At 72.1% G+C, this 115,343-nt stretch carries 89 protein-coding genes, 3 pseudogenes and 1 riboswitch (1 of these 93 running past the window's edge); of the genes and pseudogenes, 32 read left to right on the top strand and 60 right to left on the bottom strand.

The features are described from left to right. The 5 genes from pucL to ACGFZK_RS05050 form a co-directional block, all read right to left on the bottom strand. A protein-coding gene (gene pucL / locus ACGFZK_RS05070; protein WP_393847446.1) for a factor-independent urate hydroxylase crosses the window boundary here: on the bottom strand, nt 1-586 show its 5' portion. Its footprint begins 338 nt before the window's first position; only the first 586 of its 924 coding nucleotides appear in the window; it begins with the start codon at nt 584-586; its stop codon lies beyond the left edge, outside the window. 1 nt (nt 587) lies between these two features. Then, nucleotides 588-992 carry a hydroxyisourate hydrolase gene (gene uraH / locus ACGFZK_RS05065; RefSeq protein ID WP_393847445.1) on the bottom strand — a complete coding sequence of 135 codons (405 nt, stop codon included), beginning with the start codon at nt 990-992 and terminating at the stop codon, nt 588-590. Nucleotides 993-994: 2 nt separating this feature from the next. Further along, nucleotides 995-1,510, bottom strand: coding sequence for a 2-oxo-4-hydroxy-4-carboxy-5-ureidoimidazoline decarboxylase (gene uraD / locus ACGFZK_RS05060; RefSeq protein WP_393847444.1), 516 nt, complete (start codon nt 1,508-1,510; stop codon nt 995-997). Nucleotides 1,511-1,664: 154 nt separating this feature from the next. Then, entirely contained in the window at nt 1,665-2,063 is a 399-nt protein-coding gene (locus ACGFZK_RS05055) for a helix-turn-helix domain-containing protein (protein WP_393847443.1), read from the bottom strand. After that, complete coding sequence (locus ACGFZK_RS05050; protein ID WP_078851107.1) at nt 2,060-2,311, bottom strand: thiamine-binding protein; 252 nt, start codon at nt 2,309-2,311, stop codon at nt 2,060-2,062. Before ACGFZK_RS05050 ends, ACGFZK_RS05055 begins: the two co-directional genes overlap by 4 nt. 125 nt (nt 2,312-2,436) lie before the next feature. On the opposite strand from ACGFZK_RS05050, the gene ACGFZK_RS05045 reads away from it, so the two are divergent. The 3 genes from ACGFZK_RS05045 (at nt 2,437) to ACGFZK_RS05035 (ending at nt 5,904) form a co-directional block, all read left to right on the top strand. Beyond that, nucleotides 2,437-3,270, top strand: a complete 834-nt coding sequence (locus ACGFZK_RS05045; protein ID WP_393847442.1) for a TIM barrel protein — start codon at nt 2,437-2,439, stop codon at nt 3,268-3,270. A gap of 75 nt (nt 3,271-3,345) precedes the next feature. After that, nucleotides 3,346-4,236, top strand: a complete 891-nt coding sequence (locus tag ACGFZK_RS05040; RefSeq protein ID WP_393847441.1) for a 2-hydroxy-3-oxopropionate reductase — start codon at nt 3,346-3,348, stop codon at nt 4,234-4,236. Between the two features lie 210 nt (nt 4,237-4,446). Next, on the top strand, nt 4,447-5,904 hold the full coding sequence (locus ACGFZK_RS05035) for a catalase (RefSeq protein ID WP_393847440.1): 1,458 nt from the start codon (nt 4,447-4,449) through the stop codon (nt 5,902-5,904). A gap of 582 nt (nt 5,905-6,486) precedes the next feature. On the opposite strand, the gene ACGFZK_RS05030 is transcribed toward ACGFZK_RS05035, so the two are convergent. Continuing rightward, nucleotides 6,487-6,957: a HEAT repeat domain-containing protein gene (locus tag ACGFZK_RS05030; RefSeq protein ID WP_393847439.1), complete on the bottom strand. Its 471-nt coding sequence runs from the start codon at nt 6,955-6,957 to the stop codon at nt 6,487-6,489. 212 nt (nt 6,958-7,169) lie between these two features. Continuing rightward, complete coding sequence (gcl, locus tag ACGFZK_RS05025) at nt 7,170-8,957, bottom strand: glyoxylate carboligase (protein ID WP_393847438.1); 1,788 nt, start codon at nt 8,955-8,957, stop codon at nt 7,170-7,172. Nucleotides 8,958-9,223: 266 nt separating this feature from the next. On the opposite strand from gcl, the gene ACGFZK_RS05020 reads away from it, so the two are divergent. Together ACGFZK_RS05020 and ACGFZK_RS05015 are read left to right on the top strand one after the other, a co-directional pair. Further along, entirely contained in the window at nt 9,224-10,081 is an 858-nt protein-coding gene (locus ACGFZK_RS05020) for a hypothetical protein (protein WP_393847437.1), read from the top strand. A 102-nt stretch (nt 10,082-10,183) separates the two neighbouring features. Next, a complete protein-coding gene (locus ACGFZK_RS05015) occupies nt 10,184-10,672 on the top strand; it encodes a glutathione peroxidase (protein WP_393847436.1) in 489 nt (162 codons plus the stop codon). 89 nt (nt 10,673-10,761) lie between these two features. On the opposite strand, the gene ACGFZK_RS05010 is transcribed toward ACGFZK_RS05015, so the two are convergent. Next, complete coding sequence (locus ACGFZK_RS05010; protein WP_393847435.1) at nt 10,762-12,453, bottom strand: AMP-binding protein; 1,692 nt, start codon at nt 12,451-12,453, stop codon at nt 10,762-10,764. 87 nt (nt 12,454-12,540) lie between these two features. Further along, nucleotides 12,541-13,674: a winged helix DNA-binding domain-containing protein gene (locus ACGFZK_RS05005; RefSeq protein WP_393847434.1), complete on the bottom strand. Its 1,134-nt coding sequence runs from the start codon at nt 13,672-13,674 to the stop codon at nt 12,541-12,543. Nucleotides 13,675-13,812: 138 nt separating this feature from the next. On the opposite strand from ACGFZK_RS05005, the gene ACGFZK_RS05000 reads away from it, so the two are divergent. From ACGFZK_RS05000 to ACGFZK_RS04980, 5 genes and pseudogenes are all read left to right on the top strand, one after another. Continuing rightward, the gene (locus ACGFZK_RS05000) at nt 13,813-14,982 is read left to right on the top strand and encodes a magnesium and cobalt transport protein CorA (protein WP_393847859.1); all 1,170 of its coding nucleotides are present in this window, start codon (nt 13,813-13,815) and stop codon (nt 14,980-14,982) included. A 677-nt stretch (nt 14,983-15,659) separates the two neighbouring features. After that, a pseudogene (locus ACGFZK_RS04995) lies at nt 15,660-16,632 on the top strand (IS630 family transposase). Between the two features lie 1,155 nt (nt 16,633-17,787). Continuing rightward, the gene (locus ACGFZK_RS04990) at nt 17,788-18,297 is read left to right on the top strand and encodes a transposase (RefSeq protein ID WP_393847433.1); all 510 of its coding nucleotides are present in this window, start codon (nt 17,788-17,790) and stop codon (nt 18,295-18,297) included. After that, nucleotides 18,182-19,240 carry a transposase gene (locus tag ACGFZK_RS04985; protein ID WP_393847858.1) on the top strand — a complete coding sequence of 353 codons (1,059 nt, stop codon included), beginning with the start codon at nt 18,182-18,184 and terminating at the stop codon, nt 19,238-19,240. The genes ACGFZK_RS04990 and ACGFZK_RS04985 overlap by 116 nt, the downstream gene beginning before the upstream one ends. A 122-nt stretch (nt 19,241-19,362) precedes the next feature. Then, nucleotides 19,363-19,557, top strand: a pseudogene (locus tag ACGFZK_RS04980) (transposase); the annotation flags it as partial. A 54-nt stretch (nt 19,558-19,611) separates the two neighbouring features. Here the strand turns inward: ACGFZK_RS04980 and ACGFZK_RS04975 are convergent. Genes ACGFZK_RS04975 through ACGFZK_RS04960 form a run of 4 tightly spaced genes read right to left on the bottom strand, consistent with a single transcriptional unit; the run spans nt 19,612 to nt 25,846 of the window. Further along, nucleotides 19,612-19,995, bottom strand: coding sequence for a hypothetical protein (locus ACGFZK_RS04975; RefSeq protein ID WP_393847888.1), 384 nt, complete (start codon nt 19,993-19,995; stop codon nt 19,612-19,614). Nucleotides 19,996-20,045: 50 nt separating this feature from the next. Further along, nucleotides 20,046-24,758 carry a putative T7SS-secreted protein gene (locus tag ACGFZK_RS04970; protein ID WP_393847432.1) on the bottom strand — a complete coding sequence of 1,571 codons (4,713 nt, stop codon included), beginning with the start codon at nt 24,756-24,758 and terminating at the stop codon, nt 20,046-20,048. Nucleotides 24,759-24,761: 3 nt separating this feature from the next. Beyond that, the gene (locus tag ACGFZK_RS04965; RefSeq protein ID WP_393847431.1) at nt 24,762-25,406 is read right to left on the bottom strand and encodes a hypothetical protein; all 645 of its coding nucleotides are present in this window, start codon (nt 25,404-25,406) and stop codon (nt 24,762-24,764) included. Continuing rightward, nucleotides 25,403-25,846, bottom strand: coding sequence for an SseB family protein (locus ACGFZK_RS04960; protein WP_393847430.1), 444 nt, complete (start codon nt 25,844-25,846; stop codon nt 25,403-25,405). The genes ACGFZK_RS04965 and ACGFZK_RS04960 overlap by 4 nt, the downstream gene beginning before the upstream one ends. A 1,017-nt stretch (nt 25,847-26,863) precedes the next feature. Between ACGFZK_RS04960 and ACGFZK_RS04955 the strand changes: the two are divergent. Next, nucleotides 26,864-27,049: pseudogene (locus ACGFZK_RS04955) on the top strand (CorA family divalent cation transporter); the annotation flags it as partial. Between the two features lie 175 nt (nt 27,050-27,224). Here the strand turns inward: ACGFZK_RS04955 and ACGFZK_RS04950 are convergent. From ACGFZK_RS04950 to ACGFZK_RS04920, 7 genes are all read right to left on the bottom strand, one after another. Then, a complete protein-coding gene (locus ACGFZK_RS04950) occupies nt 27,225-28,919 on the bottom strand; it encodes a serine/threonine-protein kinase (protein WP_393847429.1) in 1,695 nt (564 codons plus the stop codon). Between the two features lie 317 nt (nt 28,920-29,236). Continuing rightward, nucleotides 29,237-29,710: a hypothetical protein gene (locus tag ACGFZK_RS04945; protein ID WP_393847428.1), complete on the bottom strand. Its 474-nt coding sequence runs from the start codon at nt 29,708-29,710 to the stop codon at nt 29,237-29,239. Between the two features lie 96 nt (nt 29,711-29,806). Continuing rightward, the gene (locus ACGFZK_RS04940) at nt 29,807-31,180 is read right to left on the bottom strand and encodes a protein kinase (protein ID WP_393847857.1); all 1,374 of its coding nucleotides are present in this window, start codon (nt 31,178-31,180) and stop codon (nt 29,807-29,809) included. Beyond that, nucleotides 31,177-32,046 (bottom strand): FHA domain-containing protein, encoded by an 870-nt coding sequence (locus ACGFZK_RS04935; protein WP_393847427.1) that lies wholly within the window; start codon nt 32,044-32,046, stop codon nt 31,177-31,179. Before ACGFZK_RS04935 ends, ACGFZK_RS04940 begins: the two co-directional genes overlap by 4 nt. An 80-nt stretch (nt 32,047-32,126) precedes the next feature. Next, nucleotides 32,127-33,005: a peptidoglycan DD-metalloendopeptidase family protein gene (locus ACGFZK_RS04930; RefSeq protein WP_393847426.1), complete on the bottom strand. Its 879-nt coding sequence runs from the start codon at nt 33,003-33,005 to the stop codon at nt 32,127-32,129. A 137-nt stretch (nt 33,006-33,142) separates the two neighbouring features. Beyond that, nucleotides 33,143-33,802, bottom strand: coding sequence for a response regulator (locus ACGFZK_RS04925; protein ID WP_393847856.1), 660 nt, complete (start codon nt 33,800-33,802; stop codon nt 33,143-33,145). 2 nt (nt 33,803-33,804) lie between these two features. Continuing rightward, nucleotides 33,805-34,788 (bottom strand): histidine kinase, encoded by a 984-nt coding sequence (locus ACGFZK_RS04920; protein WP_393847425.1) that lies wholly within the window; start codon nt 34,786-34,788, stop codon nt 33,805-33,807. Nucleotides 34,789-35,093: 305 nt separating this feature from the next. Here ACGFZK_RS04920 and ACGFZK_RS04915 point away from each other — a divergent pair, with 305 nt between their 5' ends. Continuing rightward, the gene (locus tag ACGFZK_RS04915) at nt 35,094-35,564 is read left to right on the top strand and encodes a cation:proton antiporter regulatory subunit (protein WP_375931804.1); all 471 of its coding nucleotides are present in this window, start codon (nt 35,094-35,096) and stop codon (nt 35,562-35,564) included. Nucleotides 35,565-35,570: 6 nt separating this feature from the next. Then, on the top strand, nt 35,571-36,827 hold the full coding sequence (locus ACGFZK_RS04910) for a cation:proton antiporter (RefSeq protein WP_393847424.1): 1,257 nt from the start codon (nt 35,571-35,573) through the stop codon (nt 36,825-36,827). A gap of 20 nt (nt 36,828-36,847) precedes the next feature. Here ACGFZK_RS04910 and hypE read toward each other — a convergent pair whose 3' ends face one another. The 16 genes from hypE to ACGFZK_RS04830 all read right to left on the bottom strand — a co-directional run bounded on the left by hypE (nt 36,848) and on the right by ACGFZK_RS04830 (nt 52,506). After that, nucleotides 36,848-37,909 carry a hydrogenase expression/formation protein HypE gene (hypE, locus tag ACGFZK_RS04905; protein WP_393847423.1) on the bottom strand — a complete coding sequence of 354 codons (1,062 nt, stop codon included), beginning with the start codon at nt 37,907-37,909 and terminating at the stop codon, nt 36,848-36,850. Beyond that, the gene (hypD, locus tag ACGFZK_RS04900) at nt 37,902-39,062 is read right to left on the bottom strand and encodes a hydrogenase formation protein HypD (protein ID WP_393847422.1); all 1,161 of its coding nucleotides are present in this window, start codon (nt 39,060-39,062) and stop codon (nt 37,902-37,904) included. The genes hypE and hypD overlap by 8 nt, the downstream gene beginning before the upstream one ends. Beyond that, nucleotides 39,059-39,442, bottom strand: coding sequence for a HypC/HybG/HupF family hydrogenase formation chaperone (locus tag ACGFZK_RS04895; protein WP_393847421.1), 384 nt, complete (start codon nt 39,440-39,442; stop codon nt 39,059-39,061). The genes hypD and ACGFZK_RS04895 overlap by 4 nt, the downstream gene beginning before the upstream one ends. A 54-nt stretch (nt 39,443-39,496) precedes the next feature. After that, nucleotides 39,497-41,839: a carbamoyltransferase HypF gene (gene hypF, locus ACGFZK_RS04890; RefSeq protein WP_393847420.1), complete on the bottom strand. Its 2,343-nt coding sequence runs from the start codon at nt 41,837-41,839 to the stop codon at nt 39,497-39,499. After that, nucleotides 41,839-42,720: a hydrogenase nickel incorporation protein HypB gene (gene hypB / locus ACGFZK_RS04885; protein ID WP_393847419.1), complete on the bottom strand. Its 882-nt coding sequence runs from the start codon at nt 42,718-42,720 to the stop codon at nt 41,839-41,841. The genes hypF and hypB overlap by 1 nt, the downstream gene beginning before the upstream one ends. A 3-nt stretch (nt 42,721-42,723) precedes the next feature. Beyond that, a complete protein-coding gene (locus ACGFZK_RS04880; RefSeq protein WP_393847418.1) occupies nt 42,724-43,119 on the bottom strand; it encodes a hydrogenase maturation nickel metallochaperone HypA in 396 nt (131 codons plus the stop codon). A 136-nt stretch (nt 43,120-43,255) separates the two neighbouring features. Beyond that, on the bottom strand, nt 43,256-43,360 hold the full coding sequence (locus tag ACGFZK_RS04875; protein WP_393847417.1) for a DUF6893 family small protein: 105 nt from the start codon (nt 43,358-43,360) through the stop codon (nt 43,256-43,258). Further along, entirely contained in the window at nt 43,357-43,908 is a 552-nt protein-coding gene (locus tag ACGFZK_RS04870) for a hydrogenase maturation protease (protein ID WP_393847416.1), read from the bottom strand. The genes ACGFZK_RS04875 and ACGFZK_RS04870 overlap by 4 nt, the downstream gene beginning before the upstream one ends. Beyond that, nucleotides 43,905-45,329 carry a hypothetical protein gene (locus tag ACGFZK_RS04865; RefSeq protein WP_393847415.1) on the bottom strand — a complete coding sequence of 475 codons (1,425 nt, stop codon included), beginning with the start codon at nt 45,327-45,329 and terminating at the stop codon, nt 43,905-43,907. Before ACGFZK_RS04865 ends, ACGFZK_RS04870 begins: the two co-directional genes overlap by 4 nt. Then, entirely contained in the window at nt 45,326-46,027 is a 702-nt protein-coding gene (locus ACGFZK_RS04860; protein ID WP_393847414.1) for a DUF6084 family protein, read from the bottom strand. The genes ACGFZK_RS04865 and ACGFZK_RS04860 overlap by 4 nt, the downstream gene beginning before the upstream one ends. Continuing rightward, entirely contained in the window at nt 46,024-46,710 is a 687-nt protein-coding gene (locus ACGFZK_RS04855) for a DUF5947 family protein (protein ID WP_393847413.1), read from the bottom strand. The genes ACGFZK_RS04860 and ACGFZK_RS04855 overlap by 4 nt, the downstream gene beginning before the upstream one ends. Beyond that, nucleotides 46,707-47,234 carry a hypothetical protein gene (locus tag ACGFZK_RS04850; protein WP_393847412.1) on the bottom strand — a complete coding sequence of 176 codons (528 nt, stop codon included), beginning with the start codon at nt 47,232-47,234 and terminating at the stop codon, nt 46,707-46,709. Before ACGFZK_RS04850 ends, ACGFZK_RS04855 begins: the two co-directional genes overlap by 4 nt. Beyond that, on the bottom strand, nt 47,231-49,015 hold the full coding sequence (locus tag ACGFZK_RS04845) for a nickel-dependent hydrogenase large subunit (protein WP_393847411.1): 1,785 nt from the start codon (nt 49,013-49,015) through the stop codon (nt 47,231-47,233). Before ACGFZK_RS04845 ends, ACGFZK_RS04850 begins: the two co-directional genes overlap by 4 nt. A gap of 64 nt (nt 49,016-49,079) precedes the next feature. Further along, the gene (locus tag ACGFZK_RS04840; protein ID WP_393847410.1) at nt 49,080-50,135 is read right to left on the bottom strand and encodes a hydrogenase expression protein HypE; all 1,056 of its coding nucleotides are present in this window, start codon (nt 50,133-50,135) and stop codon (nt 49,080-49,082) included. Between the two features lie 71 nt (nt 50,136-50,206). Then, nucleotides 50,207-51,949, bottom strand: a complete 1,743-nt coding sequence (locus ACGFZK_RS04835) for an enoyl-CoA hydratase-related protein (RefSeq protein ID WP_393847409.1) — start codon at nt 51,947-51,949, stop codon at nt 50,207-50,209. Nucleotides 51,950-52,134: 185 nt separating this feature from the next. Then, entirely contained in the window at nt 52,135-52,506 is a 372-nt protein-coding gene (locus ACGFZK_RS04830; RefSeq protein WP_393847408.1) for a low affinity iron permease family protein, read from the bottom strand. An 874-nt stretch (nt 52,507-53,380) separates the two neighbouring features. Between ACGFZK_RS04830 and ACGFZK_RS04825 the strand changes: the two genes are divergently transcribed. The 4 genes from ACGFZK_RS04825 to ACGFZK_RS04810 are packed head-to-tail and all read left to right on the top strand — an operon-like array spanning nt 53,381 to nt 63,540. Next, nucleotides 53,381-55,153, top strand: coding sequence for a fatty acyl-AMP ligase (locus tag ACGFZK_RS04825; protein ID WP_393847407.1), 1,773 nt, complete (start codon nt 53,381-53,383; stop codon nt 55,151-55,153). 32 nt (nt 55,154-55,185) lie between these two features. Then, nucleotides 55,186-61,515 (top strand): SDR family NAD(P)-dependent oxidoreductase, encoded by a 6,330-nt coding sequence (locus tag ACGFZK_RS04820; RefSeq protein ID WP_393847406.1) that lies wholly within the window; start codon nt 55,186-55,188, stop codon nt 61,513-61,515. Between the two features lies 1 nt (nt 61,516). Then, nucleotides 61,517-62,680, top strand: coding sequence for an acyl-CoA dehydrogenase family protein (locus ACGFZK_RS04815; RefSeq protein WP_393847405.1), 1,164 nt, complete (start codon nt 61,517-61,519; stop codon nt 62,678-62,680). Nucleotides 62,681-62,694: 14 nt separating this feature from the next. Next, nucleotides 62,695-63,540 (top strand): alpha/beta fold hydrolase, encoded by an 846-nt coding sequence (locus tag ACGFZK_RS04810; protein ID WP_393847404.1) that lies wholly within the window; start codon nt 62,695-62,697, stop codon nt 63,538-63,540. 42 nt (nt 63,541-63,582) lie between these two features. Here the strand turns inward: ACGFZK_RS04810 and ACGFZK_RS04805 are convergent, their stop codons facing one another. The 3 genes from ACGFZK_RS04805 to ACGFZK_RS04795 form a co-directional block, all read right to left on the bottom strand. Then, nucleotides 63,583-64,602: a TolB family protein gene (locus tag ACGFZK_RS04805; protein WP_393847403.1), complete on the bottom strand. Its 1,020-nt coding sequence runs from the start codon at nt 64,600-64,602 to the stop codon at nt 63,583-63,585. 9 nt (nt 64,603-64,611) lie between these two features. After that, entirely contained in the window at nt 64,612-65,940 is a 1,329-nt protein-coding gene (locus ACGFZK_RS04800; protein ID WP_393847855.1) for an MFS transporter, read from the bottom strand. 116 nt (nt 65,941-66,056) lie between these two features. Further along, complete coding sequence (locus ACGFZK_RS04795; RefSeq protein WP_393847402.1) at nt 66,057-66,965, bottom strand: glycosyltransferase; 909 nt, start codon at nt 66,963-66,965, stop codon at nt 66,057-66,059. A 389-nt stretch (nt 66,966-67,354) separates the two neighbouring features. Between ACGFZK_RS04795 and ACGFZK_RS04790 the strand changes: the two genes are divergently transcribed. From ACGFZK_RS04790 to ACGFZK_RS04760, 7 genes are read left to right on the top strand one after another with little or no spacing between them, the layout of a single operon-like run. After that, the gene (locus tag ACGFZK_RS04790) at nt 67,355-68,455 is read left to right on the top strand and encodes a Gfo/Idh/MocA family protein (RefSeq protein WP_393847401.1); all 1,101 of its coding nucleotides are present in this window, start codon (nt 67,355-67,357) and stop codon (nt 68,453-68,455) included. A gap of 55 nt (nt 68,456-68,510) precedes the next feature. Continuing rightward, nucleotides 68,511-69,548, top strand: coding sequence for an NAD-dependent epimerase/dehydratase family protein (locus ACGFZK_RS04785; protein WP_393847400.1), 1,038 nt, complete (start codon nt 68,511-68,513; stop codon nt 69,546-69,548). Next, nucleotides 69,545-70,699 (top strand): DegT/DnrJ/EryC1/StrS family aminotransferase, encoded by a 1,155-nt coding sequence (locus tag ACGFZK_RS04780; RefSeq protein ID WP_393847399.1) that lies wholly within the window; start codon nt 69,545-69,547, stop codon nt 70,697-70,699. The genes ACGFZK_RS04785 and ACGFZK_RS04780 overlap by 4 nt, the downstream gene beginning before the upstream one ends. Then, nucleotides 70,696-71,466 (top strand): NeuD/PglB/VioB family sugar acetyltransferase, encoded by a 771-nt coding sequence (locus ACGFZK_RS04775; RefSeq protein WP_393847398.1) that lies wholly within the window; start codon nt 70,696-70,698, stop codon nt 71,464-71,466. The genes ACGFZK_RS04780 and ACGFZK_RS04775 overlap by 4 nt, the downstream gene beginning before the upstream one ends. Next, nucleotides 71,463-72,578, top strand: a complete 1,116-nt coding sequence (locus ACGFZK_RS04770; RefSeq protein ID WP_393847397.1) for a DegT/DnrJ/EryC1/StrS family aminotransferase — start codon at nt 71,463-71,465, stop codon at nt 72,576-72,578. The genes ACGFZK_RS04775 and ACGFZK_RS04770 overlap by 4 nt, the downstream gene beginning before the upstream one ends. A 32-nt stretch (nt 72,579-72,610) precedes the next feature. Beyond that, nucleotides 72,611-75,910, top strand: a complete 3,300-nt coding sequence (locus tag ACGFZK_RS04765; protein WP_393847396.1) for a DUF4082 domain-containing protein — start codon at nt 72,611-72,613, stop codon at nt 75,908-75,910. Beyond that, complete coding sequence (locus ACGFZK_RS04760; protein WP_393847395.1) at nt 75,907-76,956, top strand: glycosyltransferase; 1,050 nt, start codon at nt 75,907-75,909, stop codon at nt 76,954-76,956. The genes ACGFZK_RS04765 and ACGFZK_RS04760 overlap by 4 nt, the downstream gene beginning before the upstream one ends. Nucleotides 76,957-76,973: 17 nt before the next feature. Here ACGFZK_RS04760 and ACGFZK_RS04755 read toward each other — a convergent pair whose 3' ends face one another. Beyond that, nucleotides 76,974-77,672, bottom strand: coding sequence for a hypothetical protein (locus ACGFZK_RS04755; RefSeq protein ID WP_393847394.1), 699 nt, complete (start codon nt 77,670-77,672; stop codon nt 76,974-76,976). An 80-nt stretch (nt 77,673-77,752) separates the two neighbouring features. Between ACGFZK_RS04755 and ACGFZK_RS04750 the strand changes: the two genes are divergently transcribed. Next, nucleotides 77,753-79,768, top strand: coding sequence for an O-antigen ligase family protein (locus ACGFZK_RS04750; protein WP_393847393.1), 2,016 nt, complete (start codon nt 77,753-77,755; stop codon nt 79,766-79,768). Further along, nucleotides 79,714-80,685, top strand: coding sequence for a glycosyltransferase (locus ACGFZK_RS04745; protein ID WP_393847392.1), 972 nt, complete (start codon nt 79,714-79,716; stop codon nt 80,683-80,685). Before ACGFZK_RS04750 ends, ACGFZK_RS04745 begins: the two co-directional genes overlap by 55 nt. On the opposite strand, the gene ACGFZK_RS04740 is transcribed toward ACGFZK_RS04745, so the two are convergent. The 9 genes from ACGFZK_RS04740 to ACGFZK_RS04700 all read right to left on the bottom strand — a co-directional run bounded on the left by ACGFZK_RS04740 (nt 80,686) and on the right by ACGFZK_RS04700 (nt 90,191). Then, nucleotides 80,686-81,495: a glycosyltransferase family A protein gene (locus tag ACGFZK_RS04740; protein WP_393847391.1), complete on the bottom strand. Its 810-nt coding sequence runs from the start codon at nt 81,493-81,495 to the stop codon at nt 80,686-80,688. 22 nt (nt 81,496-81,517) lie between these two features. After that, nucleotides 81,518-82,582, bottom strand: coding sequence for a hypothetical protein (locus ACGFZK_RS04735; RefSeq protein ID WP_393847390.1), 1,065 nt, complete (start codon nt 82,580-82,582; stop codon nt 81,518-81,520). A 6-nt stretch (nt 82,583-82,588) separates the two neighbouring features. After that, nucleotides 82,589-84,040, bottom strand: a complete 1,452-nt coding sequence (locus ACGFZK_RS04730; protein ID WP_393847389.1) for an oligosaccharide flippase family protein — start codon at nt 84,038-84,040, stop codon at nt 82,589-82,591. Continuing rightward, nucleotides 84,037-84,795 carry a chain length determinant protein gene (locus ACGFZK_RS04725; RefSeq protein ID WP_393847388.1) on the bottom strand — a complete coding sequence of 253 codons (759 nt, stop codon included), beginning with the start codon at nt 84,793-84,795 and terminating at the stop codon, nt 84,037-84,039. Before ACGFZK_RS04725 ends, ACGFZK_RS04730 begins: the two co-directional genes overlap by 4 nt. Nucleotides 84,796-84,817: 22 nt before the next feature. After that, nucleotides 84,818-85,960, bottom strand: coding sequence for a non-hydrolyzing UDP-N-acetylglucosamine 2-epimerase (gene wecB / locus ACGFZK_RS04720; protein ID WP_393847387.1), 1,143 nt, complete (start codon nt 85,958-85,960; stop codon nt 84,818-84,820). A 4-nt stretch (nt 85,961-85,964) separates the two neighbouring features. After that, nucleotides 85,965-87,221, bottom strand: a complete 1,257-nt coding sequence (locus ACGFZK_RS04715; protein ID WP_393847386.1) for a nucleotide sugar dehydrogenase — start codon at nt 87,219-87,221, stop codon at nt 85,965-85,967. Further along, nucleotides 87,221-87,991, bottom strand: a complete 771-nt coding sequence (locus ACGFZK_RS04710; RefSeq protein WP_393847385.1) for a WecB/TagA/CpsF family glycosyltransferase — start codon at nt 87,989-87,991, stop codon at nt 87,221-87,223. Before ACGFZK_RS04710 ends, ACGFZK_RS04715 begins: the two co-directional genes overlap by 1 nt. Then, nucleotides 87,988-89,157 carry a hypothetical protein gene (locus ACGFZK_RS04705; RefSeq protein WP_393847384.1) on the bottom strand — a complete coding sequence of 390 codons (1,170 nt, stop codon included), beginning with the start codon at nt 89,155-89,157 and terminating at the stop codon, nt 87,988-87,990. The genes ACGFZK_RS04710 and ACGFZK_RS04705 overlap by 4 nt, the downstream gene beginning before the upstream one ends. 434 nt (nt 89,158-89,591) lie before the next feature. Continuing rightward, the gene (locus tag ACGFZK_RS04700; RefSeq protein WP_393847383.1) at nt 89,592-90,191 is read right to left on the bottom strand and encodes a DapH/DapD/GlmU-related protein; all 600 of its coding nucleotides are present in this window, start codon (nt 90,189-90,191) and stop codon (nt 89,592-89,594) included. Nucleotides 90,192-90,506: 315 nt separating this feature from the next. On the opposite strand from ACGFZK_RS04700, the gene ACGFZK_RS04695 reads away from it, so the two are divergent. Continuing rightward, the gene (locus ACGFZK_RS04695) at nt 90,507-91,394 is read left to right on the top strand and encodes an ion transporter (protein ID WP_393847382.1); all 888 of its coding nucleotides are present in this window, start codon (nt 90,507-90,509) and stop codon (nt 91,392-91,394) included. A 22-nt stretch (nt 91,395-91,416) separates the two neighbouring features. Here the strand turns inward: ACGFZK_RS04695 and ACGFZK_RS04690 are convergent, their stop codons facing one another. The 4 genes from ACGFZK_RS04690 to ACGFZK_RS04675 are packed head-to-tail and all read right to left on the bottom strand — an operon-like array spanning nt 91,417 to nt 99,365. Next, a complete protein-coding gene (locus ACGFZK_RS04690) occupies nt 91,417-94,980 on the bottom strand; it encodes an SAV_2336 N-terminal domain-related protein (protein ID WP_393847381.1) in 3,564 nt (1,187 codons plus the stop codon). Next, entirely contained in the window at nt 94,977-96,044 is a 1,068-nt protein-coding gene (locus ACGFZK_RS04685; RefSeq protein ID WP_393847380.1) for an AAA family ATPase, read from the bottom strand. The genes ACGFZK_RS04690 and ACGFZK_RS04685 overlap by 4 nt, the downstream gene beginning before the upstream one ends. 46 nt (nt 96,045-96,090) lie before the next feature. Then, nucleotides 96,091-98,151, bottom strand: a complete 2,061-nt coding sequence (locus tag ACGFZK_RS04680; protein ID WP_393847379.1) for a hypothetical protein — start codon at nt 98,149-98,151, stop codon at nt 96,091-96,093. Further along, nucleotides 98,148-99,365: a hypothetical protein gene (locus ACGFZK_RS04675; protein WP_393847378.1), complete on the bottom strand. Its 1,218-nt coding sequence runs from the start codon at nt 99,363-99,365 to the stop codon at nt 98,148-98,150. The genes ACGFZK_RS04680 and ACGFZK_RS04675 overlap by 4 nt, the downstream gene beginning before the upstream one ends. Nucleotides 99,366-99,623: 258 nt before the next feature. Here ACGFZK_RS04675 and ACGFZK_RS04670 point away from each other — a divergent pair, with 258 nt between their 5' ends. Beyond that, the gene (locus ACGFZK_RS04670) at nt 99,624-100,592 is read left to right on the top strand and encodes a trypsin-like serine peptidase (protein ID WP_393847377.1); all 969 of its coding nucleotides are present in this window, start codon (nt 99,624-99,626) and stop codon (nt 100,590-100,592) included. A 380-nt stretch (nt 100,593-100,972) separates the two neighbouring features. Here the strand turns inward: ACGFZK_RS04670 and ACGFZK_RS04665 are convergent, their stop codons facing one another. Further along, entirely contained in the window at nt 100,973-101,920 is a 948-nt protein-coding gene (locus ACGFZK_RS04665) for an oxidoreductase (RefSeq protein ID WP_393847376.1), read from the bottom strand. A 139-nt stretch (nt 101,921-102,059) separates the two neighbouring features. On the opposite strand from ACGFZK_RS04665, the gene cbiE reads away from it, so the two are divergent. The 3 genes from cbiE to ACGFZK_RS04650 are packed head-to-tail and all read left to right on the top strand — an operon-like array spanning nt 102,060 to nt 104,834. Beyond that, on the top strand, nt 102,060-103,337 hold the full coding sequence (gene cbiE / locus ACGFZK_RS04660) for a precorrin-6y C5,15-methyltransferase (decarboxylating) subunit CbiE (protein WP_393847375.1): 1,278 nt from the start codon (nt 102,060-102,062) through the stop codon (nt 103,335-103,337). Next, nucleotides 103,334-104,083, top strand: coding sequence for a precorrin-4 C(11)-methyltransferase (gene cobM, locus ACGFZK_RS04655; protein ID WP_376617446.1), 750 nt, complete (start codon nt 103,334-103,336; stop codon nt 104,081-104,083). Before cbiE ends, cobM begins: the two co-directional genes overlap by 4 nt. Next, nucleotides 104,073-104,834 carry a cobalt-precorrin-6A reductase gene (locus ACGFZK_RS04650; RefSeq protein ID WP_393847374.1) on the top strand — a complete coding sequence of 254 codons (762 nt, stop codon included), beginning with the start codon at nt 104,073-104,075 and terminating at the stop codon, nt 104,832-104,834. Before cobM ends, ACGFZK_RS04650 begins: the two co-directional genes overlap by 11 nt. Before the next feature lie 6 nt (nt 104,835-104,840). Here ACGFZK_RS04650 and ACGFZK_RS04645 read toward each other — a convergent pair whose 3' ends face one another. From ACGFZK_RS04645 to cobG, 5 genes are all read right to left on the bottom strand, one after another. Next, on the bottom strand, nt 104,841-105,431 hold the full coding sequence (locus tag ACGFZK_RS04645) for a TetR/AcrR family transcriptional regulator (RefSeq protein WP_393847373.1): 591 nt from the start codon (nt 105,429-105,431) through the stop codon (nt 104,841-104,843). A 116-nt stretch (nt 105,432-105,547) separates the two neighbouring features. After that, nucleotides 105,548-106,744, bottom strand: coding sequence for an MFS transporter (locus ACGFZK_RS04640; protein WP_393847372.1), 1,197 nt, complete (start codon nt 106,742-106,744; stop codon nt 105,548-105,550). Between the two features lie 293 nt (nt 106,745-107,037). Further along, nucleotides 107,038-108,534 (bottom strand): precorrin-2 C(20)-methyltransferase, encoded by a 1,497-nt coding sequence (locus ACGFZK_RS04635; protein ID WP_393847371.1) that lies wholly within the window; start codon nt 108,532-108,534, stop codon nt 107,038-107,040. After that, nucleotides 108,531-109,178 carry a precorrin-8X methylmutase gene (locus tag ACGFZK_RS04630; protein WP_393847370.1) on the bottom strand — a complete coding sequence of 216 codons (648 nt, stop codon included), beginning with the start codon at nt 109,176-109,178 and terminating at the stop codon, nt 108,531-108,533. Before ACGFZK_RS04630 ends, ACGFZK_RS04635 begins: the two co-directional genes overlap by 4 nt. Then, nucleotides 109,175-110,473, bottom strand: coding sequence for a precorrin-3B synthase (cobG, locus tag ACGFZK_RS04625; RefSeq protein WP_393847369.1), 1,299 nt, complete (start codon nt 110,471-110,473; stop codon nt 109,175-109,177). The genes ACGFZK_RS04630 and cobG overlap by 4 nt, the downstream gene beginning before the upstream one ends. Before the next feature lie 361 nt (nt 110,474-110,834). Further along, a riboswitch (cobalamin riboswitch) is annotated at nt 110,835-110,918 on the top strand. Between the two features lie 55 nt (nt 110,919-110,973). Here cobG and cobN point away from each other — a divergent pair. Continuing rightward, the gene (gene cobN, locus ACGFZK_RS04620) at nt 110,974-114,591 is read left to right on the top strand and encodes a cobaltochelatase subunit CobN (protein ID WP_393847368.1); all 3,618 of its coding nucleotides are present in this window, start codon (nt 110,974-110,976) and stop codon (nt 114,589-114,591) included. 110 nt (nt 114,592-114,701) lie between these two features. On the opposite strand, the gene ACGFZK_RS04615 is transcribed toward cobN, so the two are convergent. After that, nucleotides 114,702-114,923: a hypothetical protein gene (locus ACGFZK_RS04615; protein ID WP_030390548.1), complete on the bottom strand. Its 222-nt coding sequence runs from the start codon at nt 114,921-114,923 to the stop codon at nt 114,702-114,704. Nucleotides 114,924-115,343 lie beyond the last annotated feature (420 nt).

The raw sequence follows: 115,343 nt of genomic DNA, 5'->3' as shown, positions 1-115,343 counted from the left end.
TGAAGCGCCAGCGAGCCGACACCTGGGTGGCCAGGATGCGGTCGTAGGCCTCCTTCAGCGTCGTGTACTTGTCCTTCACGTAACCCCAGAACTCGGAGTTCGTGGAGTTCATGACGACGAGGTCCTTGAGGCCGGAGATGACCTCCCAGTTCTCGCCGTCGTACGTGATCTGGGTGACGCGGGTCTCCATGCCCTGGCGGACGAAGGAGTGGTTCACCTCGTCGGAGCCGATGAACTTGGAGTTGGCGTCCGAGGTGGCGATCCGGTCCCAGGAGTACTCCTCGATCCGGATGCGCGCGCGCTGGATCGGCTCCTGGCTGTTGACGAACCAGCGCGCCAGGTGGATGCCGAACTGCTCGGCGGACTCGATGCCGTATTCCTTGGCGAACGCGTACACCGTGTTCTTGGTGGTGTCCGTCGGAAGGCAGTTGGCGTTCGAGCCGGAGTAGTGGACGTCGTCCATGTCGCCGGAGAGGGCGACCGAGACGTTCAGGTCCTTGATGTGGTGCGTGTCGCCGTCCCGCGTGATCTTGACGACGCGGTTCTCTGCTTTGCCGTACTGGTTCTGGCCCAGAATCGTGGCCATGCTAGCTCCCTCGGTAAACGGAGTAGCCGAACGGGTTGAGCAGCAGCGGTACGTGGTAATGCTCGCCAGGAGTGACCGCGAACGTGATCGTCACTTCCGGGAAAAACGCACCGCTGTCCCTTACGCGGGGGGCGTCCTGCTGCGCCTCGGCTTGCTTCTTGGAACTGTGCTTATTGGAGAAGTACGTCTCGGTCTCGAAATCGAGACGCACGTGAGTGGTGCCCTCCGGCAGCGCCGGCAGGTCCTTGCAGCGCCCGTCCGCATCGGTGGCGGAGCCGCCCAGGGCCGCCCACTCACCGCCCTGCCCCGTGCGGGCCGAGAGGGAGATGGCGACGCCCTCGGCGGGCTTGCCGATGCTGGTGTCCAGGATGTGCGTGGACACCGACGCGGTGGTCTCGGTGCTCATGGTCACGCTCCTTCTGCGAGTTCGACGAGACGGGCGAGACGGATCTTGTTGATCTTGACGAGCTCGCCGCGGGCGCTTTCCCGCTCCTGCTCCGGCGAGTTGTCGATCCGGACCTTGACCGCGTCACGCATGAACTCACCGGTCGCACCGGTGGCACAGATGAGGAAGACGTGGCCGAACTTGTCCTGGTAGGCCAGGTTCAGTTCGAGGAGCTCGGTCTTGAGCTCCTCCGAGGCACCGGCCATGCCACGCTGCTCGCGGGCGGAGGTCGGGTCTCCCGGCTTCGGCCGGCCGATCGGCGCGTGGCCTCCCATCGCTTCGCCCAGGTCCTCCGCGGTGAGCTCCGCCATGGCGGCTTCGTTCGCGGCGAACAGGGACTCTGCGGTGGTGAAGGGGCGCTGGGCGAGCATCTTGCTCCCCCACGCCGAACTGGCGCACACCTCGTGCAGCTCGGCCGTGGCCGCGCTGTCGTCCAAGGTGTTGAACCGGGTGAGACCCGGGGTCGGACTCGAAGTCACGGTAGGCCTCCGTGGCCTGTTGTTGCTTTGACGGGCTGCGCATAGCTAACGCCCTCCACAACACGGCGTCAACACTTTGTTGAAACTTCCCGTACACAAAAGCCGCCGCCCGGGTGAATTGGGCGGCGGCTCGTCACCTTGAGTCAGGCCGGGCTCACTCCTGGCTGCCCTTGGCGGCCCCCTTCGGGGCGCCGGAATCCCTGTTCAGGTAGTTGTAGACGGTGAAGCGGCTCACACCCAGGGCGCCCGCGACCGTTTCCACGCCGTGCCGCACGGAGAAGGCGCCCCGTGCCTCCAGTATCCGTACGACGTCCTGCTTGGACTTCCGGTCGAGCTGCGCCAACGGTACGCCGTACCGGCGCTCGAGGGCCGCCAGGATGTGATCCAGCGAGTCCGAGAGCTGCGGCAGGCGCACGGCCAGCAGCTCCTGGCCCTCCCAGGCGAGCACGACGTCGTCGGGCTGGGCCAGGGAGGGGTCCATCAGCTCGCCGCCCATCGCGTCCACCAGCGGCTTGACCGCGGTGACGAAGGGGTGGTCGCGGGGCTCCGTCACGACATCTCCTCCCCGATCACATTGACCTGGAGCGAGACACGGGTGGCTCCGGCCTCCAGGGAGTCGCGCAGCAGCGCCTCCACGGCGGCCAGCACCCGGTCGGCCTCGCCCTCGGCGGTGTTGCCGAACGGGCCGACGTCCACCGCGTCCAGCTGGGCCTTCTGGATGACCTCGCGGGCCGCCACGGCATGGGCAGGAGCCTCTTCCAGATCGAAGGGCTCGGTCGTGAACTCCACTCTCAATCGCACGCCGTCAAGCTACCCCGCGGTCATGATTTTTCGGCAGTCCGCACTTGACATCCGCGCGGAACCCCATGCAGTCTTCCATCAAGCAGAAAACAACTTCCGCAATACGGAAGGAGCGCACACCCCTCATGGGATACACGGACCAGCGCTTCGATGTAAACCTTTCGATCCTCTTCACGGAACTCCCGCTTCTGGAGCGTCCCGCGGCTGCCGCCGCGGCGGGCTTCACGGCGGTCGAGCTGTGGTGGCCCTGGATCGAGACCCCCACCCCGGCACAGGAGGAGCTCGACGCCCTCAAGAAGGCTCTTGAGGACGCCGGCACCCAGCTGGTGGGTCTGAACTTCTACGCCGGCCGGCTGCCGGGCCCGGACCGCGGTGCGGTCTCGGTTCCCGGGGCGGAGTCGGAGCGCTTCAACGCCAACATCAACGTGGCCGCGGACTTCGCGGCGTCGGTCGGCTGCAAGGCGCTGAACGCCCTCTACGGCAACCGCGTCGAAGGCGTGGACCCGGCCGTTCAGGACGAGCTCGCCCTGAAGAACCTGGTCGTGGCGGCCCAGGCCGCGGACCGCGTCGGCGCGATCCTCCTGATCGAGACCCTCAACAAGCCCGAGTCGCCGCTCTACCCGTTGGTGAGCGCCCCGGCCGGCATCGAGGTAGTGGACAAGGTGAACGAGGCCACCGGCCTCGGGAACGCCAAGTTCCTGCTCGACCTGTACCACCTGGCGATGAACGATGAGGACCTCTCCGAGGTCATCGAAAAGTACGCCGCCAAGACCGGGCACGTCCAGATCGCGGACAAGCCCGGACGAGGTGCCCCCGGCACCGGCGAGCTGCCCCTCCAGGAGCTGCTCGACCAGCTGAAGAAGGCCGGATACGAGGGCTACGTAGGCCTGGAGTACAAGGCCGCCGACGCTGCCGCCTCCTTCGCGTGGCTGCCGGCCGAGGCCCGCGCCGCGAAGTAGGCGGACAAAGTCCAGGCGATCCGCCAGGCACGTCACGAACTTTTCGTACAAAGCATTAAGAGAAGGACCCTCATCATGAGCAACCTCCCCAAGATTGCCTGGATCGGCCTCGGAATCATGGGCTCCCCCATGGCCGAGAACCTCCTGAAGGCCGGCTACTCGGTCACCGGCTTCACCCTGGAGCAGGACAAGCTGGACCGCCTGGCCGCCGCCGGCGGCAACGCGGCCGGCTCGATCGCCGAGGCCGTCAAGGACGCCGACGTCATCATCACGATGGTGCCCGCCTCCCCGCAGGTCGAGGCCATCTCCTACGGTGAGAACGGCATCCTCGAGAACGCCAGGTCCGGCGCGCTGATCATCGACATGTCGTCGATCACCCCGCAGACCTCGGTCGACCTCGCGAAGAACGCCGCCGCCAAGGGCATCCGCGTCATCGACGCCCCGGTGTCCGGTGGCGAGGCCGGTGCCATCGAGGCCGTCCTGTCGATCATGGTGGGTGGCGAGCAGGCCGACTTCGACGAGGCACTGCCGGTCCTCGAGACCCTCGGCAAGGTCATCGTCCTGTGCGGCCCGCACGGCTCCGGCCAGACGGTGAAGGCCGCCAACCAGCTCATCGTCGCGGTGAACATCCAGGCGTGCGCCGAGGCCGTCGTCTTCCTCGAGAAGTCCGGCGTGAACCTCCAGGCCGCCCTGGACGTCCTCAACGGTGGTCTGGCCGGCTCGACGGTCCTGACCCGCAAGAAGGACAACTTCCTGAACCGCGACTTCAAGCCCGGTTTCCGGATCGACCTGCACCACAAGGACATGGGCATCGTCACCGACGCCGCCCGCAACGTCGGCGCGGCCCTGCCCGTCGGTGCGGTCGTCGCCCAGCTGGTCGCCTCGCTGCGTGCCCAGGGTGACGGTGGCCTGGACCACTCCGCCCTGCTCCGTGCCGTCGAGCGCCTCTCCGGCGCCCAGGTCTGAGCACCTCCCCTCTCCCAGGGGACCCGAGTTTCCGGATGGCGCCGGTGCTGACACCTGTCCTGTCGCGCCCAAGTGCCGGCGCCGTCCGGATTACCACTCGCCTTCAACTTCGTTCAACAAACTGTTGACGTTTAGTTCTCGCCGAAATTAGGCTGTTCCGCATGACGGAAGACGCTTTCCGTCAGCAGTTACCCCGTACGGAAGGTCACCATGTCGAAGCGCACGCTGACGACCGAGTCCGGCGCCCCGGTCGCCGACAATCAGAACTCCGCCACCGCCGGCGTCGGTGGCCCGCTCCTGGTCCAGGACCAGCAGCTGCTCGAGAAGCTTGCCCGCTTCAACCGTGAGCGCATCCCGGAGCGCGTGGTGCACGCCCGCGGCTCGGCCGCGTACGGCTACTTCGAGGTGACCGACGACGTCACTGCATACACCAGCGCCGCGTTCCTGAACACGGTCGGCAAGAAGACCGAGACCTTCCTGCGGTTCTCCACCGTGGCCGACTCCCTCGGCGGCGCGGACGCGGTCCGCGACCCCCGTGGCTTCGCGCTGAAGTTCTACACCGAAGAGGGCAACTACGACCTCGTCGGCAACAACACCCCGGTGTTCTTCATCAAGGACCCGATCAAGTTCCCCGACTTCATCCACTCCCAGAAGCGCGACCCCTTCACGGGCAAGCAGGAGCCGGACAACGTCTGGGACTTCTGGGCGCACGCCCCCGAGGCGACGCACCAGATCACCTGGCTCATGGGTGACCGCGGCATCCCGGCGTCGTACCGTCACATGAACGGCTACGGCTCCCACACGTACCAGTGGACCAACGAGCAGGGCGAAGCCTTCTTCGTCAAGTACCACTTCAAGACCAACCAGGGCATCCGCTCCCTGTCGGGCGAGCAGGCCGCCGAGCTCGTCGGCAAGAACGCGAACTCGCACCAGACCGACCTGCTGCAGGCCATCGAGCGCGGTGTGAACCCCTCGTGGACCCTGTACGTGCAGATCATGCCCGCCGCCGAGGCCGCGGACTACCGCTTCAACCCGTTCGACCTCACCAAGGTGTGGCCGCACAGCGACTACCCGCTGCAGCGCGTGGGCCGTCTGGTCCTCGACCGCAACCCGGACAACGTCTTCGCCGAGGTCGAGCAGTCCGCCTTCTCCCCGAACAACTTCGTCCCGGGCATCACCGCCTCGCCGGACAAGATGCTCCAGGGCCGCCTCTTCGCGTACGCCGACGCCCAGCGCTACCGCCTCGGTGTGAACCACACCCTGCTGCCGGTCAACGCCCCGAAGGCGACGAAGGCCGAGAACTACGGCCGCGACGGCGTCATGGCGCTCCGCAACGGCTCGCGCCACGACAAGAACTACGAGCCCAACTCGTACCAGGGTCCGGCCGAGACCGGTCTGGCGCTGGGCGCCCCGAAGGCCGTCTCCGGCTACACGGGCACCCACGAGGCCCCGGCCCACACCAAGGACGACGACTTCTTCCAGGCCGGTGAGCTCTACCGCCTGATGTCGGAGGCCGAGAAGCAGCGTCTGGTGGCGAACATCGCCGGCGGTCTGTCTCAGGTCACCCTGGAAGACGTCATCGAGAAGAACCTGGCTCACTTCCACGCCGCCGACGCCGACTACGGCAAGCGCGTCGAGGAGGCCGTCCGCGCCCTGCGCGACGCCTGAGCCACCCAGTTGTACCGGGGGCCTGACGGGAGGTCAGGCCCCGGGTGCTCAGCCCGACCCGTGGACCCGGATGAGGGGTGGTACACGGTGAGGGCAGGACGAGGACCGTGGCGAGCGTGCGAGCCAGTGCGGTGGTAATGGGTTCCGAGGCCCGTCTCTTGACCTGAGGGAGACGACGCCGGAGTTCTCGTCGCCCGCCCGCCACGGTCCCAGCCAATCCTCTTCGTACAGGGGCACGCACAGAGCCCCCTGCGCGCGTAGGTCCCCACCTCCCCACACACTCCGCCCGGCGGTGCGAACGTCCTGTCGCGCCAGCCTCGCACCGTCGGGCGGTAACAAACCAGAGCGCCGATTCACGGACGGTCCCGTGAATCGGCGTTTTGCCGTGCCGGGCACAGGTCCGGCGTGCGGCGTGCGGCGTGCATACCAGCCACCCCGGGGCCTGTTGACTCCTCCCTCGCGGCGGCTCCCCCGGCCTCCTCGTCAGCTTCCTCACCGGTACCGCCGCGACGCCGCCGGCCACGGTTCCCCTCATCCCCAGCCCGCGCGGCCACTTCGCCGACCAGCACTGGTACGCCGTAGCTAGACCGTCTCTCCCCGGGAAGGCTCCCGGCTCCAGTGCAGCTCGCGCACTGCGTCCGCGGCCTCTCTGCGCACATCGGACCGGGGGTGCTGGAGGAACCGCTCAATGATGGGGAGCGCCGCTCGGTCGTGAGTCGAGCCCAGGACGCCGAGGACGTACTCCAAGAGCAACGGTTCGAAGCCATCCGCGCCGACAGCGAGCGGCTCCACCACCCGATAGGGAAGCTTGTAGTACGTGGATGCCGTGCAGACCGCGTGCAGTGCGGACTCCCGCACCTGGTAGCCCTCATCAGAGAGCGCGACGGTCACAAGGCGCTCGACGGCCCGCTCGGCGTCGTCCTGCGTCAAGCGGCCCGTCTCCAGGACATCGCTCACAGCATCGAGGCAGAAGTCCCGGTGGCCTGCATCGGAGCCGTTCAGCTCCTTCCGGGCCGATTCGATGAATGCCGTCAGCGCCTGATATCCATCCACGGCCAGAGCATAGGAGACGGTCCGGCAGCCGTCACGGGCGTCATCTCTCTCTGGCAGCCGCCAGTAGCCGGGGGCGCCATGCCGGCCTCCTGGGCCCGCACAGCGTCGCGTCGCAGGCCCCGAAGGCATGGGGTGAGGCCTCCGGGGAACGCCGAGCGGCCCCCGACCCTCCGGAAGGAGGGACGGGGGCCGCCGGGTGGTGCGGGGGTGGATCAGACCTGCAGGGCCTTGATCGCGGTCGGGGCGTGGCCCGGCTCCGTCGCGAGCTCCTCGAACTCGGTGACGTCGCTCATGTCGACCGTCTTGCTCATCGCGATGTTGGTGATGCGCTCCAGGATGGCCTCGACGACGACCGGGACCTGGAACTCCTGGGCCAGCTTCTTGGCCTCCTCGAAGGCCTCGCCCAGCTTGTCCGGGTCGGTGACGCGGATCGCCTTGACGCCCAGGCCCTCGGCGACCTTGACGTGGTCGACACCGTAGACACCCAGCTCGGGGGTGTTGATGTTCTCGAACTCGAGGTTGACCTCGAAGTTGATCCCCAGGCCACCCTGCGCCTGACGGATCAGACCCAGGTAGGCGTTGTTCACGAGGACGTGGACGTAGGGGACCTTGTGCTGGGCGGCGACCGCCAGCTCCTCGATCATGAACTGGAAGTCGTAGTCGCCGGACAGCGCGACGATCGGGGTCTCCGGCTCCGCGGTGGCGGCACCGATGGCGGCCGGGATGGTCCAGCCGAGCGGGCCGGCCTGGCCGCAGTTGATCCAGTTGCGCGGGCGGTAGACGTGCAGGAACTGCGCCGCCGCGATCTGGGAGAGGCCGATGGTGGTGACGTAGCGGGTCTCCGGACCGAACGCCTTGTTCATCTCCTCGTAGACGCGCTGCGGCTTCAGGGGGATGTTGTCGAAGTGAGTACGGCGCTGCAGGGTGGCCTTGCGGTCCTGCGCCGAGGCGGTCCAGGCGGAGAAGTTCGGCAGCTTGCCCTCGGCCTTGAGCTCCTTGGCGATCTCGATGAAGAGCTCCAGCGCGGCCTTGGCGTCGGAGGCGATGCCGAAGTCCGGGGCGAAGATCTTGCCGAGCTGCGTGGGCTCGATGTCGACGTGGACGAACTTGCGGCCCTTGGTGTAGGCGTCCAGGTTGTAACCGGTGTGACGGTTGGCCCAGCGGTTGCCGATGCCGAAGACGAAGTCCGACTCGAGGAACGTCGCGTTGCCGTAGCGGTGCGCGGTCTGCACACCGACCATGCCGGCGGCCAGCTCGTGGTCGTCCGGGATCGTGCCCCAGCCCATCAGGGTGGAGATGACCGGGACGTTGACCAGCTCGGCGAACTCGACCAGCAGGTCGGACGCGTCGGCGTTGATGATGCCGCCACCGGCGACGATCAGCGGGCGCTCGGACTCGAGCAGGAACTGCAGGGCCTTGGCGGCCTGGGCGCGGGTGGCCTGCGGCTTGTAGACCGGCAGCGGCGCGTAGGTCTCCGGGTCGAACTCGATCTCGGTCAGCTGGACGTCGATCGGGAGGTCGATGAGGACCGGGCCGGGGCGGCCGGAGCGCATCAGGTGGAAGGCCTCCTGGAACACGCCCGGGACCTGCGCGGCCTCCAGGACGGTCGTGGCCTTCTTGGTGACCGGCTTGGCGATCGAGGCGATGTCGACGGCCTGGAAGTCCTCCTTGTGGAGCTTCGAGACCGGGGCCTGACCGGTGATGCACAGGATCGGGATCGAGTCCGCGATCGCCGAGTACAGGCCGGTGATCATGTCGGTGCCGGCCGGGCCCGAAGTACCGATGCAGACACCGATGTTGCCCGCCTTGGCACGCGTGTAGCCCTCGGCCATGTGCGAGGCGCCCTCGACGTGGCGGGCCAGGGTGTGCGCGATGCCGCCCACGTTCTTGAGCTCGCGGTAGAACGGGTTGATCGCAGCACCGGGGACGCCGAACGCTTGTTCGACACCCTCGAGCTTGAGGATCTCCACTGCAGCGGCGGCGGCTGTCATACGAGGCATCGAGTTCTCCTGCGGGTCTGGCGGTCAGGCTTTTCCGTAATCCGGAAGTTTTGTTCTGCTATACGGAACAAGCTAAGCGGCGGCTCCTTCGGCGTCAAGGCGGTAGGGGACCCCGGAACCCACCAAAAGCCGCATCCCGCTCGACGACTTGTACAAATCACTGGTCCCCCGGCCCGAATCCCCCGGAAATGGCGCGCACCCTCCCCCCGTCGGTCGCCCGTGGTGGAGCATGGACGTACGCACAGCAACGAGGGGGTCCAGGTCTCATGGCGGAAGCGGTACCGGTGCGCTGCCCGGCGTGCCTGCGCGAGAACGGCTACACCGCCCCGGTCTTCCCCTGCGCCTGCGGAAGCCCGGTGCACCCCCCGCTGGACCTGGCGGCGCCGCCGGTTCAGCTGACCCACCGCACCTGGTCGGAGACCTGGGTGACGGTGCGGTGCGCGGCCTGCGGGCGGGAGAGCGAGTGGCCGCACCCCGAGCTGGGCTGCGGATCGTGCGGGACGGTGGTGCTGATTCCGGTGCATCCGCTGGAGCGGGTGGAATCCGGGGGCGGCGCGGGCGCGGGTGGCGCCGGTGGCCCGGGTGGCGCCGGTGGCCCGGCCGCGCAGCCTCCGGCCGGATCGACCTCGCCGGCCGGCCCCGCGCCGTCGGCGGGCCGGCCGGAGCCGGGGAGCGCCGGGCGCGGGTCCACGGGCGGGCGCCCGGCGCACATCCCGCCTCCACCGGCCGCGCCGGTGCCGCGGCCCGCGTTCCGGCCGGTGACCATCCGTACGGCCCGCGACGCGGTGGCCACGGCCGCGCTGTACCTGCGCTGGCTCGGCTTCCGCGACGTACGACAGCCCGACGGGCGCCCGATCCCCTCGGCGGCCGTGGACCTGCGCGCCCCGGGCCTGGTCGCCCAGGTGGACCCGACCACCGCACCGGCCGGGCTGCGGGCGGTGGAGTGCGTCTGGCTGAACGGGCTCACCGCCTCCGCGACCAGCGTCTACTTCTCCCTCGCCGGGTACACGAAGGACGCCCGGGTCCGCGCGGACGAGCTCGGCATACCGCTGTTCGTCATGGACCTGACGGGCATGCCACAGCCGGTCAACGACCCGGCGGACGCCCTGGTGGGCCCGGCCTGATCGACAGGACCCCCCTGGGGGCTGTCCGGCCGAGCCCGACAGGATCGGCAAGCCACCCCCTAAGCTCGTAGGCATTGCCTACTTCCTGCCCAGGAGAGCCCGATGAGCCTGTACGACATCCCGCTGACCACCCTGTCCGACGAGCCCACCAGCCTCGTCGCCCACAAGGGCAAGGCGATCCTCCTGGTGAACACCGCCTCGCAGTGCGGCCTCACTCCGCAGTACTCGGGACTGGCCCGCCTGCAGTTCACGTACGCGGAGAAGGGCTTCACGGTCATCGGCGTGCCCTGCAACCAGTTCGGCGAGCAGGAGCCCGGTACCGCCGAGGACATCCAGACCTTCTGCGCGGCCGGCTTCGGCGTCACCTTCCCCATCCTGGAGAAGTCCGAGGTCAACGGCGAGAACCGGCACCCGCTCTACCAGGAGCTGGTGAAGACCCCGGACGCGGACGGCGAGGCCGGGGACATCCAGTGGAACTTCGAGAAGTTCCTGATCTCCCCCGCCGGCGAGGTCGTGGGGCGCTTCCGCCCGCGTACGGAGCCCGAGGCTCCCGAGGTCATCGCCGCGATCGAGGCGAACCTGCCGGCGTAAGGCGTACGCCCTCCCGTACGCACTCCCGAACGCGGCACGGGCTGCTGCGCGGCTGCGGCGCGCGCGGCACCCCGTACCCCGCTCACCGATCAGGCCAGGTCGGCCTCGCGGTACTCCCCCGCCGAACCGGCCGCGGTGAGCTCCCGCAGCTCCACCCGGCGGATCTTGCCGGACACGGTCTTGGGCAGCTCGCCGAACTCGATGCAGCGGATCCTCTTGTACGGGGACAGCACCGCGCGGGAGTGCTCGAACAGCACCCGGGCCGTCTCCGGCCCGGGCTCCCACCCGACCGCGAGGGTGACGTACGCCTTCGGGACCGCCAGCCGCAGCTCGTCCGGGGCCGGGACGACGGCGGCCTCGGCCACCGCCTCGTGCTCCAGCAGGGCGCTCTCCAGCTCGAACGGGCTGATCTTGTAGTCCGAGGCCTTGAACACGTCGTCGGAGCGCCCGACGTAGGTGAGGTACCCGTCGGCGTCGCGCGCTGCGATGTCACCGGTGCGGTAGAGCCCGTCCGCCATCGCCTCGGCCGTGCGCTGCGGATCGTCGCGGTAGCCGGTCGTCACCCCGGCGGGGCGGGTGCGCAGGTCCACGCAGAGCTCGCCCTCATCGGCGGACTCCTTGCCGGTGACCGGGTCGAGCAGCACGATCTCGTAGCCGGGGGCCGGGCGGCCCATGGAGCCGGGCTTGACGGGGGCTCCGGGGAAGTTGCCGACCTGGAGGGTGGTCTCGGTCTGACCGAAGCCGTCGCGAATGGTGATGCCCCAGGCCGCGCGGACCTTCTCGATGACCTCCGGGTTGAGTGGCTCCCCGGCGGCGACGGCCTCGCGCGGGGGCCTGGCCAGCCGGGTGAGATCGGACTGGATCAGCATCCGCCACACGGTGGGCGGGGCGCAGAAGGTGGTCACCCCGTGCCGGTCCATTTCGGCCATCAGGCGCTCGGCGTCGAAGCGGGTGTAGTTGTGGACGAAGACGGTCGCTCCGGCGTTCCACGGGGCGAAGAGGTTGGACCAGGCGTGCTTGGCCCAGCCGGGAGAAGCGATGTTGAGGTGCACGTCGCCGGGGCGCAGCCCGAGCCAGTACATGGTGGAGAGGTGCCCGATGGGGTACGAGGCGTGCGTGTGCTCGACGAGCTTGGGGCGGGCGGTGGTGCCGGAGGTGAAGTAGAGCATCAGCGGGTCGGTGGCGAGGGTCTCGCCGTCCGGCGTGAAATCGCCGTCGGCGCCCTCCGTGTCCGCGAGCCGCAGCCAGCCGTCGGGGACCCGGTCCCCGGCAACGATCCGGGTGTAGTCGCCGGGGACCTCGTCGAACTTGGCCGTGTCCTCGGCGCGGGCGATGACGTGGCGCACCTGGCCGCGCTCGACGCGGTCGCGCAGGTCGGCAGGGCCCAGCAGTGGCGTGGCGGGGATGACGACGGCGCGCAGCTTCATCGCGCCGAGCATCACCTCCCACAGCTCGCGCTGGTTGCCGAGCATGACGAGGATCCGGTCGCCGGGCGCGACGCCCTGCTCGCGGAGCCAGTTGGCGGCCGCGCCGGACCGTACGGCGAGCTCCGCGAAGGTGAGGCCCTGGCTGGTGCCGTCCTCCTCGACGATGCGCAGGGCGTCGGCGTCGTTCCCGGCGGCGATGTGGTCGAACCAGTCCAGGGCCCAGTTGAAGCGCTGCGGGCGGGGCCAGGTGAATCCCGCGTGGGCGGCCTCGTAGTCGCCGCGGCGCTCCAGGAGGAAGTCCCGAGCGGCCAGGAACTGGGCGGTGGCGCTGTTCTGCGTACTCTCGGTCGTCATGACAGGCATCGTGCCGCGTTCGGTGTACGGACCACCAGTGCGGCGTCAGCCCCGAGTTGACCCTTAGCGGGCGGCGTTCCCGGCGGATCAGGGATTGATCACGCCGAACCGTACGGACCCGCCACCGGCCCGGGTGGACTCACCCATCCCTTCCAGCATCCGCTCCCCCTCGTCGACGATCTCCTCCTTCGCCGCCTTCGGCAGACGGCCGAACAACTCGACGGTGAGTATCTGTCCTTCCAGCTTCCACAGACCGGCGAGGAAGCCGTCCACGAGCAGGGTGCAGTGGGCCTGGTTTCCGGTCCACGTGCGCCCCTTGATCTCGGGGGCGACCACGCGGGTGCGGTCGGCGTGCGAGAGCAGCAGGTTGTCGAACTCCGGGAGGAAGCGGGGCGGCGCCGGGGTGTCCGCGTCGGGGCGGGGGGCGTCGGGGAGGTCGAACAGCTCCACGCCGTTCTCGTCCTGGAAGGCAAGCAGGCCCGGGCGCAGCCGCTCGAAGGCCTCGCGCAGCCGGGTCAGTCCGGCCCAGGTCTGCATGTCCTTGACGGAGGCGGGCCCGAAGGCGGCGAGGTAGCGCAGCACGACCTCGTCGACGGGCTGCGCCGCCGTCGCCGTCGCCGTCGCGGTATCGGCAACGGGCTTTCCGAGCCACTTCTCCACGGTGGTGAGCCGGACCTGGCCACTGCGCCCCCACACCCCGCGGGGGGTGACCTGGACGAGAGGCAGGCGGCAGCGCGCGGCGACGGACAGGGACTGCGGATCGGCGTCGGGCCATTCCCGGAGCAGTTCCTCGCGGATCTCGCCCATGGTGCGGGGCTCGCTCTCGACGAAGGCGCGCGCCCGCCGCGCCAGCCGGTCCAGGTCAACTCCCGCGAGACCCTTGCGGAAGTAGTTGACCTCCCGGTCGCGGGCGGGCTGGACGAGGGGCCGCAGCGTCAGGGCGTCGTGGGCGGTGTGCGTGTGGATCGTCGACCGCATGGTGACCATCCGGACCACCTCGCGGGACTCCATGAGCCCGGCCAGCTCGGCGGGCCGGAAACCGGCGAGGCGGGCGTGCAGCTGGAAGTACGGCGGCTTCGCGTTCTGCGCCTGGAGTCCGAGGAGGTGCGCGACGGCGTCCCGCGCGGACATGTCGGCGCGGCTCAGCAGCAATTGGCGTGCGAGCGTGGCACGGTTCAGAGCGCGGGTGTCGAGTACGGGATGTGTCGTCCTGGAGGCCATGACAGCACGCTAACCCTCCTTGCGGACAGCTTCTGTCCGCAACCCGATTCCCGGCCTCCGCCGAGCCGCTTTCCCCCTATATCCTGCCCCTTGCCCGTAAACGCACGTTCGACCGGGAGCTGACCTGCGATGCCTTCGATGCCGGAGCGCCCGGACCACCGCCCGTCGCCGTCCGCCGGGAAGCGCGCCGGATGGCGCCGCCCCGCCTCCCCGCCCGCCGGCACCCCTCCGGCGGGCCCGCCGTCCGCCCCGCAGCCGGCACCTGCGGCCACCGCTCCCCCGGCCCACCGCAGCGTGATCGACTCGGCCGTCTACCGCGACGGCCGCCGGGTCGCCTCTCCGGCCACCCTGGCCGACACCTTCCGGCGGCTGCGGGAAGAGCCCGACGGGATGGCCTGGATCGGCCTGCACCGCCCCACGGAGCCCGAACTCCACTCCCTCGCGGCCGAGTTCAACCTCCACGAACTCGCCGTCGAGGACGCCCTGGAGGCCCACCAGCGCCCCAAGCTGGAGCGCTACGGCGACACCCTCTTCGTCGTCCTGCGCGCCGCCCGCTACCTCGACGCCCAGGAGGAGGTCGACTTCGCCGAGCTCCACATCTTCGTCGGCCCGGACTTCCTGATCACCGTCCGCCACGGCGGCGCCCCGGACCTCTCCGCGGTCCGCCGCCGCATGGAAGCCAACCCGCAACTCCTCTCCCTCGGCCCGGAGGCGGCCCTGTACGCCATCCTCGACGCGGTGGTCGACGGCTACGTCCCCGTCGTCGAGGGCGTCCAGACGGACATCGACGAGATCGAGACGGAGGTCTTCCGCGGCGACCCGGCGGTCTCCCGCCGCATCTACGAACTCTCCCGCGAAATGGTCGAGTTCCAACGCGCCACCCGCCCCCTGGTCGGCATGCTCCACGGCCTGATGGCGGGCTTCGCGAAGTACGGCACGGACGAGGAACTCCAGCGCTACCTCCGCGACGTCGCGGACCACGTCACCCACACCAGCGAACGCGTGGACGGCTTCCGCCAGGCCCTCACCGACATCCTGACGGTCAACGCCACCCTGGTCTCCCAGCAACAGAACGCCGAAATGCGCGCCCTGGCCGAGGCCGGCTTCGAACAGAACGAGGAAATCAAGAAGATCTCCTCGTGGGCCGCCATCCTCTTCGCGCCCACCCTGGTCGGCACCATCTACGGCATGAACTTTGAGTACATGCCTGAGTTGGGTTGGAGCTTTGGATACCCCCTCGCGATCTGCCTCATGGGGTTGGTTTGCGTGAGTTTGTACGCAATTTTTAAGCGGCGGGGCTGGCTCTAAACTCCTCACATCCCACTCAGCTCTCCTTCGCACTTTGCTCTCGCATCACTCACAGATCGACCCAGAAGCGGCCGTGGGGAGTGCCTGGGGAGAATAGATGCGAGTGATCTCCTCTCCCTGTCCCCCACAAGCCCGTGACCAGGCCCTTTTGGGCGTCGGCAAGCCCTGGGGAGAATCCGGGGAGAAACGAATGGCAGTCTGCGCCTTACGCCCGCCGCAACGAGCCCGGCTCGGCTTCCTGTTCAGTGCTCCCTGCAGAGCCCGCCGATCCTGCGGCGCGTCACAGACAGTGACCTCCATACGCTTGCCGTCCCCGATAGGCCCGCAGGGTCAGAACGCCCTGAACCATCGCAAGTATCGTCCGTGCGATCGACGCCAGTCGCGAGGCTTCAGCAACTCGCCATACACCGCACCGTGCCCCCGGAGCCGGCGACAGAGCAGATACCTTCGGCCGTCAACGCGTACCTCGTGGACCAGCTCTCCAGAGGCGGGCGTGGTGCCAGCCACTGGTCGTGGCGGCGCCATCAAGATCACCACCGAAGGGTGCCCGCCGACGCTGGGCAGTGCACCTAAGCTATTGATCCGAAACGCTTTGAGTTCAGGCTCGTTGATGGTGTGTGAGTGATCTGGTGGGGGATGCGCGGGCCTGGTCGCCGGACGCGCAGGAGGCTGTGCGGTTGCTGGCGGTGTCGGCTCTGGTGGAGGGCCGGGACCGGGTTGAGGTTGCCGCCCTGTTCAAGGTGTCGGTCAAGGCCGTGGACAACTGGTGGGTGAAGTGGCAGGCCGGCGGGCGGGACGCACTGCTGTCCCGCTCGAGAGGCCGCCGCGTGGGTGAGCATCAGGTCCTGTCGGAGGCCGAGCAGGCTGCGGTCCGGCAGGCCGTCCTCGATCACATCCCCTCCGACCTGGGACTTTCGGGCCAGCTGTGGACGCGGGGGCAGATAGGCGAGGGGGGTCCGCTTCACCGAGCCCGGGGTGGGCAAGTACCTCAAGCGTTGGGGGCTGACATTCCAGCGTCCGGACAAGCGGGCGGTCGAGCAGGACGCGGAAGCGGTCCGCGTCTGGCACGAGGAGACCTGGCCGGTGATCCGGGCCAGGGCGAAGGCGGAGAACGGCGAAGTTCTCTTCGGCGACCAGGTCGGGGTCCGCTCGGACCAGGTCACCGGCCGCACCTGGGGTGCCAAGGGCGCGACTCCCATCGTCCGCCGGACCGGGAACCGGTTCTCCGTGAACGCGATGTCCGCGATCAGCACCCGTGGCCGGATGCACTTCATGGTCTTCACCGAGTCGTTCGACGCGAGGGTCATGTGCCGCTTCCTCACCCGGATCGTCGGGCACTTCGACCGGAAGGTCCACCTGATCGTCGACCGGCACTCGGCCCACCGCTCGAAGACCGTCCAGGCCTGGCTCGCCGGCCACAAGGACGAGATCGAGCTGCACTTCCTGCCCTCGTACTCACCCGAGCTGAACCCCGACGAGCTCGTCAACGCCGACCTCAAACGCAGCCTGCCCCACACCCACAGGGCCCGGAACCAGGCCGAACTCGCCGCCGACACCCGCAGGTTCTTCCGCAGACGCCAGCGTCAGCCACACATCGTCCGCGGCTACTTCGGCGGCCCCCACGTCCGCTACGTCCTCGACCAGAATTAGATGAGTTTCCGATCAAGAAGGAACGTATGTTTGGTGGTACGTAGGGCTCCGGCTCCCTAGGCGACAGCGTCGACCGCCCGGCGGCTTCTGGATCAAGGCCGCCTACCCCATGTCAGGAGACATACCATGCACGACCCGGAGTCCCAGCACGAGTGGGTGGCTTTCGACTTCGGGGTGACGGGACTCTGCGGTTCCTACCACAATGATTGGCCGCTGGACGCCCCGGGGCCGGTCGAGCATGCCTTGACGTACTGGGGCCCGGACGGCGATCCCACCGGCTTGATCCTGGTCCTTGAGGAACTCGTACGGCTGGATCGCTCCCCTCTCACCCCTGCGGAGCTGGACCTGCTGTGGGAGGCTCCGGGGGGGACCCGCTCGGTGGCTCTCCCACGTTCGGCGGAGCCCGACGGGCCTGGCTGGACCAACTGCTGGCAGGGCTTGCACCGCTCGCCCTGTCCCGGGGTGCTTCGGAATCGCAGTGGGCCGCCTTGGCCAGCTCCCGCTTCGGCCAGTGCGTCCCGCCCGCGGGGTGTCTCCTCCAGGGTGCGGACCACCACTTCTTCCACCTGGGCGTCGCTGATGGTCCGCGGCACCCCCGGGCCGGGGCTCGTCGGCAAGTCCGTCCAGCCGGTCACGCAGGAACCTCGTGCGCCACTTGGCGACGGTGCCCCGGTCACACCCAGCCGGGCTGCAACCGCCAGGTTCGGCCCGCCCTCCACACGCCAGCACGATCCTCGCCCGCAGGGCCAGCCCCTGCGCGGTCGTCCGGCGCCTGACCCAGTTGCTCAACACCTGCAGCTCGGTCTCGCTCAGGACCAGCGCCTCCAGCCTGCTGTCACCCACAACCCCCAGCAGACCGATGCGCCAGCCAGCATCCGTCAGCCAAACCCCTGAAGTGGTACGGAAAGCAACTCACGTGGTGCCGAGCAACTCACAACCAGATCGCTAGTGTCCTGCGCCGTTAAGTCGTCGGTAGTTTCGACGTGCCGCTCCGGCCCAATCCAAGTAGCCGACCAGGCGTCTTGACCGTTCGTGGCGCAGCAGAACTGCCTACGAACTTCAGGCGCAGGACACTAACGGTGGTTTGTTGACGGCGGCTCAGGGCCGCAGTAGGCCAGCAGCAGAGGAACTTCGCCCTTGCTGCCGGAGGTTGTGATGACCCGTCGTGTGCCGTGTCCGCCCGCGCCGGGTCCGCTGGAGGCTTACGCCGCACAGTTCGATGACCTGTTCTCCACGCTGGCACAGCGCCGCGGGTTCCGGGAGTACCTTGCCGGGCTTTTGCTGCCGCGAGACCGCAACAAGACCCTGACCTGCCTCGCTGGGGTTGAGCCCGTGGTCGGGGCCCAGCACCCGGCGGTGCAACGGTTGCAGTTCTTCCTCTCCGAGTCGACCTGGGACCACGAGCGGGTCAACGCCCGCCGGGTGGAACTCCTGCTCGCTGACCCGGCGACCGCGCCCCACGCGGGCGGGGTGCTGGTGATCGACGACTCGGGGGATCGCAAGGACGGGAAACGCGACCGCGCACGTCGGCCGGCAGTGGCTGGGCCGGCTGGGCAAGACCGACAACGGCATCGTCACCGTGACGACCTGCTGGGCCGACGAGAACCTCTACTACCCGCTTCACGCCGTGCCCTACAGCCCCGCCCACCACTTCCCCGAGGGTAAGAAGGACCCCGGGTTCCGCACGAAACTGCAGATCGCGGCCGAACTGGCCGGCACCGCCAAGGCCGCTGGTGTGACCTTTCGGGCCGTGGCCGCCGACTGCGCCTACGGCGACCAGGACAGCTTCCGCAGGCAGCTCGGCGCGGCGGGGCTGCCGTTCGTCATGGCCCTCAAACCGAGCCACGGCACCTGGGCCTACGGCAAAGACGCCTACACACCCGTCGACGCCGCACATGCCCCGACCTGGACAGACCCCGATAACCCCGGCGACTGGACCGGCGTCGAGCGGACGTTCCGGGACGGACATACCGAAACATGGTGGGCAGCCGACGCCCGCCTCGGCTGGTGGGGCCCCGACGGCAACGTCCGCCTGGTCGTGGCCACCACCGACCCGGCCACCCTCCCCGCACACACCACCTGGTACCTGGCCACCGACCTGCCCCGGCCCGGCGGACCCCGTGAGGCCGACAGCCCCGAACCCGCCGCTGACCTGCACGAAATCGTGCGGATCTACGGGATCCGGCACTGGATCGAACAGAGCTACAAACAGATCAAGGACGAACTCGGCTGGGCCGACTTCCAGGTCCGCTCCGACACCGGCATCCGACGCCACCAAACACTCGTCACCTGCGCGTTCTCATTCTGCTGGAACACCTGGTTCAGCCGGCCACCCGAGGTCCCGTCTGCAACGGCGACACCGGAGCCGCCCAGGAAACCGGGCCAGCCCGAGAGGGGGCCCAGCCAAATCCCACCAGCCCCACCCGGCCAGCTGGCCCCGCGCGATACGGGCCGTCCGGGCCTGGCTCGACCCCTGGACCAGCCTCCAGCGATGCTGGCGAGCCTGGACGAACGCACCCCCACCACCAGAACTCCAAGCCCTGATAAACGCCCTCGGCGCAGGCCACCAACTGGACCTCTACACCCCGGTTTAACAAACCACCGCTAATAGTGCTTGGTCAGGTCGGTGTTGATGTTGCGTGTCCTGTGGGTTCGGTGTGTCGTTCAGGATGTGTAACTCCGGAGGAAATTGCATCAGTGCGTGACGAGTTGGAGGACTTCGCGGCAGAGATCTTCGAGCCGTTCCCGCGTAATGCTCGGCGTTGGTGGGGGCAGGGCCGTCTGCGCGGGCTGCTGACCGATGGGCAGCGCAAGTCGGTCGAGCCGATGGCCGCCCGGCTGAGTGAGGACGGGAACCGTCAGGCTCTGGCCCACTTCGTGACCAGCAGCCCGTGGGATCCGGCGCACGTGCGGGCCCGGCCGGCAGGTCCGCAGCCCGTGACTGCTCGACCGCTTCTCCCTGGTGCGGCCACGACCTGCCTAGTGCCGCGGCCCCCGGAAGGGCGGCTCCGCCGCACCCCATGCGAAGGCATACGGGTCCGCCCCGCCCGAGTACGAGCATGCGACCCCGGCATCAGGCAGGTCGAACTCCTCTCGCAGCCACCCGTCCAGGGCTACGGCGGCGACTTCCGGCCGGTAATCGCTCAACGGGTAGTCGAGGGAGACGATCTCGATGCACACGCCCCCCGGATTCCTGGCGCACAGCTCCTCGGAACGGAGGGAGAGGGCGAAGCAAAGCCAGACGAGATCTTCCCAGTGCACCCCCGACTCGGGAAGCAGGAGGCGCACGCCCCGGTAGATCTGCACGAATGGAGCCGAGACCTCGCCCGGCGGCTTGGCCTGGGCCGAGAGGTCCGCCGCCAATCCGCCGAGCGGACTCCTGAGCCGATATTTGAACGTTCGAATCATTTCACTCAGTCCACAAACTTGAGAAGATGGAAAACGCCCCGGCTGAAGTAGTTCTCGACGCCCATGCCGGTGGGGCCGCGGACATAGTCGAAGTTGTGCGGCTGCGCCCCACCCTCACTGTAGATGCGACTGTGTTTCTCGAAGAATTCATCCATCTTGTCTGGGGTCATCTTCGTGATGTCCACCCTGTTCATGCCGGCGAAGTCGTCCGCCGACACCTTGAAGGTGAGGATCTCCACCTCCCCGCCGCGCCCGCGTATGCGCTCTGCATAGCGGACCGCCTCGTCCAGCGTGCCCCAGGAGTACACACCCTCGCCCCACTGCCCGCGGGTGTCCGCTGCGGGCCAAGGATTACCGTCGCCTCTGAGCCGCTCCGCATTGGCCGCGTCCTGCACCGTGTGGAACTCATGATAGTCAGGCGCAAGACCCAGGTGGTCGGTGGAGTGCAGGGGATTGGATACGTATGCCGACGGATTCGGCGCAGGAGCGAGTCCGAGGGGGTCGGCACTTATATATCTGCCGATTTCTGGATCGTAATAGCGCAGGCAGTTGTAGTGAATGCCGGTTTCCGGGTCGAAATACTGGCCGGCGAAGCGAAGGGGCGTGTAGGCCGACGCACCGCTGTTCCAGGCCGTGGCGCCCCACAGCGTTGCCCGGGTTCGCCAGCAGATGTTGCTCTCTTCGTCGATCAGCTCCGTGGGCGTACCGACCAGGTCCGTGACGATGGCGAAGAACCGCTCGTCGATCCCGCTCTGGGGCATTCCGTCGGATACGACGCGCTCCGTCTGCGCCAGCGGCCGCAGGCCGTTGTGGTCCCAGGTGAGAACGACTGATCGGCCAGGTGCCTCGTCCCGAGTCGTCGCCTGTTCGCACAGGACCGTGCCGTCCCACGTGAACGAGACCTGCTCCAGGACTTCGGCCCCGTCGGGCGCCAGGCGCTGCTTGGCGATGCGGCGGCCCAGTGGGTCGTAGTGGTAACGCCACATCGTGCCGTCAGGGGTGGTGACCCGCGTCAGACGGTCTTCGGGGTCCCACTCGTAGCGCCAGGTCTCCGGCTTCCTGGACAGCCGGGTCTTCCGGCGCAGAACGACACGCCCGAGTTCGTCGTGCTCGTACCGGACGCTGCCGGCCCTGGTGAGGGCTGTGCCGGTGTACTCCCGCTGCCCCGTGGCCTCCTGGCCCGGGTGAGCCGTGGGCCAGGACGCCTCGGTCTGGTTTCCGGTCGCGTCGTAGGCATAGCGCTCGGTCCATTCCGAGGCGCGCACGGCCGTGACGCGCCCGACCGCATCGAGCTCGAAGCTGCGGCTGCCGGAGAGCTGGTCGTCCATCCCGATGAGGTTTCCATCGGCACGATAGGTGTAGGAACGGTGCTGGAGACTGCGCCCCGCGCTCGAAACCCGCTGGCCCGTGAGGCGGCCGAGCTCGTCGTACCGGGAGGTGAAGGTGAGCGCCTCCCCGATGTGGCGGGCCGTCTCGCGGCCTGCAGCATCCCTTTCGAAGGACAGCGTCCGGCCCGAGGTCGTCAGCTCCGCCCGTCGGCCCATCGCGTCGTACGCCCAGGAGCTCACCGCGCCGGCTGGCGTCGTACGGGAGACTCGGCGGCCGAGCCCGTCGTAGGTGTAGCTCACCGTGCGGCCGTTCACCGTCTCGGACTTGAGATGGCCGAACCTGTCACGGAGGTACGTGACCGTCGCATCGGTGCCGACGGCTTCGGCGAGTTGGCCCGACAGGTAGTAGGTGAACCTCGTGACGGTTCCCTGCACGTCCTTCGCCGTGACCCTGCCCAGCTCGTCGCGCTCGTAGCGGATCGTCCGGCCGACGGCATCGGTGCGGGTGGCGAGTCCGCCCGCCGCGTCATGGGTGTAGGTCAGCGTGCGGTCGTCGAAGTCCGACTCGGATATGAGACGTCCCACCGCGTCGTACTCGTAGTCCCAGCTCTGGCCGAGCGGGTTGACGACCTGCGTCAGGCGGAGCTCCGCATCGTGCCGGAACTCGTATCGCACTCCGTCAGGGCCGGTGCGGGCCGCCATGAGGTCGAAATGGGTGTACGCGAAGCGCGTCACGCCGCCGACCGCGTCGGTGTGGGTGAGGCAGTTGCCTTCGCCGTCGTAGGTCCAGGACTCCTCGGTGCCGTCCGGCTCGGTACGGCGGGCGAGCTTTCCTTCGGATGTCCACTCGAACCTGGTGGTGGCCCCGAGCGGGTCCACCAGCGCGACCGGACGGCCAAACGCGTCGCGTTCCACACGTGTCGTGCCACCCATGGGATCGGTGATCTCGACACTCAGGCCGGCGGCGTTGCTGCGGATGAGGGTCGTGTTCCCCGATGCGTCCGCGACAGCGGTGATGCAGCCGTGCTCGTCGTACGTGTAGTACGTGGTCACGCCCGACGAATCGGTGACCGCCACCCGGTTGCCCCGGTCGTCGTACTCCTGCAGCGTCGTGGTGAGGTCCGGATGGACGACCTTGACCGGCATCCCAAGGTCGTTGTATTCGACGGTGGTCTCGTGCCCGTCAGGGCGAACGGCAGCTGTCAGCCGGCCCTCTTCGTCATACCGGAACCGGGTGGTGCGTCCCAGGGGATTCGTGCGGGACAGGAGGCGGTTGTAACGGTCGCGCTCGAAGCGGGTGGCCGTGCCCAGCGGGTCGATCTCCGCCACGACCTGGTGGGCGTCGTTGACCAGGTAACGGTGGACGGCTCCGCTCGCCATGGTGACGGTGGTGACGCGCAGCCCGGTCTCCGCATCGGTGCCGTCATAGTCGACGCGCAGCGCGATGTGGCCCTCCGCGCCGCCTTCGGCCACGCAGCGATCACGGTCGTCGTACGTGTAGTCGTAGCGGCTGCCGTTGGTGTCCGTCCACGACGTGACCCGGGCTCGCTCGTCATAGGCGAACCGGAGCGGCTCGCCGGAGGAGTTGATCACCTCGGTCAGGTTTCCGCCGGTGTAACCGTAGCGGCGGATCTCCTGGTCGCCGCCGTCCGGAGCGGCACCTGCGAGGTGCAGAGCGGTGATGCGGCCCGCGCTCGTGGTCAGCTCCAGGCGGTAGCCCGCGCCATGGACGATGCGGGTGGGGCTGCCCTCGGCGTCGTACTCGAAGGTGATCCAGTTCCCGTGGCGGTCGTCCATCTGCGCCAGCAGGGCGAGGCCCGCACCGCTGGTGGTGAAGTGCCGGACACAGCCGGTGTCGGGGTCGGTGACAGTGTAGTCGTCCCCGTCGCGGTCGAGGGGCCAGCGCGGGCCATGACTCGGCATGACCGGGACACCCGGCGCGGGGTGCGGGTAGGCCAGCAGCAGACCGTCGTCACGGACGAAGACGACGCCTTCGGAGTCGATCTCCAGGCGCTGGTCGGCGGTGGAGGACCAGGACGGGCCGAACCAACGGCCCGCCCGGTAGTCGGACGCCACCCGGCGGCGGAAGACCAGCGGCAGGACACCGGGAAGCACGACATCGCGCTGCGGCAGGTACATCACGCCGGTCGCAAGGTCGATTGGGTCGGTCGGCCCGTTCTCCACCGCGTTTTCCGTACGCGAGGACCTGGCCGGTTCGTCCGCGCCCTTGCGGGCGGCGCTTCGGGCGGCGTCGTCCGCACCGTGCTTGATGCTGTTCTTCAAACCGGCGGTGGCGATGGTCCTGATGCCGCCGGCGCCCTTGGTGCCGATGAGTTCGGGGATGAGCCGGCCGAGGAACTCGCTCGGGTCGCCCTTGGCCGCTTCCCACGCGCTCTTCAGTGCCCGGTCCGGATGCGCCGCGGTGGACGCCAGCCCGGCCAGGGTCATGTTCAAGTTCTTGTAGTACTCGGCGGGGTGGCTGATGTTGTACGGGTCGAGCGGGTCCACCGAGCGGACGAAATTGGTGATGCCCACGACGCCCTTGACGACACCGCCGCTCAAGTGCAGCATCTCCACGCCCTGACCCACACCCCAGTCGACGAAGTTGAGCTTGGCCCGGTCCGTGGCCGAAGGCATCGCCGGCGCGTGTGCGAGTGCTGCCGTGACCGCCTTGTTCGCCGTGTCGGCCGCCTCGTCGCGCTGGCGGCGCGCCTCGTTAAGGATCTCCCGCGCCCGGTCCCGGACGGCGTCGCCCGGATCGGTGGGGCATTCGGGCCTGGGCAGCGGATTGTCGCTGGTGCGCGCGTCCTCGAAGGCGTCCACCTTATTCTTGTAGGCGTCGGCCGCGTTCTTGGAGGCCTCCTGGCCCTGCTTGTAGAGGGCGATGGCCTCCCTAGCCTTGCCCTGCGCCCACGTCACCGTCGTGGCGTACGTCTCCAGGGCCTTGGCAGCGCCCTCGAAGGCGTCCGCCGCGTGCAGCCAGTCGATGGGCAGCGTCTGGAACTTCTCCCGAAAGGTGTCGGCCGCCGCGCCCTTCCAGTGACTGGAGTCCAGGCCCTTCATGCCCTGGCCCACCGAGTCGAAGGCGCTCTGGAAGTCCTGCAGGTTCTTGACACTGGCGTTGATGTCGCCGACGTTGCCGTGGATCAGCTCGTTGGCCTCCTCGGTCTGCCCGAGCTGCTGTTCACCGACCTTGGCACCCAGCGATGACGCTGTGCGGTCGCCCCAGTCCTCGACCGAATCCGCCCAGTCCTCGGCACCGACGTACTCAAGACCGCCCCCGACAACGTCCGTGGCTTTGTCGACGCCCTCACCGACGAGCTTCTTGCCGGCGTCCCAGCCCTCTTCGAGCTTTCCCAGGCCCTTGTCGACCCAGCCCCCGAAACTCACTGCTTACTCGCTCCCCCACGTCGGCTGCTTCGCCCGGTCCACGGCGCCCTGCGTGGGTTCCAGCGTCTCGCGCAGCTTCTCGTCCATCAGCTCGCGCTCCTTCGCGCCGAGCACACCCTGGTTCTGCATCGCGTCCAGCAGCCCGTCCTCGACGTCATAGCCGGTGTCGCGCCAGGTCTGCTTGACCTCCTTGTGAGCCTCGGAGAACGACTCGGCGCTCCAGTCCGCCCCATCCCACGCGTGTTGATCCCGGATCTCGTCCCAGTCCTTGGCCTTGACCTCCTCCTCCGTCAGATGCGGGTTGCCGTTCATACCGTTCACCGCGATCTTGAAAGTGTCCTTGATGTACTGCTCCTGCTCGCTGATCGCACCCGCCGACAGGCCGACGGCCTTCGCGAAGCCGTTCCCGCGCATCATCAGGGCACGTACACCCCACTCCCAGCGCTCGCAGAACGTCTTGAACCCCGACGCCAGGCCCTCGTGACCCAACTGCATCCCGGACAGCGACAGATCCGAGAAACCGCGCCCGGTGGATGCTTCACCGATCATTCCGAGGTCCTTAAGCTCGCCGTGCGCCTTGTCGATGCCGCTCGCTATCAACTTCAGCGCTTCCGGAGGTACATCCAGATCCGAATCCGAACCGCTCACCGCTCACCCCCGAGGTCCACCGCCGCCGAATCCGGGACCACGCCCGCGACCGGCGGGAACAACATCCCGTCGGCACTGCCGGCGTCGAGCGCCACTCCCGCGGGCACCCCCAGCATCGGCACCATCACGTCCAACAGCCGTGCACCGAACACCGAGTGGTACTCCCATTCCCGCCCTGCGTCGCCCTGCGCATCCGCGAATCTCGCCAGCGCGGCCTCGTCCGAGAACGCGCAGACCCACCGGACCCCGCCCCGCTCAGCCGTCCACAGGCTGCCGTACGGGTCGGTCGGCACCAGCACCGCCGTACGCCGGAACTCGCCCAACAGCACCGCGAACTCCCGGCGCCGCGCCACGACTTCCCGGTCCTCGACGGGCGTCGCGGCCTTCGCTTCCGTCACGGCGAGCGCCATAACCGCGTCAGCCAGATCGGCCAGCCGCATGGGCTGCCTAGGCTGCGGGTTCGCTCCCCCGTGGCTCTCCCCGTTCATCGTCACGAAAGGGATCATCACATGTTCGGTTTTTCGACTGCAATCTCAGGTCGCGGCCCGGCGCCGCAGCGCGCCTGCGGAAGTGGCCGAATTAGGCGGCTCACCTCGGGCTTACGTCCCGGGTCTTCCGGCCATCAGATCCAAACTCCAGTAGAGCAATCGTCCGTTGAGCTGCACGCTGTCGACCACTCCAGCGCCGTTCAGCCCGAATAGCAGCGCACAGGTCTGGGCAGAGGCCCCGTGGAGGTCCTGCAGGACAAGCCGGGATGCGGCAAGGTAGGCGGCGGAGCCCCTGCCTCCGGCCAGCCCAGGAACACCCCGGTCTCCGGACAGCTCCCGCATGTGGCCAAGGTCCAGACCGCAGCGCGCGGTGCTAGGCGGGCAGACTCCCGTGCAAGCAGCACACCAACACAACCGGGACCAGGCCTTGCACGGCGAACGCGAAGAACACACAGCGCCAGCCGGTGAGATGCGTCGGCACCGTGGACGCCCGAGGCAAGAACGTCGTCCCCTACGACTCAATCTCAGCCAGCCGGTCGAGCAGTGAAAAGGGGGCCAAAGGAACCGAAACATGCCGTAACCACTTTCGACACCCTCTCCAAGTCCAAGTCGGCCAACGATGCTTCCTGCTGCACATTGGATCTGCCCGACGCGGACACCTAAGACCGGAGCGAGATTCCACCTGCAAGGACTGAAAGCGCAACCGGGGTGCCGTTCTTTCGCTACTTTCAGTTGACGGCGCCAGCCTGCAGTCACCCAGGAGAGAGCCACCGAGGAGCACCGCCGGACACAGGTAGACGCCGTCTCCCTGGGGAGAATCTGGGGAGTATGGAGGGGCCTTGGGGAGCGCTTGGGGAGAATCGACTGTGCAGCACGGCATGACACCGAAAGGCCGCGAAAGACCTTCCGCCGCAGGCCAGGGAGTCTCTGAAGCGTGTTTCCGCAGGTCAGGGGCATCCAGGAGGTGGAATCAAGAAGATCTCCTCGTGGGCCGCCATCTTGTTTGCTCCCACGTTGGTGGGAACCATCCACGGCATGAACTTCGAGACCATGCCAGAACTGAAGTGGGTCGGCGGCTACCCCTTCGCCGTGGCTCTGATGGCGGTAGTTTGTCTGAGCTTGTACCTCATCTTCAAGCGTCGGGACTGGCTCTAGGGGGTGTCTTGTCGATGGGGCCGGATCGGGGTGCGGTGCCCTGGTGCGTGCGGTTGCAGGGCCGGGCAGGGAGTCGACGCGGAGCGTCGGCGGCCGACGAGAACGCGGCGGGCGTGCGTGCCGGGTGACGCGAGCCCGGCCTGACCGGCTAGGCACCCCCTGGGCAAACGTCGGGCTAGCAGCGGGCCAGGGTGCCGCTTTCGCGGGTGAGGTGGGTGCTGGACATCCAGCCTTCGGTGTTCGTTCCCTCGGCGCGGGCGTAGATCCACTTGTTGCCAAGGGCGTTGGTGATGTAGCAGTGGTAATAGACCTTCACGCCGGTCTTGACCACGCTCACGTAGCCGCACTCCGCGTACGGCCCGGTGTAGAGGTGGGAGTTGTCGAGCAGGTAGCCGTAGCCGTTGCTGCGGTTCTCGTGTTTCCAGCCGGTGCAGGCCGTCGACACCGGGGTGGGCTCCTTCACCGTGGAACTGGGCTTGGTCGCCGGAGAGGCGGACGAACTCGCGCCCGGCTTGGCGCCGTTCTTGCTCGGCGTCGTCGTGGGACCTGTCTTGTTCGCCGAGGGAGACGGAGCAACGGAGGACGACGGGCCGCCGCCCGCCGGGGAACCGACGGCGGGCGGCGTCACCTGCGCACCGTTCGCGGTCGTGCCGCCCTCTTGGCCGGTCAGGGCGTAGGTGATTCCGCCGCCCGCGGCGAGGAGTACGACGGCGGCCGCTGATGCGATGAGGGCGCGGCTGCGGCCACGTCCGCCACGGGCTGCAGCGGCGCGGCTCGTTTCGGGACTGGGGACTCCGGCGGGGCCCGCGGCCGGCGCGCCGGTCGCGGGCTGCGCGTAGCCGACATGCGGAGGAGCAGGCTGCGGGGCGGTCTGGGGGAACATCGGGGGTCCGAACCCGGGGGGCGGTACGGCGGCGGCCGCAGCCCCGGGAACCACCACGGGAGTGGAAGTCTGGCCCTCGGACGCCGTCCGGCCCGAGGCGACGCGCTCCAGCATGCCGCGCGCCTGGTCCGCGGTGGGCCGGTCCTCCGGTTCCTTCGCCATCAGCGCATGGAGCACCGGCGTGAGCGGTCCGGCCCGGCGGGGCTCCGGCAGCGGGTCGGTGACTATGGCCGACAACGTGGACCACGCGGAAGTGCGGCGGAACGGCGAAGTGCCCTCCACGGCCGCGTAGAGCGTCATGCCGAGCGACCAGATGTCCGACGCCGGCCCGGGCTCGATGCCCCGTGCGCGCTCCGGTGGCAGGTAGTCGAGAGAGCCGACGATGGCACCGCTGCGGGTCAGCTTGGCCATGGCGTCGTCCTCGGAAGACTCCATGGTGGCGATGCCGAAATCGGTGAGTACGACCCTCCCGCCCTGCTCCATCAGCACGTTGGCGGGCTTGACGTCCCGATGCAGTACGCCGACCCGGTGCGCGGCGTCGAGCGCGTCCATCAGCTTGGCGCCGATCGCCGCGGCCTCCTGCGGCTCCAGCGGGCCGCGCTCCGTCAACACGTCGTCGAGCGAGGGCCCGTCGACGAATTCCATGACGATGACCGGCAGACCCTGCTCCTCGGTCACGTCGTGCACGGTGACTACGCCGCTGTGCCGGATACGGGCGGCGGCCTGCGCCTCCCGCTGCATCCGGGTCCGCAGATCGGCGAGTTCGGACGTGGAGGCGTCGGTGAAGGCGCGCAGGACCTTGACGGCGACCTCTCGGTTCAGCAGTTCGTCCACCGCCCGCGCGACCACTCCCATACCGCCGCGCCCGACCACGGAGGTCACCCGGTAACGCCCCCCGAGCACCTTGCCTATCAGCTCGCCGCCATTCGCTTCCCCCGCCTTCACCGCACGCCCCGTTCCATCGCATCCATACTGTTCGTCATCCATCAACCGGCGGCCTCAAGGGTAGAGGCAGGAGCGTGGGCGGATTGCGGCGGCCGGACTCAGCGACGCCGCATGCCGCGTGCGTCATGGCATCGGCCTCTCGTCGACGCCTCGGCGAAGGCCGCATGCAGCCATGCGGCTGCGTGCCCGTCAGGGAGCCGTCTTCCACGGAGACGCCGCTGTCGCACCGGCGTTACCGGGACTGCCTCCGGCCAGGACAGGAGCCCCGGCGAGGGACACCCCCGCGCTCCGGGTACGGCGAAAGGCCCGGCCCCGGTCGGGAGCGACCGGGGCCGGGCCAGCCTGCCTGTGGGAGGGGATCAGCAGTTGCGGATGGAGTAGACCGGCGTCCAGTCCTGGCCGAGCTGACCGCCGCCGGGCTGGAAGGACTTCAGGACGCCGCCGCCCTGGTTGTAGAGGTACGAGGTGGGGTTGCCGGTCTGGTTGTCCCAGTAGGCGCCGTTGCCGTTCCAGTTGTAGACCGAGTACCGGTTGCAGTTGTAGAGGTAGAAGACCTTCCAGTCCGACGTCGTCGGGTCCCAGACGAGGGTGCAGAGGTTCCCGCTGGAACAGGTGTAGCTGCCGCCCGGAGCCACGTGACCGGTGCTGACGGCGGGCGAGATGCCCGGGGAGGCGGCGGCCGCGAGGGACGCCGACCGGGCGGCCGCGGGGGCGGCCGGCGCGACCTGGGCACGGGTGTCCGCGGCGGCCTGGGCGGATCCGGCGGTGAGGGCCGTCGTGAGCAGCATCGCGGTGACGCCGGCCATGCCGAGGATGGAACGGTTGAAGCGCATCGTGAACCCCTTGTCAGAGCGGTGTGACGTGCCCCAAGGCTCGCGGCGTAGGCGCTCCGGCAGTACCTCGCAGGTACGAGGTTCACCGCGCTGCGCTCAGCAGTTCGGGACCCAGGCGTGCGAGCGGGGGCGGTCCGCGCCGCCGCTCAGATTGGTCCTGGTACGCACCTTCACACAGCCCAGCACCTCCTGCCGGGCGGGCTGCGCGTAGTAGAGGACGTCGACCTGGTTCGCCCCCTCGGCCAGGTCGAACCCGTTGTTGTAGACCGAGCGGGGCGCGCTGCGGGCCGTCCAGGGACAGGGGGCCGGGCCCTCGATCCAGTCCATGTCACCGTCGACCCAGGAGCACATCTCGCCGCGGCCGTCCTCCTGCGAGAAGAAGCAGACGGCCCCGCGCCGGCACCGGTCGTACCCCGCCGCCTCGGCGGAGGCTCCGAAGTGGAGCAGACCCGAGCCCCATACGGCTCCCAGGCCCGCGAGCGCCGCCGTCGCCGTCCCGGCCGCGATCAGCACGCGGCGCCGCCGCCCCCGCCCGGGGCCGCGGGGCGCCGGCGGGGCGGGTGCCCGGCCGGCGGCCGCCGCCTCCACCCGGGGCAGCAGCGAAGCCGCGGTGTGCGCGGCCCGCTCCTCGTGCCCTCGGGCCAGGCAGTCGCGGACGATGTCCCGCCAGTGCTCCGGCAGTTCCGGCGACAGGCGCAGCTCCTCCTCGCCCCTGGCGTAGCGCAGCGCCGCGTCCCGGCGAGCGGCGGGGGTGCCGCCGGGCAGTGGGAGCGAGCCGGTCAGGACGACGTGGGCCAGTACGCCGAAGGCCCAGATGTCGGCCGTCGGGCGGATCTTCGTCCCGCGCTCGCCGACCTCCGCCCAGAGGAGGTCGGGCGGGGTGTAGTCGGGCGTGGCGAAGGCCGGTGAGTAGGCGTGGGTGCCCTCCAGCTCCGCCGCCATGTTGAAGTCGGCCAGCCGTGTCGTGCCGTCGGCCATCAGCAGCACGTTGCCCGGCTTGAGGTCGCCGTGCACCCAGCCGGCCCCGTGGAGTTGGCCGAGCCCCTCGCAGACCTCGGCGAGCAGGCCGGGACCGGCCTGCGGCACTCCGTCGGCCAGCAGGGTGTCCAGGGAGCCCTTCGCCTCCTCCAGGACGAGCACGGTGGCGCCGTCGAGTTCGGGACGGCCGGGGTCGTCGACGGTGAGCACCTCGTACAGCCGGATCAGCCGGGGTGTGCACACCCGGCGCAGTACCTCGGTCTCGCGCTCGGCGAGCTCGCTCAGGTGCCGCAGCTGGCGCGGGGTGCGGGTGCCGGTCGGCAGGACCTTGAGCGCGGCCCGGCCGGGCAGGCCCGGCTCGGGTGCGGCGCGCAGGGCCGCGTACACGCTGCCGAAGGCGCCGGCCCCCAGCAGGGGTCCGACCACCCAGGGGCCGACCCGGTAGCCGGGCGGGACCGTGAGGGCGCCGGCGCGCCCGGCCCTCCCGGTCAGCGGGCGGTACCGGTCGGGGCGGCCGGCGCGAGCGCCGCAGCTGCCAGCGCCGCCAGGTCCTGCTCACGGACGAGGTCGAAACGCAGGGCGAGCGAGACCAGGGTCTCCTTCTTGCCGACCAGCCGCGGCCCCGGATCCGCCGTGTCGGGCCCGGGTTTGAGGCGCAGTTTGACCGCGAGGTAGTCGATGTTCCACTGCACGGCGGCGCGGTTGGCCGCCGGCCACAACGGCCTCAGCCGCTCGACGACCTGCTCGACGGTGGGCAGGGGTGCGTGCGGTTCGCCGCGCAGCCGTGGCTCGCAGAGGGCGGTGAGGACGAGGAAGTACCGGCTGGAGCGGTCGAGCGGGAAGGCGAGTACGGTCGGCTCCCCGTCGGGCTCGCCGGGGTCGTCCCGGTCGGCGTAATCGTGGCGCGGCGCCCAGACGTCCAGGGTCAGCAGTTCGGAGCCGGCGGGCAGGACGATCCGGGCGAACTCGAACGGGACCGGTGCGTCCAGCCGTCCGGGCCCGATCTTGATGTGCTCACCGGCGCCCTCCGGGTTCTCGACCACGTAGGTCGCCGAGCGGGAGAGGTTGCTGAGCGACCAGTACGTGCCGGTGGCGGTGATCGCTCCGGCGGAGCGCGAGATTCCGGCGTGCGGGACGTGCAGGGTGTACGGGCCGCTGCCGCTGCCGAAGTCGGCGACCGTACGGGCGTCGTTTCCGGCGCTGTCGGTGTTGGCGGCGTTGTCGGTGATGGCGGCGCTGTCGGTGATACCGGCCTGGCCGGCGTGCTCGCGGCCGAACCGGAGGGTCTGCCCCGGTGCCAGGCGGATCTGTGCGGCTGGGGACATGGTGGGCCCCGGAACCACGATGATGCTGTCCACACTGCTTCCTTCCCCGAAGGTGCAGGGGAAGGTTAGCCAGCGGAATCAATCGTTCCCGCAACGATGGCGTGTACGTGTATTCAGCACTCGCCGCGCCACTGGAACCGGTCGACGGTCCGGCCGCCCGCGGGGAGGTTTCCGCGGCCCTCGTCCCAGCCGTGGTGCAGGCAGGCGCTGCCGCCCTCCCTGAAGTACACCTGCACGTGGTCATAACCCGGCTGCGGCGTACCGTTGTTGAAGAAGGACCTGCGCAGTCCGCACGTGCTCCGGGGCTCGTCGCCGGCCGAGCGGCAGACGGTGCCCGTGCCGTCGGCTCCCGAGTAGAAGCAGACGTAGCCGGGCGGGCAGTCCTGCCAGGCGGCCGGCGTGCCGGTGCAGTTGCGGCTGGTGACGCTCGGCCAGTCCTTGGCGGCGCCCGTGTACTCGACCCCGTCGAAGTGGACCGGTACGCGGTGGCTCTCGTCGGTGAAGTCGCCCGTGGCCAGGTAGCGCTGCTCGTAGTGCAGGTGGGCCCAGCCCGAGGCGCCGGAGGTGCCGATGCGGCCGATCCGCGTGGACGGCTGGACGGCGTCGCCCTTCCTGACGTAGGTCGCCGGGTCGTCCTTCAGGTGGTAGTACGCGGTGAACCAGCCGTTGCCGTGGCTGATCTGAATGGTGTTGCCCGAGCCGTTGTTCCAGTACGTGGCGGACACGGTGCCGGCGGCGGACGCGAGGACGGGCAGGCCGTCGGAGCCGGTGTTGCCCTCCACCACCATGTCCAGCGCGGGGTCGTGGCCCCAGGTGTGCAGCTCCCAGGCCGTCCCGCACGGGAAGGGCAGCTGGAACGGCGGCTGCGTCGCCGCGACCGTCGCCGCCTGGCCGGCGGCCGAAGCGGAAGCAGCTGCCGGTGCACCCGCCAGCACCAGTCCGGCCACGCACATCAGCACCACCGCCCGCAGCCTTCTCGTGTACCGCAGCATGTCTTCCCCTCCCGGCCCCTGGACGGCGCCCGGACGGGCGGTCCCGGCGCCATGGTCGGGGGCGGGAGCCGGCGCCACCACCTCGCAGCTACGAGGACGGGGTGCGGGCGGGAGCGTGCTACCCGAACGGCGACTCCCTAAGGCTCGATCAGGCCGACCCGGATCGCGTACCGGGTGAGCTCCAGCCGGTCGCGCATCCCCAGCTTCTGGAGCAGGTTGGCCCGGTGGCGCTCCACGGTCTTGGCGCTGATGACGAGGAGGTCGCCGATCTCCTTCGAGGAGTGGCCCTCCGCGACGAGCTTGAGGATCTCCTCCTCGCGTTCGGTGATCGCCCGGGCGGGCAGCGGATCGCCTTGGCGGGCCCGGTCGAGGTAGTTGCGGATGAGGGTGGTCTCGGCCCCGGGATAGATGAACGGCTCGTCCCGGATCGCCGCCCGGCACGCCTCGACGAGATCACGGTCGGCGACCGACTTGGGGACGTAGCCGGCGGCCCCGGCCTTGAGCGCCTCGAAGAAGTACTGCTCGTTGTCGTACATGGTCAGGATGAGGATGCGCAGGTCCGGCCGCAGCCGGGACAGTTCCCGTGCGGCCTGCAGTCCGGTCATCCGGGGCATCGCCACGTCGAGGACGGCGAGGTCCACCTCCGTGCTCCGGGCCAGGGCGACGGCCTCCGCTCCGTCCCCGGCCTCGGCGACCACCGTCAGGTCCGGCTCGGCGTCGAGGATGAGCCGGACCCCGCGCCGTACGAGGGCGTGGTCGTCGGCGAGCAGGACGCGGGTCGGCGCCCGTTCCGGGATGGTCAACTCTTCCCCTCCGCTCTTCCGGTGGCGACGGCGGCGGCCGCCGCCATGGCGGGTACGTCGAGCCGTACGCCGGTGCCGCCCCGCGGGTCTCCCCCGAGGGTGAGATCCGCGCCGATCAGCAGGGCCCGTTCGCGCATGCCCTGGATTCCCGCGCCCTCGGCGGCCGGGCCGATGCCCTTGCCGTCGTCCCGTACCAGCAGCCGGACCGCTCCGCCGGGCCGCCCCGACAGGTGCACCTCGACCACGCTGGCGCCCGCGTGCCGGGCGGCGTTGGTCAGGGCCTCCTGGGCGACCCGGTAGACGACGAGTTCGGCCGCCTCGTCCAGCGGCGGCACTCCCGGGCCGATCACGTGCCGCACCGTCAGCGACCCGCTCGAGAACTCGGCCGTCAGCGCGCGCAGGGCGCTGTGCAGCCCGAGCTCCTCCAGGACGCCCGGGCGCAGCCTGCGGGCGATGCGGCGGATCTCGTCCAGACTGGTGCGGGTGGTCTCCTGCACCTGGTGAAGCTCTTCGCGCAAGGGCGCCGGGGCGCGGTCGGCGACGTGCTTGAGCTGGAGCAGGACCGCGGTGAGGGTCTGGCCCACCTCGTCGTGGAGTTCCTGGGCGATGCGCCGTCGTTCGGCCTCCTGCGCGGACAGGGCGCGGGCGCTGCTGCCGGCCCGCTCGGCCTCCAGCCGGCCCAGCATGGCGTTGAAGGAGGTGGTCAGCCCGGCCACTTCGCCGGGGCCCTCCACCGGGGCCCGGCTGCCGGGGCGCAGCAGGTCGACCGCGCTCATCGCGCGGGTCAGCCGGCCGAGCGGCGCCAGGCCGATCCGGAGCAGGGCGGCGTTGGCGACGAGCATGGCCGCGAGGCCCGCGAGCAGTACCACGGCCTCGCCGAAGAGGACCGGGGTGGAGACGGTGACCGGGCCGAGCAGCAGCAGGACGGCCGTGACGAGGACGGCCGCGTTGAGGAGGAAGATCCGCCAGTACAGGGACACGCGCGTCCGTCCCTCCGGTCGTTCCGGAATCCGCCGCCCCGGCGGATCGCTTGCTTCCACTATCCCAGCCCGCCTCGCCCCGCCCTGCCCCGCACCCACATTGACCTGCGGTGGGATCCGTGTCCCCTTCTCACCCTGCCGTCCGCCGGAAGCCTTGTCCATCCGTGCCGACACCCATATCCCGCCCCCTGCACGAAGTGGCACCATGGGCCCGCGCGGCCGCCGGAACCATTCTTCCGCCCGGGCCGCGCCGCTCCACGGCCGCACACGAAGCAAGGGGGGACAGAGCTGTGCCTGCTCCACGGATGAGCACCACGCCACTGCCCGGCATCGGGGTCCAGTACGACCTCACCACCCGCGAGCACCGCCACCTGTCGGTGATCGCCCACCGCGACGGGACCCGTACGGTGAACGTCTACCGCGCCGACGATCCCGACGCGTGCGCGCAGTCCCTGCACCTGACGGGGGCGGAGACCGCCTCGCTGATCGACGCACTGATGCCCGCGCACCACAGCCCCAACGTGCTGCACACCACCGACCTCGGGCTGGTCGCCGAGCGCATCGAGCTGTCCGCGCACTCGCACTGGAACGGCCGGCTGCTGGGCGAGACCCGGATGCGGACGGAGACCGGGGTCTCGATCGTGGCGGTGCTGCGCCGGGCCGAGGCCCGCCCCTCCCCCGCGCCCGACTTCCGCCTGGCCGGCGGGGACACGCTCATCGTGATCGGCACCCGCGAGGGCGTCGACGCCGCCGCTTCCATACTCGGACGGGAGTGATCGCCTGTGCACTCCGCTGTCTTCCTGATCGAGTTCGGTGCCATCATCCTGGGCCTGGGTCTGCTGGGCAGGCTCGCCGGCCGCTTCCGCTTCTCCCCGATCCCCCTGTACCTGCTGGCCGGTCTCGCCTTCGGCACGGGCGGGCTGCTCCCCATGGGCGCGAGCGAGGAGTTCGTGGCGATCGGCGCCGAGATCGGTGTCATCCTGCTGCTGTTGATGCTGGGGCTGGAGTACACGGCCACCGATCTGGTCTCCAACCTCAAGACCCAGTACCCGGCCGGGCTGGTGGACTTCACCCTCAACGCCGTCCCCGGCGCGGTCGCCGCGCTGCTGATGGGCTGGGGGCCGGTGGCGGCCGTGGTCCTGGCGGGGGTCACCTGGATCTCCTCCTCCGGTGTCATCGCCAAGGTGATGGGTGACCTCGGGCGGCTCGGCAACCGTGAGACCCCGGTCATCCTCAGCGTTCTCGTCCTCGAGGACCTGGCCATGGCGGTCTACCTGCCCATCGTCACCGCGCTGCTGGCCGGAGTCGGTCTGGCGGCGGGGAGTCTGACCCTCGCGATCGCGCTCGGTGTGGCGGGCGCGGTGCTGTTCGTCGCCGTCCGCTACGGCCGCGTCATCTCCCGGTTCGTCTCCAGCGACGACCCGGAGAAGCTGCTCCTCGTCGTCCTCGGCCTGACCCTGCTGGTCGCGGGCATCGCCCAGCAGCTGCAGGTCTCCGCCGCGGTCGGCGCGTTCCTGGTGGGCATCGCCCTGTCCGGTGAGGTGGCCGAGGGCACGCACACCCTGCTCAGCCCGCTCAGGGACCTGTTCGCCGCGGTGTTCTTCGTCTTCTTCGGCCTGCACACCGATCCGGCCAGCATTCCGCCCGTGCTGCTGCCCGCGCTCGCGCTCGCCCTGGTCACCACGGGTACGAAGATCGCCACCGGGTACTGGGCCGCGAAGCGCGCCGGGGTCGGGACCAAGGGCCGCTGGCGGGCCGGCGGCACCCTCGTCGCGCGCGGCGAGTTCTCGATCGTCATCGCGGGTCTCGCCGTCACCGCGGGCATCGAACCGGCCCTCGGGCCGCTGGCCACCGCCTACGTGCTCATCCTCGTGGTGATCGGGCCGCTCACGGCCCGGTACACCGAGCCGCTGGCCGCGTGGTGCCGGGGCCGCCGCGCCATCAGCACCCCGCTGCTCGCCGCAGCACCCCCTCCGGCGCACTCCCCGGAGGCCGCGCCGGAGACGGCCCCCGACCAGGACCCCGCAGGGCGTCCGTAGCCGAGGGCCGCAGGGGCCGGTCAGCAGATGCGCGGCAGCTGCTCCCCGATCGGCAGGTCGACCACGCGGGTGCCGCCGAGGGCGGTGCGGGCCACCACCAGGCCCGGGTGGGCGTCGACGGCCTCGCCGATGACCGCCGCGTGGCGGCCCAGCGGATGGGCGCGCATGGCGTCGAGGACGGCGTCGGCGTGCTCGCGGGGTACGAAGGCGACGAGCTTGCCCTCGTTGGCCACGTAGAGCGGGTCGAGGCCGAGGATCGCGCAGGCGTTGGCGACGGCCGCGGGGACCGGGACGCGGCCCTCGTGGATCACGACCCCGGTGCCCGAGGCGGCCGCGATCTCGTTCAGGGAGGCCGCCAGGCCGCCCCGGGTGGGGTCGCGCAGGACGTGGAGGTCCGGGGTGACCGCGAGCATGCTCTGCACGAGGCCGCCCAGGGCCGCGCAGTCGCTCTGGATGTCCACGCCGAATTCCAGGCCCTCGCGGACGCTCATGATCGCCACTCCGTGGAGCCCGATCTCGCCGCTGACGATGACGACGTCACCGGGTACGACGCGCTGCGGACGCAGGTCCACCCCGTCGGGGATGAGCCCGATGCCCGCGGTGTTGATGTAGATGCCGTCCCCGTGGCCCGCCTCCACGACCTTGGTGTCGCCGGTCGCCACCTCCACGCCCGCGGTCCGCGCGGCCGCGCCCATGGCCTCGGCCACGCGCGCCACGACCGACATCTCGACGCCCTCCTCCAGGATGAACCCGCAGGACAGGTACGCCGCCCGGGCGCCGCTCATGGCCAGGTCGTTGACGGTGCCGTTGACCGCGAGGTCGCCGATGCCGCCGCCGGGGAAGAACAGCGGCCGCACCACGTACGAGTCGGTGGAGAACGCCAGCCGGACCCCGCCCAGGGACACGGCCGCGGAGTCCCCGAGCTGGGCGAGCACCTCACCGCCGAAGGCGGGGGCGAACAGGTGCTGGACCAGCTCGGCGGAGAGTGCGCCCCCGCCGCCGTGACCCATCACCACGCGGGGGCGGTCGCGCAGCGGGGCCGGACAGGTCCAGCCCGCGATGTCGAGTGCGGTGTCAGACAACGGGGCTCGCCTCCAGCGGGGCGGTCGGGGTGGGCGCGGCGGACGCGGCGGCGGGTACGGTGCCCAGCTCGAGCCGCCGGTAGAGGTAGTACGCGGCGCAGGCGCCCTCGCTGGAGACCATGGTGGCGCCGAGCGGGCTGCGCGGGGTGCACAGCGTGCCGAAGGCCTCGCACTCGTGCGGCTTCAGCAGCCCCTGGAGCACCTCGCCGCTACGGCATTCGGCAGGCTCCCGGGTGTTGATGCCGGTGACGGAGAAGCGGTGTTCGGCGTCGAAGTCCCGGTAGCGGGAGGACAGTCGCCAGCCGCTGTCGGGGATGACGCCGATGCCCCGCCACGCCCGGTCGGTGACCTCGAAGACGTCCTCCAGCATGGCGAGGGCGGCGGGGTTGCCCTCGGGGCGGACGGCGCGCGCGTAGGCGTTGTCGACGGTGTGCTCGCCGCGCTCCAGCTGCCGTACGGCCCGGCGTACGCCCTCCAGGATGTCCAGCGGTTCGAAGCCGGTCACCACGATCGGCACCCGGTGGCGTTCGGCCAGTGCGGGGTACTCGCGCACGCCCATCACGCTGCACACGTGCCCGGCGGCGAGGAAGCCCTGGACCCGGCAGCTCGGCGACTGCATGATCGCCTCGATCGCCGGGGGCACCCGGACGTGGGAGACCAGCAGGCTGAAGTTGGGGATGCCCAGCTTCTTCGCCTGGTGGACGGTCATGGCATTGGGCGGTGCGGTGGTCTCGAAGCCGATGCCGAAGAAGACCACCTGGCGCTTCGGGTTCTCCTGGGCGATCCGCAGGGCGTCGAGCGGGGAGTAGACGACGCGTACGTCGCCGCCCTCGCTCCGCACCTGGAAGAGGTCGCGGCCGGTCCCGGGCACCCGGAGCATGTCCCCGAAGGAGCAGAAGATCACATCGGGGCGGGAGGCGATCTCCAGCGCCTTGTCGATCACCTCCAGCGGGGTGACGCACACCGGGCATCCCGGCCCGTGGATCAACTCCACCTGATCCGGCAGGAGTTGATCGATCCCGTGCCGGATGATGGTGTGGGTCTGGCCGCCGCAGACCTCCATCAGGGCCCAGGGCCGGGTCACGGTGGCATGGATGTCGTCGAGCAGCCGGCGGGCGAGGGCCGGGTCCTGGAACTCCTCGATGTACTTCACGGCTGGACCTCCTCCTGCGGCGCGGCAAGGGCGGGCTCGCGATCGGGTTCGGGTTCCGGTTCGGGTTCGGATGGGGCTTCGGCATCGTCGGCGAACGGCCAGGGGGTACCGCCGGCCGCGGCGGCCTGCTCCCACGGGTCGCCGAACTCCTCCTGGAGCATGCCGAGTTGGGCGAAGAGTTCGAGGGTCTGCTTGGCGGACTCCTCATCGAGGCGCTGGAGGGCGAAGCCCACGTGGACGATGGCGTACTCGCCGACCTGGAGGTCCGGCAGGTACTCCAGGCACACTTCCTTCTGCACACCGCCGAAATCGACGGTGGCCATGCGGGTGCCGTCCTTCTCCCCGATGTCGAGCACTCTGCCGGGCACCGCCAGGCACATGGGCTTCTCCTTGCTGTGGGTGATGTCAGGGGCAGGGGGTGTCAGAGGGTGTCGTCAGGGGGTGTCGTGCGCGGCGGCCACCATGAGCTGGCCGAGGGACAGCCCGCCGTCGTTCGGGGGGATCCGGCCGTGCCGCAGGACGGTGAACCCGCGGGCGCGCAGCGTCCGGGCGCACGCCGAGGAGAGCAGGGTGTTGGCGAAGACCCCGCCGGTCAGGGCGACGGTGTCCAGGCCGTGGCGCTCGCGGGCGAGGTCGCAGAGGGAGACGACGAGCGCGGCGACGGCGGTGTGGAAGCGGGCGGCGATCAGCGCCGGCTCCGCGCCGGCGCGCACGTCGGCCACCACCGCGGCCAGTACGGGGGCCGGATGGGCGGTGACCGGCCCGCCGCCCGGGTCCGGCGGCACGCTGAGGCCGAAGGCGTAACCGGGGCCGGGTACTTCACCCGCTGCGCACGCACCGAGCGCCGCACCCTCCAGCTCGATCGCGGCCTGGGCCTCGTAGGCGGCCAGGTGGCAGATTCCGGCCAGGGAGGAGACGGCGTCGAAGAGGCGGCCCATGCTGGAGGTCGGGACGCAGTTCAGGCCGCGCTCCAACTGGCGCTCCAGAACCTGGAGTTCATTCGGGGGGCAGGCGGCGGTGCAGGGCAGGTCCGGTGACCGGGCGATGCCCGCGGCCCGCAGATGGGACAGCGCCATGCGGTACGGGCGGTGCACGGCCGCGTCGCCGCCCGGTAGCGGGACGTACGCGAGGTGGGCGAACCGGGTGTACCCGGCGTAGTCGGCGAGGAGGACCTCGCCGCCCCACACGGCGCCGTCGTCGCCGTAGCCGGTGCCGTCGAAGGCGACCCCGATCACCGGACTGCCGCCGTCCAGGCCGTGCTCCGCCATGGCGGAGGCGATGTGGGCGTGGTGGTGCTGGACGCGGACGAGGGGCCGGGCGCCGGCGGCGCGGCGCGCCCACCCGGCGGAGCGGTAGCCGGGGTGCCGGTCGGCGGCGAGGCGCCCGGGGGCGACGCCGGTGATGGACTCCAGCTGCAGCTCGGCCCGTTCGAGGGCGTCCCGGGTGGCGAGGTCGTCCATGTCGCCGATGTGGGCGGACAGCCAGGCCTTGCGCCCTTCGCCGAGGCAGAAGGTGTTCTTCAGGTCGCCGCCCACGGCGAGGGTCGCGGGGACCGGCAGCGGCAGGGTGAGCGGCAGCGGGGCGTAGCCGCGCGAGCGCCGTACGGTCAGCGGCTCGCCGTCGCACACCCGCACCACGGAGTCGTCGCACGGGACGTGGATGGGGCGGTCGTGCGTGAGCCAGGCGTCGGCGAGGGCGGCGAGCCGGTCCAGGGCCTCGTCGTCATCGGTGACGATGGGCTCCCCGGCGAGGTTCCCGCTGGTCATGACGAGCAGCCGGGGTCCCGGGGGGTCTCCGGGCAGTCCGAGCAGCAGGTGGTGGACCGGCGTGTAGGGGAGCATCACGCCGAGGTCGGGACAGCGCGGGGCGACCCCGCCCGCCGGCCCACCCGGGCCGTCCGCCCCGGCGCGGCGGCGGAGCAGCACGATGGGCCGTACGCCCCCGGTGAGCAGCTCCCGCTCCTCGGGTCCGATGTGCGCGAACCGCTCCGCGTCGGCGAGGTCCCGGACCATCAGCGCGAAGGGCTTGTCGCCGCGGGCCTTGCGCCGCCGCAGCTCGGCCACGGCGGCCTCGTGGGTGGCGTCGCAGGCCAGGTGGTAGCCGCCGAGGCCCTTGACGGCGAGGATCGCCCCGGCGGCCAGGAGCCGACGCGCCTCGGCGATCGGGTCCGTGCCGGCGCTCTCGCGGGGCGGCCGCGAGGTGAGCAGCCTCAGCCGCGGGCCGCAGGCCGGACAGGCGACCGGCTGCGCGTGGAAACGCCGGTCGGCCGGGTCCGCGTACTCGCGGGCGCAGTCGGCGCACATCGGGAAGGGCGCCATGGTGGTGTGGGCGCGGTCGTACGGCAGCCCGGTGACGATGGTGAAGCGCGGCCCGCAGTGGGTGCAGGTGATGAAGGGGTGCCGGTGGCGCCGGTCGGCGGGGTCGGCCAGTTCGGTGAGGCAGTCGGCGCAGGTGGCCACGTCCGGGGAGACCAGCGTGCGGGCGGGGCCGCCCGTCCGCGAGGCGATGATGGTGAATCCCGCGCCGCCCGCGACGGGGACCTCCCAGTGGTCGACGGCGTCGACGACGGCCAGCGGGGGCGCGTCCGCCGCGAGCCGGTCGCAGAACAGCGACACCGCCGCCGGGGCGCCCTCGACCTCCGCGACGACGCCCTCCGGGGTGTTGGTGACGTGCCCGGCCAGGCCCAGCCCGGTCGCCCGGGTGTAGACGTAGGGCCGGAAGCCCACGCCCTGGACCACGCCCCGGACGGTGACCCGGCGGCGCTGGACCGCCTCCATCAGCGGGTCTGCGCGACGGGGTGGACGTGCGGGTGCTCGTGGTCCTCGTCGTGGAGGTGGTCCCCGTCGTGAGCGTGAGCGTGATCGTGATCGTGATCATGCCCGTGCCCGTGCCCGTGCCCGCCGCCGTGACCGTGCCCGCCGCCGTGATCGTGCCCGCCGCCGTGCCCGTGCCCGTGTCCGTGCGCGTCCTGCTGACGGGCCATCACCGGCGTGTGGACCCCGGCCCCCGACCCGGCCGCCAGCGCCCGGTCGAGCAGGACGCCGAGGCCCTCACCCGCCCGCGCCGAGGTGAGCACGACCTCCACACCGGGGTTGACCTGCTCGACGTTGGTGCGGAAGGCGGCCTCGTCGAATTCGACGGCCCGCGCGATGTCGGTCTTGGTGACCACCACCAGCTGGGCCAGTCCGAAGGCGGTCGGATACTTCAGCGGCTTGTCCTCGCCCTCGGTCACCGAGGCGAGCACCACCCGCAGCGACTCCCCCAGGTCGTAGCCCGCCGGGCAGACCAGGTTGCCCACGTTCTCCACGAAGAGCAGCCGGGTGTCCTCGGGCAGCCAGCCGTCCAGGTGCCGGCCGAGCATCGCGGCCTCCAGGTGGCACAGCCCGTCGGTGAGGACCTGCTTGACCGGTACGCCCGAACGGGCCAGCCGCACCGCGTCGTTCTCGGTGGCCAGGTCGGCCGTCAGCGCGGCCACGGCCACGCCCCGCTCCCGTGCGAGGAGCAGTTCGCGCTCGAGCAGCGCCGTCTTGCCGCTGCCGGGGCTGGAGAGCAGGTTGACCACCGTCGTACCGCGGGCGGTGAGTTCGGTGCGCAGGACCTGGGCGGCGACGTCGTTCTTGGCGAGCACCGCCTGCCGCAGATCGACCACTCGGCACATGGTTCAGGCCTCCTCGGGAATCGGTTCGCGGGTACGGGCACCGGCGGGGCCGTCTTCCCAGCGCACGCTGAGGATCTCCAGCTCGCGGCCGGACAGCAGTTCCACTTCGGTGGCCCTGCCGCACGCGGGGCAGCACAGTTCGGGGGGCATGCCCACCGCCCAGGTGCCGGGACAGGACCCGCACCGGGCGCGGGCCGTCACGGACTCCGTGACGAGCGAGGCGCCTTCGAGGACCGTTCCGGCGCAGGCCAGTTCGAAGCAGAAGGCGAGCGCGTCGGGGACCACCCCCGCCAGCTCACCGACCTGCAGCCGTACCGAGGTGACGGCGCGTGCGCCGCCCGCCCGGGCCGCCTCTTCCACCTGGCCCACGACGGCCATGGCGATCGACATCTCGTGCATCGGACTCCGTCCTGCCGGGGCTCATTACACCGGCGGGACGGGGTCGCGGAGCCGGGGCACGCCGGTACGCGGTGTGCCCCGTACGCCATTCGGGCGCCTGCGGACCGCCCGCGGACCGGCCGCGCCGGCGGTGGTGTCACATCCGGCGCATGCGCAGGTAGCGCCGGAGGTCGGGGAGGATCTGGAGCAGGACGGCGGCGAGGGCGGCGGCCACGGCCCCGCCGATGACGGCCTTCTTCATGGGGTTCTCCTCAGTTCGCGGCGGGGCCGGCCGGTTTCGTCGTCGGTCCGGCCGTGGATCAGGTCCAGGGCCATGCGTACGGCCTCCGGCACGGCGGCGGCCACGGGTGCGCTCAGCCCGATGCCCTCCTCGACACCGGCCGGTTCGCAGCCGAGGACGAGCGTGCGCCGGGGCGGGGTGGCGCCGGTCCCCGCGCACAGGGTGTCCAGCAGTGCGAGGACGGCGTCGGGGGACATGTGATGGCCGTCGAGGACCGGCGGCGGCGGTGCCCCGTCGCCGTCCTGCGGCCCGGTGCCCGCGCTCCCGTCGGCCTCGATGAGGTAGAGCGTGCCGGGCTCGCCGCCGCGTGCGGCGGCGTCGATTAGCAGGAGTGTGTCGTAGCCGTCGAGGAGCTGGTAGGCGAGGTGGACGCCGCGGACGCCGAAGTCCACCACCTCGACGCCGTCGGGCAGGGGGTGCGCGCCCAGCGCCCGTACGGTCTCGACGCCGAAGCCGTCGTCGCCGAGGAAGACGTTGCCGATGCCCGCGATCAGGACCCGGTCGTTCACGCGTCCTCCAGGGGGGTGACCTCGTCGGGCTGGAAGTAGAGGAACCTGCCCTGTTCCCGGCGGATGTCCGCGCCCGGGTCGTCCTCGACGGTGACGGCGAGGTGCACTCCCCCGTCGACGTCGTGCAGGACGGCCTCCACCAGCGCGGTGCGGCCCTGGAGGAACAGGTCCTGGGCGTCGGTGCGCCGCAGCCCGGGGCGCAGCAGAACGCGGCTGCCGGGGCCCACCGAGGCTCCGCCGACCGTGATCCGGTCGCGGGCCGGGTCGGCCGTGTCCGCCCGGGCCGGGTCCCACCAGGGGGTGTCGGGCCGGAACACCGCGTCCTCGGAGGGGAGTTCGGCGATCAGCGGCGGCTGCTCCGGGCCGGTGACGTCCCGCAGGGCCCGTACGGCGCCGTGCAGTCGTTCCAGTACCTCGGGGGGCATGGAGTCGGCGAGGTCGATCACGGCGGCCGCCCGGGCGTCCGTGCCGCGGGCCTCGCGCTTCTCCTGCTCGGTCAGGGCGGCCGTGCGCAGGGCGAGGATCTCGTCGATCTCGGTGGAGTCGTACATGGCGCCCGCGCTCTCGGGGGCGATGGCGGGATGGTCCTCCAGGATGATCGGGGAGGACAGGACCACGTCGGCGCGGCCGGGTTCGCCCGCGAGCACCGGCCAGGTGTGGCGGTTGGCGCAGGCGGCCACCGCCTCCCTGGCCCACTCGGGCGGGTCGGTCATGGACAGGAAGGATCCGGGGTCCAGGCCCAGCAGCAGGTGGGCGGCGACCAGCGAGTGGGGCAGGGCGGCTTCGCGGTCGACGGCTCCGGTCCCGGGGGGCGGGGTCCACGGGCTGGTGTTCTCCACCACGGCCCGGAGCCTGAAGACGCGGTAGGCGCCGGGGAGTTCGGTGGCGTGCAGGCGCAGCACGCCCTCGATCTCCTCGGTGCGCCGCACCAGGCGGCCCACCGTGCGCCCGTCGGTGTCCTGGACGGCCTCGGTGTCGACGCGGGCGGGCCGGCGGAAGGGGAAGGTGACGCCGTCGTCGCCCACCAGCTCGGCGACGGGGACGCTCACCTCGACCCGCTCCTCGGCCCCCTCGTCCCAGGGCACGAGGACCCGGTCGGCCAGGTGCAGCTCGGCGACGTCGGCGAAACCGCCGCCGTCCAGGGCCTGCTGGACGGTACGCCGCTGCGCGTGCAGGAAGCGCAGCTCCAGGGCGAGGGTCGCCGTGCCCCGCGGTTCCATCAGGATCTCGGTCTGCTGGAAGACGTGCTCCTGGTGCGCGCGGCCCCAGGCCGGGGGCACGAGGACGCCGAACTGCCAGCGCAGCCGGTTCTTGGCGGCCGAGGCCCGGTACGGGTAGAGCACGTACCCCTCGAGGAGGACGGCGTCGGCCACCTGCCGGGCGGCGGCGAAGCGGGAGTCGGCCGTGGTCGTCGTGGTCACGGGGCCGTCCTCTCGGTGAGGCGCGGCAGGATCGCACCCAGCCGGACGGGTCCGGGGCCGGGCGGCTGCGGCGGGGCGGCCGCGTCCAGCAGGGCACGTACGGTCGCCTCCCACGAGGCGAGGGCGTGGCGGGAGCGGAAGGCGAGCAGCTCGTCCATGGTGTCGCGGGGCAGCCGGAGCCAGCCGCAGCCGGGGAAGTGCTGTTCGACCATCTCGCGCCATACGGCCACGGGCATGCGGTACGCGGCTTCGCGGTCCCAGGGCACCGGCTCGACGCGGAAGCCGGCGTCGCCGGTGAAGGCGGTGCCGGAGAACAGCATCAGCAGGGGTACCTCGCCCTCGCCCAGGGCTTCGAAGTACCGGGTCGCGGCGATGTCCATGTCGTACGTGCAGGGCACGACGAGGTCGGTCTCGATCTCCCCGGTGAAGCTGGGGACCATGACGGAGACCTGGGCGAACTGGACGGGCTGGAGGGTGTTGCCCCACCGGGAGCGCTCGCCGAACAGGTCCGCCAGTCCTTCCGCCTCGGCGGGGCCGTAACCGCGCCGGGCCGGTTCGATGCGGATCTGGCAGCGCAGGGCGACGGCGTGCACCCGGGCGCCCCCGGCTGCGGTGATCCGCAACCGGAAGACGAGGGTGGGTCCGGCGGCGTACGCGTCGGCGCGCACCCCGGTACAGGTGAAGGCGAATTCCGTCATCGGACCCCGTCCTCCGCCGTCTTCGTCGCCTCCGTCGGCTCCGGCAGGGCCCTGGCCCGCCGTTCCACCTGCTCGAAGAAGGTCTTCAGTGCGGCCCGGGCCTCGGCTCCGCCGTCGAAGCCCTGCCACAGCATCCGCATCCGCCCCACCAGCTCGTAGCAGATGTCGATCGGCACCAGATAGCACTCGGTGCGGCCCTCCGAGCGGCGCAGCAGCAGCGCCTCGACGTCGGGTTCGAGGAGCGTGGACAGCCGGCCGCTGCCCAGAACGGTCTGCCAGGTCGCGGGATCGAGTTCGCTCTCGGTAGCTCCGGCCGGGCTCGGATAGAGGGCGACCAGCCGGTCGAGGGCGGCGTTGCGGAAGAAGAACGCGACGCCGACCGGGATCTGGAGGAGTTCCCACGCGCCGTCGTCGAGCCGGTGGGCGGGGTCGGTGAGATAGCGGTCCGGTACGGCCCGCAGGCGTCCGGTGCCCGATCCGGGCCGGTCGAAGAGCAGGGCGCAGGCGGTGCAGGCGCAGATCAGGGCGCGCTGCTCGGTCTGCACCAGGTGGCGGTGGGCCTCCCGGGGCACGACGACCCCGCACAGTTCGCAGGTCTCGGGCCGGGGCGGGCGCGGGCCCGCGAACCGGCGCAGCCCGCGCGGGGCGCGCGGGCCGTCGTGGAGGAGACCGGGCCCGCTCACGGCACCCGCGCCGGGCTCGGGGGCCGGGTGCCGATCTGCAGGAGGGCGGGTGCCGGGGCCGCGGCGGGCTCCCGTTCCACGCTCGTCACCTCGGGGGCGAAGCAGGCCAGGCTGTCCTCGAGCGTCCGCCCGGCGGTGTCCTGGCCGCCGGATCCGCAGCCGCAGCCGGCGGAGGCGGCTGCGGGGCGCAACCGCAGGACGCCGGTCTTCTCGTCGAAGCCGAGCAGTTCCACCGGTTCGCCGTGGGCGGCCAGGGCGCGGGCGATGCGGGTGTGCACGTCCTCGGGGTGCAGGCCGTGCAGGGAGAGCAGGCTCGCCACGAGTTCGTCGTCGCAGACCGCCTGTAGGGGGCCGTCCCCGACCTTCTCGACGATCCGGGCGAGCCCGGCGCCGTAGAAGTCCATGAGGACGCGCACCAGTTCCTCGGCGGCCGCGCACGCCGCCCGGTCGCCGGTGGCGGCGAGCCGGTCGAGGACCTCCTCGACGCGGCGCCCGGCCTGGGCGCCGTCGGTCGCCGCCCTCATCCGCCCAGTCCGCTCAGGCCGGTGGGCACGTGCATCGTCTTGACGGTCTTGCCGCCGCCGACGTACATGTGGACGCCGCAGGGCAGGCAGGGGTCGAAGCTGCGGACCGCGCGCATGATGTCGATGCCCTTGAAGTTCTCCGGGGTGTTCTCCTCGAAGATCGGGGTGTTCTGCACGGCGTCCTCGTAGGGGCCGGGCGTGCCGAAGGTGTCGCGGGTGCTGGCGTTCCACGGGGTCGGCGGATACGGGTGGTAGTTGGCGATCTTCCCGTCGCGGATGACCATGTGGTGCGAGAGCACGCCGCGCACCGCCTCGGTGAAACCGACGCCGAGGCCCTCGTCCGGGACCTCGAACTTCTCCCAGGTCTGGGTGCGTCCGGCGCGGACCTCGGCGAGGCCCTTCTCGGCGCAGTGCAGGGCGATGGCGGCCGCGTAGGCCTGGAAGTAGGTGCGCGCGCGGTTGCGTTCCAGCGCGTTGCTCCACTTCGGGATCTTCCACTCGAAGCGGGTCTCGGGCTTGGTCATCGTGCGCGGCAGGGTGATCACGACGCTGTGACCGGTGGCCTGCACGTAGTCGGTGTGGACCAGGCCGGACAGGGCGGTGGACCACAGGCGGGCGATGGGGCCGCCGCCGGTGTCCAGGGCCAGGTGGTCCTTGCCGTCGAACCAGCGGGGCGACATGACCCAGCTGTACTTGTCGTCGAAGTTCCGCTTCTGCGGGGCCGGGATGGTGTGCTGGTTCCACGGGTGGCGCGGGTCGACCGGGTTGCCGAGCGGGTCGTGGGTGACGAACTGCTCCTGCCCCTCCCAGTCGTCGTAGTACGAGCTGCCGAGCAGGATGCGGATGCCGAGGTTGATCTCGGTGAGGTCGTTGGTGACCAGCTTGCCGTCCACCACCACGCCCGGGGTGACGAACATCTTCCGTCCCCAGTCGGTCATGTTGGCGTACGTGAAGTCGCAGTACTCGGGGTCGTTGAGGGCGCCCCAGCAGCCGAGGAGGACGCGCCGGCGGCCGACCTCCTCGTACCCGGGCAGGGCCTCGTAGAAGAAGTCGAACAGGTCGTCGTGGAGCGGGACGACCTTCTTCATGAACTCGCAGTACCGCATGAGGCGGCTCATGTAGTCCGTGAAGAGCTGGACGGAGGCGATGGTGCCGACGCCGCCCGGGTAGAGGGTGGAGGGGTGCACGTGGCGCCCCTCCATCAGGCAGAACATCTCCCGGGTGTAGCGGGAGACCTGGAGCGCCTCGCGGTAGAACTCGCCCTCGATGGGGTTGAGCGAGCGCATGATGTCGGCGATCGTCTTGTACCCGTGTTCCCCGGCGTGCGGGGACGGTGTGCGCTCGGCGAGCTCCAGGACGCCCGGGTTGGTCTCGCGGACCATCTTCTCGCAGTAGTCCACCCCGACCAGGTTCTCCTGGAAGATGTTGTGGTCGAACATGTACTCCGCGGACTCGCCGAGGTTGATGATCCACTCGGCGAGGTGGGGCGGCTTCACCCCGTAGGCCATGTTCTGCGCGTACACCGAGCAGGTCGCGTGGTTGTCGCCGCAGATGCCGCAGATGCGGCTGGTGATGAAGTGCGCGTCGCGGGGGTCCTTGCCGCGCATGAAGACGCTGTAGCCGCGGAAGACCGACGAGGTGCTGTAGCACTCCGCGACCCGCTTCTGCTTGAAGTCGATCTTCGTGTGGATGCCGAGACTGCCCACGATCCGGGTGATCGGATCCCAGGCCATCTCCACCAGGCCGCTGCCGTCACCGGCCGCCTTCGTCTTCGGTGTCATCGTTTCTGCCGTGACCCTTCTTCGGTGCGGGAACTGGAGTTGGGGGGTTCTTCCGGAGGACGCGTCACCAGGGCGGGCGGTAGCCCGTGGTCAGGCTCCGGCCGCTCTGCCTCCACTTCGGTTCCTCGTCCACGGTGTGGGCGGTGACCGATCGGAGCCTGCGGATCAGCGCGCCGTACGCGCCGCTCGCCCGCGTGGAGACCTTGGCGCCGGGGGGTTCGTCCATGAACGGCATGAACTTGTCGGGGAAGCCCGGCATCGTGCAGGCGATGCAGATGCCGCCGACGTTGGGGCAGCCGCCGATGCCGTTCATCCAGCCGCGCTTGGGCACGTTGCACTTGACGACCGGACCCCAGCAGCCGAGCTTGACCAGGCATTTCGGGGAGTCGTAGGTCTCGGCGAACTGGCCCTGCTCGTAGTAGCCGGCGCGGTCGCAGCCCTCGTGGACGGTGGCTCCGAAGAGCCAGGTCGGGCGCAGCTTGTCGTCGAGGGGGATCATCGGGGCGGAGCCGGCCGCCTGGTAGAGCAGGTAAGTCAGGGTCTCCGAGAAGTTGTCGGGCTGGATCGGGCAGCCCGGCACGCACACGATGGGGATGCCGGCCTTCGAGGTCCAGTCCCAGCCGAGGTAGTCGGGCACGCCCATGGCGCCCGTCGGGTTGCCCTCCATCGCGTGGATACCGCCGTACGTGGCGCAGGTGCCGATGGCCACGACCGCGAGGGCCTTGGGGGCGAGGCGGTCGATCCACTCGCTGGTGGTGATGGGCTGACCGGTCTCCGGGTCGTCGCCGAAGCCGCACCAGTAGCCCTCGGGCTTGATCTTCTCGTTGGGGATCGATCCCTCGACCACCAGGACGAAGGGGTCGATCTCGCCCCGCTCGCCCTTGAAGAACCACTCGATGAAGGTGTCGGCGCCGCCGACCGGGCCGCATTCGAAGTCGATCAGCGGCCAGTGCACGGCGATCTTGGGCAGACCGGGCAGGACGCCGGTCACGATCTCCTCGATGCTCGGCTGCATCGCCGCCGTCAAGGACACTGAGTCGCCGTCGCAGCTCAGGCCCGCGTTGATCCAGAGGATGTGGATCAGCGGGTCCTCGACCGGGTCCTGCGTCGCTGTGGCCATGGGACGGCTCCTCGGGGAGGGGATCGGGAAGGGGTGCGGGGAGGCGGCCTGCCTCGCCCACACCTTTCTTGCTAACAGCAGTCAGGCCCGGGCGCCGCGTCAGGTGCGGCCAGTCCAGTGACACCGCGCGCTCTGCCGGCCGACCCGCTCAGATGGGGCGGGGTGGCGGCCGGGCGCTCCTTGCGGACGAAGGCGCGGCGCAGTGCGTGGTAGGGGGCGTCCGGGTCGAAGAAGGTCCGCCGCATCAGGGCCAGCTCGGCCTCGCGGTGGGCGGCCAGCGGCCGGACCGCCTCGTCGCGTTCGCGCGCCGCCTTCTTCCCGGCGATCCGGGAGGCGGTGGCGGGCAGGGCGGCGAGGCGGACCGCGAGGCGCTCCGTCTCGTGGGCGAAGTCCCCGGGCGCGCAGGGCACCGTACGGTCGACCAGTCCGAGCCCGTGCGCGGCGGTGGCGCTCAGCGGGAGGGCCTCGGTGGTGAGGCGGTCCGCGAGGACGGGGCCGACGCGGCGCGGGAGGGTGTACGTCCAGTACTCGGAGCCGTGCAGCCCCATCAGGCGGTAGTGCGGGTTCAGGACGACGCCCGAGCGGCACCAGACCTCGTCGGCGGCGAGGGCGAGCATGGCCCCTCCGGCGGCGGCGTTGCCGCCCAGTGCGCTGACCACCAGGCGGTCGGTGGTGGTCAGCACCGCCTCGACCAGGTCGTTCATGGCGTTGATGTTGGCCCAGGACTCCTCGGCCGGGTCGGCCGCGGCCTCGATGACACCCAGGTGGATGCCGTTGGAGAAGAAGTCGCGGCCGCCGCCGAGGACCAGGACGGTGGTGGGGCGGTTCCGGGCGCTCCGGTAGGCGTCCAGCAGGCGGCGGCAGTGTTCGGTGCTCATCGCGCCGCCGGGGAAGGAGAACGACAGGAAGCCGGCATGCCCCTCCTCGTGGTAGCCGATGTCGGACCAGGTGGGCCGGTGGGGGCCGGCGTGCCGGGGCACGGGGAGGCCGGGAAGCGGGGGCAGCCGGTCCGCGAGCGCGAGCGTGGCGGGGAGCTTGGGGGCGGGCGCCCCTCCCGGCCCGCGGCGGGCGCGCAGTTCCGGGATCCAGACGGCGCCGTCGGCCGTGGCCCGGCAGACGGCCCCGGCCCGGGTGGCCAGCAGCTCGCCGGGGCGTCCGCGCAGGTGCTCCTCGCGGTGCCCGCCGTGCAGGTACCACTCGCCGCCGAGCAGGTCGTCGCGTACGCCGGGCTGCGAGTCGGCGGCGCGCAGCGTGCGCAGCACGTCCTCGGTGGCGTCGCGCTCCCAGTCGATCCGGCGCTCCTCCTGGCGCAGGAGGGGCCGGGCCCGGCCGCCGGTCTGCGGCCGGGGGGTGTACCTACCGGAGGCGAACCGTTCCACCGCGAGCAGGACGGCCTCCAGCGCGGCGTCGGCGATCTCGCCCCGGTAGAGGTCGCTCTTGCCGACCGGCGGTACCGGGCACGGGGCGCAGGCCCAGACGTCGCCGGCGTCCATCTCGGCGTTGGCCTGCAGGACCGTCACCCCCCAACGGGGTTCGCCGTCCTGGATGGCCCGATCGAGGGAGGAGGGGCCGCGGTCGCCGACGGGTCCCGGGTGGACGATCAGACAGGTGTGGGCGGACCACACCTCCTCGGGGATGGCGGTGCGCAGCATCGGGGCGATCACGAGGTCGGGGCGGTGGCCGCGTACGGCGTCGGCCAGGCGGGCTCCGGGCAGGGCGAGTTCGACCGCGACGCGGTGGCCGTGGTCGCGCAGTTCGGCGTGGACTCGCTGCGTGAGGCTGTTGAACGCGCTCGCCACGAGCAGGACGTACAAGTGATCTCCCAGCGGCGGCCCGGAGCCGCGCGTGCGCGGTGCCGGGCCTGGTCGGCGGCCCGTGGCCGGAACATGACCGGCCGCCTGAGATGGTCGGGGAGATCGGAACGCCCACGGCCGAAGCCGCGCGGCGCGTCACTCGAAAGCGTCCCTTACGGGCGGCCGCTCGGCCCACGGGCGAACCGCTACTCGGTGTCTTCGATGCCGATGGCCTTGGCCAGGTCCTGGTGCGCGCGGCCCGGCTCGCCCTCGTACTGCTCCAGCAGGGCGGCGGCGATGGCGTCGAGCTTGAGCTGGATCGCGTGCTCGGCCCGGCGCTCGGAGTTCTTCAGCAGGGCCAGCAGGAGCAGGGCGACCGCGCCCATCGCGTCGCCGACCAGGTGTTGCCAGCTCGTGTCGAGGTGGGCCAGGTGGACCGCGATGAAGCCAGCCACCAGCAGCGCACAGAACAGGGAGAAGGAGGCGGAACTGGTGAAGTTCGATGCCAGCTCGGCCAGCTTCTCGAAAGGGCCGAGCCGCCCCTGGCCACTCTTCTCCGCAGGATGTTCGAAGGCCATGCTCAGGAGGTGCCCGTTCGCGCCGCACGCAATCCCTTCGGACCCGTCAAGCACCCGACCGGCCCAGATCAGACTAAATCCGGCGCACTGCCGGGAACGGCGTGGAAGAACGGCCGGATCGGTGTCCGTGCAGGTCGCGGATGGTGGCGGCGGCCGCGCCGGCCGTGGGGGCGACTCGCAGACCCTTCGCAGCATCGAGCAGATAACCCGCCGGATTGGCGCGATATCAGCCAATGAAACGATCAATTTCGCTCAGCAAGCATCATCTGCGGTCACCAGGCGTCGATACCGTCCTCCCCGTTCGGAGCCACGGCACCTCGACCCGGCCGCCGTCCACGATCGTCTGCGGCCGTCGGAGGTTGGCCGAAAATACCCTCACCTCCTCGAATTCGAAGGCAACTTCCGGCCATTGAATATGAGTTGACCGAATCACAGGACCCGACCTAAGGTTTGGACCAGTACTGCCCAGTACCCCTCTTCCAGCTTCGGCTGTTTTCCGTGCTGTACGCCGCACGAATATGGAACGCGCTCGCAGAACGACCGGACCTATGCGGAATGAGCCAATCCTTCCGCGCGTCCGCGCTGTGCTACGGATCGAAACTCACCGGAAGACAAGGTTGATGTTTGCGGATCAGGATGCGATTGACACCGGCTGCGTGACCTTGGGTCATTCGCCCCGGAGATCAGCGCACATCCCTGTCCGCAGATCCGTGGCCCCGCACAGACCGCTGTCGCCGTGAGCCCGGCGGCTCCGCCCTCCCCTTGAAGGGGTATCTCGCGCGGAGCGCGCTCGTAGAGCCGCGCGCCGCCTTCGCCATGTGCCTGCCGGCCGCACCCGGTGCGAACACCAGATCGGCTCTGAATGAGGCTGAGAATGCTTGACGAATCATTTTCGCTGTCGCCCACTGCCCTGGACGGAGTCCGCTTCGCAACCGTGGTCGACGCCCTGCGCGCACACGCTGAGCGCATACCCGACAACGATCTGTTCACCTTCCTCCCCGAGGGCGAGGAGGCCGAACCCTCCCTCACCTTCTCGATGCTCGACACCCGGGCGCGGGCCGTCGCCGCGACCCTGCGCGCGCAGGTGGAGCCGGGTTCCCGGGCGCTGCTGCTGTTCATGCCCGGCCAGGACTTCGTGGTCGCGTACTTCGGCTGCCTGTACGCGGGCGTCGTCGCGGTGCCCGCGTACCTGCCGCACCCCGGGCAGCGCGCGCGGGGGCTGCTCCGGCTGGCCGGCATCGCCGAGGACGCCCAGCCCGCGGCCATTTTGACCACCTCCGGCATACAGGCGGCCATCGAGACGTCGGCACGCGCGATTCCGGAGCTCGACGCAACGGCCTGGATAGCGGTCGACACGATTCCCGACGCGAGTGGAGCGGGATATTCCGTGCCCTCCCCCGATCCGGATTCCCTCGCGTTCCTCCAGTACACCTCCGGATCGACCGGTCAGCCGAAGGGCGTGATGGTCACCCACCGGAACCTCGCCCACAACACCGACCTCATCCGGATATCGCTCGACCTCGACGAATCGACGGTCGTCGTGGGATGGCTGCCGCCCTATCACGACATGGGACTGATCTCGATGATCGTCGCCCCGGCCATGCTGGGGATCCAGTCCGTTTCGATGCCCACCGTGGCGTTCCTGCAGAAGCCCGTGCGGTGGCTGCGTGCCCTCTCGAAGTACCGCGGCACCCTTTCGGCGGCGCCCAACTTCGCGTTCGATCTGTGCACGCGAAAGGTGACCGACGAGGAACGCGCTTCGCTGGACCTGTCGTCCTGGACCATTGCGACCAATGGCGCCGAGCCCGTTCGCGCGGACTCGATGAAGCGTTTCGCCGCGGCCTTCGCCTCCACCGGATTCCGCCCGGAAACCATCATTCCGGTCTATGGGCTCGCCGAGAGCACCCTGCTGGTGAGCGGCGCCCCGACCGAACAGCCCTGGATATTCCGGTCCTTCGACGAGAACGAGCTCGAAGCCGGTGTCGCACGGGCCGTACCGCAGGACAGCCCCGCCGCGCGCGTCCTCGTCAGCTGTGGCATCAGCCGGACCCTGGACGTCGCCGTCGTCGACCCGCAGAAGCACACCCGCTGCGCCCCGGGCGAGGTCGGCGAGATCTGGGTCGCGGGCGAGAGCGTCGCGGTCGGCTACTGGCAGCGCCCCGACCTCAGCCGGGAAGCCTTCGAGGCCACGCTGAGCGACACCGGACAGGGTCCGTACATGCGCACGGGAGACCTGGGCTTCCAGAGCGAGGACGGCCTGTTCGTCTGCGGCCGCATCAAGGACGTCATCATCGTCGGCGGACGCAACCACTATCCCCACGACATCGAGCGGACCTCCGAGAGCGCGCACCCCTCGATCCGCCCCGGCTGCGTGGCCGCCTTCGGCCTGACCACGGACGGCGAGGAGAGCCTGGTGGTCGCGGCCGAACTGCGCCCGGGCGCCGCCGACGGCAAGGACCGCGCGGAGCTGGAAGCCGTGGCCAACGCCGTACGGCACGCGGTGGCCCAGGAGCACCGGCTGACCGCACGGGACGTGGTCCTGCTGCCCGCCGGAACCCTGCCCAAGACGTCGAGCGGAAAGCTGCAGCGCGGGGAGACCCGGAAGGAGTACCTGGCCGGCCGGTCTCCTTGGAACGCGCAGCGCTGAACTCGAACCACAGCAGAACACAGGGGGAGCACATGTTGGACACAGAGCTGGAAACCTGGCTGCGCCGACGCGTGGCCGAGCTGGCCCGCCTCGGTTCGGGCGACGACATCTCGATCCACGAACCGCTGGCCGCCTACGGCCTTTCCTCGATCGACGCGGTCGCCCTCGCCGGCGAACTCGGCGCGCTCCTGGACCGGAAGGTCTCACCGACGGTCGCGTACGAATACCCGACGCTCCGGGAGATCCTGGACCACCTCCAGGGCAGGCAGCCGGGCCGGGGCGCGATCGCCGCGCCGCGCCGCGCGGCCACCGGGCCGTCCCACGACGAACCGGTCGCGATCATCGGCATGGGGTGCAGGTTCCCCGGAGCCGACGGGCCGGAGGCCTTCTGGGAGCTGCTGGAACGGGGCGGGGACGCCATCGGGCGGGTGCCCGACGACCGGTTCGCCCGCTGGGGCGGCGGCAACAGCGGCACGGACCGCGCCGGCCTCGGCGGCTTCCTGACCGGAGTCGGCGGCCTGGACCTCGACTTCTTCGGCATCAGCGAGCACGAGGCCGCCAAGCTCGACCCGCAGCAGCGGCTCATGCTGGAGGTCGCCTGGGAGGCCGTCGAGGACGCGGGCATCGATCCGTACGGCCTGGCCGGTTCCGCCACCGGCGTCTTCATCGGCATCTCCAGCTCGGACTACCGCGACGTACTGGCGAACTCGCCCTCGGCGGACGCCTACTCCCTGCTTGGCGGGGCTTCCAGCGTCGCCGCCAACCGGCTCTCCTACCTGCTCGACCTGCGCGGACCGAGCCTGGCCGTCGACACGGCCTGCTCCTCGTCCCTCGTCGCCGTCCACCTCGCGTGCGACGCGATCCGGCGCGGCGAGTGCGGCGTCGCCATCGTCGGCGGGGTCAACGTGATCCTCACCCCGGCGATCACCGAGGCGTTCGACAACTCCGGCGTCATGGCACCCGACGGGCGCTGCAAGGCCTTCTCCGCGCAGGCCGACGGCTACGTGCGCAGCGAGGGCGCCGGCGTGGTCGTCCTCAAGCCGCTGAGCGAGGCACTGCGCGACGGCGACCGCGTCTCCGCGGTGATCCGGGGTTCGGCGGTGACCTCCGACGGACGGACCAACGGCCTGCTGGCGCCGAGCCGTCAGTCGCAGGAGGAGGTCGTGCGCCGGGCGCTCACCCAGGCGGGCGTCGAACCGTGGGAGGTCGGCTACGTCGAGGCCCACGGCACCGGCACGGCGATCGGCGACCAGATCGAGGCGACCGCGCTGGGCAGCGTGCTGGGCCGGGGGCGCGCCGCCGACCGGCCGTGCGCCATCGGTTCGGTGAAGTCGAACGTCGGGCACCTGGAGGCGGCTGCCGGCATCGCCGGCCTGATCAAGCTCGCCCTGTGCTTCGAGCGCAACGCCCTGCCGGCGTCCCTGCACTGCGAAGAGCCCCACCCGGACATCGACTTCGACGGACTCGGGCTGCGCGTGCAGTCCTCGCTGCGGCGCTGGGAGTCCCCCGAAGAGGTCGGCGTGGTCGGGGTGAGCTCCTTCGGCTTCGGAGGCACCAATGCGCACGCGGTCCTCGGCCCCGCGCCCGAGGCGCCCGAGGCCGTGCTCGCGCAGCACCCCGTGCAGCTGCTGGCCCTGTCCGCCGGCACCGGGACGGCCCTGCAGGCACAGGTCACGGAGTACGCGGCGTGGGCCGACGGGCTGAGCGGCGACGAGGTGGTCCGCGGCGCGGCCGCGGCGACGCAGGTCCGGGGCCGGGGCGGCCCCCGCGGGCGGGACGTCCGCGCCGCCTTCGCCTTCAAGGACAAGGACGAGCTCCTCGCGCGCCTGCGGGAGCCGTTCACCGCCGAGCGGCACGTGGCGGACGAGGCGGGCGTCGTCTTCGTGTTCCCCGGGCAGGGTGCCCAGTGGATCGGGATGGGCCGGGCCCTGATCGAGTCGGAGCCCGCCTTCGACCTCGCCGTCTCGCGCTGCGAGCAGGCGTTCGCACCGTACGTCGACTGGTCGCTGCGCGAGGTCCTGACCCAGGAGGACGCCGCTCCGCTGCTGGAGCGGATCGATGTCGTCCAGCCCGCGGTCTTCGCGATGCAGGTCGGCCTGGCGGCGCTCTTCAGGTCCTGGGGCGTCCGCCCCGCCGGTGTCATCGGGCACAGCATGGGAGAGGTCGCGGCGGCCCACGTCTCGGGCGCGCTGCGCCTGGAGGACGCGGCGCGGATCATCTGCCGCCGCAGCGCGCTGATGATGCGGCACCGGGGGCAGGGCGCCATGGCGCTGGTCTCCCTCCCCGTGTCGGACGTGCGCAAGGCCCTGGAGCCGTACGGGGAGCGGCTGTCGCTCGCCGCGCACAACGGTCCGAGCACGACCATCGTGTCCGGGGAGACCGCGGCCGTCGACGAGTTCGTCGCCGCCATGGACGGCAAGGGCGTCTTCAGCCGGCGCGTCAAGGTGGACGTGGCCTCGCACTGCGCGCTGCTGGAGGACCTCCGCGAGGACCTGGTCTGCGAGCTCGCGGGACTGTCGCCGCGGGCCGCGACGATCGCCTTCCACTCCTCCCTCACCGGGGAGCGCTTCGACACCGGCTCGCTGGACGCCGAGTACTGGTGGCGCAACCTGCGCGAGCCGGTGCTGTTCGCCGACGCGGTCCGCGGGGCCGGGCTGGCCGGTCACCGCGTCTTCCTGGAGATGAGCCCGCACCCCCTGCTGTCGGTGTCGGTGGCCGAGTGCCTGGAGGACGAGGACCGGGAGGTCGCCGCCGTACCGGCGATGCGGCGCATGGACGACCGGGCCCCCTACGAGTCGGTCGCCGCGCTGTTCGAGGCCGGGTGCGAGGTCGACTGGACCACCTTCCACGGCGGCCGGCCGCGCGCCGGCACGCGGTTGCCCTCGTACCCCTGGCAGCGGCAGGAGCACTGGGTCGAGCCCGCGGGTCCGCGCTCGGAGGGGATCCTGGTCACCGGCTCGCTGCCGGTCATCCGTGACCACCGGGTGCAGGAGCGGGCCATCGCGCCCGCCGCCTGGATGCTCGACGCCGCGCTGCGGGAGCTCAACCCGGACCGGGTGGGCGGGTACGGGCTCAGCGACGTCCTGGTGACGAACTCCCTGGCGGTCGCCGAGGGCGAGTCCCGGCACGTACGGGTCTCCCGGCGGGTGCGCGCGGGCGACGAGCCGTTCCTGTCGGTCGAGAGCCGGGCCGCGGACGAGCACGGCGCCGCCTGGGAGGAGCACGTCTCCGCCGGCTGGTCGGCCACCGGGCCGGCGCCGGACCCGGTCGACCCGGCCGCGATCCTCCTGCGGTGCCCGCGGCGCGTCGAGACCGACGCGCTGTACGAGCACCTCGCGGCGTCCGGGCTCTCGTACGGGGACACCATGCGGATGGTGACCGAGATGTGGGTGGGCGACAAGGAGCTGCTCACCCGCCTCGCGCCGCCGTCCCCGCGGACCCTGGGCCGCCCGCTGCCGGCGGACGTCACGGACGGGGCGATGCAGTCCATCGCCGGGCTGTCCGTCGACGGCGAGGCCAGCGGCACCTTCGTCGGGTTCGGCTACCGCCGGGTCGACGTGTTCGCGCCGTGGTCCGGCCCGGCCCTGGCCCATGTGCGGCTGCTCGGCGAACTCGACGCGGACGCCGACACGTTCGACTGTGACGTGACGGTCCTCGGCCCCGAGGGGCAGGTCCTCGTGGAGTTCACGGGGGTTTCGCTCAAGCGGATGCGCAACCAGCACTCGATGCGGTTCTTCGCGGTGGACGCGAGGCCGCAGCCCCGGCCCGCCGAGTCGGCCGGGAGCCCGGGCGAGGTCGTCCTGCTCACCGGGGACGCCGAGCGGTGCGCGCCGCTGGTGGAGGAGCTGCGCAGGGGCGGCGCCACCGTCTCCGTCGCGGCGCTGCCCGGCGACGAGGACGGTCCGGCGTTCCTGGAGGCGCTGCCGGCCGGCGCGCGGCTGCTCGTCGTGGAGCCGGAGCGCGAGGCCTTCCTCGCGCTGTTGCGGAGCGCGGCGCAGAGCGGGTCGGCGACGCGTCGTGAACTCGCCCTGGTGAGCAGCGACGTCGCACTGCCCCCGCTGCTGCGCGCGCTCGAGCAGGAGACCGTGAGCTGGTCGGGGCGGGCGGTGCGGGTGGAGGCCGACGAGCTCCGGACGCGTGAACTCGCCCGGGACATCGCGGCGGAACTCGCGGTACGGCCCGACGCGTTCTGTGTCCGCTACCGGCACGGGGAGCGCACGCTCCCGTCCCTGACCCCGGTGGAGGCCGCCCCGGCCCCGGCGGAGCTGAGGCCCGGTGGCGTCTACTGGATCACGGGCGGTCAGGGCGGTCTGGGGTCCACCCTCGCGGTCACCCTCGCCCGCGAGGCGGGGGCGCGGGTGGTGCTCACCGGCCGCCGGGGGGAGGTCGACCCGCAGCTGGAGGAGGCGGTCGACGCCGCGGGCGGACGGCTGCTCTACCTTCAGGCGGACGTCACCGACGAGGCCGCCGTACGCCGCGCCCTGGACGAGACGCTCCGTCGTTTCGGCGCCCTGCACGGCGTGATCCACACCGCGGGCATCCTCGACGACGCGCTGATCGGGTCGACCTCGGCCGAACGCATGCGCACGATCATGGCGCCGAAGGAGCAGGGCGCCGGGATCCTGATCGACGCCGTGGCCTCGGAGGACCTGGACTTCATCGTCCTGTTCTCCTCCCTGGCCAGCCTGTTCGTGACACCGGGCCAGGGTGCGTACGCGGCCGGCAACGCCACGCTCGACGCGCTGACCGGCACCGTACGCAGTCGGCGCACGCCGGTGCGGTCGATCAACTGGGGCCCCTGGGCCGAGCTGGGGATGGTCGCGGACCCCCGGTACCAGCGCCGGCTCCTCGAATCGGGGCTGCACCCGATGTCTCCGGAGGCGGGGGCCGAGGCGTTCCTGCAGGCCCTGGCCGGCTCGCACCGGCAACTGGCGGTGCTGGACGTGCGCGACGAGGTCGCGGACGGACTGGTGGCCCGGTTCAACCGCGGGATCGGCGGGGCGGCGGCCCCGCGGGCCCGTACCGCGGGCACCAAGGGCGCGGAGGGCGGGGCGGGCTCCGCCGCCGAGTTCGTCCGGGCGGAACTGGCCCGGGCGCTGCGCCGCTCGCCGGCCGAGATCGACACCTCGGTCCGCTTCGACCGGCTGGGGATCGACTCGCTGCTCGCCGTCTCCCTCACCCGCAGGATCGGGGCCCACTTCGGGCTCGAACTGCCGGCGACCTTCATGTTCAACCACCGCACCGTGGACGCGGTCGGGCTGTACCTGGACGGTCTGCTCGGCTCGGCGGAGGCCCAGGGGCCGGACGGACGGTCCGACGCGCTGCCCGAGCCGCCGGCGGAGAGCGCCCAGGAGATCACCCTGGACGAGGCGGAGCGCCACAGCACCGTCCGCGGCTACACCGTCGTGGCGGGGCCGTCCGGGCTCGACATGCGCCTGCAGGACGTACCCGTGCGCAAGCCGGCGCCCAGCGAGGTGGTCATCGACGTGCACGCCGTCGGCGTCAACTTCATCGACGTCCTGGCGTCCACCGGCTTCCATCCCTTCCTCTCCGAGCCGCCCTTCGTCCCCGGCCACGAGGTGGCCGGTGTCGTGCACGCCGTGGGTGACGCGGTCGAGCACATCCGGCCCGGCGACCAGGTCATCGCGCTCACCCTGCAGGGGGGTTACGCGGCCCGCGTGACGACCGAGGCGTACACGGTGGCCCCGCTGCCCAGCGGAGTCTCGTTCACCGACGCGGTGGCCATGCTGATCAGCGGTCTCACCGCCATCGCCTGCCTGGAGCGCGAGGCGCGCGTGGACCCGGGCGACCGGGTGCTGATCCAGGCGGCGGCCGGCGCGACGGGAACGGCGTGCGTGCAGCTGGCGCTGCACCACGGAGCGACCGTCTTCGGTACGGCGAGCACCGAGGCCAAGCTGGACCACCTGCGGGCGCTGGGCGTCCAGTACCCGATCAACTACGTGCAGGCGGACTTCGCCGACGCCGTACGGGAACTGAGCCCCGATCAGGGGCTGGACCTCATCGTCGACTCGCTCTCCGGCGACGCGGTGGGCCGGGGCCTCGCCCTGCTGCGCTCCGGGGGCCGCTTCATCGAGATCGGCGCGGCGGGGGTGCTCGACCTGGCCGTCAACGGCCGGGACCTGTTCATGAGCAGCCGCTCGTTCTGCACCGTGAACGTGGGAGCCCTGGCGCGTGATCCGTCCAGGCTCCGGCCGCTGATGGACCGCCTCGTCGAGCTGATCGACACGGGCGTGTTCCGTCCCGCCGTGGGTGGGGTCTTCGCGCTCGAGGACGCCCCGAAGGCGATCACACAACTTCGCAACCGGGCCAACATCGGCAAGTTCGTCATCACCGTTTCTTAGGATGGTCGTGGAAGAATCACGCAGTCGATCAGAGTGGAAGCAGACGTTCCGCACGTTTGCCGATGAGGTGATGGCGCCGCACGTCCGCCGTTACGACGAGGAGCGGTCGTTCCCCGTCGCGATCCACGAACGGGCGGCGGCCGAGGGGATCCTCAACGCGGCCTTTCCCGAGGAGCTGGGCGGCGCCGGGCTCTCCTACACGGAGTTCGCCGAGGGCATCGGCGAGCTGTCGGCGGTCTGTCCGGGGATGACCTGGACGCTGGTGTTCAACCGCGGCGCCCTGCATCCCGTGGTCGCCGCCGGAACCCCGGAGCAGAAGGAGCTCTTCGTCACCCGGCTCCTGAAGGACAACGGGTACGCCGCACTCGGGCTCACCGAGCCCGAGAACGGCTCCAACCTGCTGGCGGCCGGCACCCGCGCCGTGCAGACGGAGTCCGGCTGGCTGCTCAACGGCGGCAAGTGCATGTCCGGGAACGGGTCCGTCGCCGATGTGTTCATCGTTCTGGCCAACACGGTGATGGACAACCGCAAACGCGGTCTGTCGTTCTTCGCCGTTCCGCGGGACGCTGCGGGGGTGACCGTGAGCGAGGACATCGACAAGGCGGCCTTCCGCTGCCTGTCCACGCCCTCGGTGACCTTCGAGGACGTGGCCCTGGAGCCGATCAGCCTGATCGGGCGGGCCGGCGACGGCGAGTTCCTGCTGAACGAGCTCCTCGCGACCATCCGGATCGGCGGGGCCGCCTGCGGAACGGGGCTCGTGGCCGCCATGCTCCGGGACGCGCTGACCTGGGTGGGCGAGCGCCGGGTGTACCCCGACGACCGCATGGACACCCTGAGCCACGTGCAGCTGACCCTGGGGCGGCTGTACGTGGAACTGTGCAGCGCGCGCAAGCTGCTGGAGGAGGCGACGAGCCTGGCCGACCAGGGGCTGCCCTTCGGCAAGGAGAGTTCCATGGCGAAGTACGCGGCCACCGAGCTCGCCGTGCGTGCCTCCAACGAGATCCTGCAGTTGTACGGGTGGCGGGGGATCGCCGCCGACTACGGGGTCGAGAAGCGCTGGCGGGACGCCCGCGCCCTCACGATCTTCGAGGGGTCGAGCGAGATCCAGCTGCTGAACGTGTTCCGTGAGATGCGCCGGCTGGCCACGAGCGAGGGAGGCCTGTAATTCCGTCCACCGATGTGACCACGGAGACCGTGCGCGCCGAGGACGGCGCCACGGCGGAGGTCCGGCTCCACCGCAGGCCCGACGAGCCGACGGCGCCGGTGCTGGTGTGCATGCCCGCCATGGGCACCAGGGCCGCCTCCTACACCCCGCTGGCGGAGGCCCTCGTAGGGGCGGGGTTCCAGGTGGCCGTCGGTGAGCTGCGGGGGCAGGGCACGAGCTCGGTCCACGTGCGGCGCGGGGTGCGCTACGGCTACCACGAGATGGTGGCGTACGACTACCCCGCGCTGTTCCGGGCGGTCGGGGCCGCCTTCCCCGGGGCGCCGCGCCACCTGCTGGGGCACAGCCTCGGCGGGCAGCTCGGCACGCTCTACCTCAGCCAGGAGCCGCACATGGCGGCGGGCGCGATCCTGGTGGGCGCCCCGTCCTGCCACTACCGCGGCTGGCCCTTCCCGCAGAGCCTGGGGATGCTCGCGGGGTTCCAGCTCGCGGCCGCGTTCGCCTCGGTGTACGGGTACTTCCCCGGCCGGCGCGTCAAGGTGCTGGGGAACGACTCCGCTCAGATCCTGCGGGACATGGCCACCCAGGCCCGAACGGGCCGCTACGACGTGCCGTCCTCACCGGTGGACTTCGAGCCCTGGCTGGCCAAGCTGGACCTGCCGGTGCTGGCGGTGGCCGTCCGGGGCGACGGCATGGCCCCGCCCGCAGGCGTGCGGGGGCTCTGCGACAAGCTCACGAGCGCGCGGGTGACGTACTGGGAGCTCGCGCTCGGTGCGGACACGCGAGGCAGCAGGCACTACGGGTGGATCCGCGACAACGCCGCACTCGTCGCACGGGTGCGGGCCTTCGTGGACGGGATCTGACCCCTTCCCCGATGCCCCGCTCCCCCGGTCCGCTCCGGCCCCTCAGCCGAGGCGGGCCGGCGAGGAGGCCCCCGGGGCCAGCAGCCGCGGGGCGCCGCTGCCGTCGGCGGGCACGGTCCACAGGTCCGTGCTGTCGGCGGCGCCGTCGGTGGGCAGGCCGTAGGCGAGGGTACGGTCGTCGAGCCAGGCGGCCTGGTCGTCCACGCTGCGCTTCTCGGCGAGCGCGTGCTCGCGCAGGGTCCCGAGGTCCATCACGTGCTCGCGCCACAGCGAGGCTCCGGCCCGGACCCGCTTCTTGTAGGCGATGCGCGTCTCGTCCGGGGACAGGGACGGGCATTCGACGTTCTTCGCGAGGGTGGTGACGCTGCGCCCGGAGATCGAGCCCTTGACCAGGTGGGTCTCGCCGCCGGTGGAGACGGTGGCGTAGAAGGTGTCGTCGTCCCTGGAGAAGGTGACCCCCCAGAAGTTCACGTCCTGGGCGCGGTAGTCCCTGCCGTCCATGGAGATGGCGAACTCCTCCAGGTTCGCCTCCAGCTTCCAGGTACGGGTGTCCACGATCGCGGTGCGGGTGGAGAAGAACGCGGCGCCGTAGGACTCGCCGGAGACGAAGACGGTCCAGGCGGCGAACCGGCCGCTGGGCGAGACCCGGGCCCGGCTGGGGGTGCCCGCGAGGGGGAAGCTGCGCAGCGTGCGCAGCTTCGCGTCGACGATCAGGGCCTTGTTGTCCTGGGCGAGCGCGCCCGGCTGGGAGCGCAGGCACACGCCCGTGCCCGCGGCCGCGTGGAAGCGCCGGCAGTCGAGTGCGGAGGCGGTGCGCTCGGACTCGGGCGCGTCGGCCGGGACCGAGGCGAGGGCCCCGCGGTGCGGACCCTGCCCGCCGTTGAGGAAGGCCAGGACGCCGGGCCGGTCGAGTGTGACGGATCCCGCGGCGACCTTCGGGCCGCCCGCCGACGGCTTGTCGTCGCGGGAGGCGGCGCGCAGCACCAGCGTGGCGGCGAGGCCCCCGAGCAGCAGTACCGCCACCGCGAGGACGAGCAGGCGGCGTGACAACGACAAGGTCATCTGGGGGCCTCACGGGCTTCGGTTCGGGTGGGGCGGGATGGCGTCCGGCGCCGCCGGACGCAGGACGAAGCCGGCGACGGCCGCGCAGCAGAGCAGGCCGGCCGCGGCGGCGGCCAGAGCAGGGCCGGTGCCCCACAGCGTCCACGCCCCGCCGAAGGCGAGCGAGCAGCCGAAGCGGGCCAGTGCCTGGCCGGTGCCGACCAGGGCCAGGCCGGTGGCGCGCAGCTCCCCGGGGACGGTGGCGGCGACGGCGGCGGGCAGCACTCCGTCGGTGGCGGCGTAGAACATGCCGTGCAGCGCGAGCACGAGGTAGGGCAGCGCCGGCCAGGCGGGGGCCCACAGCAACAGCCCGTAGCCGGCCAGCAGGAGCGCGTGCCCGGTGAGGAACACGGTGCGCCGGCCGATCCGGTCGGCGAGGGCCCCGGCGGGCACGGCGAGCAGCAGGAACACGGCGGCGGTGCCCAGCGGCAGGAGCGGGAACCACTGGTCGCCGATGCCGGTGCGGCGTTGCAGGAGCAGGTAGACGAAGGCGTCGCTGACGGTGGTCAGGCCCAGCAGGACGGCGCAGACGGCCAGGTTGCGCAGCCGGGGCAGACGCAGCAGGCCCAGGGCGTCGCGCAGGCGTACGGGGGCCGGTCGCTCGGCGGCGGCGGTGGTGGCGGCGGAGGGCCGGGGCGGGCGGGGTGTCCGGGGCCGGGTGCCACCGTCGCCGGGCGGGACGAAGAGCATGAGCACCAGGACGCCGAGCACCGCGACGCAGGCGCTGACGCCGAAGACGGCGTCGTAGCCGTCGACCGCGACGCTCAGGATGAGGAAGGCGGCGAGCGGGCCGAGCAGCGCCCCGGTGGTGTCCATCGCCCGGTGCACACCGAAGGCGCGCCCCTGTAACTCGGGTGGTGTGGAAAGGGAGATCAGTGCGTCGCGCGGGGCGGTGCGCAGTCCCTTGCCCGTGCGTTCCAGGGTGAGGATCACGCTGATCGGGCCCAGGCCGTGGGCGAACAGCAGCAGCGGTTTGCACAGGGCGGACAGGCCGTAGCCGATGCCGGCGATCAGCTTGTGGTTGCGGACGCGGTCGGCGAGGTGGCCCCCGGTCAGCTGCACCAGGGCGCTGACCCCGTTGTAGACGCCGTCGAGGGCCCCGAAGCCGAGGGGGCTCAGGCCCAGTCCCGCGATCAGGTAGAGCGGGAGGACGGCCGTGACCATCTCGGAGGAGATGTCGGTGATCATGCTGACCGTGCCCAGCGCGAGGACGGTCGAGGCGACCGCGGGAGCCCGGACGGGTCCCCGGTCCGGTGCGGGCTTCGTGCCCGTGGGCGCGGAGCGGTCCGCGAGGTACATGCTCTGGAGCTCCCGGTGCCGACGGACTGAGTTCACTCGAACGTGCGAGTGGAACCCTAATGGGTGTACGGCCCAACTGTGGTGCGTACAGCGGGACTCGGCCGCACGCCGCAGGCTCAGCCCTGCCGGCTGCTCTCGTCCCGCAGCCAGGTGGAGTAGTCCTGGTTGCGGATGGCCTTCCGGGAGCCGCGGCGGGCGGCGAGGGCGGCCACCACGAACACCACCACCGCCGGCAGCAGCGCCGGTTGGGCGCGCAGCAGGGCGCGCAGATCGGCCGTGCCGGTGCGCGCCGTCGGTGCGGCGGCCGGCGACGCGGCGGCGGCCTGCCCGGACACGGGCCGGGGCCCCGGCCCGGGTGCCTGCTCCGACGCCTGGAAGCGCTCGAACTCGGCGGAGGAGGTCGCCGCGCGGATCCGCCGCCTGATCAGATCGGACCAGGTGCGCGGCGGACGGACGACGACCCGGGCCTCCTCGACCACGCGCCGCTCCCCCGGCCCGAAGGCGAGGGACGCGGCCAGGTCGTCGGCCATCAGCGGCGGCAGCGCGGCGATCCGCGCGTGCCCCGGCTCGGTCACCGCGATGACCCCCCGGCCGAACAGGCCCTCACGGACGGCGGGCAGCCGCTGCCACACCCGGTAGTACGCCCGGACCGGCCAGGCGCAGCCGGCCAGCGGGATGTCCCGGCCGGGGGCCGCGGCAAGGAGGCCGGGGTTCCGGTCGAGGGCGCCCGCGAGGGCCCGTACATCGGCGGCCCCGACGACGACGTCGGCGTCCACGTACAGCCGGGGGAAGCCCCGCGCGTGCTCGTCGCCGACCCGAAGCGCCGTGTGTTTGGAGGGGGTCGGGATCTCCACCACGCGGACGCGGTCGCCGCGCCCGGCCGCCACGCGGGCGGTGTCGTCCGTACAGCCGTTGCACACCACGACGATGTCGGGCCCGGACGCCGAGGTGTCGGCCAGGAGCGCGTCGAGGAGCCGGCCGATGACCCGGCCCTCGTTGTGGGCCGGGATCACGATGCTGGTCACCCGGGCAGTATGCACGGCCGAACACCCGCTCCAGGCGATTACCTCAACTCTGCCCGGGGGTAAGCCCGGTGGACTAGATTGAGCGGCGCCGACCGGATTGGGCACGCTTCGGCGACGCCCGGATTCCGGAACGGGCGGGCCGTAGGAGACGGCCCGGGGCGGTAGGCGGTACGGGTTCGGCTGCTTGTGGGGAACAGGCGGCCGGCCGGGGGGCGAAGCACGCGAAGCACGTTGAGCATCGGTTGTGGGGGGCCATCACCGTTGAGCAGGTCACGCACGGAACGCGCAGGCGTCCGGGCTGCCGTCGACGGCTCTTCCCTCCATCACACGCGTCCCGGCGAGGAGTTGGCGTCACGCCGTTCGGCGTGCGCGGAAGGAAGGGGAACGCTGTGAAGGACACCGCGAAGGATGCGGGGCAGGGCGCCGGCGCCACCGGCCGGGGGTCCGCGGCCCCCTTAGGTGTCGCCGTGGTCGGCGCGGGTTACTGGGGCCCCAATCTCGTCCGCAACTTCCAGTCCAGTGAGCAGTTCCGGTTGCGGTGGCTCTGCGACCTGAACGTGGACCGGGCCCGGCAGGTGCTCGGCGGGTACTCCACGGTCCAGGCGACCGGCGACTACGCGGCGGTCCTCGCCGACCCCGAGGTCGACGCGGTCGCCGTGGCCACTCCGGCGGGCACGCATCTGGACGTCGCGCTGGCCGCCCTGCGCGCCGGAAAACACGTCCTCGTGGAGAAACCGCTGGCCGCCACGTACGAGGACGGGCTGCGGCTGGTGAACGAGGCCGAGGAGCGCGGCCTCACCCTGATGTGCGACCACACGTACTGCTACACCCCGGCGGTGGGCCGGATCCGGGAGATGGTCCGCTCCGGCGAACTCGGCGACATCCACTACGTGGACTCGGTACGGATCAACCTGGGGCTCGTCCAGAAGGACATCGACGTCCTGTGGGACCTGGCCCCCCACGACCTCTCCGTCCTGGACTTCATCCTCCCGGACCACGTCCAGCCGGTCGCGGTCGCCGCCCACGGAGCCGATCCGATCGGGGCCGGCCAGTCGTGCGTGGCCTATCTGACGCTCCAGCTGAACACCGGCGCCATCGCGCACGTGCACGTCAACTGGCTCTCCCCGACGAAGGTGCGCACCACCATGGTCGGCGGTTCCAAGCGCACCCTGGTGTGGGACGACCTCAACCCCACGCAGCGCGTCTCGGTGTTCGACCGCGGCGTGGACCTGAGCACCCCGCAGGAGATCGGCGCCGACGAGCGCCGGGACATGCTCGTCTCCTACCGGACCGGCGACATGGTGGCGCCCGCGATCGGTGAGAAGGAGGCCCTGCGCAGCATGGTCGAGGAGTTCGCCGCGTCCATCAGGACGGGCCGGGCGCCACTGACCGACGGCCGGGCCGGTCTGAAGGTGCTGGACATCCTGGAAGCCGCTTCCCGGAGCCTGGAGTTCCGCGGAGCGGTCGTCGGACTCCGCACCGGGCGTTGACCGTTCCCGGTCCGATCACACGCAAGACCACGACCGATTCAGTGGGGGCAGGGCGTTGAGCAGCGTACGAGGCAAGAGGATTCTGGTCACCGGAGGGGCGGGCACGATCGGCTCGCACCTGGTGGACCTGCTGGTGGACAACGGGGCACGCGAGGTCGTGGTGCTCGACAACTTCGTGCGGGGGCGGACGGCGAACCTGGCCCGCGCCCTGCCGAGCGGCGTGGTGGACGTCGTCGAGGGCGACATCCGCGACGTGGCCGCGGTGCGCAAGGCGACGGAGGGCGCCGAGCTGGTGTTCCATCTCGCGGCCATCCGGATCACCCAGTGCGCGGAGGAGCCGCGGCTGGCGAACGAGGTCATGGTGGACGGCACCTTCAACGTGCTGGAGGCGGCGGCCGCCGCCGGGGTGGGCAAGGTCATCGCCTCGTCCTCGGCCTCGGTCTACGGCCTGGCCGAGACCTTCCCGACCACCGAGCGCCACCACGCGTACAACAACGACACCTTCTACGGGGCGGCGAAGGCCTTCAACGAGGGGGTGCTGCGCAGCTTCCACTCCATGTACGGGCTGGACTACGTGGCGCTGCGCTACTTCAACGTGTACGGGCCCCGGATGGACATCCACGGGCTCTACACCGAGGTGCTGATCCGCTGGATGGAGCGGATCGCCGCGGGCGAGCCGCCGCTGATCCTCGGTGACGGCACGCAGACCATGGACTTCGTCCACGTCCGGGACATCGCGCGGGCCAACCTGCTGGCCGCGGAGTCGGATCTGACCGACGAGGTCTTCAACGTCGCGAGCGGGACCGAGACCAGCCTGCTCGACCTCGCGCTCGGCCTGCTGGAGGCGATGGGCGCGGACGGCCTGGTGCCCGAGCACGGTCCGGCCCGCGCCGTGAACGGGGTGACGCGCCGGCTCGCGGACACCTCGCAGGCCGCCGGGCGCCTCGGTTTCACCGCCGAGATCGACCTGCGCAGCGGGCTGCGGGACCTGGTGGACTGGTGGCGGGCCGAGCGGGCCGCCGACGCCGGTGCCCCCGCCGCCGACGCCGGTGCCCCCGCCGCCACCGACGCGGCCGCGGACACGGCCCGATGAGCGCCCCGGACGCAGCCACGGCCCGGATCCCGGTGATGGTGCCCTGGCTCGGCGAGGAGGAGGCGAAGGCCGCCGCCGACGCGGTGCTCTCCGGCTGGGTGGCCCAGGGTCCCCGGGTCGCCGAGTTCGAGCGGGCCTTCGCGGAGCGGGTGGGCGCCGAGCACGGCATCGCGGTGAGCTCGTGCACCACCGCCCTGCACCTGGCCCTGATCGCGCTGGACCTCGGGCCGGGCGACGAGGTGATCGTCCCCTCGCTGTCCTTCATCGCCACGGCCAACGCCGTGCGCTACGTGGGTGCGCGGCCGGTGTTCGCGGACGTCGAGGAAGCCACCGGCAACTTCACCCCGGCCACCGTGGACGCGGTCCGCACGCCCAGGACCAGGGCGGTGCTCGCCGTCCACCAGGGCGGGGTGCCCGCGGACGTGCACGCCCTGCGCGCGGCGTGCGCCGACTGGGACGTCGCCCTGGTCGAGGACGCCGCCTGCGGCATCGGCGCGACGGTCGGCGGCAAGTCGGTGGGCCACGGCGCACTGCTCGCCGCCTGGTCCTTCCACCCCCGCAAGGTGATCACCACCGGCGAGGGCGGCATGCTGACCACGGACGACGCACAGTGGGCCGAGCGGCTGCGCCGACTGCGCGAGCACGGCATGAACGTGTCGGCAGCGCAGCGGCACGCGAGCAGCAAGCCGATCGTCGAGAGCTACCTGGAGGTCGGCTACAACTACCGGATGACCGACATCCAGGCCGCGGTCGGCCTGGTGCAGCTCGGCAGGCTGGACGAGATCGTGGCCCGGCGGCGCGCGCTCGCCGCCCGGTACACGGAGCTGCTGAGCGGGATCCCGGGCCTGCGGCCGGTCCGCGACCCCGGTCACGGCCAGGGCAACTTCCAGTCGTACTGGGTGCTGCTGGCCGAGGACTTCCCCCTGGGCCGGGACGAGCTGCTCGCGGTGCTCTCCGGGGCCGGGGTCTCGGCCCGGCGCGGGATCATGGCGTCGCACCTGGAGCCGGCCTACGCGGACCACGGCGCGGCGGCGCTGCCGGTCACCGAGCGGATCAGCCGCGACTCCCTGATCCTGCCGCTGTTCCACACCATGACGCGGGAACAGCAGGACCGGGTGGTGGCGGTGCTGCGCGAACGGGCGGCCGGATGAGCGGCCCGCCGCAGCGGACCGAGGATCTGCTGATCGTCGGCGCGGGCGGCTTCGCGCGCGAGACCGCCCAGGCGGTACGGGACGCCGGCGCGGCGGCCGCCGCGTACGGCCGCGCCCCGCGGTGGCGGCTCGCCGGGCACCTCGACGACGATCCGGCCCTGCACGGCCGGCAGGTCGACGGGGTGCCGGTGCTGGGCGGCAGCCACCTCGTGCACGAGCTGCCGGCCGCCCGGGTCGTGGTCTGTGTGGGCAGTCCGCGCGACTACGCCGTACGGGCCCGGCTGGTACGGCGCCTGGGGCTGTCCGGGAACCGCTACGCGACGGTGGTCCACCCCACGGCCGTGGTGTCGGGGTCCTCGCTGCTCGGCGCGGGCTCGGTCCTGCTCGCGCACAGCGTGCTGACGGCCGCCGTCCGGGTCGGGTCCCACGTGGCGGTGATGCCGCACGTGGTGCTCACCCACGACGACCGGGTCGGGGACTTCGCCACGCTCGCCTCGGGTGTCCGCCTCGGCGGCGGAGTGCGGCTGGGGCGCGGGGCGTACGTGGGCGCGGGGGCGCTGGTGCGCGAGGGCACGACGGTCGGCGCCTGGTCGCTGACCGGTATGGGAAGCACGGTCCTGTCCGACGTGCCGCCCGGTGAGGTGTGGGCCGGGAGCCCCGCCCGCCGGCTGCGCGAGGCGGGTGGTCCGGCGCTCGACGAGCTGCGGGCCGACGGGGAGGAGACCGGCCGGTGGCCGGAGACACGGATGGGGAGCACAGTCGCATGAACCAGATACCGCTCGTCGACCTGAAGGCGGCGCACGCCGAGGTCGCCGACGCATTACGGGCAGGATTCGACCGTGTGCTCGCCGACACCGCCTTCATCGGCGGGGCGGAGGTCCGCGCGTTCGAGCGCGAGTACGCCGCGTTCGCCGGGGCCGGGCACTGCGTGGGGGTCGCGAACGGCACCGACGCACTCGAACTGGCCCTGCGCGCCTCCGGGGTGGGCGTGGGCGACGAGGTGGTGCTGCCGGCGAACACCTTCATCGCCACCGCGGGCGCCGTCGCCCGGATCGGCGCCCGGCCGGTGCTGGTCGACTGCCTCCCCGACACCCTGCTGATGGACTCGCGGGCCGCACTGGAGGCCGTCGGCAGGGCCACCCGCGCGGTGGTCCCCGTCCACCTCTACGGGCAGTGCGCCGCCACCGCGGAGCTGGCGGCCGGGCTGCCGTCACACGTGAAGATCGTCGAGGACGCCGCGCAGAGTCAGGGCGCGACCCGCGACGGCCGCTCCCCCGGCAGCGGGGGCATCGCGGCGACCAGCTTCTACCCGGGCAAGAACCTGGGCGCGTACGGCGACGCGGGCGCGGTGGTGACCGACGACGAGGAGCGCGCGGACCTGGTCCGGGCCCTGGCCAACCACGGCGGCGTCGCCAAGTACCGGCACGACGTGGCCGGGTTCAACAGCCGGCTCGACGGTCTGCAGGCCGTGGTCCTGCGGGCGAAGCTGGCCCGGCTGGCGGAGGGGAACGAGGCTCGCCGGGCCGCCGCCGCCCGCTACGACGGGCTGCTGGGCGACCTCGCCGCCTCCGGGCGGGTCACGCTGCCGGTCACGGCGGAGGGCAACGTCCACGTGTGGCACCTGTACGTCGTCCGGGTGGCCGGAGCCGACCGTGACGCCGTCGTCGGCAAGCTCAACGCGGAGGGCATCGGTGCGGGTGTGCACTACCCGGCCCCGGTCCACCTCACCCCGGCCTTCGGTCATCTCGGCCACGGCCGGGGCGACTTCCCGCACGCCGAAGAGGCGGCGGACCGGATGCTCTCCCTCCCCCTCTTCCCGCAGATCACCGCTGCCCAGCAGCAGCGGGTCGTGGACACCCTCCGCGACGCCCTGCGCTGACCCCGCGCGCTCACGCAAACAATGAGGTCCAGATGAACAGACGGACAAGGTTGCTCCGTTACGGTCTCTTCACCGTGGTCGCGGCCTTGACGGCCACGGTCCTGCCGCCGGCGGCGGTGGCCGGCGCGGCCGATCCCTGCGGTCCCACCACGAACGCCATCGTGTGCGAGAACTCCAAGCCCGGCACGCCGAAGGAGGACTGGTTCGCACCCAGCGCCTACGGCGACATCAAGGGCTTCCCGGCCCAGACGAGCGTCCAGGCCGGCGAGAGCGTGCAGTTCAAGGTCCAGTCGCCGACGTCGTACAAGGTCTCGGTCTACCGCCTCGGCCACTACGGCGGCAGCGGGGCACGCCTGATGTCGACCGCGGCCCAGGCGGCCCAGACCTACCCGGCGAACTTCGCACCGGGCGGGAACCCGGCGGCCTGCGCCAAGAAGGCCGCCACCGGCCTGGTCGACTGCGGGAACTGGCCCGTCACCGCGACGTGGACCGTGCCGGCCGACGCTGTATCCGGGCTCTACGTCGTCAACTTCGACCAGGCGGACGGCAACGGCGTGATGCCCTACCCGTTCGTCGTCCGCAACGACTCCAGCCACTCCGACATCGTCGTGCAGACCAGCGACCAGACCTGGCAGGCGTACAACAACTACGGCGGCCAGGACCTGTACGACGGCGGCGGCCCGGCCCCGGACGGGCGGGCGTACGAGGTCAGTTACAACCGGCCCATGGACATCGGCGGGGACAACGGGATCTACGGGTCCGAGTTCCAGATGGCCGCGTGGCTGGAGCGCAACGGCTACGACGTGAGCTACATGTCCGGCATCGACATGTCGGTCCGGGGCGGCACCCTGCTGCGCAACCACAAGGTCTTCCTGTCCTCCGGGCACGACGAGTACTGGACCCAGGAGCAGTTCACGAACGCGCTGAACGCGCGCCGGGCCGGAGTCCACCAGACGTACTTCAGCGGCAACGAGGTCTTCTGGAAGACCCGCCTCGCGCCGAGCATCGACGGCGCCAGCACCGCCAACCGGACGCTGGTCTCGTACAAGGAGACCAAGCTGTCCTTCCCGCAGCCCAACGGCATCCCCGACCCGAGCGGGATCTGGACGGGCACCTTCATGGACCCGGCCAGTGCCACGAACGGACGGCCCTACCAGCCGCAGAACCAGCTGACCGGTTCGATGTTCAGCGTCAACGGCTACCGCAGCGACGCGATCACGGTGCCCGGCACCTTCGCCAAGCAGCGGCTGTGGCGCAACACCACGGTCGCGAACCTCACCCCCTCGCAGACCGCCACGTTCCCCACGGGCACGCTCGGCTACGAGTGGGACAGCGACGTGGAGAACGCCAGCCGGCCCGCCGGACAGATCACGATGTCCTCCACCACGGTGGACATCGAGGACGGCAAGCTCCTGAAGGACTACGGCAACACCTACGGGAACGGCACCGCGACGCACAGCCTGGTGGCCTTCCGCGACCAGACCTCGCACGCGCTGGTGTTCGGCGCGGGCACGGTGCAGTGGTCCTGGGGCCTGACCAACATGCCGACCGGCAACCCGGACGACGCGGTGGTCACCGAGGACAAGCGCATGCAGCAGGCCACGGTGAACGTGTTCGCCGACATGGGCGTCCAGCCCAAGTCGCTGCAGAGCGACCTGGTGGCCTCCAGCGCCTCCACGGACACCGTGGGTCCGGCCGTGGCCGTGACCAGCCCCTCGGCGAACGCGACCGTACCGGCGCTGCGGCCCGTGACGATCACGGGCACGGCCGCCGACACCGGCGGCGGCGTGGTCGCCCGGGTGGAGGTGTCCACCGACGGCGGTACGACCTGGAAGGCGACCACGGGCCTCGGCTCGTGGAGCTACAAGTGGACCCCGACCGTCCCGGGCGCCGCGCAGATCAAGGTGCGCGCGGTGGACGACAGCGTGAACATCGGCGCCACCACCACGGTGCCGCTGACCGTAGGGCCCCAGCAGTGCCCCTGCACGGTGTGGCCGGCCGCGGCCGTGCCGGGCACCGTCAACGCCGGTGACGGCAGCGCCGTCGAGCTCGGCGTCAAGATCCGCTCCTCGGTGGCCGGTTCGATCACCGGGGTCCGCTTCTACAAGTCCCCCGCCAACACCGGCACCCACACGGGCAGCCTGTGGAGCAGCGCCGGCCAGCGCCTGGCCACCGGCACCTTCACCAACGAGACGGCGTCCGGCTGGCAGCAGCTGAACTTCGCCACGCCGGTGCCGGTCAAGGCGAACACCACCTACGTCGCCTCCTACTTCGCCCCGCACGGCGGCTACTCCTTCGACACCACCTTCGCTGCCGGCGACGCGGGCCTGGCTCCCCTCACCGCGCTGAAGAGCGGCACCGACGGCGGCAACGGCGTCTACCGCTACAGCGGCACGGGCGGATTCCCGTCCACCGCCTCGTCCGGCAGCAACTACTGGGTGGACGCGGTCCTGGACACCGCCACCGCGAGCACGACCCCGCCCACCGTCACCGCCACCTCGCCGCAGTCCGCGGCGACCGGCACCCAGATCACGGCGGCGGTGTCGGCCACCTTCAGCAACGCCATCGACGCGGACACGCTGGTCTTCTCCGTGAAGGACTCCGGCGGCGCCGCCGTCCCGGGCACCAAGGTGCTCGGCGCATCCAACAGCGCGACCTTCACCCCGTCCACCGAACTGGCCCTGAACTCCGCCTACACGGCGTCCGTCCAGGCCTCCGACCTGTGGGGCAACGCCATGGTGGCGCCCGTCACCTGGAACTTCACCACCAGCGCGAGCCCGCCGACGGTGAACTGCCCGTGCACCCTGTGGAGCGGCGCCGCGACGCCGAGCACCGCCAACGTGGGTGACGACGCCAACTCCGCGGAGCTGGGCACCCGTTTCCAGTCCGCGGTGAACGGCTACATCACCGGTGTCACCTTCTACAAGGGCCCCGGCAACACCGGCACGCACACCGGCAGCCTGTGGTCCGCCTCCGGCACCCTGCTGGCCACCGGCACCTTCGGCAGCGAGACCCTGACCGGCTGGCAGCAGTTGCAGTTCGCCACGCCGGTGCCCGTCACGGCGGGCACCACGTACGTGGCCTCGTACCACGCACCAAACGGCAACTACTCGGTGGACGGCGGCTACTTCACCGGCGCGCACCGTTCCTATCCGCTGGTGGCCCCGGCCGACACGGCCGGCAGCGCCAACGGGCTCTACACATACGGGGCGGCCACCGCCTTCCCGACGAACACCTTCGGCTCGGTGAACTACTGGGTCGGCCCGATCTTCACCACCACCGCCCCGGCCGCCTCGCAGGAGGGGCTGTCCACGGAGGTGAGCGGGCAGTGAGCACCATCAGTGTGGTGATCCCCTGCTACAAGTACGGCCACTTCCTGGCGGACTGCGTCAAGAGCGTGCTGGACGAGCAGGAGGGCGTCGACGTACGGGTACTGATCATCGACGACGCCTCGCCCGACGACTCCGCGGAGGTCGCCCGCGCGCTGGCGGCCGCCGACCCCCGGATCGAGGTACGGGTCCACGAGAGCAACAAGGGGCACATCGCCACCTACAACGAGGGGTTGCTGGAGTGGGCGGACGGGGACTACGTCGCCCTGCTGTCCGCGGACGACCGGCTGGTCCCCGGGGCGCTGGTGCGCGCGGCGGCCCTGCTCGACGCGCACCCGGAGGCGGGCTTCTGCTACGGCCGGCCGCTGCGCTTCCGGCACGGCGGGCCGCTGCCCGCGGCCCGGACCCGGAGCACCGGATCAGTGGTCTACCCCGGACGGTGGTGGCTGGACCGGCGGTTCCGGGAGGGCACCGGGTGCATCACCTCACCCGAGGTGGTCGTGCGCACCAGCCTCCAGCGCAAGGTCGGGGGGTACGACCCGGAGCTGCCGCACGCCGGTGACGTCGAGATGTGGATGCGGCTCGCGGCGCACGCCGACGTGGGTTACGTCCGCGGGGCCGACCAGGCCTTCTACCGGGTCCACGGCAACAACATGTCCACCACGGACTTCGGGGGGCAGCTCGACGACCTGCGCCAGCGCCTCGTCGCCTTCGACTCGGTGCTCGACAAGTGCGGCGACCTGCTGCCGGGGTCCGACCGGCTGGCGCTGTCGGCGCGCACCCGGCTCGCCCGGTACGCGCTGCGGCGTGCCTACCGGGCGTACGACCGGGGGCGCACGGCGGTGGTACCGGTGGACGAGCTCGTGGAGTTCGCGGCCGAGTGCCTGCCCGAGGACTACACCTCGCTGGCCGAGTACCGGGCGCTGCTCAGGCGCCGGCGCATCGGGGCGCGCACCATGCCCTACCTCCAGCCGCTCGTGCTCTCGGCCGTGGCCGACCGCGGGCGGGAGTGGCTGTGGTGGCGTTCCTGGAAGCGCCGAGGAATCTGATGGTCCCCGCGTTCGGCTCAGCGGGCCGCCCCGGCGAGGGCGGCCCGCTCGGGCTCCTCGGCCCGCACCACCGGACCGGCGTCGGCGGCGGCATCGCGCCGGCGCCGGCTCCGGCGTGTCAGGAGCCGGTCGGTCCACAGGGCCGCCACCACTGCGCCGAGCCCGCCCAGCAGGGCCGCCCCGGCCAGCCCCCGGCTCTTGTTGCCGGTCTGCACCGCCGCGGTGGGCGGTACCAGGAGGGTCACGCTCATCCGTGCGGAGTCCGGGACGCCCTGCTGCGTCTGCAGGTCGGTGAGGTGCTTCGTGTAGATCTCGATGATCTTCCGGACGGCCGTGTCGGCGGCGGCCGCGTCGTCCTGCTCCGCCTGGATCTGGAGCGAGGGGATCAGGTAGCGGGGGGTGACGCTGGTTCCGCTGTTGCGCGGGATCATCCGGTACGTGCCGTGCACGCCCGCGGCTCGGAGCTCCTGCGTCCCGGCGGGCGAGTCCAGCTGCTGCACGGCCGCGTAGGAGACGGCGGCGAGCGGCGGTTGCAGATTGGCCAGTTGGTTGGGCTGGTTGTCCGTCACCGGCGGCTTGAGCACGACGATCGCCGTGCTCAGGTACGTCTGGGTGGGGTGCAGCACCTGCACGGCTCCGGCCGCTGTCAGCACCGCCGCCACGACCAGGACGTACCAGCGCCGACGCAGCGCACGGATCAACTCACCAGGCGACACAGGGATTCCTTCCGTTGTGACCGATCTTTCCAGGACATGGGTAGGCCCGCCATCAATTGCGGGTCTCCCGGGGGGTGTTCATGAGCATCGGTGAGATCGTCGCGGTGCTCCGGCGGCGCTGGTACGTGATGGTGCCGCTGACGCTGATCAGCCTGCTGGCGGGGGCCCACCTGTACCGTTCGGTGCCGGTGGCGTACCAGTCGCAGAGCTCGGTGGCGCTGCTCGACTCCTCGGCGGTGGCCGAACTGGCCCCCGCCTTCGGCAATCCCATCTCGAACGCCGGCGGTTCGCTGGTGGTCACCGCAGACGTGCTGATCAGGACGCTGTCAGGGACGGACGCGGCGCGGGACCTCCAGGGCATCGGGGTGACCGACCCCTACACGGTCGGGTTCGCCGCGAACACCTCGGGGCCGATGCTCACGCTGGCCGTCACCGGGACCGACCGGGACAAGGTGCTGGAGGAGACCAACAAGCTGACGGCCTTCGCCGGGGAGACGCTCAACGCGCTCCAGGCCGCGGCCAAGGTCAAGCCCGCGTACATGGTGCAGACGGCCCCCGTGGTGCTGCCGCAGACCCCGGTGCCGCAGATGAAGAGCCGCTACCAGCAGGTGCTGGGCGTCGTCATCCTGGGCACCACGGCCGCCTTCACCTTCTCCTTCCTGACGGACAGCCTGCTGGCGGCGGTCCGCCGCCGGCGCGCCGCCTCGGCCGCCCCGGCCCGCGGGCGCGGCCGCCGCAAGCCGTGGGGGCGGCAGCTGGACGCGACCGCCCTGCTGAGCTGCTATCTGGCCCTGGCCTTCTTCATCCCCTCGAACCTGACCCTGCCCGGGATGGGCGGGGTGGGCACCCCGGCCAACGTGTTCGCGCTCCTGTGCCTGTTCTGGTATTTGGCGACCTGGGTCACCGGCCGGATCCGGCCGGCCCCCGGTACCCGGCTGCCGCGGGTGGTGATGTGCCTGCTGGCCTTCTCCGTGCTGGGCTCGTACCTCGCGAACGCGATGCGCGGCAGCTCGCACAAGGAGGTCCTCGCGGCGGACCGCGGGCTGATCGGGCTGCTCGTCTGGGTGTCCCTGGTGGTGCTGATCTCCGCCGGGGTCCAGGACCGTGCCCGCCTGGACGTACTGATGCGCCGGGCCGTGGTGATGGGGTCCGTGGTGGCCGCCATCGGCTACTACGACTTCTTCACCGCGACGAACATCGCCGACAGCATCAGCATCCCGGGCCTGAAGTCCAGCGTCGCCCAGATCACCACCCTGGACCGGGGCTCCTTCACCCGGCCGCGGTCCACCACCGCGCAGCCCCTGGAGTTCGGCGGGATGCTCGCCGTCATGCTGCCCTTCGCCGTGCAGCAGGCCTTCGATCCGGTACGGCGGCACCTGCGCGCCTGGCGGCGCTGGGGTCCGGTGGTGCTGATGGGCGGCGCCCTGCCGCTGACGGTGTCGCGGACGTCCATCATCGGGGCGCTCATCGTGGTCCTGGTGATGGTGCTGCGCTGGAAGCCGGAGCGGCGGTGGGCCGCGATCGGCTTGCTGATGGGGTCGGTTGCCTGCTTCAAGGTGATCATCCCCGGGCTGATCGGCACCATCACGGCGCTCTTCGCCTCGTTCGTGACGAACTCCGACAGCAGCACCCAGGCCCGTACCGTCAAGTACAGCGCGATCGTCCCCTACCTCACCGAACGGCCGCTGTTCGGGCGGGGCTTCGGTACCTTCCTGCCCGAGCTGTTCTTCTTCACCGACAACCAGTACATGCTCACCCTGGCGGAGATGGGCCTCGTGGGGCTGCTCGCGCTCCTGGTCCTCCTGTTCACCGGGATCCACCAGGGCGGTGCCATCCGCAGGCTGGCCCGCACCGAGTCCGACCGGGAGCTGGGGCAGGCCTTCTTCGCCTCGGCCCTGGTCTCCCTCGTCATCGCCGCCACCTTCGACGCCCTCAGCTTCCCGATGTTCGCCGGGGTGTTCTTCCTGACGATCGCCGCCGGAGGCAGCTACCTCGGGTTCGTCCGGCGCGCGGCGCCGGAGCCCGCAACCGTGGAGTCCCCATGCAGTCCAGCCATCCCGCCGCCCGCCGACCGGATCCGGGTGCCGGCCCCGTAGCGGTCCTCGTCGTCACCTGGAACAGCGCCCCGGTGCTGCCGGAGTTCCTCGCCTCGCTGCCCGAGGGCATGGCCGGGCTCGACTGGCGCCTGGTCGTCGCCGACAACGACTCGGCGGACGGCACCGTGGACCTGATCCGCTCGCTGGCCCCGGACGCGACGGTCGTCCGGACCGGCCGCAACGCCGGTTACGCGGCCGGGGTGAACGCCGCCCTGGCCGCCGCCGCCGTGTGGGAGGGCGGCTTCCGGGCCGCCCTGGTCTGCAATCCGGACGTCCGGATGCGGCAGGGATGCGCCAAGGTGCTCGTGGACGCGCTCGGCACCGCCGCGCCCGGCGGCGGCCGCGTCGGGATCAGCGTCCCGCTGCTGTACGAGGAGGACGGCCGTACCCTCCTGCTCTCGCTGCGCCGCGAGTCGCGCGTGACCCGGGCGCTCGGCGAGGCGGTGCTGGGCAACCGCCGGGCCGGGCGGTTCCCGCGGTGGAGCGAGCTGGTCACCGATCCGGCCGCGTACGAGCGGGCGACGGTCGCGGACTGGGCCACCGGCGCGCTGATGGCGCTGTCCGGGCAGTGCCTGGAGGCGTGCGGGGCCTGGGACGAGTCCTTCTTCCTGTACTCGGAGGAGACCGAGTACTGCCTGCGGGCCCGTGACCTCGGCTTCGTCACCCGGCTGGAGCCCGCGGCCGCGGCCACGCACCTGGGCGGCGACTCGCAGGTGTCGCCGCGGCTGTGGACCCTGCTGACGCTCAACCGGGTCCGGCTCTACGGGCGCCGGCACGGGCCCGCGGCGACCGCCGCGTTCCGCGCGGCCGTCCTGCTGCGGGAGGCCTCCCGCGCGGCGCTCGGCCGGCCCGCCAGCCGGGCCGCCGCGCGCGCCCTGGCCAGCCCGTCCGCGCTGCGGGCCACGCCCGGCCCCTGATCAGTCGCGGGGCGCCGGCCCGTCCCAGGCGGTGTAGAAGCTCTCCGGGTTGACCAGGTAGCGGACGGTCGCCCGGGGCAGGTGGCGCACCCGGTGGCGGCGGCCGTAGCGGCGGACGAGTTCCCAGTCCTCGCGGGGCAGCACCTCGGGGGTGCGGCGCAACCGGCTGAAGTACAGGGACCGGTTGCGCCGCGCCACGAAGGCATTGGTGTCGAGGAAGGCTTCGTGGGCGGCCCGGCGGCGGTCGAAGGGCACCGACAGGACGTCCCGGTCCGTGCCGTCGGGCAGCACCCTGCGCAGCGCGGTGTAGACGGCGTCGGGCCCGCCGGGTGCCTCCAGCACGGCCAGGGCCTGCTCCAGGTGGTCGGGCTCCCACAGGTTGTCGTCGTCCAGGAAGGCCACGTAGCGCGATCGGGTCAGCCGGATGCCGACGTTGCGCACGACGCCGGCGGTCGCGGTGTTGCGGGCCAGGGACACCGCGAACAGCCGCGGGTCGTCGGGCAGTTCGGGGAGTCCTGCGCCGTCGTCGACCACGATGACCACCTGGTCGCGCGCCGTCTGGTCCAGCGCGGAGCGGACGGCCGCGCGCAGTGCCCCGGGGCGCCGGTGGGTGGGGATGACGGTGGCGACCAGGGCGGCCGGTGGCTCGCCCAGGGCGGCGGCGAGCCGCCGGGTCTCGGCGTCCTCGAAGCGGCGCAGCCGCAGGGCGGAGGGGGCCAGCAGGACCTTGTTCCTGGCTTCGAAGAGCACCAGCCAGCCGAAGGTCCGCTTGAGCAGTTCCCAGGGGGCCCGCGCGATCCGGCGCATCATGTCCTGTCGGTCCTCTCGGTGGTCAGGGGGCGGGTGGGGGGTCGACGGGTCGGCCGTCGGACATGCGGTTGCCCTTCCACACGTTCCCGGCGCCGCCCGCGTTCCAGGCGGTGGCCGTCCCGTAGGCACCACTGGCCGGGTGGTACTGGGTGGAGAAGACGTTGTTCGTGACCTGGATGCCGGTGGCGCCCGGGCCGCCGCCGTAGAGGGCGTACGCTCCCCCGGCCAGCCAGTTGCCGTCGACGACGACGGAGGAGACCACTCCGGTGTCGGCGAACAGGCCCACGGCGGCGGTCGCTCCCCGGTCCACGGCGGTGGGGTTGAGCAGGGTGTTGCGGCGGACGGTCAGCCGGCCCTTGTTGCCGCCGCCGCTGATGACGGCGTCGGTGTGCTGCCATTCGCCGCCCTGGTTGCGGAAGGCGACGAGGTCGTGCACGTAGTTGTCGTGCAGGTCCCCCTGCCCCATGGACAGGGCGTTGCCGAACACGGAGATGTCGCACCAGCCGACCTCGATCGAGCTGCCGCCCATGTTCGAGACCGCGTAGTTCACCCCGCCGTTGTCGGGGCCCTTGCCCGGCACGGCGGTGATCGTGGTGTGCAGGACCTTCAGTCCGCTGAAGCCGGGGCGCAGGTTGATGCCCCACCAGTTGGTCGAGGTGATCCTGCTGTCGATGACCGTGACGTCGTTGGCGTAGATGTCGAGGGAACCGCGGATGTCCCAGCCCTTGATGACCGTGCCGTCCTTCTTGACGGACAGGTTCCCGGTGTCGTGCCGTTCCAGGTCGATCCGCGGGCCGGTGCTGTTCGCGTCGGGGAATCCGCAGGTGCCGGGCGAGGTGCAGGCGGGGGCGGGGGGCGGCGGTTCGCTCGCCCCTTGCGGGGCGGTCGGGGACGGCGGGCCGGAGGTGGCCGGCGAGGCCGGGGGTACGGGTGGTGGCGTGGCGGAGGGCGTGGCGCTCCCGGTGGCGCCGGGCGCCGCGGAGTGCTCGCCCGTGCCGGTGCGGTCGGCCTGGTAGAGGGTGAGGACGACGGCCAGGACCACTCCGGCGAGCAGCCATGCCGTGAGGCGCCTTCGGTGCTGTGTCACGGCTGCCTATCCCTTGAGCAGGGCCCGGCCGGGCAGGACGCACAGGACGTAGCACAGGGTGCCGGCCGCTCCGGTCGCCAGCAGCGCGAGCACGCTGTCGCCCAGGTACCGCTCCAGGAGGAGGAGTACGGCGGCCATCACCGCTCCGCCGAGGAACGGCCAGGCGCAGACCCGGGCGACGGCGCCCAGGCGGATGCCGCCGCGGTGCAGGGCGAGGAGGAAGACCGGGACCACGACGGCCCCGGCGACCAGGACGTGTCCCTGGGCCACCCCGACGATGCCGCCGGTGCCGGCGCCGATGACGAGCGCCGGGATCAGGACGATCAGCCAGAGTCCCTGGACGCCGATGAGCGAACGGCGCCGCCCGATGGCCACCAGGCAGTCGTAGGCGAGCTCGCAGCCGATGCGGACCAGGCCGAGCGCCATCAGCCAGGGCAGGGCCCGGGCGGCGGGCAGCCAGCGCTCGCCGTAGACGAGCTCCACGACGGGGGCGGCGAGTGCGGCCAGCAGGACGCAGATCGGCACGGTGCCCGCCATCACGACGCCGAGGGCGCGGCCGAATCCGGCGGCCAGCGCCTGCGGGGAGCCGGCCAGCCGGGAGAAGCCCGCGAAGGAGACGCGGCGGGCGGCCTCGGAGATGATGCGGACGGGCCAGCCGGAGATGTTGAAGGCGAGTACGTAGAAGCCCAGGGCCAGCGGGTCCAGGGCGGAACCGACCACCATGGTGTCCACGTTGACCACGCCGAGGGCGAGCATGCTGGCCCCGGCGAGCGGCAGCCCGAACCGGAGCAGCGCCCGGGCCTGCTCCCGGTCCCAGCCGAACCTCAGGGTGCCGGGGGCGGCGAGGCAGCAGCCGATGAGCGCGGCCACGTTGCCCACCACGGATCCCCAGGCGAAGCTCATCGCGCCCCAGCCCTGGACGGCGAGCAGCAGGGTCACGGCGGTGCTCAGGACGAAGTTGAGGCCGTCGACGGCCATCCTCCTGCCCTGCGCGAACTCCCGGGTGAGGAAGCCGGCGGGCACCTGGGACAGGCCGTCGAGGACCACGCACAGGCACATCACGCGCAGGACGCCGGAGGCCTCGGGCGAGCCGAGCACCCCGGCCACCGCGGGGGCGACCGCGAACAGCACGGCGTAGAGCAGACAGCTGGAGGCGGCGCTGAGGGTGAGGACGGTCGGGGCGAAGCGGCGTGGGTCGCCCTCCCAGCGCACGATCGCCAGGGAGACGCCCAGTTCGTTGGCGGAGAGGAGGACCAGCAGGACGGTCTGGGCGATCCCGTACACGCCCCAGGCCTCGGGCCCGAGGAAGAAACGGGCCAGGATGATGCCGGTCACGAAATTGCCGAGGCGCATGACCACGGTGTTGATCAGGCTCCACTTGGCCGCGGAGCCGACCTTGCGCCCCAGCGACGGCGCCGCCGGGGTGGTGCTCTCGGTGTCCGCCGCGGGGCCGGTCACGGTGACCCGGCCGTACGGGAGCCGGCCGCGCCGGAGCCGGCCGGGTGGGCGACGCTCATGCGCAGGGTGGCCGTGGGGTCGCCGGCGTCGCCGGCGGCCGGTTCACCTGCCTCGCCGTCCTCGCCGGGGGCGGGACGGTGCCTGCCGGGCGGGGACCGCCTCCGCCGGCGGGCCTCCGCGAAGAAGGTGGCCACCAGGCTGAGTACGAAACCCAGCACGCCCGCCATGACCAGGAACTGGAGCCTGGCCTTGGTCTGCGCCTCCGGCTTCTGGGGAGGCACGATCGTCGCCATCCGGATCATGGCGTCGGGGGTCACCGACTGCTGGTTCTGGAACTCCAGCAGCCGCTTCTCGGCGTAGGTGGTGAGGATCTCGTCCGACTTCAGCACGGCGGCCGGGTCGGTTCCGACGACGCTGAGCCACATGTAGGGGCCCAGCGCGTTGTCGGCGATCTTCGCCTCGTGGACTCCGGTGACGCCCAGGGCCTTGAGGTCGGCCTTGGAGTCGTCGGAGTTGAGGTTGCGGGCCAGGCCGTCGGCCATGCCGGTGAGCGAGGCCTGGGTGCTCAGGAAGGGGTTGCCGTCGAAGGCCACCGTGGCCTTCTTCGAGTTCAGCAGCGTCACCGTGCTCTGCGACCGGTACTCCACCGGGACCAGCAGGTACACGGCGGCGGTGAGCGCCGCCGTGATCAGCAGTCCGGGCAGCAGCACGTACCAGCGCCTGCGCATGACCCGCCAGATCTCCGCGAGATCCATGGTCTTCCCCTTCGAATTGCGGTTACAGCACGTGCTGTCGATCGGTGGCCGCCCCGCGCGCGACCAGGTCGGTCGGGCGCGGCCGGTTGTGCGCGGGCGGCCCGTCGAGCAGGACCGCGGCGATCCGCTCGCTCGCCCGGCCGTCCCAGAGCGCGGGGCAGCGCGGCGCGGGCGGATCGTCGAGGACCCGGTGCACGGTGGCCGTGATGCGCTCCGGGTCCGTGCCCGCCAGCGCGTTCGTGCCCTCCTCCACGGTGATGGGGCGTTCGGTGTTCTCCCGCAGGGTCACGCAGGGCACCCCGAGGGCGGTGGTCTCCTCCTGGATGCCACCGGAGTCGGTGAGCACCACGCGGGCGGAGTCCTGCAGGGCGATGAAGTCGAGGTACCCGGCGGCCGGCACCAGCCGGATGCCGCCGGGTACGCCCAGTTCGGCGAGCCGCTCGGCGGCCCGCGGGTGCACGGGCAGCAGCAGCGGACAGCGGTCGGCGATCTCGCCCAGGGCCTTCAGCAGGCCGCGCAGCGCCCCGGGGTCGTCCACGTTGGCCGGCCGGTGCAGGGTGACCAGGCCGTATCCGCCGCGGGTCAGCCCGTACCGGTCGAGGATGTCCGACTGCCGGGCCCGGTCCAGGTTGGCGAGGAGGGTGTCGATCATGACGTTGCCGACGACGTGGATCTGGTCGTCCCGGTATCCCTCCGCCCGCAGGTTCACTGCGGCGTCGGGTGAGGGCGCGAGCAGGTAGTCGCTGAGCCGGTCGGTGGCGACCCGGTTGACCTCCTCGGGCATGCTCCAGTCGCGGCTGCGCAGACCGGCCTCCACGTGGGCCAGCAGCGGGCCGGCCTTCGCGGTGACCAGGGCGCAGGCCAGGGTGGAGTTGATGTCGCCGACCACCACGACGGCGTCCGGGGCCAGTTCGTCGAGCAGCGGCTCGAAGGCGGCCATCACCCGGCCGGTCTGCTGGGCGTGGCTGCCGGATCCGGCGCCCAGGTACCGGTCGGGCGGCCGGATGCCGAGGTCGCGGAAGAAGACGTCGTTCATGGACTCGTCGTAGTGCTGTCCGGTGTGGACGAGGATCACCTCGGCGCCGCGGCGCTCCAGTGCGTCCATCACCGGTTTGATCTTCATGTAGTTGGGCCGGGCACCGGCCACGCAGACGATCCTGGTCATGGGGTCAGAGCACCTCCACCGTGGGTCCGGAGACCCGGTTGCGGCAGTCGAGGACGAAGGAGGCGTGCTCGGTGACCATCTCGTAGTCGAAGGAGTCGTGGTCGGTGAGCAGGACCACCACGTCGGCGGCCGCCAGCTCCTTGCGGGTCGGCTCGACCCGTACGAGGCGGGCGTCGACCTTGATGCTCTCCACCACGTGGGGGTCGGCCGCGCGGACCTTGGCCCCCATGTCGAGGAGCAGCTGCGCGATGCGGACGGCGGGCGACTCCCGGGCGTCGCCGGTGTTCTTCTTGTACGCGAGCCCCAGCAGCAGGACCTTGGAGCCGTTGACCGAGCGGCGCTTGGCGTTGAGCGCGTCGATCACGCGGCGCGTCACGTACTCGGGCATGTGGTTGTTGATGTCGTTGGCGAGTTCGACGAAGCGGAAGTTCTGGCCGAGCTCGCGCTGCACCCGCCAGTTGAGGTACGAGGGGTCGATCGGCAGGCAGTGGCCGCCGACGCCGGGGCCGGGGGTGAACTTCATGAAGCCGAAGGGCTTGCTGGACGCGGCTTCGATGGCCTGCCAGACGTCGATGTCGAGATGGCGGGCGAACATCGCGATCTCGTTGACGAGGGCGATGTTCACGTGCCGGAAGGTGTTCTCCAGCAGTTTGGCCAGTTCGGCCTCCTTGGGGGAACGCACCGGCACGATGGTGTCGACGAGTTCCCCGTAGAAGGCCTCGACGGCCTTCAGGGAGCGGGCGTCGACGCCGGAGACCACCTTGGGGGTCTGCTGGAAGCCCCAGACGGTGTTGCCGGGGTCGATGCGCTCGGGGCTGTAGCCGAGGTGGAAGTCCTCGCCCGCGGTGAGCCCGGAGCCGTCCTCCAGGATGGGCGCGAACAGTTCCTCGGTGGTGCCCGGGTAGGTGGTGGACTCCAGGATGACGGTCGCACCCGGGCGCAGGAAGCGGGCCAGGGTGTGCGCCGACTCCTCGATGTAGCGCAGGTCGGGGGCTCCGTCCTGTAAAGGTGTCGGGACGGTGACGACGGCGACGTCGAAGCCGCCGCAGTCCCGGGCCAGTTCACTGGCGCGGTAGGTGCCGCGCGCCAGTGCGCGGGCCAGCCGTTCGGAGGAGACGTCCTCCACGTACGACTCCCCGGCGGCGAGGCTCTTGACCCGCCGGGTGTCCACGTCGTACCCGATCACCTGGTGTCCGACCTCGGCGGCCCGGATGGCCAGCGGCAGTCCGACGTATCCCTGTCCCACGACGACGACGCGCATCAGCAACTCCTGTTCGCGGAACCGGCAGACGGTGTGCGGTGGATGAGTTCCCGGACCGTCATGAGGAGAAAGGCAGCGTTGGTGGTGAGGTAGCGCCTGCCGAGACGGCGCGGCTCCTGGAGGGTGCGGTAGAACCATTCGAGGCCCATCCGCTGCCAGACCAGGGGAGCTCGCTTGGTGATGCCGGCGAGGATGTCGAAGGAGCCACCGACGCCGTGGACGACGTGGGCGCCCGTGCGCTTGCCGTAGCCGGCGGTGAAGATCTCCTTCTTGGGCGAGGTCATGCCGAGGAACAGCAGCCGTGCGTGGCTGCCGGCGATGGCATCGGCGATCGCCTCCTGGTCGGAATCGCCGAAGTAGCCGTTGCGGCTGCCGGCCACCCGCAGCTTCGGGAAGCGTTCGGAGATCTGCCCGAGCATCATCTCCAGGACGTCCTCCTGGGCGCCGAGCAGGTAGACGGGGATGTCCGCCACCTCGGCGGCGGCGAGCAGCCGCATGAACAGGTCGATGCCCGCGACCCGTTCGGGCAGCCGGACGCCCAGCACCCGGCCGGCCCAGACGACGGCCTGGCCGTCGGCCAGGACGAGGTCGCAGCCGGCGACCGCCTCCGCGAGGAGGGGGTCGCGCCGCATGTTGACCAGCTTGGCGGCGTTGACCATGCCGATCTCGATCTGCTCGCCGCGGCGCACCGCGTCGAGGCAGCGCTGCACGGTCTCGTCCATGGTCAGCGGGTCGAGGGGGACCCCGAAGAGGGTCTGTCGTCGCGTCATCTCCGGGGACCCCCGAGCCAGGCGAACAGCATCCAGCCGAACTCGTACGGGCGGCACTCGCGGTCCACCGCGCCGGGCCGGAAGATCCGGTCGAGCGGTGCGAGCCGCGCGTGTGGTGCCACCCGGGTGGTGAGCCCGCGGGCGGCCCGGACGGCCTTCTTCGGATCGCCGCGGTGGACCTTGCGCCAGGTGACGCCGAAGTCCTCGCGGATCATCGGCTCGCGCGGGGTCCCGGCGGGCCCGGCGAGTTCGGGCACGTCGGTCATCCAGCGCAGGCCGCGGCGGATCGCCGCGCCGAAGTCCGTACCGCCCGCCTCGGCCAGGTCGAACAGGGCGGTCGGGGCCATCGCGTGCTGGTGCACGCTGTAGACCGGGTAGCCCTCCACCACGCCGCCCGCGCGGGCGTCGTAGTGCCACCACCACTGCCCGCCGTCGCCCTGCAGCTCGCAGATGCGGGCGGCGCAGGCGTCGGCGGCCGCGAGGGCCTCCGGGTCGCCGCCGCTCGCGTGCAGCCGGGCGAGGGCCTGCAGCGGATAGGTCTGGTCGGCGAAACAGGCCACGTGGGACCGGTAGCCGGGGACCAGCCCGGGACCGGTGGCGTGCGGGAAGAGCGGGCTGTCGCCGGCCCTTGCCGCCAGCAGTCGCTTCCGGGCCACCTTGAGGCGGTCCTCCACGTCCACCACGGCGCGCGCGGCGGTGAGGGCGGAGAGCGCCCAGGCCGCCTCGACCGTGTACTGCGGGCGCCCGGGCAGGTCCAGCGAGGCCACCCGGTCGAGTGCGTCGGCCAGTTTGGGGTGGCCGGTCTCGGCGGCGGCCCAGGCGACGAGCGCCGCGTCGCCGAGGTTCACCACCCCCGGCAGCCGCTCCACCAGCACGCCCGTGAACTCCTCGGCGGAGCGTCCGCCGAAGAGCGCGCGCTGCCGGTCCTCGGGCAGGAACCGGGCCCCCAGTGCCGTGATCGCCGCGTACCGGGTGCTCGTTCCCCGCTGTTCCAGGCCGCGGGTGCCGTCGGGTGAGACGACCCCCGCCCTGGTGAACACGAAGGTCTCGGCGTCCGGCAGGTACATCGCGGGAAGCCCCGCCTCGGCCAGCGCGAGCAGCCGCTCGGCGAGGGCGTGCAGCGACGGATCCTCCTGGGCCAGTGCCTCTAATCGTGTGGTGTTCATCGGGTCCCCACCCCGACTCCCCTGGTGCTCCCCGCACCCCGTATGTCCGAGCTGTACGGCTCCAACACACCTACCCCCTCTGATCGTTCTCCTCGGACGGACCTGGCGGTCGTCACTCCGTGGAGGGGGACTGCGCATGACGGCGTCCGCGCCCGCGGCGATGTCACGCCGCAGGCACGAACCGTCCGGAGGCTGCCGTCTGGATCCCCCCAGCGATGCCTCGGACCGGGACACGCGTGAACGGCAGTGTCAGCGGGCGCGGCGAAGCCACGCCGGCCACGGCACTGCCCTCGGTGCCCTCGTCGTACACAACCCCCCACTGAACATGGCCTGTTGCCTGCTCAGATCCCGTGTGCAGGGACACGTTATGCCCGCGGATGTTCGTTGATTGTGGTTTTGAGGAAATGCCGGTGCCCTGGATTGCCGACATTCCGTCAGGTTCGCTCGATGAGCGTGCCGTCCTTCTCCTCGTGCAGCGCTCCGGTGCGCGGGCACTCCCAGGTGCCCGGCTCGCCCTCGCGCTCCACCAGGCGGACCCCGGCCCGGCCCACCCAGCCGATCCGCCGGGCCGGTACGCCCGCGACGAGCGCGAAGTCCGGTACGTCCTTGGACACCACGGCCCCGGCCGCGACGAGCGCCCAGCGCCCGACGCGCACCCCGGCCACGCACACCGAACGGGCCCCGAGAGAGGCCCCCTCGGCGACCACGACACCGGCGGCCTCCCAGTCGCCGTCGCGCTTGATCCGGCCCTCGGGGTCGACCGCACGCGGGTAGAAGTCGTTGGTGAGCACCGCCGCGGGGCCGATGAAGACCCCGTCGCCGAGCTCCGCGGGCTCGTAGACGAGCGCGTAGTTCTGCAGCTTCACGTGGTTGCCGATCCGTACGCCGGGCCCTACGTACGCCCCGCGCCCCACGATGCACCCGCGGCCGAGCCGGGCGTCCTCACGGATCTGCGCCAGATCCCAGATCGTGGTTCCCTCACCGAGTTCGGCGCTCTCGTCGACCTGGGAGGAGGGTTGAATTCGGACACTCACGGCGCGGTCCCCTTACGGCTGCGAGGCGTGCGGAAGCACACATGCACGGTGTACGGATGTACGGAGTGCGGATGTACGGAGTGCGGATGTACGAGGCGAGCATATGCGCCGACGGCCCACCCCACCCGAGGATCACCCGACTGTTCACGCAACGCACGTGAGCGATGCCGCCCGCCGTGGTGGCCGGACTCGGACCTACCCGGGGCGGTTCGGCGCATTGACGGGCAGAAAGGGGTGAAACCCGATCGCCCGTGGGGCGTTAGAAGGCTGGGCCGCCGTTTCGCCCGCGGCTCAGACGCGAGTACGAGGAGCACGATGACAGACCCGAAGCCGGCCGGACGTGGCCGGATGAAGCTGGCAGCCCGATGCCGGGTGGCCACGGAGGCCCCCGCCTTCGGGATGGTCGTCTTCTGCGCGATCCTCTTCAACGCCGCGTTGATGGGGGTGGAGACGTACAGCGGGCTCGCCACGGAGTACAGGCTCGTACTGCAGGGCGCGGAGAACTGCTGCCTGGCCCTGTTCACCCTGGAGATGCTGCTGCGCGTGGGCGCGTGCGCCGACCGGCCGAAAGCATTCTTCCGCGATCCGTGGAACCTCTTCGACCTCGCGGTCGTGGCCTCCGCCTTCATCCCGCTCGTCCGCGAGAACACCACCCTGCTGCGGTTGTTGCGCCTCGCCCGGGTCCTGCGCACGGCCCGCTTCCTGCCGCACCTGCGCATCCTGCTGGTCGCCGTCGGCCGCAGCCTGCCGGGTACCGCCAGCTTCCTGTTCGTCGGCGCGCTGGTGCTCTACGTGTACGCGATGGTCGGCTGGGTCTGCTTCGCGGAGTCCGACCCCGGGCACTACGGCTCGGTGGGCCGCGCCATGCTCACCCTCTTCCTGCTGACCACGCTCGACGGCCTGACCGACGCGGTCCGCGCGGGACTGCAGATCTCCCGGCTGAGCATCATCTACTACGCCTCGTACGCGCTGCTCGCCTCCTTCGTGCTGGTGAACGTGCTCATCGGGGTCGTCCTCAACTCCCTCGACGAGGCACGCGAGATGGAGGACGAGGAGAAGCGCGCCCCGGCTCCGGGCACGGATCCCGACGTCAGGGCTCGGATCGCCACGGCCCGCCGGGCCCTGGACGAGATCGAGGCGAGCCTGCCCGTGGCCGAGGGGCTGCCGGAGCGGCAGCTGGAGGCCTCGCACAGCGGGTCCTGAGACCCCGGGCCCGGGCGGCCGGTCATCCCGGGTCGGTGGTGATCAGCTCGATGTTCCAGGTGCCGTCCGGGCCCTCCTCGACGTCCCATTGGCCCGGCATGTCGCTCGCGAAGTCAGGGACCGCCTCGAAGCGCACGCCGTCGAAACGGACCGTCCCGCGGAAGCCGGCCCTCCCGAAGTCCAGCGTCCCCTCGAACACGGCTCCGCTGCACATCAGCCCGCGGCGCCATGTCGTGGACGCGAAGGAGACGGGCCCGGCGAAGCCGGCCCCGCTCATCCCGGCCACGCCGCCGAAGGCCACCCCGGAGAAGTCCGCCGCCCCGGCCACCTGTACTGCGTACAGATCCGCGGAGGCCTCCAGCACGGCCCGGCCGAAGGAGACGTCCTCCAGGAAGACCGCCTCCTTGAACCCCGCCGATCCGCGAAAGCGTGTCCGGCGGAACGTTGCCGCACGATGGAACCGGGTCATCTCGAAGTCACCGGCGTTCTGGAACACCGCGCCGTCGAAGGACACCGGCCCGCCGAAGGTGGCTCCCGTGAAACGGGCCCGCCCCCCGAACACGGCCCGGACGAAGGTGGCCCGGCCCGGGAACTCGATGCCCGCCCGGTTCCAGTCGTCGACGAAGTAGGCCCGGTCGAAGGCCGCCGGTCCCACCCTGGCGGGGCCGCGGCCCCGGGGCTCCAGCGCCGTGAGCAGCCGTGGAAGCAGTCCGTGGTCGAAGGTGGTGCCCCGGAAGTCCACCGGCGCACCCGGCACCAGAGTGGCGAGGTGGTCCCGCTGCTCCTCGGCCCCCAGGTGCGCCAGGCACCGCTCGTACCCGGGCAGCCGGATCCCGATGCAGACCCACGGCTCGGCCTCCGAGGCCTCGAATCCACAGGTCGGCCAGTCGACGGCCACGTCCAGGAGCCGGTCGGCCTCCGCCAGTACCTGCCCGAGCGACTCGGCAACGGGTTCCGGGCCGAAGCACACCCAGCCCTCGTCCGCGGCGCCCAGCCGCTCCCGGGTGAGCCGGGCGGGAAAGCCGAACAGGCCTGCGAGATCCTCGTGCAGACGGTGGGAGACGGCGAGGGTGAGACCCCCCGAGGACGCCTTCCGGCGCAACAGTCCGAGGACTCCGGGACGCCGGACCAACCGGCTGGTCTCCTCGGTCCCGATCCCGACGGCCACGGCGAGGGACGGGTGCATGCCGTCCATACGCCGGTTTCCGTACCCCAGCATGACCGCGGGCAGCTGGGCCAGGAGCCTGCCCGCCTTGGCGTGGGCGCCCGGTGCGTCCAGTGCGAGGAGGAGCGGCGCGTCCGACTCGCCCCCGGTCAGGCGACCGGCGACCTCCGTCCGCGTCATGAGCTCGACCAGCATGTCCCGGGTCTCCGCGGTCGGCGAGCTCCCGATCGGGGTCGCGCCGTCGGCGCCGGGCAGCACCGCCAGGCACAGCGCACTCCCCGTCTCGCCGGCCGGCCCGGAACGCTCCAGCACCGCGCGGAAGCCCGGCTGTTCCATCAGGGCGTCGGCCAGCAGGAACACCAGGCGGTTGGGCCAGACCGTGTGGACGAAACCGATCAGCGCGCCGTTGCGGGAGACCGGGCCGCCGCGGTAGTGCGTCCAGTTCTCCGGCTCCGCGGAGAGCCGCACCACCTCGCCGTTGAGGTCCCCCTCGTACGGGACCACCTCACCCGTCAGCGAGGCCGGGTCCCCCTGGTCGGTGCGGCCGTCGATCCGGACCCGGGCCAGGTCGTGGTCCGCGGGCAGCCAGGGCAACGGATCCGCGCAGACGGCCGGATCCACCAGGTCCTCGTCGGCCTGGAGCAGCATCATCCGGGGCACGGCGTCGTCCCACCACACCGCGCGGCAGGGGATCTCCCGGTCGCCGGGCCGCACCCAGGCCACCGCGCCCGGCGCGAGCAGAGCGTCCCCGACCGTGACGACGAGGCGCGGCGTCAGCAGGGTGCCGACCTCCTGGGGCTCCGGCATCGTGTCGTAGCGGACCCGGACGACCCGGTCCGTCAGGCCCGGATCCCGCGGTGGCCGCGCCGCGAACGGCAGGGCCCCCTCGGGCACCCGGCGGCGGCCGTCCCGGCCCGTGGTGACCCGGGTCGCGGAGAAGTCCGGGCCGGTGCGCCGGTTGCGGGCCATGAACTCCCAGACGCGGCGCCGGACCAGCTCCCGTACGGCGGCCACGTCCCCGCGCAGCTGGGACCCGAGCAGGGCCTCCCGTACGCCGGGCAGGAACTCGAACTCGGCCTCCCCGGCGTCCTGTTCGGCCCCCCAGTCCTCGAAGAGCCCACCGAGGGCGACCTCGGCGAGGTGGCCGTGCTCCGAGTCGCGCAGCAGGGAGCGCCTGACCAGGGTCATGACCGGCAGGGTCAGCGGTACGGCGGCCAGGTGGGCGGCGAGCTGCTGGGCCGTCGGGGAGGCGTTCGCCCGGAAGTGTTCCACCACCTCCAGCGCGCTGCGGCCGCCCCCGGGGGCGGGCTCCTCCGGGCCGCTCGCGGCGCCCGGCTCGGCGTCGAGCCGCAGGCAGGCCAGCCGCCGCCACCGGCCGTCCCCGGAGACCACCCGCACCAGCCGGGCCAGGCTTCCGGAGGCGGCACCGACCACCGGGACGACGGCCGCGGCGGCGCGGCGGCGCCCGGCGCGGGCGCGGCGGGCGACCGGGATCCGCTGCCAGGAGCGGGTGGCGGCGGCCGGCCGGTCGGCGCGGACGGAGAAGGGGACGGGCCGGACGGCGCCGCGCGTCCAGAGCCGTTCGGGCAGGACGTTCAGGACGGCCACGGCGTTGTGCGCGCACCAGTGCCGGAGCATCCGCTGCACCGGCGCCTGACGCCAGCCGCCCGCCACGGTGTCGGAGAGTACGAGGATCAGCCGGCGGCCCGCCGGGTCGGCCAGTTCGAGGGGGTTGCGGGGCGGGCCGCCGTGGCCGCGGGTGACCATCGGGGTGGCTCCGGGTCCGGTGCCGGTCAGCTGCCAGGTGCGGACGTCGCGGAAGACCCCGCTGCGGGTCAGCACGCGGCGGAGCTCGTCCACGTGGTCCGACCAGAGCAGCATGGAGTGGTGGGTGTCGACGACCAGGGCCAGGTCCAGCCAGCGGCTCTCGGCGGGGCGCAGGACCGGGGTCGGCACCATCCGCTCGATGCTGCGTTCCACGGTGAGCTGCTCGTCCAGTTCCTCTCCCGGGCCGCCGATGGAGCGCCGGCCGACGGGCCGCAGGGCGCGCATCAGGGCGAGCGGGTCGTCGAGGGAGGCGGCCCGGGGCAGCCGCAGGGGTGAGCCCCGGCGTTCCGGTCCGCCGTCGGCCGGTTTGCCGCTCGGGTGGCGGCGGGCGGCGGGGAAGAGCTGGACGCCCGGCTCGCCGGAGGGCGGCGCGCCGTCCCCGGGAGCGGGCGGGGTCTCGGGTGACGGGGGGTCGGGGGGAGGTGGCTGCTGCCCCTGCGGGTCGGCTCCGGGCACCCCGGGCGGGCGGGCCCCGGCCGGGTCGACGCGGGCCGCCAGCCACAGGATGTCGGCGATCTCCTCGGCCCCGATACCGGCGTACGGGACGCTGTCGTCGGCGCCGTCGGCGAGGGCCGCGAGCAGCTTCTCGATCACGCCGTGGGCCCGGTCAGGTGCTGCATGACGGTGTCGAGGAAGCGGTCGCGGTCCGCGGGCGCGGACCAGGCGCCGGCGAGGCGGAGCTGGATGGCGTTGAGGAGCTGGTCGGTGGCCAGGTCCCCGTCCTCGCCACGGTCGAGGAAGGCCCGGACGAGGTCCTGGTACTCCGCACCGGATGCGATGTCGACGCCGAGCCGGCGGCGCACGATGCGGGCGAGCTTGTCCGGGCCGGGCGGCTCCAGGTGGAGGCGGACGCAGCGGCGCAGGAAGGCGGGCGGGAAGTCGCGTTCGCCGTTGCTGGTGAGGACGACGACGGGGAAGTAGCGGCACTGGACGCGGCCCTGGGTGATCCGCGCGACCGCGTCGGGGTCGTCGTCGGTGCCGATGGCGACGGTGGGGTCCTCCTGGGCGAGGCGGGCGAGTTCGGGGATGAGGAAGCCGCCGTCCTCGAAGACGGTGAGGAGGTCGCCGGGGAGGTCGATGTCGCTCTTGTCGATCTCGTCGACGAGCAGCACGCGGGGCCGGTCCTGCGGCAGCAGGGCGGTGCCGAGCGGTCCGAGGCGCAGATAGCGGGAGATCGAGGGGGCGGCGGGTACGCCGGCCCCCGGATCCGCGGGGACCGCCGCGGGCGGCATGCCCGGGGTGCGCAGCTGCTCCAGCCCGGCCTCCTGGAGGCGCCCGATGGCGTCGTACAGGTACAGGCCGTCCCGCAGTACGGTCCGGCTGGTGATCGGCCAGTGCAGTACGGGGCCCAGGTTCAGGTCGGAGGCGATGCTGTAGGCGAGCGTGGACTTGCCGACGCCCGGTTTCCCGGTGACCAGCAGCGGCCTGCGCAGGTGCAGGGCCGTGTTGACCACGTCCTTCTCCGGCTCGTCGGGCACGTATCCTTCGCCGCGCCGCCAGGTACGCTCCCAGGCCGCTCCCGCGCACCCGGCCGGCGCGTACCCCGGGTCTGGGACGCCGGTGAAGTCCCGCCAGGGTGGCGGGAGTCCGGCCTCCAGGCGGGCACGCCGGTCCGTGCCCTCGCCGGTCCCGTGGTACAGCCACCAGTCCTTCGCCACTGCCTCTGCCTCCCTCTTCGATTCCGCCGTCTGTCAGTGGTCGGGGTCAGGCCAGGGACCGGAGGCCCGGCACGTCGTCGGGATCGTCCCACAGGAGCACCAACCGGTCTGCCCCTGCGGATGGTTGGTGGGCGCGTGCGGCTCCCGCGGCGGCGCCGGCGGCCGCCCGGCGCACGTCCCGCACGCGTGCGGGCAGGGCGAGTACGTCCAGTGCGCCGGGGTCGGGGCGGCCGTCCGGCCCGGCCGGGGCCAGCAGGTCGAGGAGTTCGGGCGCCGGTACGCCGCCCCCGCGCCGCCACACGGCCACCGGGAGGCCGCCCTCGAGTACGGCCTCCAGCAGTCCGGCGTGCGGGGCGGCCGTGGTGTGCGCGAGGACGCAGGCGGGCGCCGGCCGCGCGGCCAGGTCCATCCCGAGCGCGTCCGTGACCTCGGCGTCCGCCACGACCCGTACGGCGTCGGGGTGACGGCCGCCCTGGGCGTGCAGCCAGCGCCAGGAGGTGTGCCACTCGGCCCGGGTGTCCGCCCGCTCCTCGGGGCAGCGCACCACCACCTGGTGGAGCAGGCCGAGGGCGCGGCGCCGCCCGGCCGGGCCGCGGGGCACCGGCCACTGGTCGAAGTCGGCGTCCAGCAGCTCGTACGGCACGTGGAACTCCACGCGGTCCACCGCGGCGTACGCCTGCCGCCCGGCCCCGCCGCCCGCCGCCGGCGCGCCGACGAGGGCGAGTCGGCGTACGAGTTCCTCCCGCACCTCCTCCAGGCGTACCGGCTTCCCCTCCGACTCCCAGATGTGTTCGGTCCGTTCGCCCCGCAGCCACATCCGGGCCAGGTACCCGGCCTCCCCGCCCGGCGGTGTCTCCAGCCGGACGTGTACGACCGTGCGGCGGGCCGGGGGCGGGGGCGGGGCCAGCACCGGCAGGGCCAGGCGCTCGCGGGTGGCCCGTACCCAGTCCACCAGCCGGGCCGCCCACCGCGCGTCGCCCGCCGCGGCCGCCCGGTCCGCGAGGAACCGTACGAACGGCACCGCCAGCGGCATCCCGCCGCGCCCGCCCTGGCGCTCGTCCAGGTCCTGGACCACCTCCAGCAGGCCGTCCCCCGGCAGACCGCCGCACGCCGGGGTGGTGCAGCCGGCGGCCTTGAACGCCCAGGCGTAGGCCTCGTAGACGCAGCGCGGAAGCTCGCGGCCGTCGAAGAGCTCGCCGAGCCCGTCCCAGGCCGCCTGGTCGAGCCGGGCCGCTCCGGCCGGCCCGGGGCCGGACAGGTCGTCGTCGAGGAAGGAGCAGGCGTCCCAGTCCCGGTCCACGATGAACTGCGGCAGCTGCCAGCCCTCGCCGCGCTCGCGCAGCTCCTGGAAGGTGCGGTGGATGCTGAGGGCGGCGCCGGGCAGCCCGCTGACGCTCTCCCGTACGGACCGTCCGCCGAGTTCGCCGAGGAGGGCCTCGGTGAAGCGGCCGGCTCCGCGCTCGGGGTCGTTCTGCGCGACCTCGCCCTCGCGGGAGGCGTAGAGCCGGAACTGACGCCGGCCCGGCACCGAACTCCCGCCGCCGTAGTCGGTGGTGCCGAAGTTCCACCGGGTGTCGCGGGGCGCGTCGACCCGGCAGGAGTCCACGAGGGCGGCCTGGAGCGGGAAGCGGCGCGCTTTGACGAGGTCGGTCCGCCACCAGCGCAGCGCCGAATCGAGGTTGAGGTGTCTGATCTGGCTGGGGCGGGCGTCGGTGCAGGGCAGCATCAGCTCCTGGTGCGGCCCGAGGTAGCCGTGTCCCGCCCAGAAGATCCACAGCAGATCGCCGTCGCACTGCGGGAGTTCGTCGAGCAGCGCCGCTTTCACGTTCTCCTCGGTCGCCGGCCGGCAGGCCGTGCGCAGGGCGGTCATCGCCGGAGAGTCCGTCCAGTCGAGGTCGCCGGGCTCGTCGAGCGGGGACAGCAGCAGCCGGACGTTGCCGGGCGGCACCTCGGCGGGGCCGGTCAGCCACCGGGCGAAGCGCAGGGCGTCGCGGGCCGGACCGCGCAGGTTCCAGCGGTGGCTGATGTCGTAGCGCTCGACCCCGGCGACCAGCGCGAAGGTGCGCTGCGGTCCGAGGGCCGGGGGCAGGAAGCCGGCGGGGGTCACCCGATCTCCGCCTCGGCCACCGCCTGTTCGATCCGCTCGTAGAGGGAGTCCTGTTTCCAGTACGCGCTGTGGCAGGCCGGGAAGGGCTGCCGGCTGCGGATCTCGTGGTCGGTGACGCGCGTGTCGCCGGGGAAGACGGGCGAGGCGAGGTAGGCGAGCACGTCGTGGCGGTCGTAGACGTTGAGCCAGCGCGGGAAGCCGTACGGGAGCTTCGCGCCGGGTTCGAGCGCGGTCAGCGCGCCGAGCTCGTGCAGGAACGCGGCCTGGGAGCCGACGGTGACCAGCAGCCGGGCCCCGGGGACGGCCTCGCCGCGGGCGGCGGCGAGGGTGAGGAGGTCCACCAGGGCGATCCCGCCGAGGCTGTGGCCGATGAGTACGGTCGGCCCCGGACCGGCGGTGATCGTGGCGTGCAGGAAGTCCCGCAGCTCGTGGCCGCGGGCCTGGTAGCGCAGGATGTCGCCGAGCACGGGGGTGGCGCCGACGGTGAGGGAGCCGCGCCGGGCGTCGAGCAGGGGCTGGGCGGTGACGCGCAGGGCGAGCCGGCCGAGGACGGCGGCCACGCGGGCGCCGGGGACCCGGCCGTCGCCGCCGAGGCGGGTGGTGAGCAGGTCGACGAGGCGGTCGCGTTCGGTGCCGGTGCAGTCGGCCTCGCCCCCGGCGCCGGCCAGGGCGGCGGCGGTCACGGCCCGGGCGAGGGCGGTGGCGAGTTCGCGGGCTTGCGGCTCGTCCGCGGCGCGGGCCCCGGCCCGGGCGGCTTCGGCGGAGCGTGCGGTGGAGTCCAGGGCGGCGGCGTAGCCGGCGGCGAGGCCGGTGCCGTGCAGCAGCGCGCCGAGCTCGTCCCCGCTGTGCGGCGGCTCGGACGGCAGGCGTTCCAGCAGCCCGAGGACCCGGGGCCCGGCCGCCTGTACGCCGGGCATCGCGAAGCCGTCGTCGTCCTCGGCCCCGCCCGTGCCCTCCCAGCCCGCCTCGGCCAGGACGCGCAGCTCGCACAGCGGGTCGGCGAGCAGCAACGCCCACTCGGCGGTCTCCGCGTCGACGGGGTCGGGCGCGTCCTGCGGGGCGGGGCGCATTCCCGGCACGGAGCGGCCGCCCGCGCCGAGGGTCGCACCGAACCGGTCGCCCCAGTAGCAGGATTCGACGGCCGCACCGGGGAATCTGTCCGTCAGCCGTTCCCTGACCAGCGCGAACAGTCTGTCGTGCCGCTCGCGCCGCACCCCCGTACCGTGAACAAAGAGAAAACGCATCGCAGTCCGGCCCCCCTCGCGCAGTCGTCCCCCGACCGGCACCATAGCCCGGTGGGGGTAACAGGGGGCACGGAACGCCGAGTTCGGCGTGTGCGAGCGGGCCGGGGGCCCGCGAGGGGGATACGGACGGCGGGGGCTGTGAGCACGGACACGTCCCCCGGCCGGAACCCGGGCCGCCGCTCTCCCCTCGAACGAAGAGCCGGAAAACGTCTGGGGTGGGGGTAGCACATGGTCAGCAGGGTGGGCGGGCGGCGCCGGGAGCGGCGCCGGGTCGCCGCACGGGGCTCCGTGGTCGTCGGCCTGCTGTGCACCGTGGTCCTCGCGGGCGTCGGGTACGTCGCCTGGGAGCTGCGCGGTATCGCCGCCAGCCGGGCGGACGGGGATCCGGCGCTGGGGTTCTACCAGCAGGACCCCGAACGGGCCGACAAGACGGCGGCCGCGGTACTCGACGGGATCGCCCGGGAGGACCCGGAACAGCCGACGGACGGCAAGGCCTTCGCCGCCGCCGTCGGCGCGGCCGACTGGCGGCACGAGGGGTGGCAGCCCTCCGACCCCCTGGAGGCCCGACCCACCCCGGCCGAGCCCGCCATCGGCGCGCTCTTCTCCCCCGGCCCGGACGGCGACCCCGACCACCACTGCTCGGCCGTGGTCGTCCACTCCCCCGGCGGCGACCTGATCGCCACCGCCGCGCACTGCGTGTACGGCGGCGGCTTCCGCACCAACCTCGCCTTCGCTCCCGGCTACCAGGACGGGGTGGCCCCGTACGGCATCTGGGTGCCCACCCGGATCGACGTGGACCCGCGCTGGACGAAGGACCAGGACCCCGACTACGACGTCGCCTTCGTCCGGCTGCGCCGGCCCGGCTATCCCGGCCAGCGGCTGGAGGACGTCACGGGCGCGCAGACCATGGGCTTCGGGGCCGAACTTCCCGCGCCCGCCCGGGTCGTGGGCTACCCGAACTACTCCGAGCAGCCGCTGGAATGCCGCAACACCGCCGTCGCGGCGGGGCCGGCCCAGGTACGGCTGGACTGCGCGGACGTACCCAACGGCACGAGCGGCGGCCCGGTGCTGACCGACCGCAGCACCCTGATCGGGGTGGTCGGCGGCCGCGACGGGGGTGGCGACGAGGAGACCTCGTACAGCGTCCGCTTCGGCGACGGAGTCCGCGCCCTGTACGAGCGCGCCGGCAAGGTCTGAGCAGCCCGTCCCACAGCCCGTCCTGCAGCCCGTCCTGGAGAGAAGTCACGGACGGGACCTCCGGTTTCCTCCTCCGGCGGAGTTGCCGGGCACGTCGGCCGGCCGTGATGTCCGGCATCATTTCGGGCATCATCTCGGCATCGCGAGGGCACACCGACGGGACCGCACCATCTCCCCGACCACATCTGGCGCTCCCTGCGCCCCGATCCCGCCTGACCCGATCTGGGTGGTTGTCCGGCTCGTCGTCGTCCATGCCGCCGAGTCTGCTGCGCGGGGGGCGCTCGGGGCAGGCCCGAGCCGGGGCGCCCGGGGGCAACCCGGGGGCGGACGGACTCACATCGGGGCGCTTTCCGGGGGTTGCCGTGCCGATCAAGGCCGGATCAGCGCGGCAGGGCGGCGTACGAGACCCCCGTCAGCTTCTCCGAGGCGGCCCAGAGCAGCTCCGCGGTCCTGTCGTCGAGGGTCCACTTCGCCCGCCAGGACCGTGCGGGCGCCCCGCGCCAGCCGAGCCGCGGCCCGATGAACGCGTCCTGCCGGACCCCGGGCGCGGTGGCCGCGTAGAGGGTGGGCAGCGCGCCCGAGGAGGTGGGCTGGGCGAGGACCGCGTTGCCGAACGCCGCCACCCGCGAGTTGAGAGTGGGGCCCTCCAGCTTCGACGCTCCGGAGTGCAGGTTGCTGGAGGCGTAGCCGGGGTGGGCCGCGGCGGCGGTGAGGGGTGAGCCGGCGGCCGTGAAGCGGCGGGACAGCTCGTGCGTGAAGAGCAGGTTGGCGGTCTTGGAGCGGCCGTAGGCGATCCAGCGCCGGTAGCCGTGCTCGCCGGCCGGGTCGTCGAGGGACCCGTCGGCGGGGTCGATCCTGCCGAGCACGTGGAAGCCGCTGGAGACGTTGACGATCCGGGCCCCGGGGGCGGCGGCGCGCAGCCGCGGCAGCAGCAGTCCGGTCAGGGCGAAGTGGCCGAGGTGGTTGACTCCGAACTGCGTCTCGAACCCGTCGGCGGTCCGCCCGTACGGGAGTGCCATCACACCGGCGTTGTTGATCAGCAGGTCCAGGTGGGGGTACCGGCGCCCGTACGCGGCGGCGAACTCCCGTACGGAGGCCAGGTCGGCGAGGTCCAGCGGCATGAACTCCGCCTCCGCGTCGGGAACTTCCGTGCGCAGCCGGATCACGGCGGCCCTGCCCCGGGCCGCGCTGCGGCAGGCCAGCACGACCGAGGCGCCGCGCCGGGCGAGCTCGCGGGCGGCGACGTACCCGATCCCGCTGTTGGCCCCGGTCACGACGGCGGTCCGGCCGCTCTGGTCGGGGATGTGCGTGGCGTTCCAGCCGGGCATGGCGGCTCCCTCGTGAAGCGGTGGGTTACCGAGGGTAGACGCAGGGGCGTGCCAGGGCGGGCGCGGGGCCGGGATCCGCAGGCCAGTAGGCTGCGCGGGTCCGCCCTCTTTCCCCATCCCGTCCCCGAGGAACCGCGCCGTGAGCTCCCCGCCGCCCCCCAAACCCGTGACGGTCGTCGGCCTCGGTGCAGACGGCTGGGCCGGGCTCACCGCCGCCGGCCGGTCCGCCCTGTCCTCGGCCGAGGTGCTGATCGGCGGGCCGCGCCAGCTGGACCTGCTGCCGCCCGCCGAGTGCGCCGGTGAGCGCGTGGCGTGGCCGAGCCCGCTGCGGCCCGCCGTGCCGAAGCTGATGGCCGAGCACGCCGGCCGCCGGATCGCGGTGCTGGCCAGCGGTGACCCGATGTTCTACGGGATCGGCCGCGCCCTCGCCGAGGAGCTCGGGCCGCAGGCCCTGCGGGTGCACCCGCACCCCTCGTCGGTGTCCTACGCCTGTGCCCGGCTGGGCTGGCCGGTGGAGGACACCGAGGTGATCACGGTGGTCGGCCGCCCGGTGGCCCGCCTCGCGGCCGCGCTGCACGAAGGGCGCCGGGTGCTGGTGCTCAGCGCCGGGGCGGCGTCCCCGCAGGAGATCGCCGCTCTGCTCCGGGAGCAGGGCTTCGGCCCGAGCCGGATGCGGGTGCTGGAGCAGCTCGGGTCCGAGCGCGAGGACACGTACGAGGGTCACGCCCACGACTGGGACCACGCGCCCGGCGATCCCCTGAACGTGGTGGCGCTCGACTGCCGCCGGGACCGGGCCCACGACGCGCCGCGGCTCGGGGCGACCCCCGGGCTGCCGGACGCCGCGTACGAGCACGACGGGCAGCTCACCAAGCGCCATGTCCGGGCCGCGACCCTGTGCGCGCTGGCCCCGGCCCCCGGCGAGCTGCTGTGGGACATCGGCGGCGGCTCCGGCTCCATCGGCATCGAATGGATGCGCACGCACCCCTCGTGCCGGGCGGTGGCGGTCGAGCGCGTTCCGGAGCGGGCCGCGCGCATCACCCGTAACGCGGGGGCGCTCGGCGTGCCCGGCCTGCGCGTGGTCATCGGCGCAGCACCGGAGGCGCTGGCCGGGCTGCCGGCCCCCGACGCCGTGTTCATCGGCGGCGGACTGACCTCGCCGGGCCTGCTGGACGCCGTCTGGGCCGCGCTGGCCCCCGGCGGCCGGCTGGTGGTCAACACCGTCACCCTGGAGTCGGAGGCGGCCCTCACCGAGCGCTACCGGCGCCACGGCGGCGAACTGGTGAAGCTCGCCGTCGCGCACGCCGTGCCGGTCGGCGGTTTCACGGGATGGCGGCAGGCGATGGCCGTCACCCAGTGGTCAGTGACGAAGACGGACGGGCCGGCCACCGCGCCGCCCGGGGAGAAGGATCGAACATGACCGTGTACTTCATCGGCGCGGGCCCCGGCGCCGCCGACCTGATCACGGTGCGCGGCGCCCGGACCCTGGCCGCCGCCCCCGTCTGCCTGTACGCGGGCAGCCTCGTGCCGCGTGAGCTGCTGGCCGAGTGCCCGGCGGACGCCCGGCTGGTCGACACCTCGCAGCTGAACCTGGACGAGATCATCGCCGAGTGCGTACGGGCCCACGCGGCGGGCCAGGACGTGGCGCGGCTGCACTCCGGCGACCCGTCGATCTTCAGCGCGGTCGCGGAGCAGATGCGGCGGCTCGACGCGGCCGGCATCCCCTACGAGGTCGTCCCGGGCGTCCCGGCCTTCGCCGCGGCCGCCGCCGCCCTCAAGCGGGAGCTGACCGTCCCCACCGTCGGGCAGACGGTGATCCTGACCCGGATCGCCCAGCAGGCCACCCCGATGCCGCCCGGCGAGGACCTGGCCACACTGGGGCGCAGCGGCGCGCTGCTGGTGCTGCACCTGGCCACGCGCTACGTGGACCGGGTCGTCGACGAACTGCTGCCGCACTACGGGGCCCAGTGCCCGGTGGCCGTGGTGGCGATGGCCAGCCGCCCCGACGAGCTCATCCTGCGCGGCACCCTGGCCGACATCGCCGCCCAGGTGAAGGAGGCGGGCCTGGTGCGCACCGCCGTCATCGTGGTGGGCCGCACGCTCGGCGCCGAGCAGTTCCGCGACAGCCACCTGTACTCCCCCGAGCGCGACCGGCATGTCTGCTGAGCCTGCCCCCCTCCCCGACCACCACGTCCTGATCCTGGGCGGCACCACGGAGGCCAGGCGGCTCGCGGAGGCACTGGCCGGGGACCCCTCGTACCGGGTGACGACCTCGCTGGCGGGCCGGGTCGCCTCGCCGGTGCTCCCGCCGGGCGGGACCCGGATCGGCGGCTTCGGCGGTATCGCGGGCCTCGCGGCCTGGATCGTCGCCCACGAGGTCACCCGCGTCATCGACGCCACCCATCCCTTCGCGGAGCGGATGAGCTTCAACGCGGCCGGGGCGGCGGCGCTTTCGGGCGTCCCGCTGCTGGCGCTGCGCCGCCCCGGCTGGGCGCCCGGCCCGGGGGACGACTGGCACTTCGCGGACTCCCTCGGCGAGGCGGCCGGCCTACTGCCGGGCCTGGGAGGCCGGGTGTTCCTGACGACCGGCCGGATGGGCCTGCACACCTTCGCGGAGCTCACCGGCACCTGGTTCCTGGTGCGTTCGGTGGACCCGCCGGCCGGGCCGGTCCCCCCGCGCCTCGAAGTCCTGCTCGCCCGGGGCCCGTTCACCCTGGAGGACGAACGGGAGTTGTTGGCGCGCCACCGGATCGACGTACTGGTGACGAAGGACAGCGGCGGCTCCGCCACCGCCCCCAAACTCACCGCGGCCCGCGAGGCCGGCATCCCGGTCCTGGTCGTCCGCCGGCCCCCCGTCCCGGCGGGCGTGGCGGAGACCGACTCGGTCGAGGCCGTCCGGGACTGGCTCCGGATGTAGGAGATGTCAGGCGGAGCGGGCCGCCAGTTCGAGCGTGAGATGGGCCGATGCCTCGAGGAGTGCCTTGTCGGCCCGTTCCCCGAAGACCAGAACCCGGTAGTAGAGGGGTCCGAGCAGCAGATCGGCCAGCCCCGCCAGGGTCTCCTCGTCCGGTTCGCTTCCGGTGTGGCGCCGAACCGCGGCCCGCAGGCCTTCGAGGTCGCGTTCGCGCTGTTCGCGCAGGAATCCCGTGCGCAGGGACACTGCCGCGTCCTTGTCCAGTTGCGCGTGCCCCAGCAGGGCCTGGAACACCTGCCCGGCGGGCTCCCCGAAGAAGTCGGCCACACGGTGCAGGTGCGCGACGAGGTCCTCGGCGGCCGTACCGGCCGGTTCCTGCCACGCCAGCGCTTCACGGGCATCGTCGGCGAGGGCGTCGAGCAGGATGTCGACCTTCGACTTCCACCAGCGGTAGATGGTCTGCTTGGCCACACCCGCCCGGGTGGCGATGCCCTCGATGGTCGTCCCGGCGAATCCCTGCTCCACCAGCAGGTCGTCCGCGGCGTTGAGCACGGCGAGGCGGATGCTCTCGCTGCGCCGGGGGCCGGTCCGGCTGACCACGGGGGACTGGGCACGCGGGCGTTCGGTGTTCCGTGCGGCGCTGATGGTGCTTCACCCCTTGGTTCTCACGAATGCACACGATTCTGGCACACCACGGGTGGCGGGACGCTGCCTGATCAGGCGGGCGTTCCCGCCGGCTTGCGGGTCAGGACGAGGCTCAGCAGGACCACGAGGGCGAGGACGGCCACCGCCGCGCTGAAGATCTCACCGGCCGGCCGCAGGCTCGTGGCGCGGATCAGCACGCCGACGCCGATCGCCGGGACGGCCAGCATCGAGTAGAGGACGGCGAAGAAGGTGGAGACGGACGCGCCCCGGTGCCGGGGTTCGCTGCGGGTGGTGATGTCCCGGATGCCGTGGGACACGGCCATGCCGGTGGCCAGGCCGTTCACCGCGGCCGCGATGAGCAGGGGCGCGAAGGCCCGGGTGGCCATGGCCGTGGCCATGAGGGCCGCTCCGAGCACCAACCCGAGGCAGGCCACGGCCAGGACGGCTCCCGGCCTGACCGTACGGACCGGCAACTGCCCCAGCGCCGTACAGGCGAAGGCGGTGAAGACCACGAGACCGGCGAGCGTGTGGCTGGACTCGTGGAGCACCGTACCCGTGAACAGTCCGGTGACGGCGGTGAGTACGCCCAGGACCGCGAAGCCCGTGCCTGCGGCCATCGCCGAGCGCAGGAAGTCCGACCGGATTTCCGTGGGCACGTGCAGCGGCTGCAACCGGAGGGTGAAGCCGGAGCGGTGTGCGGCGGTCTCCCGTGTCGATGCCACACCGATCACCGCGATCGCCGCCAGGACGAGCGTGACGACCCACGGTGTGCGCAGGGGGGAGGGCGCGAGGTCGGCCAGGACCCCGGCCGCCAGCGTGCCGCTCGCCAGGCCGCCCATGTTGGCGAAGAGGGCTACGGTGGCTGGCTTGATCCGGCTGTCCTGGGGGATGAGTTCGGTGAGCGAGGCCGTGGCCGCGCCGGTGACGAGGGCGGCGGAGAATCCCGAGATCACCCGGGCGACGCAGAGGACCGGCACGCTCTCGGCCACCAGGAAGACGAGGGCGCCGCAGACGGACAGGGACGTCGCGGCCAGCAGAACCGGGCGCCGGCCGATCTGGTCCGACAGGCGGCCGAGGACGAGCAGTCCTACGACGACGCCGATGGCGTAGACGGCGAAGATCCCCGTGACGGTGACCGGCGAGAAGCCCATGGCGTCGCCGTAGAGCGGATACAGGGTGGTGGGCACGGTGGTGCCGGCCATGGTGATCCAGAAGGCGAAGGCCACGACGGCGGTCGCCGTACCGCTGCCCGGCCGATGGGGTGACACGCCCGTCCGGGCGCCCCCTTGGGCGGTTTTGTCCAGCACTGAACGGCCTCTCGAGGGGTGGGATCCCGGCAGGTGTCGACGGCTCGGGGCACAACTGAGCGGTGCATCCGGGACTGCGAGACTAGACTAGACGTTGCGTCTATTCAATAGCGGGCACGACGGACCTGCCCGATCGGCGCCACCCTCCGGCACGCCGGCACGACAAAGGGCGGTGCCGGTACCGGCACCGCCCTCCTGCCCCGCGCTCAACGGGTGACATCACGTCACGTCGTGCCCCGCCACGTCCCGCCCCGTCACGGGTAGCGGCGCGGCGTCCAGGTGATCCTCGAACCGTCGGCCCGCTCGGTGACCTGGGTCTGCGAGGAGCCGATCAGCAAGATCGTGCGCATGTCCACCTCGGACGGCTCCAGGTCGGCGAGGCTGACGATCCGTACCAACTGCTCCGGACCGCCCACGTCCCGCGCCACGACCACCGGGGTCTCGGGCGCGCGCAGCTCCAGCAGCAGCTCACGGGCCTGGGCCACCTGCCAGGTCCGGCTGCGCGAACCGGGGTTGTAGAGGGCCAGCACCAGGTCGGCCGCGGCGGCCGCGCGCAGTCGTTCCGCGATGACCTCCCAGGGCTTGAGCCGGTCCGAGAGGGAGACGGTGGCGTAGTCGTGGCCCAGCGGGGCACCGGCCGCGGCGGCCGCCGCGTTGGCCGCGGTCACCCCCGGCAGGACCCGTACCGGCACGTCCTTGTACTCGGCCTGCCCGGCCACCTCCAGGACCGCCGTGGCCATGGCGAAGACACCGGGGTCGCCGCCGGAGACCACGGCCACCCGCCGGCCGCGCCGGGCGAGGTCGAGGGCGAACTCGGCGCGCTCCGACTCCACCTTGTTGTCGGAGCCGTGCCGGATCTGGCCCGGCCTGACCGGCACCCGGTCCAGGTAGGTGGTGTAGCCGACCAGCACCTCCGCGTCGGCCAGCGCGCGCCGGGTCTGCGGGGTGAGCCACAGCGGTCCGGCCGGGCCGGTGCCGACGACGACGACCTCGCCCGGGCCGGACGGCACGCTACCCGGGTTGCCGATGCGGCTGGGGACCACGGCGACGGCGAAGTACGGGACGGACTCCGGGTCGGTGTCGGCGAGGCGGCCGGTGCGCTCGCCCGCCATGGTGGCGCGCTCGACGTACCGGGCCTCGGCGAGCCGGCCGCTGTTCTCCATCGCACCGCGCACGGCGGGGAAGGTCCGGCCGAGCTTCATCACGACCGCCGAGTCGGTGGCGGCGAGGCGGGCGGTGAGCTCCTCCTCGGACAGGGTGCCGGGAAGGATGGTCAGCACCTCCTCACCCTCCACGAGCGGGGTGCCGAGCCGGGCGGCGGCGGCGCTCACCGAGGTGACGCCGGGGATGACCTCGGTCTCGTACCGGTGGGCGAGCCGCTTGTGCATGTGCATGTACGAGCTGTAGAAGAGCGGATCGCCCTCCGCGAGCACGGCGACGGTCCGGCCGGCGTCCAGGTGCGCGGCGAGGCGGGCGGCCGCGGCCTCGTAGAACTCCTCCATCGCGCCCTGGTAGCCGCCGGGATGGTCGGTGGTCTCGGTGGTGACCGGGTAGACCAGCGGTTCCTCGACGTGGTCGGCGCGCAGGTGCTTCGCGGCGATCGAGCGGGCGATGGAACGGCCGTGGCGGGCGCTGTGGTAGGCCACGACGTCGGCCTCGCCGATCACCTCGACGGCGCGCAGCGTCATCAGGTTCGGATCGCCGGGGCCGAGCCCGACCCCGTACAGCCTGCCCGGGGCGATGCCGCTCATTCGGCCACGCTCGCAATGGCGTTGACGGCGGCGGCGGCGATCGCGCTGCCACCGCGCCGGCCGCGCACGATCAGGTGGTCGAGCCCCGAGGGGTGGGCGGCGAGGGCGTCCTTGGACTCGGCGGCGCCGATGAAGCCGACGGGGACCCCGATGACGGCGGCCGGGCGCGGGGCGCCCTCCTCGATCATCTCCAGCAGCCGGAACAGCGCGGTCGGCGCGTTGCCGACGGCGATGACCGAGCCCTCCAGCAGGCCGCGGTCGCGCCAGACCTCGAGGGCGGCGGCGCTGCGCGTGGTGCCCATCTTCGCGGCGAGCTCCGGTACGGCCGGGTCGGAGAGCGTGCAGATCACGTCGTTGCCGGCGGGCAGCCGCTTACGGGTGACACCGCTGGCGACCATCTGTACGTCGCACAGGATCGGCGCGCCCGCCTCCAGCGCGGCGCGGGCGCGCAGCACGACCTCGGGGGTGTACCCGAGGTCGTGGGGGAGGTCGGTCATTCCGCAGGCGTGGATCATGCGCACCGCGACCTGGGCGACCGACGCGGGCAGGCCGGAGAGGTCCGCCTCGGCGCGGATCGTGGCAAAGGACTGGCGGTAGATGGCCGCGCCGTCCTTCTCGTACTCGAACACGGTGTACTCGCTCATTTCTTCACTACGTCGGGGTCGGTGCGGGCGTCCGCGAGTGCCGCGGCAAGTTCGGAGGGGTGTACGCCGTCGCGTACGGGGCGGCCGGGGGCGGCGAGCCGGTACCCGGCCCCGGTGGCGACCAGGTCCACCCAGGCGGTGCCGCGCGGATGCCCGCAGCGGCGCTCGCAGCCGGACCAGTGCACGGGCAGCGGGCCCCGTGCGCGGTCGACGACGGCCTGCGCGTCGGCGCGTACGTCCGCGAGGGACTTCGCACAACCGGGCCGCCCGGTACAGGCGGTGACGGACTCCCAGGGGCTCTCGGGGGCGACGACCAGCCCGGCGGCCTCGATGCGGGCGGGCGCGTCCGCGTTCACCGTGGGCAGGATGACGCTGCGCCACGGGGTGACGCGCAGCGCGCCGCTCCCCTCCTCCGTGACCTGTGCCAGGACCCGCCACTGGGCCGAGCCGACCCGGCCGAGCGGGGGCAGCACGCACAGCGTGGCGCGGTCGGGCCCACCCGTGCCCCGGGGCCGGGGCCGTGGCGCGGGGGCGTACGGCCAGTCCACGGCGCCGACGGCCGCCGCGGCGATCCCCGCGACCGCGAGGCACCGGACGAACTCGGCGGTTCTCAGGGCGTGTTCGACGGGAAGTTCGGACACCCGCCAGGCCTGGGTGCCCGCTTCGGCGGCGGCATCGAGGAAGTACCGGGCGGCCGTCAGCGCCGCCCGGGGGGCGTCCGGCCCGGCCAGCTCCACGGCGTCGGCGGCCCGGCCGAGCCGGACCAGCGCCCGGCCTTCGGGGCGGCCGAGCACGGTGACGTCGGGGCCGAGCGAGGCCACGTCGCCGCGCCCGTCGTCGAAGGCGAACAGGAATCGCCCGGACAGCGCAGCGGCCCAGGGGCTCGCGCACAGCAGCCGGTCGAAGTCCATGGCCCAGGCCAGCGCGTCGGGCCGGTCCGTACCCTCCAGTCCGGACATCGGCGTCGCCACGATGTTCCGTACCCGCTCGTGGCCCGGCGCCGGGAGCAGCCCGGCTCCGTCCAACAGTTCGGCGAGCCCGCCGCCGCACCCGTCGGCCAGCCCGCGCAGCTGTACGTTGCCGCGCGAGGTCAGCTCCAGGTGCCCGTCCCCGAAGCGGTCGGCGGCGAGCGCCAGCACCGAGGCCTGCCGCGAGGTGAGCAGCCCGCCCGGCACCCGGACCCGCGCCAGGAACCCGTCGTCCGCCGCGTGCAGCCGCAGCGCACCGGGGCAGGCGTCACCGCGCTCCCGTATGACGGGTTCGTCCCGCGATGCGGCGGAAGGGGGCTGAGGCATGGCCGCGAGCATACCCACGATTGCGCCCCCCGGACCTGTGTCCGTCACCACCCCGACCAGCGCCATCGCCCGAACCGGCCCCACCCATCCCGCCCGCCGGCACCCCCGGGGTCGGAGTCCCCTCTCCCAGCCCCGCCGGCGTTTGAGGCGCGGGGTCCGGGGCAGAGCCCCGGCAACGGAGCCGCACCCGGCCACTCCAGCCCCCGCCCCGCTACCCCACCCCCGCCGGCGACCCAGACGCAGAGCCCCGGCAACGGAGCCGCACCCAGTCACCACCCCGCGCCCACCCCGGCGGGAGCCGCCCCTAAGATGACCTTCCGGCGGACCACACGGCCCGCCGTCGCCGAGGACGGCGACATGGGAGGAAGCCCGGTGCGATTCCGGCGCGGTCCCGCCACTGTGAACCCCGCGGAGCGATCCCGCGCCCGGGGTGAGTCAGGAACTCCCGCTGTCCTCACACTGCCCGGGGCGCGGAAACCCCGAGGAAGGCCTGCCGCCGCATGATCCTGCTGCTGTCGACGTCCGACACCGATCTGCTCAGCGCCCGCGCAGCGAACACGGCGGACGGCCCCGTCCCGTACCGGTTCGCGAACCCCTCCCGTCTCCCCCTCGACGACCTCCCCGGCCTCCTCGACGGCGTCGACCTGGTCGTCGTACGCCTCCTCGGCGGCCTCCGCGCCTGGCAGGACGGCCTCGACCTGCTCCTGGCCCCGGGCCAGACCCGCCCGGTCGTGGTCCTGACCGGCGAACAGGCCCCGGACGCCCAGCTCATGGAGGCCTCCACGGTCCCCATCGGCATCGCGGCCGAGGCCCACGGCTACCTCGCGCACGGCGGCCCGGCCAACCTGGAGCAGCTGGCCCGGTTCCTTTTCGACACCGTCCTGCTGACCGGCCACGGCTTCGAGCCCCCGGCCGCCTCCCCCACCTGGGGCCCGCTGGAGCGCACGCCCGGGACCACCACCGGCCCCCGGATCGCCGTGCTGTACTACCGCGCCCACCAGATGAGCGGCAACACCTCCTTCGTGCACGCCCTGTGCGAGGCGATCGAGGCCCACGACGCCCAGGCGCTGCCGCTGTACGTGTCCTCCCTGCGCACCCCCGAGCCGGAGCTGATCGCCGCCCTGGAGTCGGCCGACGCGGTCGTCACCACCGTCCTCGCGGCCGGCGGCACCAAGCCCGCCACCGCCTCGGCGGGCGGCGACGACGAGTCCTGGGACGCGGGCGCGCTCGCCGGCCTCGGCGTGCCGATCCTGCAGGCCCTGTGCCTGACCGGCTCGCGCTCCGCCTGGGAGGAGAACGACGAGGGCCTCTCCCCGCTGGACGCCGCCACGCAGGTCGCGGTGCCCGAGTTCGACGGCCGCCTGATCACCGTCCCGTTCTCCTTCAAGGAGCTCGACGAGGACGGCCTGCCCGCCTACGTGGCCGACCCCGAGCGGGCCGCCCGGGTCGCGGGGATCGCCGTACGCCACGCCCGGCTGCGGCACATCGACCGCCGCGACAAGAAGGTCGCGCTGGTCCTCTCGGCGTACCCGACCAAGCACTCGCGCATCGGCAACGCGGTCGGCCTGGACACCCCGGCCAGCGCCGTGGAGCTGCTGCGCACGCTCATCGCGGGCGGCTACGACTTCGGACCGACCGAGGACATCCCCGGTCTGGTATCCGGCGACGGCGACGAGCTGATCCGCGCCCTGATCGAGGCCGGCGGCCACGACCAGGACTGGCTGACCGAGGAGCAGCTGGCCCGCAACCCGGTCCGCATCCCGGCCGCCGACTACAAGCGGTGGTTCGCCGAGCTGCCGGCCGAGCTGCGGGGCAGCGTCGAGGAGCACTGGGGCGAGGCCCCGGGCAACATGTTCGTGGACCGCTCGGCGAACCCGGAGGGCGACATCGTCCTGGCCGCCCTGCGCCGCGGGAACCTCCTGATCCTCATCCAGCCGCCGCGCGGCTTCGGCGAGAACCCGATCGCGATCTACCACGACCCGGACCTGCCGCCGTCGCACCACTACCTGGCCGCGTACCGCTGGATCCAGGCGCGCGCGGAGGACGGCGGCTTCGGCGCCGACGCGATGATCCACCTGGGCAAGCACGGCAACCTCGAATGGCTCCCCGGCAAGAACGCCGGCCTGTCCGCCGCCTGCGCGCCCGACGCGGCCCTCGGCGACCTGCCCCTCATCTACCCGTTCCTGGTCAACGACCCGGGCGAGGGCACCCAGGCCAAGCGCCGCGTGCACGCCACCCTGGTCGACCACCTGGTGCCGCCGATGGCGCGAGCGGAGTCGTACGGCGACATCGCGCGCCTGGAGCAGCACCTGGACGAGTACGCCCAGATCTCGGCCATGGACCCGGCGAAGCTGCCGGCCATCCGCGCCCAGATCTGGACCCTGATCCAGGCCGCGAAGCTCGACCACGACCTGGGTCTGCAGGAGCGTCCGGACGACGACGGCTTCGACGACTTCCTGCTGCACGTCGACGGCTGGCTGTGCGAGGTCAAGGACGCCCAGATCCGCGACGGTCTGCACGTCCTGGGCGGCGCGCCGACCGGTGGGGCCCGGGTCAACCTGGTCCTCGCGATCCTGCGCGCCCGTCAGATCTGGGGCGGTACGACGGCGCTCCCGGGCCTGCGCGAGGCCCTCGGCCTCGACGAGTCCGCGGCCACCCGCACCTCGGCGGACGCCGTCGAGGAGCAGGCCCGCGCCCTGGTCCAGGCGATGGAGGACGCGAACTGGGACCCGTCGGCCGTCTCCGCGGTCTCGACGGGCCACTCGTCCGACGTCTCGGCGGTCCTGACCTTCGCAGCGAACGAGGTGGTGCCCCGCCTGGCCGGCACCACGGACGAGATCACCCACGTGGTCGCGGCCCTGGACGGCCGCTTCGTTCCGGCGGGCCCGTCCGGCTCCCCCCTCCGCGGCCTGGTCAACGTCCTCCCGACGGGCCGCAACTTCTACTCGGTCGACCCCAAGGCCGTCCCCTCCCGCCTGGCGTGGGAGACGGGCCAGGCCCTGGCGGAGTCCCTCCTCACCCGCTACCGCACCGACAACGGCGAGTGGCCTCCCTCCGTCGGCCTGTCCCTGTGGGGCACGAGCGCGATGCGCACCTCGGGCGACGACGTCGCCGAGGCCCTCTCCCTGCTGGGCATCCGCCCGGTCTGGGACGAGGCCTCGCGGCGCGTCACCGGCCTGGAGCCGATCCCGCTCGCCGAGCTCGGCCGCCCGCGCATCGACGTGACGCTCCGCATCTCGGGCTTCTTCCGCGACGCGTTCCCGCACGTCATCGGTCTCCTGGACGACGCGGTCCGGCTGGCGGCCTCCCTCGACGAGCCGCCCACCGACAACTTCATCCGGGCCCACGCCCAGGCGGACCTGTCCGTCCACGGCGACGAGCGCCGCGCGACGACCCGTATCTTCGGCTCGCGCCCGGGTACGTACGGAGCCGGCATCCTCCAGCTGATCGACTCCCGCGACTGGCGTACGGACGCCGACCTCGCGGAGGTCTACACGGTGTGGGGCGGCTACGCGTACGGCCGCGGCCTCGAGGGACGCCCCGCCCGGGACGAGATGGAGACGGCCTACAAGCGCATCACGGTCGCGGCGAAGAACACGGACACCCGTGAGCACGACATCGCGGACTCGGACGACTACTTCCAGTACCACGGCGGCATGGTGGCCACGGTCCGCGCCCTGCGCGGCACCGCTCCGGAGGCCTACATCGGCGACTCCACCCGCCCGGAAACGGTCAAGACCCGCACCCTGGTCGAGGAGACGAGCCGCGTCTTCCGTGCCCGCGTCGTGAACCCCAAGTGGATCGAGGCGATGCGCCGCCACGGCTACAAGGGCGCCTTCGAGCTCGCGGCGACGGTGGACTACCTCTTCGGCTACGACGCCACGACGGGCGTGGTCGCGGACTGGATGTACGACAAGCTCACGGAAACCTACGTCCTGGACCCGACCAACCGCGCCTTCCTGGAGGAGGCCAACCCCTGGGCCCTGCACGGCATCGCGGAGCGCCTGCTGGAGGCCGAGTCCCGCGGCATGTGGGAGAAGCCGGACCCGCAGATCCTCGAATCCCTCCGCCAGGTCTACCTGGACACGGAGGGCAATCTGGAGGGCGAGTCGGAGTAATCCCCCGCGTCACGCAGGCCGTCCCCCTCACCCGTCTGACGGGTGAGGGGGACGGCCTTTTCCCTCGTTCAGGTCCACGCACCCCGAACACGCGGACCCGGCACTCCGTACTACGCCTTGACGGTCTGGTTCAGCGCGACGAGCGCCTGGGCCCAGCGGACGTACTTCAGCTGCCCGAAGTCGGCGACGGTCTTGACCCCGAACGCCTCGTGCAGCAGCTTGCCGTCCTCGTCACTGACACCCTTGAGCGCGGCAACAGGAGCCGCGAGCACCTCGGCGAGCGGCTTGTCGGCCCACGCCTTGTCGAGCACCTTGTCCAGATCGATCGCCATGAGCGTCCCTCTCGGAATCCCGAACCGAATATCGGTGCAAATCTAACCCAATCCGACAATAACCTCACATTCCGACACCCCGAGCCCGCTCCCTATCCAGGACCGGACACCACAAGGCTTCTCAGTCCTGCGAAACCGGGGCGCCGGATACTTGGCGTAGACGTCGGCCAGGTCGCCCAGCGCCTGAGCCAGTGCCGCTTGGGCACAGCGCCGCGGCCGGTCCGCCGGCACTCTCGGAGCGCCTCCCGTTCCGGGCGACCTGTCGCGATCAGCTGTGCCCGGAGCCCCTGGCGCTCCTCGTCCCGCACCACACGGAGACCGCCTCCCGCCCCGGGAGGCGGTCTCCGGGGTTTGGGGGGGGCCGCCGCGCGCCGCCCCCGCCGCGCGCGGGGGCGCCGGGCGCCCCCCCCCCCCCCCCCC

The organism is Streptomyces sp. NPDC048257 (assembly GCF_043201855.1).
GTDB lineage: Bacteria > Actinomycetota > Actinomycetes > Streptomycetales > Streptomycetaceae > Streptomyces.
The sequence above is the reverse complement of the archived record's forward strand: the minus strand, read 5'-3'. Positions and strand labels throughout refer to the sequence as shown.

Excerpts from the sequence above, each read along its gene's own strand:
- cobG (WP_393847369.1), bottom strand. The coding sequence starts at position 110,473 with ATGCCTCAGCCCCCTTCCGCCGCATCGCGGGACGAACCCGTCATACGG.
- ACGFZK_RS04820 (WP_393847406.1), top strand. The coding sequence starts at position 55,186 with ATGTTGGACACAGAGCTGGAAACCTGGCTGCGCCGACGCGTGGCCGAG.
- cobM (WP_376617446.1), top strand. The coding sequence starts at position 103,334 with ATGACCGTGTACTTCATCGGCGCGGGCCCCGGCGCCGCCGACCTGATC.
- ACGFZK_RS04895 (WP_393847421.1), bottom strand. The coding sequence starts at position 39,442 with ATGTGCCTGGCGGTGCCCGGCAGAGTGCTCGACATCGGGGAGAAGGAC.
- ACGFZK_RS04740 (WP_393847391.1), bottom strand. The coding sequence starts at position 81,495 with ATGATGCGCCGGATCGCGCGGGCCCCCTGGGAACTGCTCAAGCGGACC.
- ACGFZK_RS04780 (WP_393847399.1), top strand. The coding sequence starts at position 69,545 with ATGAGCGCCCCGGACGCAGCCACGGCCCGGATCCCGGTGATGGTGCCC.
- ACGFZK_RS04960 (WP_393847430.1), bottom strand. The coding sequence starts at position 25,846 with ATGCGGCTGGCCGATCTGGCTGACGCGGTTATGGCGCTCGCCGTGACG.
- ACGFZK_RS04990 (WP_393847433.1), top strand. The coding sequence starts at position 17,788 with ATGACCCGTCGTGTGCCGTGTCCGCCCGCGCCGGGTCCGCTGGAGGCT.
- ACGFZK_RS04725 (WP_393847388.1), bottom strand. The coding sequence starts at position 84,795 with ATGGATCTCGCGGAGATCTGGCGGGTCATGCGCAGGCGCTGGTACGTG.
- ACGFZK_RS04770 (WP_393847397.1), top strand. The coding sequence starts at position 71,463 with ATGAACCAGATACCGCTCGTCGACCTGAAGGCGGCGCACGCCGAGGTC.
- ACGFZK_RS04765 (WP_393847396.1), top strand. The coding sequence starts at position 72,611 with ATGAACAGACGGACAAGGTTGCTCCGTTACGGTCTCTTCACCGTGGTC.
- ACGFZK_RS05015 (WP_393847436.1), top strand. The coding sequence starts at position 10,184 with ATGAGCCTGTACGACATCCCGCTGACCACCCTGTCCGACGAGCCCACC.
- ACGFZK_RS04875 (WP_393847417.1), bottom strand. The coding sequence starts at position 43,360 with ATGAAGAAGGCCGTCATCGGCGGGGCCGTGGCCGCCGCCCTCGCCGCC.
- ACGFZK_RS05020 (WP_393847437.1), top strand. The coding sequence starts at position 9,224 with ATGGCGGAAGCGGTACCGGTGCGCTGCCCGGCGTGCCTGCGCGAGAAC.
- ACGFZK_RS04945 (WP_393847428.1), bottom strand. The coding sequence starts at position 29,710 with ATGCGCTTCAACCGTTCCATCCTCGGCATGGCCGGCGTCACCGCGATG.
- hypB (WP_393847419.1), bottom strand. The coding sequence starts at position 42,720 with ATGTGCCGAGTGGTCGATCTGCGGCAGGCGGTGCTCGCCAAGAACGAC.
- ACGFZK_RS04745 (WP_393847392.1), top strand. The coding sequence starts at position 79,714 with ATGCAGTCCAGCCATCCCGCCGCCCGCCGACCGGATCCGGGTGCCGGC.
- ACGFZK_RS04775 (WP_393847398.1), top strand. The coding sequence starts at position 70,696 with ATGAGCGGCCCGCCGCAGCGGACCGAGGATCTGCTGATCGTCGGCGCG.
- wecB (WP_393847387.1), bottom strand. The coding sequence starts at position 85,960 with ATGACCAGGATCGTCTGCGTGGCCGGTGCCCGGCCCAACTACATGAAG.
- ACGFZK_RS05000 (WP_393847859.1), top strand. The coding sequence starts at position 13,813 with ATGCCGGAGCGCCCGGACCACCGCCCGTCGCCGTCCGCCGGGAAGCGC.
- ACGFZK_RS05045 (WP_393847442.1), top strand. The coding sequence starts at position 2,437 with ATGGGATACACGGACCAGCGCTTCGATGTAAACCTTTCGATCCTCTTC.
- ACGFZK_RS04815 (WP_393847405.1), top strand. The coding sequence starts at position 61,517 with ATGGTCGTGGAAGAATCACGCAGTCGATCAGAGTGGAAGCAGACGTTC.
- ACGFZK_RS04915 (WP_375931804.1), top strand. The coding sequence starts at position 35,094 with ATGAGCACCACGCCACTGCCCGGCATCGGGGTCCAGTACGACCTCACC.
- ACGFZK_RS04840 (WP_393847410.1), bottom strand. The coding sequence starts at position 50,135 with ATGGCCACAGCGACGCAGGACCCGGTCGAGGACCCGCTGATCCACATC.
- ACGFZK_RS04830 (WP_393847408.1), bottom strand. The coding sequence starts at position 52,506 with ATGGCCTTCGAACATCCTGCGGAGAAGAGTGGCCAGGGGCGGCTCGGC.
- ACGFZK_RS04665 (WP_393847376.1), bottom strand. The coding sequence starts at position 101,920 with ATGCCCGGCTGGAACGCCACGCACATCCCCGACCAGAGCGGCCGGACC.
- ACGFZK_RS04650 (WP_393847374.1), top strand. The coding sequence starts at position 104,073 with ATGTCTGCTGAGCCTGCCCCCCTCCCCGACCACCACGTCCTGATCCTG.
- ACGFZK_RS04710 (WP_393847385.1), bottom strand. The coding sequence starts at position 87,991 with ATGACGCGACGACAGACCCTCTTCGGGGTCCCCCTCGACCCGCTGACC.
- ACGFZK_RS05040 (WP_393847441.1), top strand. The coding sequence starts at position 3,346 with ATGAGCAACCTCCCCAAGATTGCCTGGATCGGCCTCGGAATCATGGGC.
- ACGFZK_RS04750 (WP_393847393.1), top strand. The coding sequence starts at position 77,753 with ATGAGCATCGGTGAGATCGTCGCGGTGCTCCGGCGGCGCTGGTACGTG.
- ACGFZK_RS04635 (WP_393847371.1), bottom strand. The coding sequence starts at position 108,534 with ATGAGCGGCATCGCCCCGGGCAGGCTGTACGGGGTCGGGCTCGGCCCC.
- ACGFZK_RS04670 (WP_393847377.1), top strand. The coding sequence starts at position 99,624 with ATGGTCAGCAGGGTGGGCGGGCGGCGCCGGGAGCGGCGCCGGGTCGCC.
- ACGFZK_RS05010 (WP_393847435.1), bottom strand. The coding sequence starts at position 12,453 with ATGACGACCGAGAGTACGCAGAACAGCGCCACCGCCCAGTTCCTGGCC.
- cobN (WP_393847368.1), top strand. The coding sequence starts at position 110,974 with ATGATCCTGCTGCTGTCGACGTCCGACACCGATCTGCTCAGCGCCCGC.
- hypF (WP_393847420.1), bottom strand. The coding sequence starts at position 41,839 with ATGGAGGCGGTCCAGCGCCGCCGGGTCACCGTCCGGGGCGTGGTCCAG.
- ACGFZK_RS04695 (WP_393847382.1), top strand. The coding sequence starts at position 90,507 with ATGACAGACCCGAAGCCGGCCGGACGTGGCCGGATGAAGCTGGCAGCC.
- ACGFZK_RS04630 (WP_393847370.1), bottom strand. The coding sequence starts at position 109,178 with ATGAGCGAGTACACCGTGTTCGAGTACGAGAAGGACGGCGCGGCCATC.
- ACGFZK_RS04800 (WP_393847855.1), bottom strand. The coding sequence starts at position 65,940 with ATGTACCTCGCGGACCGCTCCGCGCCCACGGGCACGAAGCCCGCACCG.
- gcl (WP_393847438.1), bottom strand. The coding sequence starts at position 8,957 with ATGCCTCGTATGACAGCCGCCGCCGCTGCAGTGGAGATCCTCAAGCTC.
- ACGFZK_RS04930 (WP_393847426.1), bottom strand. The coding sequence starts at position 33,005 with ATGCTGCGGTACACGAGAAGGCTGCGGGCGGTGGTGCTGATGTGCGTG.
- ACGFZK_RS04705 (WP_393847384.1), bottom strand. The coding sequence starts at position 89,157 with ATGAACACCACACGATTAGAGGCACTGGCCCAGGAGGATCCGTCGCTG.
- ACGFZK_RS04715 (WP_393847386.1), bottom strand. The coding sequence starts at position 87,221 with ATGCGCGTCGTCGTCGTGGGACAGGGATACGTCGGACTGCCGCTGGCC.
- ACGFZK_RS05005 (WP_393847434.1), bottom strand. The coding sequence starts at position 13,674 with ATGGCCTCCAGGACGACACATCCCGTACTCGACACCCGCGCTCTGAAC.
- ACGFZK_RS04615 (WP_030390548.1), bottom strand. The coding sequence starts at position 114,923 with ATGGCGATCGATCTGGACAAGGTGCTCGACAAGGCGTGGGCCGACAAG.
- ACGFZK_RS04845 (WP_393847411.1), bottom strand. The coding sequence starts at position 49,015 with ATGACACCGAAGACGAAGGCGGCCGGTGACGGCAGCGGCCTGGTGGAG.
- ACGFZK_RS04805 (WP_393847403.1), bottom strand. The coding sequence starts at position 64,602 with ATGACCTTGTCGTTGTCACGCCGCCTGCTCGTCCTCGCGGTGGCGGTA.
- ACGFZK_RS05035 (WP_393847440.1), top strand. The coding sequence starts at position 4,447 with ATGTCGAAGCGCACGCTGACGACCGAGTCCGGCGCCCCGGTCGCCGAC.
- uraH (WP_393847445.1), bottom strand. The coding sequence starts at position 992 with ATGAGCACCGAGACCACCGCGTCGGTGTCCACGCACATCCTGGACACC.
- ACGFZK_RS04860 (WP_393847414.1), bottom strand. The coding sequence starts at position 46,027 with ATGACGGAATTCGCCTTCACCTGTACCGGGGTGCGCGCCGACGCGTAC.
- ACGFZK_RS04880 (WP_393847418.1), bottom strand. The coding sequence starts at position 43,119 with ATGCACGAGATGTCGATCGCCATGGCCGTCGTGGGCCAGGTGGAAGAG.
- ACGFZK_RS04825 (WP_393847407.1), top strand. The coding sequence starts at position 53,381 with ATGCTTGACGAATCATTTTCGCTGTCGCCCACTGCCCTGGACGGAGTC.
- ACGFZK_RS04950 (WP_393847429.1), bottom strand. The coding sequence starts at position 28,919 with ATGGATGACGAACAGTATGGATGCGATGGAACGGGGCGTGCGGTGAAG.
- ACGFZK_RS04850 (WP_393847412.1), bottom strand. The coding sequence starts at position 47,234 with ATGAGGGCGGCGACCGACGGCGCCCAGGCCGGGCGCCGCGTCGAGGAG.